Annotated in this window: 81 protein-coding genes and 2 pseudogenes (1 of these 83 only partly in view); 42 read left to right on the forward strand and 41 right to left on the reverse strand. The window is 31.1% G+C overall.

The genetic code is table 11. The features are described from left to right. The 5 genes from ACKTSW_RS07580 to ACKTSW_RS07600 all read right to left on the reverse strand — a co-directional run. Positions 1–912, reverse strand: the 5' portion of a protein-coding gene (locus ACKTSW_RS07580) for an HlyD family secretion protein (RefSeq protein WP_408024671.1). Its footprint begins 48 nt before the window's first position; only the first 912 of its 960 coding nucleotides appear in the window; the start codon lies at positions 910–912; its stop codon lies off the left edge, out of view. A 23-nt stretch (positions 913–935) separates the two neighbouring features. Further along, positions 936–2309 (reverse strand): TolC family protein, encoded by a 1374-nt coding sequence (locus tag ACKTSW_RS07585; RefSeq protein ID WP_408024672.1) that lies wholly within the window; start codon positions 2307–2309, stop codon positions 936–938. A gap of 85 nt (positions 2310–2394) precedes the next feature. Then, on the reverse strand, positions 2395–2961 hold the full coding sequence (locus ACKTSW_RS07590; RefSeq protein WP_408024673.1) for a Crp/Fnr family transcriptional regulator: 567 nt from the start codon (positions 2959–2961) through the stop codon (positions 2395–2397). Between the two features lie 187 nt (positions 2962–3148). Beyond that, positions 3149–3616, reverse strand: a complete 468-nt coding sequence (gene msrB / locus ACKTSW_RS07595) for a peptide-methionine (R)-S-oxide reductase MsrB (protein WP_408024674.1) — start codon at positions 3614–3616, stop codon at positions 3149–3151. Continuing rightward, positions 3613–4485, reverse strand: a complete 873-nt coding sequence (locus tag ACKTSW_RS07600) for an alpha/beta hydrolase (RefSeq protein ID WP_408024675.1) — start codon at positions 4483–4485, stop codon at positions 3613–3615. The genes msrB and ACKTSW_RS07600 overlap by 4 nt, the downstream gene beginning before the upstream one ends. 134 nt (positions 4486–4619) lie before the next feature. On the opposite strand from ACKTSW_RS07600, the gene ACKTSW_RS07605 reads away from it, so the two are divergent. Continuing rightward, positions 4620–5432, forward strand: coding sequence for a M48 family metallopeptidase (locus ACKTSW_RS07605; RefSeq protein ID WP_408024676.1), 813 nt, complete (start codon positions 4620–4622; stop codon positions 5430–5432). A gap of 412 nt (positions 5433–5844) precedes the next feature. Here the strand turns inward: ACKTSW_RS07605 and ACKTSW_RS07610 are convergent, their stop codons facing one another. The 3 genes from ACKTSW_RS07610 to ACKTSW_RS07620 all read right to left on the reverse strand — a co-directional run bounded on the left by ACKTSW_RS07610 (position 5845) and on the right by ACKTSW_RS07620 (position 11127). Further along, positions 5845–7467, reverse strand: a complete 1623-nt coding sequence (locus ACKTSW_RS07610; protein WP_408024677.1) for an RluA family pseudouridine synthase — start codon at positions 7465–7467, stop codon at positions 5845–5847. A gap of 45 nt (positions 7468–7512) precedes the next feature. Beyond that, positions 7513–9282, reverse strand: a complete 1770-nt coding sequence (locus ACKTSW_RS07615; protein WP_408024678.1) for an AMP-dependent synthetase/ligase — start codon at positions 9280–9282, stop codon at positions 7513–7515. Between the two features lie 72 nt (positions 9283–9354). Next, a complete protein-coding gene (locus ACKTSW_RS07620) occupies positions 9355–11127 on the reverse strand; it encodes an AMP-dependent synthetase/ligase (RefSeq protein WP_408024679.1) in 1773 nt (590 codons plus the stop codon). A gap of 423 nt (positions 11128–11550) precedes the next feature. Between ACKTSW_RS07620 and ACKTSW_RS07625 the strand changes: the two genes are divergently transcribed. Continuing rightward, positions 11551–12675, forward strand: coding sequence for an alpha/beta hydrolase-fold protein (locus ACKTSW_RS07625; RefSeq protein ID WP_408024680.1), 1125 nt, complete (start codon positions 11551–11553; stop codon positions 12673–12675). 50 nt (positions 12676–12725) lie between these two features. On the opposite strand, the gene thrC is transcribed toward ACKTSW_RS07625, so the two are convergent. The 4 genes from thrC to thrA are packed head-to-tail and all read right to left on the reverse strand — an operon-like array spanning position 12726 to position 18017. Beyond that, a complete protein-coding gene (gene thrC / locus ACKTSW_RS07630; RefSeq protein WP_408024681.1) occupies positions 12726–14006 on the reverse strand; it encodes a threonine synthase in 1281 nt (426 codons plus the stop codon). A gap of 10 nt (positions 14007–14016) precedes the next feature. Further along, a complete protein-coding gene (locus ACKTSW_RS07635) occupies positions 14017–14946 on the reverse strand; it encodes a homoserine kinase (protein WP_408024682.1) in 930 nt (309 codons plus the stop codon). After that, the gene (locus ACKTSW_RS07640; RefSeq protein ID WP_408024683.1) at positions 14943–15572 is read right to left on the reverse strand and encodes a class I SAM-dependent methyltransferase; all 630 of its coding nucleotides are present in this window, start codon (positions 15570–15572) and stop codon (positions 14943–14945) included. Before ACKTSW_RS07640 ends, ACKTSW_RS07635 begins: the two co-directional genes overlap by 4 nt. Positions 15573–15575: 3 nt before the next feature. Next, complete coding sequence (gene thrA / locus ACKTSW_RS07645) at positions 15576–18017, reverse strand: bifunctional aspartate kinase/homoserine dehydrogenase I (RefSeq protein WP_408024684.1); 2442 nt, start codon at positions 18015–18017, stop codon at positions 15576–15578. Between the two features lie 567 nt (positions 18018–18584). On the opposite strand from thrA, the gene ACKTSW_RS07650 reads away from it, so the two are divergent. The 6 genes from ACKTSW_RS07650 to ACKTSW_RS07675 all read left to right on the forward strand — a co-directional run bounded on the left by ACKTSW_RS07650 (position 18585) and on the right by ACKTSW_RS07675 (position 26403). Continuing rightward, positions 18585–18884: a helix-turn-helix domain-containing protein gene (locus ACKTSW_RS07650; protein ID WP_408024685.1), complete on the forward strand. Its 300-nt coding sequence runs from the start codon at positions 18585–18587 to the stop codon at positions 18882–18884. After that, entirely contained in the window at positions 18877–20529 is a 1653-nt protein-coding gene (locus tag ACKTSW_RS07655; protein ID WP_408024686.1) for an Eco57I restriction-modification methylase domain-containing protein, read from the forward strand. Before ACKTSW_RS07650 ends, ACKTSW_RS07655 begins: the two co-directional genes overlap by 8 nt. Before the next feature lies 1 nt (position 20530). Continuing rightward, positions 20531–23284, forward strand: a complete 2754-nt coding sequence (locus ACKTSW_RS07660; protein ID WP_408024687.1) for a BpuSI family type II restriction endonuclease — start codon at positions 20531–20533, stop codon at positions 23282–23284. Beyond that, entirely contained in the window at positions 23281–24486 is a 1206-nt protein-coding gene (locus tag ACKTSW_RS07665) for a DNA cytosine methyltransferase (protein ID WP_408024688.1), read from the forward strand. Before ACKTSW_RS07660 ends, ACKTSW_RS07665 begins: the two co-directional genes overlap by 4 nt. Positions 24487–24653: 167 nt before the next feature. Further along, the gene (locus tag ACKTSW_RS07670) at positions 24654–25073 is read left to right on the forward strand and encodes a hypothetical protein (protein WP_408024689.1); all 420 of its coding nucleotides are present in this window, start codon (positions 24654–24656) and stop codon (positions 25071–25073) included. 133 nt (positions 25074–25206) lie between these two features. After that, positions 25207–26403: an alpha/beta hydrolase-fold protein gene (locus tag ACKTSW_RS07675; RefSeq protein ID WP_408024690.1), complete on the forward strand. Its 1197-nt coding sequence runs from the start codon at positions 25207–25209 to the stop codon at positions 26401–26403. A gap of 275 nt (positions 26404–26678) precedes the next feature. Here ACKTSW_RS07675 and ACKTSW_RS07680 read toward each other — a convergent pair whose 3' ends face one another. Then, positions 26679–28475 (reverse strand): DEAD/DEAH box helicase, encoded by a 1797-nt coding sequence (locus ACKTSW_RS07680; protein WP_408024691.1) that lies wholly within the window; start codon positions 28473–28475, stop codon positions 26679–26681. A gap of 123 nt (positions 28476–28598) precedes the next feature. Next, the gene (locus tag ACKTSW_RS07685; protein ID WP_408024692.1) at positions 28599–29957 is read right to left on the reverse strand and encodes a hypothetical protein; all 1359 of its coding nucleotides are present in this window, start codon (positions 29955–29957) and stop codon (positions 28599–28601) included. Positions 29958–30135: 178 nt separating this feature from the next. Here ACKTSW_RS07685 and ACKTSW_RS07690 point away from each other — a divergent pair, with 178 nt between their 5' ends. Beyond that, positions 30136–31758, forward strand: a complete 1623-nt coding sequence (locus tag ACKTSW_RS07690) for an ABC-F family ATP-binding cassette domain-containing protein (protein ID WP_408024693.1) — start codon at positions 30136–30138, stop codon at positions 31756–31758. A gap of 66 nt (positions 31759–31824) precedes the next feature. Here ACKTSW_RS07690 and ACKTSW_RS07695 read toward each other — a convergent pair whose 3' ends face one another. From ACKTSW_RS07695 to ACKTSW_RS07705, 3 genes are read right to left on the reverse strand one after another with little or no spacing between them, the layout of a single operon-like run. Then, entirely contained in the window at positions 31825–32385 is a 561-nt protein-coding gene (locus ACKTSW_RS07695) for an RsmD family RNA methyltransferase (protein ID WP_408024694.1), read from the reverse strand. Continuing rightward, positions 32385–33215 carry a DUF3822 family protein gene (locus tag ACKTSW_RS07700; protein ID WP_408024695.1) on the reverse strand — a complete coding sequence of 277 codons (831 nt, stop codon included), beginning with the start codon at positions 33213–33215 and terminating at the stop codon, positions 32385–32387. The genes ACKTSW_RS07695 and ACKTSW_RS07700 overlap by 1 nt, the downstream gene beginning before the upstream one ends. Then, positions 33190–33924, reverse strand: a complete 735-nt coding sequence (locus tag ACKTSW_RS07705; protein ID WP_408024696.1) for a hypothetical protein — start codon at positions 33922–33924, stop codon at positions 33190–33192. Before ACKTSW_RS07705 ends, ACKTSW_RS07700 begins: the two co-directional genes overlap by 26 nt. Positions 33925–34026: 102 nt before the next feature. On the opposite strand from ACKTSW_RS07705, the gene ACKTSW_RS07710 reads away from it, so the two are divergent. After that, positions 34027–35454, forward strand: coding sequence for an ATP-dependent DNA helicase (locus ACKTSW_RS07710; protein ID WP_408024697.1), 1428 nt, complete (start codon positions 34027–34029; stop codon positions 35452–35454). A 140-nt stretch (positions 35455–35594) separates the two neighbouring features. After that, positions 35595–38090 carry a PIG-L family deacetylase gene (locus tag ACKTSW_RS07715; RefSeq protein WP_408024698.1) on the forward strand — a complete coding sequence of 832 codons (2496 nt, stop codon included), beginning with the start codon at positions 35595–35597 and terminating at the stop codon, positions 38088–38090. A gap of 124 nt (positions 38091–38214) precedes the next feature. Here ACKTSW_RS07715 and ACKTSW_RS07720 read toward each other — a convergent pair whose 3' ends face one another. Continuing rightward, a complete protein-coding gene (locus tag ACKTSW_RS07720) occupies positions 38215–40782 on the reverse strand; it encodes an endonuclease (RefSeq protein ID WP_408024699.1) in 2568 nt (855 codons plus the stop codon). A 174-nt stretch (positions 40783–40956) separates the two neighbouring features. Between ACKTSW_RS07720 and pheT the strand changes: the two genes are divergently transcribed. The 6 genes and pseudogenes from pheT to ACKTSW_RS07750 all read left to right on the forward strand — a co-directional run bounded on the left by pheT (position 40957) and on the right by ACKTSW_RS07750 (position 46661). Continuing rightward, positions 40957–43383 (forward strand): phenylalanine--tRNA ligase subunit beta, encoded by a 2427-nt coding sequence (pheT, locus tag ACKTSW_RS07725; protein ID WP_408024700.1) that lies wholly within the window; start codon positions 40957–40959, stop codon positions 43381–43383. Between the two features lie 110 nt (positions 43384–43493). Next, a complete protein-coding gene (locus tag ACKTSW_RS07730; protein WP_408024701.1) occupies positions 43494–44528 on the forward strand; it encodes a quinone-dependent dihydroorotate dehydrogenase in 1035 nt (344 codons plus the stop codon). Positions 44529–44531: 3 nt separating this feature from the next. Further along, the gene (locus tag ACKTSW_RS07735) at positions 44532–45146 is read left to right on the forward strand and encodes a LysE family translocator (protein ID WP_408024702.1); all 615 of its coding nucleotides are present in this window, start codon (positions 44532–44534) and stop codon (positions 45144–45146) included. Positions 45147–45254: 108 nt separating this feature from the next. Then, positions 45255–45836 (forward strand): annotated as a pseudogene (locus ACKTSW_RS07740) (helix-turn-helix domain-containing protein). Positions 45837–45934: 98 nt separating this feature from the next. Then, positions 45935–46171 carry a hypothetical protein gene (locus tag ACKTSW_RS07745; RefSeq protein WP_408024703.1) on the forward strand — a complete coding sequence of 79 codons (237 nt, stop codon included), beginning with the start codon at positions 45935–45937 and terminating at the stop codon, positions 46169–46171. A gap of 160 nt (positions 46172–46331) precedes the next feature. After that, entirely contained in the window at positions 46332–46661 is a 330-nt protein-coding gene (locus ACKTSW_RS07750; RefSeq protein WP_408024704.1) for a cupin domain-containing protein, read from the forward strand. On the opposite strand, the gene ACKTSW_RS07755 is transcribed toward ACKTSW_RS07750, so the two are convergent. Genes ACKTSW_RS07755 through ACKTSW_RS07765 form a run of 3 tightly spaced genes read right to left on the reverse strand, consistent with a single transcriptional unit; the run spans position 46658 to position 48376 of the window. Next, positions 46658–47152 carry a hypothetical protein gene (locus tag ACKTSW_RS07755; RefSeq protein WP_408024705.1) on the reverse strand — a complete coding sequence of 165 codons (495 nt, stop codon included), beginning with the start codon at positions 47150–47152 and terminating at the stop codon, positions 46658–46660. The genes ACKTSW_RS07750 and ACKTSW_RS07755 overlap by 4 nt on opposite strands. A 7-nt stretch (positions 47153–47159) precedes the next feature. Further along, positions 47160–47690, reverse strand: a complete 531-nt coding sequence (locus tag ACKTSW_RS07760; protein WP_408024706.1) for a YfiT family bacillithiol transferase — start codon at positions 47688–47690, stop codon at positions 47160–47162. Continuing rightward, positions 47690–48376 carry a tetratricopeptide repeat protein gene (locus ACKTSW_RS07765; protein ID WP_408024707.1) on the reverse strand — a complete coding sequence of 229 codons (687 nt, stop codon included), beginning with the start codon at positions 48374–48376 and terminating at the stop codon, positions 47690–47692. The genes ACKTSW_RS07760 and ACKTSW_RS07765 overlap by 1 nt, the downstream gene beginning before the upstream one ends. A gap of 231 nt (positions 48377–48607) precedes the next feature. Here ACKTSW_RS07765 and lon point away from each other — a divergent pair, with 231 nt between their 5' ends. Continuing rightward, positions 48608–51064: an endopeptidase La gene (gene lon / locus ACKTSW_RS07770; protein ID WP_408024708.1), complete on the forward strand. Its 2457-nt coding sequence runs from the start codon at positions 48608–48610 to the stop codon at positions 51062–51064. A 64-nt stretch (positions 51065–51128) separates the two neighbouring features. Here lon and ACKTSW_RS07775 read toward each other — a convergent pair whose 3' ends face one another. Then, on the reverse strand, positions 51129–51341 hold the full coding sequence (locus tag ACKTSW_RS07775; RefSeq protein ID WP_408024709.1) for a hypothetical protein: 213 nt from the start codon (positions 51339–51341) through the stop codon (positions 51129–51131). 287 nt (positions 51342–51628) lie between these two features. Between ACKTSW_RS07775 and ACKTSW_RS07780 the strand changes: the two genes are divergently transcribed. Continuing rightward, complete coding sequence (locus ACKTSW_RS07780; RefSeq protein ID WP_408024710.1) at positions 51629–51844, forward strand: hypothetical protein; 216 nt, start codon at positions 51629–51631, stop codon at positions 51842–51844. A 16-nt stretch (positions 51845–51860) separates the two neighbouring features. Here ACKTSW_RS07780 and ACKTSW_RS07785 read toward each other — a convergent pair whose 3' ends face one another. Continuing rightward, positions 51861–53414, reverse strand: coding sequence for a helix-turn-helix domain-containing protein (locus ACKTSW_RS07785; protein ID WP_408024711.1), 1554 nt, complete (start codon positions 53412–53414; stop codon positions 51861–51863). A gap of 442 nt (positions 53415–53856) precedes the next feature. On the opposite strand from ACKTSW_RS07785, the gene ACKTSW_RS07790 reads away from it, so the two are divergent. Beyond that, a complete protein-coding gene (locus ACKTSW_RS07790; RefSeq protein ID WP_408024712.1) occupies positions 53857–54291 on the forward strand; it encodes a hypothetical protein in 435 nt (144 codons plus the stop codon). 382 nt (positions 54292–54673) lie between these two features. Here ACKTSW_RS07790 and ACKTSW_RS07795 read toward each other — a convergent pair whose 3' ends face one another. The 7 genes from ACKTSW_RS07795 to ACKTSW_RS07825 all read right to left on the reverse strand — a co-directional run bounded on the left by ACKTSW_RS07795 (position 54674) and on the right by ACKTSW_RS07825 (position 61097). Continuing rightward, a complete protein-coding gene (locus ACKTSW_RS07795) occupies positions 54674–54844 on the reverse strand; it encodes a hypothetical protein (RefSeq protein WP_408024754.1) in 171 nt (56 codons plus the stop codon). Positions 54845–55160: 316 nt separating this feature from the next. After that, on the reverse strand, positions 55161–57389 hold the full coding sequence (locus ACKTSW_RS07800; protein ID WP_408024713.1) for a M1 family metallopeptidase: 2229 nt from the start codon (positions 57387–57389) through the stop codon (positions 55161–55163). 75 nt (positions 57390–57464) lie between these two features. Further along, a complete protein-coding gene (locus ACKTSW_RS07805) occupies positions 57465–57956 on the reverse strand; it encodes a DUF6702 family protein (protein ID WP_408024714.1) in 492 nt (163 codons plus the stop codon). Between the two features lie 30 nt (positions 57957–57986). Beyond that, the gene (locus ACKTSW_RS07810; protein WP_408024715.1) at positions 57987–58790 is read right to left on the reverse strand and encodes a carboxypeptidase-like regulatory domain-containing protein; all 804 of its coding nucleotides are present in this window, start codon (positions 58788–58790) and stop codon (positions 57987–57989) included. Positions 58791–58879: 89 nt separating this feature from the next. After that, complete coding sequence (locus ACKTSW_RS07815) at positions 58880–59656, reverse strand: carboxypeptidase-like regulatory domain-containing protein (RefSeq protein WP_408024716.1); 777 nt, start codon at positions 59654–59656, stop codon at positions 58880–58882. Between the two features lie 4 nt (positions 59657–59660). Further along, positions 59661–60434: a carboxypeptidase-like regulatory domain-containing protein gene (locus ACKTSW_RS07820; protein ID WP_408024717.1), complete on the reverse strand. Its 774-nt coding sequence runs from the start codon at positions 60432–60434 to the stop codon at positions 59661–59663. A 129-nt stretch (positions 60435–60563) separates the two neighbouring features. Then, positions 60564–61097 carry a hypothetical protein gene (locus ACKTSW_RS07825; RefSeq protein WP_408024718.1) on the reverse strand — a complete coding sequence of 178 codons (534 nt, stop codon included), beginning with the start codon at positions 61095–61097 and terminating at the stop codon, positions 60564–60566. Positions 61098–61329: 232 nt separating this feature from the next. Here ACKTSW_RS07825 and pepE point away from each other — a divergent pair, with 232 nt between their 5' ends. The 3 genes from pepE to ACKTSW_RS07840 all read left to right on the forward strand — a co-directional run bounded on the left by pepE (position 61330) and on the right by ACKTSW_RS07840 (position 64051). Continuing rightward, entirely contained in the window at positions 61330–62037 is a 708-nt protein-coding gene (pepE, locus tag ACKTSW_RS07830) for a dipeptidase PepE (protein ID WP_408024719.1), read from the forward strand. A gap of 381 nt (positions 62038–62418) precedes the next feature. Continuing rightward, positions 62419–63120, forward strand: a complete 702-nt coding sequence (locus ACKTSW_RS07835; RefSeq protein ID WP_408024720.1) for an HU family DNA-binding protein — start codon at positions 62419–62421, stop codon at positions 63118–63120. Between the two features lie 280 nt (positions 63121–63400). Then, positions 63401–64051 (forward strand): JAB domain-containing protein, encoded by a 651-nt coding sequence (locus ACKTSW_RS07840; RefSeq protein WP_408024721.1) that lies wholly within the window; start codon positions 63401–63403, stop codon positions 64049–64051. A 135-nt stretch (positions 64052–64186) separates the two neighbouring features. Here ACKTSW_RS07840 and ACKTSW_RS07845 read toward each other — a convergent pair whose 3' ends face one another. The 7 genes from ACKTSW_RS07845 to aroB all read right to left on the reverse strand — a co-directional run bounded on the left by ACKTSW_RS07845 (position 64187) and on the right by aroB (position 72848). Then, positions 64187–65587, reverse strand: a complete 1401-nt coding sequence (locus ACKTSW_RS07845; RefSeq protein ID WP_408024722.1) for a Sau3AI family type II restriction endonuclease — start codon at positions 65585–65587, stop codon at positions 64187–64189. Then, positions 65580–66776, reverse strand: coding sequence for a hypothetical protein (locus ACKTSW_RS07850; protein WP_408024723.1), 1197 nt, complete (start codon positions 66774–66776; stop codon positions 65580–65582). The genes ACKTSW_RS07845 and ACKTSW_RS07850 overlap by 8 nt, the downstream gene beginning before the upstream one ends. After that, positions 66776–68002, reverse strand: a complete 1227-nt coding sequence (dcm, locus tag ACKTSW_RS07855; RefSeq protein WP_408024724.1) for a DNA (cytosine-5-)-methyltransferase — start codon at positions 68000–68002, stop codon at positions 66776–66778. Before dcm ends, ACKTSW_RS07850 begins: the two co-directional genes overlap by 1 nt. Then, on the reverse strand, positions 67992–68300 hold the full coding sequence (locus tag ACKTSW_RS07860; RefSeq protein ID WP_408024725.1) for a helix-turn-helix domain-containing protein: 309 nt from the start codon (positions 68298–68300) through the stop codon (positions 67992–67994). The genes dcm and ACKTSW_RS07860 overlap by 11 nt, the downstream gene beginning before the upstream one ends. 391 nt (positions 68301–68691) lie before the next feature. Continuing rightward, positions 68692–69576, reverse strand: coding sequence for a bifunctional methylenetetrahydrofolate dehydrogenase/methenyltetrahydrofolate cyclohydrolase FolD (gene folD, locus ACKTSW_RS07865; protein ID WP_408024726.1), 885 nt, complete (start codon positions 69574–69576; stop codon positions 68692–68694). A 374-nt stretch (positions 69577–69950) separates the two neighbouring features. Continuing rightward, positions 69951–71279 carry a signal recognition particle protein gene (gene ffh, locus ACKTSW_RS07870; RefSeq protein ID WP_408024727.1) on the reverse strand — a complete coding sequence of 443 codons (1329 nt, stop codon included), beginning with the start codon at positions 71277–71279 and terminating at the stop codon, positions 69951–69953. Positions 71280–71789: 510 nt separating this feature from the next. After that, positions 71790–72848: a 3-dehydroquinate synthase gene (aroB, locus tag ACKTSW_RS07875; protein ID WP_408024728.1), complete on the reverse strand. Its 1059-nt coding sequence runs from the start codon at positions 72846–72848 to the stop codon at positions 71790–71792. Between the two features lie 103 nt (positions 72849–72951). On the opposite strand from aroB, the gene ACKTSW_RS07880 reads away from it, so the two are divergent. From ACKTSW_RS07880 to ACKTSW_RS07895, 4 genes are all read left to right on the forward strand, one after another. Further along, the gene (locus ACKTSW_RS07880) at positions 72952–74118 is read left to right on the forward strand and encodes a proline dehydrogenase family protein (protein ID WP_408024753.1); all 1167 of its coding nucleotides are present in this window, start codon (positions 72952–72954) and stop codon (positions 74116–74118) included. Next, positions 74118–74429, forward strand: coding sequence for an LETM1 domain-containing protein (locus ACKTSW_RS07885; RefSeq protein ID WP_408024729.1), 312 nt, complete (start codon positions 74118–74120; stop codon positions 74427–74429). The genes ACKTSW_RS07880 and ACKTSW_RS07885 overlap by 1 nt, the downstream gene beginning before the upstream one ends. 171 nt (positions 74430–74600) lie before the next feature. Beyond that, positions 74601–76373 carry a translational GTPase TypA gene (typA, locus tag ACKTSW_RS07890; RefSeq protein ID WP_408024730.1) on the forward strand — a complete coding sequence of 591 codons (1773 nt, stop codon included), beginning with the start codon at positions 74601–74603 and terminating at the stop codon, positions 76371–76373. A 185-nt stretch (positions 76374–76558) separates the two neighbouring features. Continuing rightward, on the forward strand, positions 76559–77353 hold the full coding sequence (locus tag ACKTSW_RS07895) for a patatin-like phospholipase family protein (protein WP_408024731.1): 795 nt from the start codon (positions 76559–76561) through the stop codon (positions 77351–77353). Positions 77354–77376: 23 nt separating this feature from the next. On the opposite strand, the gene ACKTSW_RS07900 is transcribed toward ACKTSW_RS07895, so the two are convergent. The 3 genes and pseudogenes from ACKTSW_RS07900 to ACKTSW_RS07910 all read right to left on the reverse strand — a co-directional run bounded on the left by ACKTSW_RS07900 (position 77377) and on the right by ACKTSW_RS07910 (position 79729). Next, positions 77377–78006 (reverse strand): SOS response-associated peptidase family protein, encoded by a 630-nt coding sequence (locus tag ACKTSW_RS07900; RefSeq protein ID WP_408024732.1) that lies wholly within the window; start codon positions 78004–78006, stop codon positions 77377–77379. Between the two features lie 230 nt (positions 78007–78236). After that, positions 78237–78365: pseudogene (locus ACKTSW_RS07905) on the reverse strand (integrase core domain-containing protein); the annotation flags it as partial. A 368-nt stretch (positions 78366–78733) separates the two neighbouring features. Then, on the reverse strand, positions 78734–79729 hold the full coding sequence (locus ACKTSW_RS07910) for a metal-dependent hydrolase (RefSeq protein WP_408024733.1): 996 nt from the start codon (positions 79727–79729) through the stop codon (positions 78734–78736). A gap of 166 nt (positions 79730–79895) precedes the next feature. On the opposite strand from ACKTSW_RS07910, the gene ACKTSW_RS07915 reads away from it, so the two are divergent. The 15 genes from ACKTSW_RS07915 to ACKTSW_RS07985 all read left to right on the forward strand — a co-directional run bounded on the left by ACKTSW_RS07915 (position 79896) and on the right by ACKTSW_RS07985 (position 100961). Then, positions 79896–80624, forward strand: a complete 729-nt coding sequence (locus ACKTSW_RS07915) for a hypothetical protein (RefSeq protein WP_408024734.1) — start codon at positions 79896–79898, stop codon at positions 80622–80624. 41 nt (positions 80625–80665) lie between these two features. Then, a complete protein-coding gene (locus tag ACKTSW_RS07920) occupies positions 80666–81646 on the forward strand; it encodes a hypothetical protein (RefSeq protein WP_408024735.1) in 981 nt (326 codons plus the stop codon). Between the two features lie 11 nt (positions 81647–81657). Continuing rightward, positions 81658–83811, forward strand: coding sequence for a type II secretion system protein GspD (locus ACKTSW_RS07925; protein ID WP_408024736.1), 2154 nt, complete (start codon positions 81658–81660; stop codon positions 83809–83811). Further along, positions 83812–85026: a hypothetical protein gene (locus tag ACKTSW_RS07930; RefSeq protein WP_408024737.1), complete on the forward strand. Its 1215-nt coding sequence runs from the start codon at positions 83812–83814 to the stop codon at positions 85024–85026. Continuing rightward, positions 85013–85540: a hypothetical protein gene (locus tag ACKTSW_RS07935; RefSeq protein ID WP_408024738.1), complete on the forward strand. Its 528-nt coding sequence runs from the start codon at positions 85013–85015 to the stop codon at positions 85538–85540. The genes ACKTSW_RS07930 and ACKTSW_RS07935 overlap by 14 nt, the downstream gene beginning before the upstream one ends. 70 nt (positions 85541–85610) lie before the next feature. After that, positions 85611–86144 carry an OmpH family outer membrane protein gene (locus ACKTSW_RS07940; RefSeq protein ID WP_408024739.1) on the forward strand — a complete coding sequence of 178 codons (534 nt, stop codon included), beginning with the start codon at positions 85611–85613 and terminating at the stop codon, positions 86142–86144. A 33-nt stretch (positions 86145–86177) separates the two neighbouring features. After that, positions 86178–86780, forward strand: a complete 603-nt coding sequence (locus tag ACKTSW_RS07945) for a hypothetical protein (protein WP_408024740.1) — start codon at positions 86178–86180, stop codon at positions 86778–86780. 89 nt (positions 86781–86869) lie between these two features. After that, positions 86870–92953: an Ig-like domain-containing protein gene (locus ACKTSW_RS07950; protein ID WP_408024741.1), complete on the forward strand. Its 6084-nt coding sequence runs from the start codon at positions 86870–86872 to the stop codon at positions 92951–92953. 30 nt (positions 92954–92983) lie between these two features. Next, positions 92984–97336 (forward strand): RHS repeat domain-containing protein, encoded by a 4353-nt coding sequence (locus ACKTSW_RS07955; RefSeq protein ID WP_408024742.1) that lies wholly within the window; start codon positions 92984–92986, stop codon positions 97334–97336. 12 nt (positions 97337–97348) lie between these two features. Continuing rightward, positions 97349–98158, forward strand: coding sequence for a hypothetical protein (locus tag ACKTSW_RS07960; protein WP_408024743.1), 810 nt, complete (start codon positions 97349–97351; stop codon positions 98156–98158). 237 nt (positions 98159–98395) lie between these two features. Beyond that, the gene (locus tag ACKTSW_RS07965) at positions 98396–98644 is read left to right on the forward strand and encodes a hypothetical protein (protein WP_408024744.1); all 249 of its coding nucleotides are present in this window, start codon (positions 98396–98398) and stop codon (positions 98642–98644) included. Positions 98645–98664: 20 nt separating this feature from the next. Further along, a complete protein-coding gene (locus tag ACKTSW_RS07970; RefSeq protein WP_408024745.1) occupies positions 98665–99315 on the forward strand; it encodes a hypothetical protein in 651 nt (216 codons plus the stop codon). 11 nt (positions 99316–99326) lie between these two features. Then, positions 99327–99740, forward strand: a complete 414-nt coding sequence (locus tag ACKTSW_RS07975) for a hypothetical protein (protein ID WP_408024746.1) — start codon at positions 99327–99329, stop codon at positions 99738–99740. 38 nt (positions 99741–99778) lie between these two features. Further along, a complete protein-coding gene (locus ACKTSW_RS07980; protein ID WP_408024747.1) occupies positions 99779–100450 on the forward strand; it encodes a hypothetical protein in 672 nt (223 codons plus the stop codon). A 4-nt stretch (positions 100451–100454) separates the two neighbouring features. Continuing rightward, the gene (locus tag ACKTSW_RS07985; RefSeq protein WP_408024748.1) at positions 100455–100961 is read left to right on the forward strand and encodes a hypothetical protein; all 507 of its coding nucleotides are present in this window, start codon (positions 100455–100457) and stop codon (positions 100959–100961) included. A 143-nt stretch (positions 100962–101104) separates the two neighbouring features. On the opposite strand, the gene ACKTSW_RS07990 is transcribed toward ACKTSW_RS07985, so the two are convergent. After that, positions 101105–101281: a hypothetical protein gene (locus ACKTSW_RS07990; RefSeq protein ID WP_408024749.1), complete on the reverse strand. Its 177-nt coding sequence runs from the start codon at positions 101279–101281 to the stop codon at positions 101105–101107. Positions 101282–101434 lie beyond the last annotated feature (153 nt).

A 101434-nucleotide genomic window follows, 5' to 3' on the forward strand; every position in this document is an offset into this window, starting at 1 on the left:
ATCTGAAGTTGGAATGACCTTTAGTTCATAAATAGATTCCGATAGTTCGTATAAAGGAGCAGTGCTTGTAATATCAGCATACTGCGCTAATTGCTTTATGGCTACAATTTTTGTGTTGATTTCCTCTTTGGTATATGGGTTTATAAGTGTAAGTGGTTTGTCCACTTCAAAGTCATATATTTTTGATTCTGGTATAGTAAATCTAAAAAACACACTTTCTTTTTTATAGCCATTAAATAACGAATATCCTGGTAAAAGCAATTCTCCTTCTTTCAAACTAATGGTTTCAATAGACATAGTTGCAGGTGCAGTTACGAATTTTTCATTGGCTGCAGAAAGTACTTCTTCTTTCATACCAATTGCTCTATTTAATTGTCCTTTGGCTTGATCAATTTGCTCGATTCTTGCACTTTTGCCTACTTCTTTACGTTTGGCTTCTAGCGCAGAAACTTGTGCTTTTGCCATGTCGCGTTTCATTTTTACTTCATCAAATTGTTGCAAACTAACTAGCGAATCTTTATACATTGCTTGTAATCGATTATAAGATTCTTGTGCAAAATCCAATTGAGCCTTACCAGCAGTTATCTGACCGTCAATTTGATTTAATTGTTCAGCTGTGGCACCATTAAAAGCCATGTTTAATTGCCCTTTAGCAGCTGTTACAGCACCTTTTGCTTGTGTCATTTTTGCATTTACTTCTGGTAAATCTAGTAAAGCTAATGTATCTCCTTTTTTAACTATTTGTCCTTCTTTAACATAGATTTTACTAATTCGTCCTGGAAGTTTACTGCTTACAGCAATGGTTTCAAATTTTACTTTACCTCTAAAGGAGGTAATTTCCTTATCATTTCCACAAGAGATTATAGTAAGTATTGTAACACTAGCAATAATAATATTTTTTAATGATTTCATTTCCTTTGTTCTTTTTATTTGTATTAATAATTGAGAATCCCTTTTGCGTGTAGTAAATCGGTAGCCGCTCTACGCTGACTGTAATATGATTCTTGTAATTTAAAATTGGCTTTTTCTAAATTGTTTAAAGCATCGAGGACATCGCTTATAGATGCCAGATCATTTTTGAATTGTTTATTGATCATATCATAAGTGTCACTTGCTAATTCAATTTCTTTTTGATTTATTTTAATGTTTTGAAGTGAAGATTCATAGGCTAATTCTGCTTTAATAATGCTTAAGGAAATCATCTCATTAGCATCTTCTATTTGCTCTCTATATTTTTGACTTTCTATTTTAGATTTTTCACTTTTCAACCAGGATTGACGACCATCGAACACATTCCATTTAATACCAACAGCAACGTACCATTTTGGGGTTAATAAGGATAAGTCATCTTCAATAAATTCATAATGCCCTTTTAAAGCAAGTTTGGGTATAAAATTGCTTTTTTCCATTTTTGCCTTATATAGTGTCGCTTTTTCTGCTTCTTCCAAGGCTTTAATTTCATTTCGTTTTTCGGTACTTGATATGGAGTCCGTTGAAAATGAATGTAAGATTGGATTCAGAAGTCTTAAATTCTCTCTACTTTCACTAGTAAGTTGGTGGAGTACTTCTATTAATAAGATTTTATTATGGTTAAATTCCAATTCTTTAGAAGCTAATTGTTGCTGTGCCAATTCAATTTTTTTACGACTTATTGGTGTTGCTAAACCATTTTTAAGGGCTTTTTTTATATAGTATTTTTGCTCGTCTAAGTATTTTTTTGAAGTATTTAGTACGCGTTTAGAAGCGTATACTAATGCTAATTTATCATAAGTTTCAATTATTTTTAAAGCTATTTTATCCTTTTCGGCAACCCCTAAATAATTCAATGATGCTTCTAGGTGTTTACTAGCTTTAATAGCATTGGTCGCTTCAAATCCGCTAAAGAGTACCCAGTCTAAATCAACAGATGATTTTAAGATGTTTTTGTTTTGCAGGTTGGGAACTTCTGTTAAAGGTATATTCTCTGGAAAAGGACTATTAAAAGGAATTCCAACTGCTTCTTTAATAAGTAATTTTTGGGTAGAAAGCAATAAATTTTGTGTATCATCATCAAAAGTTAGGTCATCATTTAATCGAGTAAAATTTGCATTAAAAGTCAATTTTGGAAGAAAAACAGCTTTAGCCAATTTTTGGTCAATCTGGGACTGTTCCGTATTAAAATTCTGAATATTTACAGTATGACTTTTTTCTAGCCCTTTATTTATAAGCTCTTTTAGTGTTGGATCTAATTGTTGCGCCACAAATACGGATGGAATCAAACAGATAAAAACAATAAAAAGGATACTTTGTGTGGATTTGTTTTGATACATTACAAATGATTTTATAATTGCAATGCAAATATCATGAGTATATAAAAATTTTCATTTGACCTATATCAAAAAAATAAAAATGTATTTAAAGACCATTCCTTCTAATACGACTAAGCGTTTCTTGTGTCATTCCAAGAAAAGAAGCAATTTGGCTTAAGGGTATACGATGTGAAATATCTGGGAATTCAGAGATCATATAATCATATCGTTCTCTAGCAGTCTGAAATTGAATTGCATTTAGTTTATGAACAATTTTTGAAAATATTTCTAAAGTTAACAATCTAATAAATTTCTCCATGTTGTGGTATTTAGCTAATAAAAATTCCATTTTTTCATGGGTTATACTATACAAAATGGAATCTTCTAAGACTTCCAAATAGTAAAAACTAGGGCTTTGCTTAAAGAAACTATCTGCACTAGACATAAATTTACCAACACCAATAAACCATTGTGTTACTTCCTTACCATCTTCTTTTAAATAATAACTTCTGCCAATACCTTGTTCTATAAAATATAATTTATTGCAAACCTGACCCTCTTTTACTAGCACCCGACCTTTTGGAACATCTTCTTTTTCAAAATGCGAAAGAATATCATTTAATTCATCATGTGTAAATGGCACTAAGGTTATAAGAAAGTCGGTAATATTCATAAAATATTAATAGATAAATGTCTAGTCCTGAAATATGACTACAGTTTATAATTGAATTTAAGCTGATAATTTATATACCATATTTGGTATTTTATAATCTAAAGATACATGTAATCTTATTTCGTTGTATAAATTAATTACATTTTTTACAGCTCTTTTTGCAAATGCTACCTTATCAAAGGTCTGATTATTTTTTAGGAATAAACTCTAAAGCAACTCCGTTAATACAGTGACGTTTGCCTGTGGTGTTTTTAGGACCATCATTAAATGAATGTCCAAGATGTCCGCCACAAGTATTGCACTTTAATTCGGTGCGAGCATAGCCTAATTTATAATCAGTATCTAGTGCTACATTTCCTTTAATAGCTCTATCAAAAGAAGGCCAACCACTACCTGAGTCGTATTTGTGTTCAGATTTGTATAATGGAGTGTTACAAGCCGCACAAACATACACTCCCTTCTCTTTGTTATAGTTTAACGGACTAGAATTAGGACGTTCTGTACCCGCTTCTCTAAGCACATAATATTGTTTTGGTGTTAACAACTGTTTCCACTCATTTTTAGTTTTATTTACTTTGCGTTTATTTTTGTTCTGGGCGTTTGTAGTAGTACTAAAAGCTGCTATTAAAAGGAATAAAATAACTAATTTTCTCATGATTTTTGAATTATAAAGTCTACAATTTTGGAAGCTATTTTTGGGTTACGAAGAATCTTAGTGTGTCCTAAACCTTCCGTAATTAAAAGTTTTCCATTCTGTAGGTTTTGACGTATTGCCATGGCACAACTTACATCAACATCGCCATCAAAAGAATCATGAACTACTAGTGTAGCTGCTTTTATACTTTTTGCTTGAACGCTTGAAGAATGTATATCGATATCTCGTTGCCATTTTTTATCGAACAAATGCTTCATTTTTTGAGCTATAATAGGTTTTACTTGTAAGTTTTTAGTAAAGTTTAAAATAACATCCGAAATTTTGTCCGCAGCTCCAACTGTAACCAGTGTATTCACATTAAAACCTTTAGAAATAGCATTGTATAAACACATGCCTCCAAAAGAATGTCCAATAGCAGCTTCAAAAGGGCCGTATTGCTTATCGAGTTCAGCAATGGTTTCTATAAATTCAGGCATCTCAGTAGTTTTCCCTGTAGATTTTCCATGTGCAGGCCCATCAAACGAAATAATCATATACCCTTTTTCTAATAATTTGTCGGCAATCATATATAATTGAGTACTTCTTCCTGCCCAACCATGCACCCAGAGCACTTTTTTAGTAGAGTAACCATACGATAATACTTGAACATCTCTTGAAATTGATGGGATATTTATTGTTTTCTTTTGAGCACTCTCTAACATTACTTTTTCTCTTTCAGGTACAGGAAAGTTAACTGGAGTTGTAAAAAGCCTAGCACTAAACTTTGCCGCTTTATTTACAGATATAAACTGTAACGCTTTTGCAGAAAGAATAATAGGTTTCGGAATTTTAATACTTGGTTCAGCTGTTTTTGAATGCGTAAAATTCATGAATTAGTTTTTAAGATAAAGATAGAATTTGTAGCTTTAAAGACATAATATATTATGAACTTTGTGACAAAAAATATATTTAAGTGTCATAATTAATATATAACCATAAACGTAGAATTTTAAACTATTGAATAATGAAAAAAATAATAGCCTTATCTTTTTTAGCGGTTTTTTTAGTACAGTGTAGTACAGTACCAATTACGGGAAGAAAACGATTAAACTTTGTAAGTGATTCACAAATTTTACCTGCTAGTTTTGCTCAATATAAAGGGTTTTTAGCAGAAAATAAATTATCTACAAACACAACAAAAACAAACCAAATTAAACGAGTTGGTAAAAATATTTCTGCGGCGGTAGACCGTTTTATGCGTGCAAATGGAATGAAAGCAGAAGCAGATTCTTATAAATGGGAGTTTAATTTAGTAGAAGACGAAACTCTTAACGCATGGTGCTTACCTGGAGGAAAAGTAGTTTTTTATACAGGAATTTTACCTATTTGTGCTAACGAAGACGGAATAGCCTCTGTAATGGGGCATGAGGTAGCTCACGCATTTGCTAAACATGGACAAGAGCGTATGTCTACAGGTCAATTACAACAATTAGGAGGTATGGCAGTGGCACTAGGTACTCAAAATAATAAGAATGCTAATATGTGGAATATGGCATATGGATTAGGTACACAGGTAGGAGTAATGTTACCGTTTAGTAGAAGTCATGAAACAGAAGCTGATAAATTAGGTTTGGTTTTTATGATTATGGCTGGATATAATGGTGAGGAAGCTGCTGAAGTATGGGTAAGAATGAGCCAACGTGCTGGCGGTGCAGGTGCACCACCTGAGTTTATGAGTACACACCCATCTAACCAAACTCGTATTCAAACCTTAAGAAACTTTTTACCAGAAGCTAAAAAATTGGCAGCAAAATACAACGTGCCTGCTAGTAAATAAGATTAATAAATTATAGTATATTGAAAACCCGTTCATGTTACATGAGCGGGTTTTTATTCCTTATAGGGTAAATATTCTGAGACTTGCCTAGTTAGTAAATGATTAAAGTTTGGAAACGTGACTCCATTAAATGTTCCATGAACTTGCCCCAGAGAAATATACTCTATTATTTTTTGGCAATGATAATGTTTCCTGAAACGTTAGAAATTAGTTCTAGAATGACGTTTAGGCTTTTTTGTGATGGTAGGTTATGGCGGTTAGGGTTTGTTCAAGTAACCTTTAAGCGTTTACCAGATAATATATAATAAAAAACCTAATGTCTATGCAATGGACTGTATTGTGTTTAGCACTCTTCTTTTTAACATAGTTTCTTATTTTAAATACATTTAAAAAGAAAAAAAACGTAGTGTAACTAAAATGGTGAAGGAGCTATAAAGCTTACTTGTTTTTTAGAAGTAGGATGCTCGAATGTAATATTTTCAGCGTGTAAGTACAATCTATCTGCTTTTTTTCCATACAAATCATCACCTACAATAGAAGTGTTAAGTCCTAAATAATGAGCAGCATGCACACGTAATTGATGTGTACGCCCAGTAATAGGATAAAAATATACTTTGGTTTTATTTTCTATAACTTCAACAGTTTCCCATTGGGTCAACGCTTTTTTTCCATGTTGATAACAAACAAGCTGTTTAGGGCGATCGTTTAAGTCTACTCTAAGTGGTAACTCAATTGTCCCTTTTTTATCGGTTAAAAGACCTTCTAATAAAGCGACATAACGTTTTTGTATAGTTTTATTTATAAATTGTGCTTGTAGGGCTTTGTAAGTCTCTTCGTTTTTAGCAATTAACAAAAGTCCAGAGGTTGACATGTCTAAACGATGCACTACTAAAGGACCTGTAGCATTAGGGTATAATCTTTGAATACGGTTATACACAGAATCTTTGATTTCTTTTCCCGCTACCGATAGTAATTCATGTGGTTTGTTAATTACCAACAAATCTGCATCTTCATGAATAATTGTAATTTTTTTTTCTTCTTTTAATTGGGCAATTAACGGGTTTTCTTCTAAAGTAAGCCCTTGTAGCATGTGTGCTAAAATAGGTTTGCATTTACCTGTACATGCTGGGTAGTAGTTTAGATGTTTTCTTATAGAGGTTTGCAAAGGTTTACCCCACCAAAACTCAGCCATACAAATAGGTTTTAATTGGTGTTTATATGCATATTGCAATAATTTCGGAGCGCAACAATCACCTGCACCTGCAGGAATATTTTGTGTAGAGTCTTTAAAAATAGCTAAAAGGCTTTGACTATCTCCTTGATAGTTAAGGAAAGCATATTTTTTAAATATTTTTTGTTGGATCCATGCTGAAAGGTTTGCACGTTGTTCTTTTAACTGATGAATATGATATTGTAGTGTATTGTATGTGTTTTTTAATGGAGCTATTTTATCGTTTAAATACACTTCGTATTCACGTAAGTAAAACTCTTCATTAATATTTAACTGATTGTTTTGCTCTCCTAATTGTTTTCTAAGTTTTCTTTGCTGTTTTACTTTTAACTGTTCTTCAGCTAAAAGTATTTCGTGTAGTTGTTGCGTTTTTTGATATGCTTTTTTTGTTTTAATAAAATTAGAGGAGCTTTCTAGGCTTTCTATTTTATGGGTTAACTCATTAAGTTGTTCTTCTGTTTCAAGATAGAATTCGTTTGTATCTAAAACATTAAATACCGGAGGAACAAAGTGTTGGTGCTGTGTACTATTAGCTAGTTTACCAGAAAAAGCGGCCAAATATCCTAAATTTCCATTTTGTTGTTGTACAACTAAAACCCCAAACATTTTCCCCACGGCATTTGTACTCTTAGGGTTTTTAATTCCGAAGTTATGAGAGAAATCGGTTTGGTGTGTTAAATAATATTGGAGTTCTTTAGCAGCTATTTGGGCAAGAGCATGAGGCGAATAATTATGAGGATAACTGAACTTTTTAGGTAATTCAACATTAGAAATATCCGAAGAAAAAGAAATTGTTTTTGTCATATTAAAAAAGAAAAAGTGTTGCTTTCACAACACTTTAAACGATTACTATCTGTAAATCTTATCGTATAAGTCTTTGTAAATGTCTTTTATTATTTTTCGTTTCATTTTCATTGTAGGAGTAAGGTGACCACTATCGATAGACCATTCTTCTGGAGTTAATTCAAACTTTTTAATGGTTTCCCATTTTCCAAATTTTGTATTTGCGTAATCTACTTCTTCTTGAATACGCTTTATTACCTTAGGATTACTAACTAAGTCTTTATTATCACTTACAGTAACATTATGTCTTTGCGCCCATTCGCGCACAAACTCGAAGTTTGGCTGAATAAAAGCAGCTGCCATTTTTTCTCCTTCACCAATAACCATTACTTGTTCTATAAAACGAGATTGCTTTAACTGACCTTCTAATAATGGCGGAATGATATATTTACCACCAGAGGTTTTAAACATTTCTTTAGTTCGTCCAGTTATTTTTAAGAATCCATCTTTACAAATTTCACCTTTATCACCTGTATGGAAATATCCGTTTTGTAATGCTTCAGCTGTTTTTTCAGGGGCTTTGTAATATCCTTGCATAACGTTAGGGCCTTTTACTAGAATTTCACCGTTATCAGCTATTTTTACTTCAACTCCTTCAATTAACTTACCTACAGTGCCTATTCTAAAACCACCATTACGCATATCATTTACTGAAATTACAGGAGAAGTTTCTGTAAGTCCATAACCTTCCATTACGGGCATTCCAGCAGCAGTAAAAATTCTTGTTAGACGTGGTTGTAAGGCTGCAGAACCAGATACCATTAGTTTTAATTCGCCCCCTAAAGCAGCCTGCCATTTAGAGAAAATAAGTTTACGAGCGATGCTAAGCTTTTTCTCATACCACCAACCATTTGAACCATAAGGCTCATATTGCAATCCTAATTCTATAGCCCAAAAGAATAATTTCTTTTTAATTCCTGTTAAGTCAGCTCCTTTGGCATATATTTTATCATATATTTTTTCGTAGAGCCTTGGTACGGCAGTCATTACATTAGGTTTTACCTCTTGTGCATTTTCGCTTAACTTGTCGATAGCTTCTGCAAAGTAAATTGAGATTCCACAGTATTGGTATAGATACAAAATCATACGTTCAAAAATATGACAAACAGGTAAGAAGCTTAAAGCTTTTCCTTGACCATATTCTAACGGAACTCGTTTTTCGCTGCTTAAGACATTTGAAACTACGTTTTTATGACTCAGCATAACTCCTTTTGGACGTCCTGTGGTTCCTGATGTATAAATTAAGGTAGCTAAATCATCAGTTTTAATAGCATTTTTACGCTCTTCAACTTCATTCTGATTGTTTTCGTCCTTTCCTAAATCTAAAACTTCTTGCCAGCTTTTTTCTCCTTTAATATCATCAAAAGTAAAAACTTCTTTAAGTTTTGTATTAGCTTTTATTTGATTAAGTTTTTCTAAAATTGTATCATCAGAAATAAAACAATAAGTAGCTTCAGAATGGTTTAAAATATATTCGTAGTCTTCTTTAGATATAGTTGGATAGATAGGAACGTTTTGAGCTCCTGTTTGTAATATTCCAATATCACAAACATTCCATTCAGTTCTATTGTTTGTTGAAATCACTGCGATTTTATCGTTAGGTTGAACCCCTAATCGTAATAAACCTCTACTTATAGCATTGGCTTTTTTAATATATTCACTTGTTGAAATAGATTGCCATTCTCCATCTTTCTTTGTGATAAAGGCTTTATCTAAATTATATTTTTCTAGTTGATAATAGGGAAAGTCAAAAAGACGCGTAATTTCAATCGACATATGTTCAAATATTTGGGCTTTGCAAAGTATGAAAAATAGCTCGATTGCACAAGTTGTAGTTTAGTGGTTGATTTATTGAGGATTATATATTTTTTGGTATAGATTATTATATTTTTCTAAGATAATTTTTCGTCTCATTTTTAATGTGGGAGTTAAATGACCTGCATCTATAGTCCATTCATCAGGAGTTATTTCGAAACGTTTTATTTGTTCCCATTTTCCAAATTTTTGGTTGTAATATTCTATTTCTTTTTGTATTCGTTTGATGAGTTTTTCATCTGTAGTAATATCTGTAATTAGATGTTGATGTCGTTTGGCCCATTCTTGTACAAAGTCGAAAGCAATTTGTATGAAAGCCGCGGGCATTTTTTCTCCTTCACCAATCACCATTACTTGTTCTATAAAACGTGATTTTTTTAATTCACCTTCTAAAATAGCAGGAGCGATATACTTACCTCCTGAGGTTTTAAAAATTTCCTTTTTTCTATCAGTAATTTTTAAAAAACCTTCTTTGTCTAATTCACCGATGTCTCCAGTATGAAAAAAATCATTCACAATTACTTCTTTAGTTTTTTCTGGCGCTTTATAATATCCCAACATTACATTAGGGCCTTTTACTAAAATTTCTCCGTCATCAGCTATTTTTACAGTGGCTTTTTCGATGACTTTTCCTACAGTTCCTATTTTAAAGCCATTATTTCTTATATCATTTACAGAAACGGCAGGAGATGTTTCGGTAAGTCCGTAACCTTCAAATACAGGAATACCAGCCGCAGTAAATACTCTTATCAATCTAGCTTGTGTTGGGGCGCTGCCTGCTAGCATAAACTCTAATTGCCCACCTAAGGCTTCTTTCCATTTAGAAAAAATAAGTTTACGAGCTATAGAAAGTTGAAATTCATACCACCAACCGTTTTCTTTATATGGTTGGTATTGTTCACCTAATTGTAATGCCCAGTAAAAGAGTCGTTTTTTTATACCTTTTAAATTACTTCCTTTATCTACGATTTTATCAAAAACCTTTTCGAGTAATCGAGGAACAACTGCCATAAAATGAGGCTGAATTTCGCGTAGATTTTCTCCAACTTTATCAATGCTTTCTGCAAAATGAATCTCAAAGCCCATGTATTGGCTATAATAAGATGCAGCACGTTCAAAAATGTGACATATAGGAAGGTAGCTTATTACTTTTTTTTGATTGTCTTGTAAATTAACTCTTTTTCCTACGGCAAACACATTACTAACGATGTTATGGTGTGATAACATAACACCTTTTGGTACTCCTGTTGTACCAGAAGTGTAAATAATTGTAGCTAGGTCTGACGGTTTTATAGTTTCTTTTAAGTTGTCTACTCTAGGTTGAAGTGTTTCATCTTTACCAAGATTAAGAAAAGAGTTCCAGCTGTAATCAGTATCTAATTCTTCAAAAGTGAACACTTTTTTAAGTTGAGTTTGTTCTTTAATTTTGATTACTTTTTGATATAGCTCATCATCAGAAACAAAACAATAAATACTGTCAGAATGATCTAATATATATGCATAATCTTTTTCAGAAAAAGTAGGGTATAAAGGAACATTTACAGCACCAATTTGCATAATACCAATATCTAATAAATGCCATTTTGGTTGATTTACAGAAGTAATTACTGCAATTTTATCTCCAGATTTAACTCCAAGGTTTAGTAATGCCTTACTTATGGTGTTAGCGTCTTCAATGTATTTTTGTGTAGAAATACTTTTCCATTCGTTATTCTCTTTAGAAACTAAGCAATTTTGTTGTGGATAGTTTTCTAGTTGATAGTAGGGAAAATCAAAAAGACGTGTAACTGTTGAAGATATATGCATGCAAATGGTTTTGTTGATGCATAAATCTAAGAAAATAAATGAGATGAAAGAAAAATAAAATGTTGAAAGCTATTATAGATCGACACTGATTTGAAACATTATCAGATGGAGATATTAAAGAAATAGGGATTAATAAGCCTATTAAAATAGGAATCTTTACACCCCATACTTCACTAGTAAAAGACAACAGTACTGTGTTATTTTATGAGTCTGAACAATTGACTAAAGAACTTACTGAAGTTAGATGTATAGTAAATGAAAAACCTAATTATATTGCTATAGATCCTTACGGAACAAGAAATGATGAAAATTTAGTAGATAATGTGGTAGAGCTTTAATTTTAGTTAAAGTATTTATAAAAAAAACTCAAATGTTAATTATTTGGCAATCATATTTTTACATTTGAGTTTAAACTTTTACCAAATGACTAAATATATTACGCTATTACTTACTTTATTTTGTACCCTTTATTCATTTTCTCAAACACAAGATAGTAAAGTTACCATAGGAACTAATTATACTATTAAATCAACTATTTTAAATCAGGATAGAGAGATTCAGGTTTATTTACCCGATAGTTATACTACTTCAAAAGAGGAATATCCTGTTTTGTATATTTTAGATGGTCAGTGGTTTTTTACCAATGGTGTTGCTATTCAGAAATCATTGAGAACACCAGGAGCAATTCCAGAAATGATTATTGTTGGTATAAAAAATGAAAATCCTTTAAGAAGAACTCTTTTTAATGGAGAAAAGAAAAAATTTACCTCTTTTTTAAAAGATGAAGTAATTAAATTTATAAACAATAATTTTAGAACAACGAATGAACGTATTATTTATGGCTGGGAGGCTGCTGCATATTATATAAGTGAACTTGTTTTAGAAGAAAAAGACTTATTTCAAGGAGCAGTTATAACAGATGGAGGTTATGCTTCTGAAAAGCTAGTTGAAAGTTTTAAATCAGATAGTGATGTGTATTTATACATAGCAAATTCTAAAAGAGATATATATTATATTGAATCTACAGAAGAGTTTAATAGAATATTAAAAAAATACAATCCTGAAAATTTACTTTGGAAATATGAGTTATTTAATGATGAGGTACATGAAACATTGCCACATTTGGCTATGTACAAGGGTATTATGTATTATTATCACAATTACGATTCATTGGTGTTTGAAAGTATTGAAGCCTATGAAAAAGCAGGAGGAATACCTTATCTAAAATCTTATTTCAAAGAAAGAGCTAAACGTTTTGGAGGTGATGAAAAAATAGATAACAGTACAAAAAACGCATTGATTTGGTTAGCATGGAAACATGATAAATTTAAATACTTTAGTTTTTTTATGGAAGAATTTAAAGACGTTTTAAAAACTAAAAGATATCAAAGTGCGTATTGGCAAAACAGGTTAGGACAGTTTTATTTAAAGCATAAAGATTACAAAAACGCTATTAAATTTTTTGAAAGAGGCATAAAAGATTATCCAAATTCTAAATTTGATAAGATGATGAAAGAAGGTTTACATGAAGCAAAGAGTAAATTGTAAATGATTCATATAGAAATTTAAAATGCCTCATATTTGAGGCATTTTTTGTTTTATGCATTTAAAAAATCTTTTAACTCTTGATATGAGATAATTTGTATAGCTTCTTTTTGTTTGTCTATTACAGATGCTATTTGCGAAGGGATTTCAACAGTTACATTTAAAACCTCTTCAACAACATCTAAAAATTTTACGGGATGTGCAGTTTCTAAGAAAATTCCAAACTCGTTTTGTAATCCGTATTTTTTCAATCCTAAATAGCCAATGGCTCCATGCGGATCAGCAATATAATTAGAGTTCTCATAGATGTTTTTCATAGCGTCACGAGTTTCCTCATCAGAAAAAGAAAAAGAAGAAAATGCAGCTTTTAAAAGCACTAAATCATTATTAAATAATTCTTGAATTCTGATAAAATTACTCGGATTTCCAACATCCATCGCATTCGATATGGTTGCTTTAGATGGTTTAGGGTGGTATTCACCACTTGCTAAATAATTAGGAACAGTATCATTTACATTGGTCGAAGCCACAAAATGTTTGATAGGTAAACCTAGTTTTTGCGCCATAATACCTGCGCAAATATTCCCAAAATTTCCACTAGGTACTGAAAAAACTACTTCTTTATGTTGTTTATACACTTGTTTATAGGCAAAGAAAAAGTAAAACATTTGTGGTAACCAACGTGCAATATTTATAGAGTTTGCTGAGGTTAACGTACGATTGATATCTGCATCTAAAAAAGCAGTTTTTACCATATCTTGACAATCGTCAAAAACACCGTCGACTTCTAAAGCAGTAATATTTTGCCCTAAAGTTGTCAATTGCTTTTCTTGAATATCGCTTACTTTTCCGCTAGGGTAGAGTATGACTACATCTACACCTTTAACTCCTAAAAAACCATTGGCAACAGCACCTCCAGTATCACCAGAAGTAGCAACCAATACAGTTACTTGTTGATCTTTATCGCGATTAAAATACCCTAAGCAACGTGCCATAAAACGAGCACCAACATCTTTAAAAGCCATGGTAGGTCCGTGAAATAATTCTAGTGTACCAATATTTTCTTCAATAGATACCACAGGAAACTCAAAATTGATGGTTTCTTTAATGATTTTTTGTAAAACGTTTTTTGGGATTTCATCACCCACAAATTGCTTAATGGCTTCATACGCAATTTCTTCATTAGAATATTCACCAATGTTATCAATAAATTCTTTTGATAGTGGCGTAACGTTTTCAGGAAAATACAATCCTCTATCTGGAGCTAATCCGTTTACTACAGCTTCTTCAAAGCTAACGTTTGGTGATTTATGATTGAGACTATAATAGTTCATAATTTCGTGTTTAGTGTTGTTCTAAAATTTTAATTCCTTCTGTATTGATTTTAGAAAGAATCATATTAAAATCAATTTGTTTGTCTTGGTACGTGTTTTGTATGGTTTTGTAAACATTTTCAGCAGTTTCATCACCTCTACATAAAGTGAAAATAGTTGGACCCGAACCTGAAATTCCTGCTCCCAAAGCTCCTGCTTTAATTGCTTGTTGCTTCACTTCATCAAAATGTGGTATCAGATGTTTACGAGCAGGCTCAACAATGATATCGGTTAATGAATCGGCTATTAATTGATAATCATTCGTATGCAATCCACTAATTAATCCGCCAACATTGGCCCATTGCGTAACCGCATCTTTTAAAGTAATTTCTTTCGGCAATACCTCTCTGGCATCTTTGGTTTTCACTTCAACTTGAGGATGAATGGCCACCACTCTTAAATCAGCAGGTACAGGAATTTTTACAATACTTAAAGGTTCATAACTGCGCACCAACGTAAAACCACCATAAATAGCTGCAGAAACATTATCAGCTATTGGAGTTCCGCAAGTAGCTTCTTCTCCTAACATGGCAAACTGTGTCAACTCAAGAGGGGAGAAGCTATTTCCTAACAGCTGATTTACACCAAACGCAGCACCCGCAGCACTGGCAGCACTACTACCCAAACCACTTCCTGGCGTATATCCTTTGTGAATGGTGATGTCGATACCAAAATCAGCAGGATGTTTTTCTAACATCGCTAGCGCAACCACTCCCGCAGCATTTACTTGTGGGTCAGAAGGTAAATCAGCTCCAGTTATTTGGGTAATTCTTACACCATTTGTAGCTGTTTTGGTAAAAGTCATGGTATCACCAACAGTTTCGAGTGCTAAACCTAAAGCATCAAATCCGCAGGAAACATTAGCAACAGTGGCAGGTGAAAATATTTTTAAATAGTTCATTTTTTTGCGATTAAAAACAAGTCGGTATCACCACCTTCTTGATATAGTTTGGTGTAATTTTCTAAAATTTTGAATTCTTGTTCTTCTAAAGCTTCAATCAAGTATTCTGGTTCATGATAATGGATAAACATCGAGTTTTTTCCATCCGAACTAGCAGTTATACGAGAGTCTTTTTTGTAATTCCCAATCATGGTGCTGATGTATAATAATCCGTTTGGATGTAACATCGTAGCAGCATCCTTTATAAGTTTTAGAGCATCCTCTTTAGTAAGATACGGAAAACAAAATCCGAAGATAATAATATCAAAACCTTGTTGTAAACTAGTAATATCTCTACAATCTAGTACATTAAATGAGGCTTTCGGATTGTTTTGTTTCGCTAAACTCACCATTTTTTCTGCTGCATCAGTTCCTAAAACAGAAAGGTTAGGGTTTTTCTTTAACAAGTATTTCGTAATATTTCCAGGTCCACAAGCTACATCCAATACTTTTTTATGACTTGGTTTTATGTGGTTTACGAGAGCATTATAACTATGATGATACACGGTAGCCTCCATAAATTTATCTTGATATGCTTGTGCTATTTTATTGTAAACATCAACAGTATTTTGTTCTTGGTTTCCCATAAGTTACTTATTTCCAATTCGTATAACGTCAGCAAAAATTCCTGAAGCGGTTACTTCAGCACCTGCACCGGCCCCTTTTATTTGTAACGGATTTACAGGATATCTATCTGTAAAAAACAAGACAATGTTGTCGCTTCCTTCTAAATTATAAAAAGGATGGTCAAACGGAATGTGTTGCAAACCAACACTAGCTTTTCCATCATTGAATTCAGCAACATATTTTAAACGACAATTTTTGTCGGCAGCTTCTTTGTATAATTGTTGAAATTGTGCCTCAAATTCAGTTAAAGAAGCATAAAAATCATCATTATTAGTGGTTCCTAAACTCTTTTTAGGTAAAAACGAATTGTTTTCAATATCAGAAAGTTCTAACTCATAACCACTTTCACGTGCAAGAATTAATATTTTTCGAGCTACATCCACACCACTCAAATCAATTTTAGGGTCAGGTTCGGTGTATCCTTGTTCTTGTGCTTGTTGTACCACATCATGAAATGAAGTATTCTCGTTAAAATTATTGAAAACAAAGTTTAGAGAACCTGATAACACGGCTTGTATTTTATGTACTCGATCACCAGAAGCAATTAAGTTTTTAAGCGTATCAATAATAGGTAAACCAGCCCCCACATTAGTTTCAAACAAAAATGGTACACTGTATTTTCGTGAGATATATTTTAACTTTTTGTAATTATCTAGTTCAGAAGCACAGGCTATTTTATTACAAGTAACCACCCCAATATTGTTGGCTAAATAGTGTTCGTATACCTCAGAAACTTTTTGATTAGCCGTATTGTCAATAAAAACCGAATTACGAAGGTTTAACGCTTTTGTTCTTTCAAAAAAACGTTCTAAAGTACTTGCTTCTCCGTTTTGTAATTGTTCTTTCCATGATTTTAAGCTGATACCACTTTCATCAAAAACCATTTGTTTAGAGTTAGAAATACCCACAACACGTACATTCAGTTTTAACTGTTCTTTTAAGTATTTTTTCTGCTGATGGATTTGTGCTAAAAAGCGTTCACCGACGTTTCCTACACCCGTAACAAACAAGTTTAATTGTTTCACTTTTTCTTCAAAAAACTGCTCGTGTAATGTGTTTAATGCTTTTTTGGCATCAGAACTATCGATAACAGCAGAAATGTTTTTCTCTGAAGCACCTTGAGCAATGGCACGAATATTTACGTTGTTTTTGCCTAAAGAGCTAAACATTTGTCCACTTAAACCTTGGTGATTTCTCATTTTATCACCTACCAAAGCGATAATAGCCAATCCTTGTTCTACTATAATTGGGTCTATTTTATGACGCTCTATTTCAAAAGCAAAGGCATCGTTAATTTTTAAGGCAGCTTTTTCGGCATCTTCATCATAAATACCCACACAAATAGAGTGCTCAGAAGAAGCTTGAGTAATCATTACCACGTTAATGTTATGTGCAAATAGGGTTTCGAACAAACGTTTAGAAATGCCAGAAACGCCCACCATGCCACTTCCTTCTAAAGTTAGCAACGTAATATTTTCGATATAAGATATTCCTTTTACTGGTTTTCCGTTTTCTGTAATTTTAGAAATGAGTGTTCCTACATTTTCGGGTTCAAAAGTGTTTTTTATTCGAATAGGAATTTCCTTTTCCAACACCGGTTGAATTGTAGGAGGGTAGATAACTTTCGCTCCAAAATGTGATAATTCCATGGCTTCTTGATACGAAATATGAGGAATAGGAAATGCCTGCTTTACCATATGCGGATTCGCAGTGTACATACCACTAACATCTGTCCAAATTTGTAATTCATCAGCATTGACAGCAGCGGCATAAATAGCCGCAGAATAATCGGAACCTCCACGTCCTAAAGTAGTTGATTTCCCTTCTTTTGTACGAGCTATAAAACCAGGTAACAAAGTTACTTGGTGCTTATTTTTGTCAAAATACTCCTTACAATTGGCGTTAGTTAGTTGAAAATCAACTTGTGCTTTATCAAAAGTATTGGAAGTGATGATTAATTCTCTACTGTCTTTATATACCACATCTAGTTGCTTACTAGCTATGCTTGCAATAATATAAGAAGATAATAATTCACCAAAACCACTAATCGTAGCTAGCGTTTTGGGTGTAATTTCGTTTAGTAACAAACAACCTTCTAACAAGGTTTTTAATTGTTTAAAAAGGGATGCTATATAGGTTTTAACTTCTTCTTGCTGATTATCAGGGACTAATTTTTCAATTACTTCAAAATGTACTAATTCAACTTCTTTATAGTTTTCAAGATAATGAGCATCGTTTTGGGCAGCTTGTTCAGCCGAGGCAATGAGTTTATTCGTTGTTTTACCAAAGGCTGAAACGACAACGGCAAGTTGGTCGTTTACGGAAGCATTGGCTATGATTTGTACTACTTTTTCTATATTTTGAGGGTTGGCTACTGAGGAACCACCGAATTTTAAAACGTTCATTAAAAAAGAATAATAAATTAAAAATAAGATTTTAGTGCTATTTATCTGTTTTCAAGTCTTTTGAAAAAATAAATATATACGGAGATGATATGTATAGAAAATAACCCCTAAAGGGTTGTAATAATAATTGTAGTTGTTGTGCCAACAAAAGAAGCCGTAATACTTACAGCTGGAAAAGAGATAATATGTCTTCTGTTGTTAAACATTGAGCCAAATGTATAAATTATGTTCTAAAAAACAAGAAAAGTTGTTCTTTTTTTAAGAAAACCTTTTTTGACAGTTTATAAAATACAACTATATTGCTAAAAAATAAGAAGAATAAAATTGCTAAGAACTTCTGTTTATTCTACCAAATAAGGAGTATAATGGTAAGTTTATTCTGTATATAAACTAGTTGTACACAAGCTTGAAAAGCAAGCCGCACATTTTAGCACATTTGGTTTTTGCCGACACAAAAGCCAAAACTTAAAAAACCAAAAGAGCTAAAATCTTTCCAACGCTTCTGAATACATTTCCGAAAATTATTATTAGATTTGACCTGAAATAGTCAAGTCTAAATTTGGTAAAATGACACTCGGACAAAAAATCAAAGAATTACGAGAATCTTCTGGAATGTTTCAAAGACAGCTTGCCGCTATTCTTGAAATTGGAGATGGATACTTAAGTAAAGTTGAGAACGACCAAAAAGCAATAAAACGTGAACATCTTAAAACTATTAGTGAAACTTTCAATTTCTCATTTGAGGAACTAGAGGCTCTATGGATTGCTACTAAAATTTATGACATTGTTAAAAATGAGAAAGAAGGTTTAAATGCCTTGAAAGCCGCAGAAGAACAGATTAAATACAAAACCATTAATAATGATTAATACAATTTCTGAACCATACAAAGTTGATGAACTTGTTCAATCATTTGAAGAACAATTAGAATTATTTTTTTCAAAGGATTTTGAAACTATATCTAAAAAGCCTGAAAAAAATGAAAATTTAGGGCAAGTATTCACCTCTCCTATTCTTGCTAAATTTATGATTAGTTTATTAAAGGAAGATATTAGTTCAGAATCTAAAATTCTTGACCCTTGCATTGGACCGAACACTTTTTTCAAGGCTCTACCTAAAGAAGTTTCAAATTGCTATCTAAAAGGAGTAGAAATTGATGAAAATTTGATTAATGAGGAAATTAAGAATTTTTATAATGAAGCCAAAAGAACTTTAATTCAAGGAAGTTTTTTTGATTTAGATTCTACAGAGAAGTTCGACTTAATAATTCAAAATCCTCCTTATGTCAGACAAGAGTTATTAGCAAATGGAGTGAATTCTAAATCAAATATAAAAAACGAACTATTATCAAGTTTTTCAACTGTTCCTTCTCAATCAAATTTGTATATCTATTTTTTACTTAAGAGTATTTTACATCTTAATGAAAATGGAATAATGGTAGCCGTCATTTATGACAGTTGGCTTTATAGTAGTTTTGGCACCTTTTTAAAAGAATCATTCTTGAAATTAGGGCATTTAGCAAGTATTTATCACTTTAGGAAAAGTGCCTTTGATAATGCAGAAGTTGGTGCAACAGTTATCAAGTTTGTTAAAACTAAAAATAGTCGAAAATCGACTGCATATTACTCTTTAAATGACTTAAACGATTTAAAAACATATAATGGATTAACGGATAAAGCACATAATCTCAAACCAAAGGAATTATTAAGCTATTCTTTTAATAATTCTAGTGTAGTCAATTTTAAATCAAAATTATTTAAAACACTTAACTCGATTGTTTCTAAACCTATTCAACGTGGTACTTCTGCAATTGTAAATAATCACTTCATTTTTTCTGAAAAAAAATTACCAGAACTTAAACCAATAGTTAAGAATGTTTCTAGAATTAAGACATATAATGTTAGTAAAGAAAATGCGTTTATCTTGGCTGTTAATGGTTCTATTTCTGATGGAACCAAAGAGTATCTAGATTCTGTAAAAACCAAAATTCTTAACACTCCATCCGATAAATATAAAGCGGTAAAACGGGATATTACAAAAAATAAAAATTGGTACACCATAAAAATAAAATCGTCTGGAAATTTTATTTTCAACTACTATTTAAGAAACAACATCGATTTTATTTACAACCCAAATAAACATCTTTCTTCTGATAATTTCTATTCTGTAAATATTGAACAATCAGAGTTTGCTTATCTAGCAATATTAAACTCGTCATTTACTAGATTAAATATTTTAAATAACTCCAGAAGTCAAGGTAACGGTTTAAGGAAAATACAACTTTATGAATTTAAAGAGATTAAAGTTATTGATATAAAAAATATCTCAACCGAATCCATTAATAGACTTGAAGGATTAGGTAAATCATTAATGAATTCGAATCGATATGACAACCAACAAAATGAAATAATAAAGCAAATTGATACTGTTTTATTAAATGAATATAATAATTATAATAACTCCTCTATTGGGATTGATGAATTAATAAATGAACTAAAAGGATACATCAAATAATATGATAAACCTATGGTATAACTCTGATGAAGTTACAGGCTTCCATCCAGTTGTTGAAACTGCAATAAATAACGCTATTACGAATTGTGGTTATGACTCACTTTTAGAATTAGAGCATCATCCTACTATCCCTAACAGTACTATTATTCCTGACTTTGCAATTAAATTAAAATCTTCTAACAGATATATTTTTGTAATTGAGGTAAAGAAAACTGCACGTGATGTAACTTCTCAAAGATTCCAAAATCAATCTAGGTCTTATGTCTCTGATTTTTCACCATATTGGGAACCTAATTATCCAAAATATTTTTGCTTAACAAATATTGAAGAGCTAATTCTATTTGCCGATAGACAAGGTCCAATATCAACTTGTATTTTAAAAGGAAACCCTAAATCACACACTCGTTTCAATCCTCAAACTCGTGATGCTACACAAACTAGCATTGAGTTTCAGGCAACTTTCGAGCAACTTTTACCGATTATTTATAATAGAACACAACCAGATTGGGATAATAATTGGCGACCAATTATTGATTCATTTTATCAAAATTTCCAAAGTGTTAGTAGCAGTTTAACTCATAACAAAGAGTTATCTGATGAACTGTCATTATATGAACTTTTTAGACTTCTAGCCTTTACTTATTTGAAAGATTATTATAATCAGACAAATAATCCCAATCAAAGTTATTTTAGAACTTTTCCACCTGCTAGTGATAACCTACAAAATTTCAAGAGCAAACTATCCAATAATTATAATAGAGTAATACAACTTGATTTTAATCAGGTGTTTTCCAATCATCCAAATTCAACAGACAGAATTTTTCCAGAAAATTTTAGTGCTTCTATTTTACAATATTTCAAGAATACAATTCAAGCCTTAAATAACTTTGGTTCACAAGCTGTTTCTGACAATCCTTTGCCCGAATACATATTCAACCTATTGACTTCGAAAGTTTATGACAAACAAACACTTCATAAGAAAGGTAAAATAATGTCAGACACAGAATTGTCCATTTTACTGGCAACTGTAACAATCGAAAATACAGATTCAATCGTCATTGACCCTTGTTCTGGAGATGGTGCTTTATTGGATGCAGCTTATGATTATTTAAATATTCTGAACCTTTCAAACAATGGTGTTGCGAAAAGTCATAATCAACTACTAAATCAAGTTTCAGGCATTGAATATGACCCTTTTTTAGCTCAATTAGCAACATTTAGATTGGTTTCCAAAAACCTTTCAGGTGTTGATAATAATACTAATGCAAATATTCAAACTGGTAATGCATTTACTAAACCAAATAGTTCTGGCTTTGATGTCCTGTTAATGAATCCTCCGTTTTTAAGAAACGATAACCCAGATGCACCAATTACAATTGCAGACAAAGCCTTAATGAATAATGCAATAACAAGCAACGGGCAATCAAACTTTGTTACTCTAGCTTCTCAACCAAATTTATATTTCTACTTTGTAAATTATACTTGGCACTATTTAAACCCTCAAGGAAGAGCTGGTTTAATATTAATGGCCAAGTTCTTAAACAACGAAGAAGGAGAGCATTTAAAACAATTTATTTTAGACAAAGTAGATGCAATTATTTTATATCCAAGAAATTATTTTGAAGATTTCAAAGTTACAACTGTAATAACTGTATTAAGTAAACAGCCTACCAACGAAATAAAGTTTTTAAGGATAATAAATCCAGATTTATTATCTCGACCAGATGATATAAAATCCATTATTTCTTCGAATACAACAACAACGATTAATTCTGATTATACTTTAAAAGTAACTGATAGAAACATTAGTCCTTCAGGTAATTGGAAAATGTACTTTAACGACCCTGAAGATAAATTTCAAGATTTAGATTCTCTAACATTTTTAGAACCTTTAGAAACCTTTTTCACAGTTAAAAAGCGTGGAGGTGCAGAAAATAGTGGAGGTTCTACGATTATTTTTCCTGATTTTAATGAGTCTCCATATTCTGGCATTGATAATTCTAATAAAGGCTTTGGCATAAAAAATAGTAGAAGTGCAAGAAAATTAATTTTAGACCAATCAAATCTAGAAGAGGAGCCTGCAATACATTTTCCAAGTAGATATGATGACAATTCAAGCAATGGATTAGATGTGATACATCAAACTGACACATCTCTCAATGCAGTTTTCAACACCAATAATGCTCCTAATCCTTCGAGATGGAAAAGAATAGTGAATGCAGCATTTAGAAATAAAGTTTCATTTGACATCTTAATTCCTAGAGCGGAAAGAACCAAACATTCTTGTTATTATAATCCTATCTCTACTCCAGTAGTACTAACAACTAATTTTTTCTATTTATCAGGTTTTCAAAATGGAAATGCCGACTCTACAATCTCTTTAGAAAATCAAATAAAATTTATAACCGCTTATTTAAATTCTTGCTTTGGTCAAATACAATTCGAAATACATTCAAATAACCAAGAAGGAATGAGAAAACTTGAAGGGTTCCATATAGACGAATTAAAAGTGCCTGACTTAAGACTCTTATCTAAAACAGAAATTGATACAGTAGTCACCGCATTTGAAAATTTAAGTGCTCAAAATATAACGGTTAGCGGAGATGAAGGATTATCAACTCAAAGAAGACAATTAGATGAGGAAATAGCGAAAATAATTTTCGCCAAAAACAATTTAGGATTTAGTTCAAGTATTCAATTAACGAATTTCTTCGAACTCTTTTTAGCAGATTTAGTGGAAGACAGAAGATTATGAAAAAAAACAAAATTAAAGTAGTAGGATTATTTTCTGGCTGTGGTGGTTTAGATTTAGGTTTTAAACAAGCAGGCTATGATATCATTTGGGCAAATGATATTTTAAAAGATGCTTGTGAAACCTATAAACTTAATATTGGTAATCATATTATCAACGAAGACATTACTAAAATTAACTTGGAAACAATTCCAAGTGCAGATGTAATAATTGGTGGTCCTCCTTGCCAAGGATTTTCGGGAATCGGTAAAAGAGACCCAAATGATGATAGGTCAGCATTAGTTTATTCTTATTTAGACGTAGTAAATAGAATTCAGCCTAAAATATTCTTATTTGAAAATGTAACAGGTATAAAATCTTCAAAAGCTTCTGATGGTTCTAAAGTAATTGACAATCTAAAAAAAGCATTTGAAGATATTGGCTATCATATAAATATTTACACTTTAAATGCAGCTGACTATGGTGTTCCACAAAAACGAAAAAGAGTTTTTATCATAGGAAATAAGTTAGGAACTGATATTACTGCACCAACTCAAACTCATTTTGACAATGTTCCTGATAAAAAACAATGGGTTTCGTCATTTGAAGCAATTTCCGATTTAGAATCTCCAACAGAAAATGGAAATATTAAATATAAGCACGAACCAATTTGTGACTATCAGTCATTAATGCGCAAGAATTCAAATGAAACAACATTACAAATTATACCATATTCAAGTCCAACAGACAAAGAAATAATTAAGCACGTAAAGCCTGGTGGAAACTATATGGACATTCCTGATGAAGTTTCTACTAAACGTATAATGTATTTTAAAAGCACTGGAGGAAGAACTACGACTTATGGTAGACTAGACCCTGAAAAACCAAATTACACTTTAAATACACATTTTAACAGACCAAATATTGGCTGTAATATTCACTATAATGAAGATAGAATGATTACAATAAGAGAAGGTTTAAGATTTCAATCTTTTCCTGATGATTTTCATTTGATATCTAAAACACAAAGAAATTACTATTTACAAGTCGGAAATGCGGTTCCTCCTTTATTATCAAAAGCTTGGGCTGAACATTTATTGCAATATCTGACTGAAAAGCCAAACGCTAAAGCCATACACATTGCCAAGTCGCTCAAAAGGCAGCCGCACAATCCAAAACTTGTAAAAGAGTATGTCTTTGCCAACGCTGAAAACCAATCTGAATGAAAAAAAGCCAGTGTACAACAATGTATAAAAATAATAGCGGTTTAATCACTAAAACGAAAGTAAGTAACTATAAAAAAGGTCAGAGTTTAACCGAAAAATTAGTGTGTGATAATCCGCTACTATTCTTATACTAGACTGTTGTATGTAAGCTATAAAACCAAATCGATTTGATAAAAAGAGCATTAATAATAATCTTGGTTCTAAACTCAATAATTCTGATTGGAGTTCCAGCTGGACACGGTTACTTAATAATGATATTGTTTGAATTTATTAGTATTCCAACTCTAATCAAAAACGGATTTGACTTTCAAAAAGAATATCCTTTTGAGAGCAGTTTGATTTTAACAGCTTTTGTTTCCTTAATTGGAAAACTTATTTCAATTGTACTATTGTTTTCAAAAAATATCTTGGACAAAAAGAACTGGATTTACATCGGACTGACTTTAATTCTGATTTCTTTCTTATTTGTTTGTTACGGGGCTTGGAATCATGACAATTTTCTTTTTGCGATAACACTTGGAAGCGGAATTCCATTTTTAATGTATTTCGGTAGAGTTTTATATTTAATTAATAGAGAAAATAAATAAATTGAAATTAGTGACTGAATGAAAAAAAGGCAGCGTACAACAATATATAACCGAAATTACGGCAGATTTAACTCTAAATTTCTAACGAAAACTCTAAATTGAAAAACATTAACACCTATTAAATTAAAAACATATGAACATAAAAATTTTAATTGTTGTATTGCTATTTTTTTTAAACTTAAAATCTCATTCACAAATTAATGAGACAAATACCGTTGTGGGTAAAACTTTCTTGATTCAATCGAAAGTACTCAATGATGAAAGAGAAGTTCAAGTTTTCTTACCCGATAGTTATACCGAATCTAAGAAAGAATATCCTGTCCTATACATTTTGGATGGACAACGATATTTCCTGCATGGTGTTAGTCTCCATAAATCGTTTGTTGAATTTCGTCAGACTTCCGAGTTTATTATTGTTGGTATTTCTAAAAAACAATCGGACAGAAATAGAAACTTTAGCTCCAATTCGAAAAAATATCTTGAGTTTCTTGAAAAGGAAATCATCAATTTTATTGATGAAAGATTTCGTACATCCAAAAAGCGTTTAATATTTGGATGGGCATATGGAGGAGGGTTTGTCATTCAAGCTATGACTACTAATCCTGACCTGTTTAAGGGGTACATTGCTGCAAGTCCATTTCCTTTGGATGAAAAAATAAACAAAGTAGATAGCCTATTCTCAAAAAGGCCGAACTTTCACAAATTTTTATATTTCACCTCTGGCTCCAAAGAAGGAGTAGTGAGGGAGGGAACTGACAAATTGAATAAACTTCTGCTAAATAAAGCTCCGAAAGCAATGAACTGGATTTATAGAGAATTAGAAGGAGAAGAACATAGGTCAACACCCTTTACTACACTTTATCATGGATTGCAGAAGTATTATCATTTTTATCCTGAACTACAATTTAGTAACCTTGAAGAATTTAAAAAAGCGGGTGGTTTGGATTATGTGTATGGCTATTATGAACAAAGAGCACAACAATTTGGGTTTCCCCGTGAATTAACCAAATGGACAATGTTTACACTAGTAAGGAATGCTATGCGAGCAAATGATTATAATCAGTTTGATACTTTTATGAATGAATTTGAAAAAACTAATTTTTTTGGTGAGCTAAGGGTAAATAGAGCCTGTTCAATTGCTGAATTCTATCTGAAAAATAATCAATACGATAAAGCAATAGACCTTTTTACATTTTTATCCGAGAAACATCCAAATACTGAAAGCCCTTTAAAAGGGCTAGGAGATACTTATAAAGAAATGAGTGATGAAAAAAAAGCTTCTTTATTCTATAGAAAAGTAAAAGAGTTATCTGATAAAAACTCCAACTAATAATTAACAAGTGCTGAACCATGTAACTACTCATACACAAACACGTTGCATTTAATAATCTCAGACTTTTGGAACTATCCTTGTTCATTACAAGTATCGATATTTGTAGACTAAGGTTAGTTGAATTTTTTTTACAAAGAATAGAAAATATTAAACCCTCTATAAAAGGAAGTGTAAAATTTAAAATTAAATAAAAAAAATCGAGGGTTACAACCCTCGATTTTTTAAGCTTTACATATTTAGTGAGATACTACCTTTTATAATAAGTTTATAAATTAATCTCTTCTACGTTTTCTTCCAAAACCAGCAGCAGGCTTACTATCAGTTTTTCTTGAAGAGCTACTCTCGCTACTACGTCTTCTTGCAAAACTTTTTTTACCATCAGTTGGTTTATCGCTTCTACGTTTTTTACCGTTGAATCCACCACCGCCACTTCTGCGTGGTTTTCTTCCACCATCACTGCGATCGTTTTTTGTTATTTCAATATTTACCGATCGACCATTAAAGTCTGCATCATTAGCAGCAAAAGCATCTAAGGTTTCATTTTCGAAGTTTTTGTCAATTTCAAAGAAAGAAAAAGTATCTAAAATATCAATAGCACCAATTTCAATCTTATCACCAATATTTTGATCATTAATTAGACCAATTAATTTAGCAGGATTTAAACGATCTTTTCTTCCTAGGTTTATGAAGAAACGTGTCATATTTTCACTAGAAGAACGACTTCTAGAACTATCTTTTGTTGATAAATTGTTTAAATCAGAAGCATTCTCGTAGTATGATAAGAAAGTATTAAATTCTAATGATACAAATTTTTGAATTAACTCTTCACGACTTAAGTCTTCTAATTTTTCATAGATGCCTGGTAAAAAACCTTCAATCTGATCTTTATTTACTTCAGTATTATGAACTTTATCAATTAAATGGAATAATTGGTTTTGACAAATTTCTTTACCAGAAGGAACAGGAGTATGAACAAATTGTTTTTTAATAATTCGTTCAATAGGGCGTAACCTACCTTGTTCTTTCTTACTAACTAAAGCAATAGATATTCCTTTATTACCAGCTCTACCAGTTCTACCACTTCGGTGATTGTAGTTTTCTATTTGATCGGGTAATTTATGGTTAATAACGTGTGTTAAGTTATTCACATCCAAACCACGAGCAGCCACATCAGTTGCTACTAAAATTTGAATACTCTTTTTACGGAATTTCTCCATAACCGAGTCACGTTGTACTTGAGATAAATCACCATGCAATGCATCAGCATTGTAACCATCTCTTATAAGATTATTGGCTACTTCTTGGGTTTCTCTACGTGTTCTACAAAATACAATTCCGTAGATATTTGGATTTAAATCAGCTACTCTTTTTAGAGCAGGATAACGTGTTCTTTCTGTTACTAAGTAATACTCATGACTAACGTTGTCTGAACCTTGGTTCTTTTGACCTGAAGTTATCTCAATAGGTGTCGTCATATAGTTTTTAGCAATAGCCTCAACTTCTCTTGGAAATGTTGCAGAGAATAACAATGTTTGCTTGCTATCTGGTGTTGCGTCTAATACTTGGTCTAATTCATCTTTAAAGCCCATGTTAAGCATTTCATCTGCTTCATCAAGAACTAACCATTGTACGTTTCCTAACTTTAAAGCCCTTCTTTTAATTAAGTCTACAGTTCTACCAGGAGTACCTACAACTATTTGAACTCCTTTTTTAAGTTTTCTAATTTGTTCATCAATATTAGCACCACCATATACGGTTGCTACTTTTAAGTTTGGTAAATATTTAGAAAAATCTTCAATGTTTTTTCCTATTTGAACTGCTAGTTCACGAGTAGGAGATAAAATTATTGCTTGTGTGTTTACGCTGGTTTGATCTATAAGCTCTATAATAGGCAAACTAAAAGCTGCAGTTTTACCTGTTCCTGTTTGTGCAAAAGCTTTTAAATCGTTTTTTGAAGAGATAATTTGCGGTATTGCTTTTTCTTGGATAACTGTAGGTTTTTCATAACCTAAATCAGTTAACGCCTTATTGATAGGTTCTTGTAAACCTAAATCTAAAAATGTTGACATACTGTGATTTTTTAGAACTCACAGATGCCCCTCCGCGAATTCTATATTAATATTAATTAAATCGTTACCTACGATTTTTTTGGACGGTGCAAAAGTACATTAAATAAAATGAATAGAAGCTAACTATTTGTTTTTTTGTAATTTGCTGATTTCTAAGTTGATATATTTTGCTGATAAACTGGTGTACCCGTTTTGTATAATTCCATTTTTATCAACTAAAATCATGCGAGGAAATTTACTAGAAGAAAAATTGCACACAGCACTTTGGCTGGGTATGGTATATTGATATTTAATATCTATATTTTTAGTAAACCTTTTAGAAGAGTCACATAAATTAACTAATATAAAGTTAATATCTGGATTTATCTTAACTAAGTAATTAAATCGAGAAGATACCCATTCATCTAAGGCATACTGGTAGTTTTTTAATAAGATAACTGTATTTTTATTTTTAGATATATTATGAATGTCTTTTAATTCACCATCAGCAGCAATCAGTTTAAACGAAGGTAGCTTTTCACCTTTGTTGAGTATCTTTAAATCGTTGATTAAGCGCTGAACAGTTTTTTTATGTTCATTATTAGTATTTAACTCAAAAAAAGTAAAAAATGTTTCGTTTTTCGTTTTACTATTGGGGTTCTCATAAAAATCACTAATTACCGCATTGTATAACATTTTGTTTTTAATCTCTTCTAGAGTTATGTTTTCATTGATAGCATGCAATAAATCTCTAGTGAATTCTTCTGATTTTAAACCATTATTTTTTTGATAAGTATCATTTTGTAATTTTTCAACGACAAATCTATAATATGGGTCATAAAACATTAACGAATCTTTGTTTGTTTTAGCACTTTCACGATACTTATAATACAAACTATTAATTTCTTGAGGGTTTTCTGCTTGTGAATTTTTTATAGCATACTCCTCCAAACCTGTATACAAAGGGAATTTAAGAGAAATACCCAAAATTTCTACAAAATCAGATACGTCATTACTTCGATTTAAATAGTTTTGAATAGTAGTGTTTTTAATAGATATCATTGAGTCTATCTTTTTCAAAAACTCTTCTTTTGGTAATGAATAGAATTTAGCAATACTCTTTATATCCTGCTCGTATTGTAAAAAAGACTCAATTAATAAGTTGTTTCTTTCAGCATTGATTCCGCTAAATACTAGTGATTCGTCAAAATCCCAAGTATTTAACCTCATTAATAAGCTATCAGCATGTTGAATATATGCATACTGAAACTCATTACCATGATAAAATATGTAGAGTCCTTCCTTAAAGTTTTTATATTTTCCTAAAAAGGTATTATCTTTTTCTAATTGAATAGTATCTTTAAAATCATAGTTATTAGAAAGTATAACGAAGTTAGATTTAGGGTTGATGATTTTACCCCCAAAATAGGTGGGTTTATCTTTATTAGATTCTAGACATCCAACAAACGTAATTAATATGAGAGGTATAAAATACTTAATCATGCTTTAAATTACCCTAAATATTAGTGTTCAAAAATAGATAACTCTTTGTTACTATGCTGTTAATTTGTTGTTAAAAGCGAATTAAAAAAAACCAAAAGTAAGCTGTTAAAAACTTTCTTGCAAATTCTTTTATAGCCTTTAGTTTTTATACTTTTGCACGGAATTAAAAAAAATATACATGTTATCAGTTTCTAATTTATCAGTTCAGTTTGGAAAACGTGTTTTGTTTGATGAAGTAAATACCAAGTTTACACAAGGAAATTGCTATGGGATTATCGGAGCTAATGGAGCTGGAAAATCTACATTTTTAAAGATTTTATCAGGAAAGCAAGATCCCACTTCAGGTCAAGTTCATTTAGAACCAGGAAAAAGAATGTCTGTATTAACACAAGATCACTATGCTTTTGATGAGTATACTGCTTTAGAAGCTGTGTTAATGGGAAACAAAGAACTACACAAAATAAAATCGGAAATAGATGCATTGTATGCTGATTACTCTGATGAAAATGCAGAAAAAATTGGAGAATTACAGGTTCGTTTTGAAGAAATGGATGGTTGGAATGCTGATGCTTCTGCGGCAAGTTTATTGTCTAACTTGGGTATTAAGGAAGAAGATCATTATACTTTATTAGCAGATTTAGATTCGAAGAAAAAAGTACGAGTATTATTGGCACAAGCGTTATTTGGTAATCCAGATGTGTTGATTATGGATGAGCCTACGAACGATTTAGATTTTGAAACGATTGCTTGGTTAGAAAATTTCTTAGCAAACTACGATAATACAGTAATTGTAGTATCTCACGACCGTCACTTTTTAGATGCTGTTTGTACACATATTTCAGATATAGATTTCGGAAAAATTAATAATTATTCAGGGAACTATACATTTTGGTATGAATCTTCTCAATTAGCAGCAAAACAAAGAGCACAACAAAATAAAAAAGCAGAAGATAAAAAGAAAGAATTAGAAGAGTTTATACGTCGTTTCTCTGCAAACGTTGCAAAATCAAAACAAGCAACATCTCGTAAGAAAATGATTGAGAAGTTAAATGTAGATGAAATTAAACCATCTTCTCGTCGTTATCCGGCAATTATTTTTGAAAGAGATAGAGAGGCAGGAGACCAAATTTTAAACATTGAAGGTCTTTCTAAAACAGATGCAGAAGGAGAGTTGTTATTCTCAAAAGTAGATGTCAATTTAAATAGAGGAGATAAAGTAGCTATTATTTCTAAAAACTCTAAAGCAACTACTGCTTTTTATCAGGTAATTTCTGGGAATGAAGAAGCTAATACAGGTAAATATGATTGGGGTGTAACAACAACACAATCTTATTTGCCTGCTGATAACTCATCTTTTTTCCAAAATGGAGAGTTAAACTTGGTAGATTGGTTACGTCAATATGCACAAACCGAAGAGGAGCGTGAAGAGGTGTTTTTAAGAGGTTTCTTAGGAAAAATGATTTTCTCTGGTGAGGAGGCTTTAAAGAAAAGTGATGTATTATCAGGAGGGGAGAAGGTTCGCTGTATGTTATCTCGTATGATGATGACTAGAGCCAATATTTTAATGTTAGATGAACCAACAAACCACTTAGATTTAGAGTCTATTCAAGCGTTAAACAATTCGTTAATTAATTTTAAAGGAACAGTGTTGTTTACTACGCATGACCATGAGTTTGCACAAACAGTTGCTAATAGAATTATAGAAATTACACCTAAAGGAATTATAGATAAATATTCAACATTTGACGATTATTTAGACGACCCAAAAGTAAAAGAATTAAGAGAAAAATTGTATTCTTAATTTTTTATAAAAATGTAAATAAAAAGGAGCTTATGAGCTCCTTTTTATTATTGTATTATAATTTATTTATTCTTCTTCGTTGCTACTCTCAGTAACTTCAAAAAAACTAAAAACATTACCGCCATAACGCTTTTCATAACTGTAAAAAGGGTGTTTGGATAAATCAGTATGTTTAGAGTGTTCAATTATTAAAAGACCATCTTCATTTAATAACTCTTTATCAAAAACAAGATCAGCAATTTTTAAAAATTGGTTTTCTTCAAAATCATAAGGCGGATCAGCAAATATAACATCTGTTTTAACAGGAGTTTTTTCTAAAAACTTAAAAACATCACTTTTATAACTATTAATATTCATATCTAAATCTTTTGCCATTTGATTGATGAATTTTATACAAGCATAATGAGCATCAACAGCATAAATAGTTTGTGTTCCGCGAGAAGCAAACTCGTAACTAATATTTCCTGTTCCGGCAAATAAATCTAAAAATGAGATATTTTCAAAATAATAGAAGTTGTTTAAAATATTAAACAAAGATTCTTTAGCCATATCGGTAGTAGGGCGTACAGGTAATTTTTTTGGAGCTGTAATCCTTTTACTTTTATATTTTCCAGAAATAATTCGCATTAGTTTATAAGTATAAAATTAGAGTGGTTTGAAAAATCTTCACTATCAGCAAAAAAACTATTTACAGGATTCATAAAATGAATATTTCTAACGTATGTGTAAGTAATAGAATATAAATCAGATTCCTTTTTAATATCACCAATAAAAGTTAACTGAAATATATTAGGATCCATTTGTAATTGTTCTGCTGTAAAAAGAATATAGTAAATAAAATCTTCTTTTGTGTTATAGGTAAATGTATTATAGAATAATAATTTTCCTTCTTTACAAACCATAACATCTAGATAGTTTGGTGAAACATGTACAAAAAATTGCTCTTCAAAATCTTTTTCGGAATAGGTAAGTAGTTTATCTATTAAAACTGTTGAATGGTGTTTGTATTCAAATTCTCCAAAGTTTTGAAAAAGATAATTATTAATATTCACATAAGGTATATAAACTGTATTTGCAGCTATAATACGGTGTAAATCATAGGTAATAAAATCCGTTTTTAATGTTTTAACAGTATATTTTAAATAAGGAACTAAATTGTTTCTGTCAAAAATTTTATTAGGAACCAGAGTAGCTAAACTATTCTGATGAATGGCAAAAACTTTTGTAAAATCTTGTTGTAAATCTTTATTGGTATCAAAAATACGAATGATTTTTTCTAATAAAAGCTCAGGAGATGCTATGGAAGGAAAAAAAGCATACTCACTAAAAATAAGAGGCTCTTTTGTTTCTGAGTTAGAGATACAAAAAGAAAATCCATCCAAACTAAATTGGATGGATAGATTTTTATATTGCGCAAAAGCGCTTGTTTTTTTAGTCTTCTTTTGCAACTGCTTCACCTTTATCATAGAATGGAGGCCAATTACCACCAGTTGTAACTTCAGTTAAAGAACCTACAGAAACAAATGGACCTTTAATTTGGTCGCTTTCAAGAGCTTCTAGTTCTTGCTTAATTAAAGAAGGATTCATTCCTTTTAAAATAGGAGTCTTAGAAACCTTAGCTTCAAATACAGGAACTTCTAATCCTGCTACCTTTTCAACTCTACTAATAGCTAACTCAAATTGTTTATCGGTACCAGGTACATCAAACATATTTTTATAGTCTTTACCTTCAAAGTATTTTAACACAGGCTCGTATCCAATAGTGTCAACTACTTTCTTTGAAACGGTAACAAAAATACCACCACCTCTGTCTACTTTCTCTTCAATATTATTCGTTTCAGTTAAGGCTAATTTACCATTTTGGATAAAATTTAGTAAAGAGTCTTTATTGCTAGTATAGGTTCCCTTAACCTCTTTATATTTTACTTCCGCGTCACGAATTAATTTCAAATTCTTAATAACTTTAGCATAACGCACTTTTTTGTCTTTGTTAAAATTAATAGGCTCCATAATCCCTTTATAAATTTTATATGCTAAAAAGACAGTAGCTCCTAATAATAATAATGAAACTAACCATCTCATTTTTAGGGGTACAAACTTAACAACAAGCACTGCTAAAAGAAATGCAACCACAACAGCTGCTAAAATCATTAATACTAAATTCATTTTTTTAATTTTTAATGTATGATATTCGCAAATCTACAATTTTTTTTCAACGAAGAAAATAATTATTTATAAATAGACTTATCTTTGAATATTATTTGAAATATGATACAAACTGCTTCAAAATTTTATACAGAAATATTACAAAAATTCCCTTATACACCTACACAAAAACAAAATGAATTATTAGATGTTTTAACGCACTTTATTTTTTCTAATGATAATAGAGCCTTGTTTTTATTAAAAGGATATGCAGGGACAGGAAAAACGACTATAATAAGTACAGTCGTTCATAATTTATGGAAGATAGGTCAAAAAGCAGTTCTGTTAGCTCCTACAGGTCGAGCAGCGAAAGTAATTTCAGGCTATTCAAATAGACAAGCTTTTACTATTCATAAAAAAATATATTTTCCTAAAAAACAAAGTAGCGGAGCTGTAAATTTTGTGATGCAGCCAAATAAACATACCGATACACTTTTTATAGTAGATGAAGCTTCAATGATTTCAGATGAAAAACAAAACGCAAAATTGTTTGAAAATGGTTCATTACTTGACGATTTAATCTCGTATGTATACTCAGGAAAAAATTGCAAAATTATTTTTATAGGAGATACTGCGCAATTACCACCTGTTAAGTTAACTATGAGTCCAGCTTTAGAAGCAGATAAACTTTCTTTTGAATTTAATAAAGAAGTAACCGAAATTGAGTTAGATGAAGTAGTTCGACAAGAAGAAGGTTCAGGGATTTTAGTAAACGCAACCGATTTGCGTTTATTAATTCAGAATGACTCGACACATTTTCAGTTTGATTTGAATTATCCTGATATTGTTCGTTTGCAAGATGGGTATGATATTCAAGATGCTATAACCGCCGCTTATGATGGTGAAATAGGTGTAGAAGATACCGCAATAATTGTGCGTTCAAACAAGCGAGCTAATCAATACAATCAACAAATACGTACGAAGATTCGTGGACAAGAAAACGAAATTTCTACAGGTGATTATGTGATGGTAGTAAAGAACAATTATTACTGGTTAAAAGACTCTTCTTCGGCAGGTTTTATAGCTAATGGCGATATTTGTGAAGTAATGCGTATCAATTCTATAAAAGAGTTATATGGATTTAAGTTTGCCGAAGTAGAAGTTCGTATGATTGATTACCCTGATATGAAACCTTTTGAAACAGTTTTACTCCTAGATACACTTACTAGTGAGAGTCCTTCTTTAACTTATGAAGAATCTAACCGACTATATGAAGCTGTAAAAGAAGATTTTGCACACGAAAAATCGAAGTATAAACAGTTTATGGGAGTAAAGAAAAATAAATACTTCAATGCACTTCAAGTAAAATTCTCGTATGCAATGACTTGTCATAAATCACAAGGAGGACAATGGAAAACGGTTTTTATAGAACAACCTTACCTGCCAGATGGAGCTTCTGTAGAATACTTACGTTGGTTATATACCGCTGTTACTCGTGCTCAAGAAAAATTATATTTAATAGGTTTTAAAGATGAATACTTTTTAGATTAAAAAGTAATCTTGGTTCTTTTTTACCGAAGATAAGGTGTTTTAATTCTTTATACTGTGAATTATAAATGTTAGCATTTTGTTAATGTACTTTATATTTTAGTTAAAAAAGTTACATTTGTGTATTACTCAAATTATTAAAAATGCACAAAAAAGTACTTTTATTTTTATCTTTTTTATTGATTTCATTAACAATAAATGCACAAAAACCACCAAAACTTACTTCAAACCAAATCTATGAGAAAGTCCAAAAATTAAACTTTTTAGGTTCTGCATTATATATCGCAGCACATCCAGATGATGAGAACACACGATTAATAGCGTATCTTTCTAATCATGAAAAAGCAAGAACAGCCTACTTGTCGTTAACAAGAGGTGATGGAGGTCAAAACTTAATAGGACCTGAAATGCGAGAGTTATTAGGAGTTATTCGAACACAAGAGTTACTAGCAGCAAGAGGAGTTGATGGTGGAGAGCAACGCTTTTCTAGAGCCAATGATTTTGGGTATTCAAAACATCCAGATGAAACGTTACAAATTTGGGATAAAGACAAAGTACTGGCTGATGTAGTTTGGGCAATTCGTACTTTTAAACCAGATGTGATTATCAATCGTTTTAATCATAGAACTCCAGGAACAACCCATGGTCACCATACCTCATCGGCAATGTTAAGTGTGGAGGCCTTTGATTTAGCGAATGATAAATTAAAATACCCAGAACAGCTACAATATACAAAAACATGGAAACCAAACAGATTGTTTTTTAACACATCATGGTGGTTTTATGGTAGTCAAGAAAAATTTGAGAAAGCTGATAAAAGTAAAATGTTAAACTTTGATATTGGAACTTATTATCCTTTAAAGGGCTTATCAAATAATGAATTAGCATCTATTGCAAGTAGTCAGCATTTATGCCAAGGTTTTGGTCGATTAACTACTAGAGGAACACAAACAGAATATGTAGAGTTCTTAAAGGGAGAATTTCCAAAGGATAGAAAGGGTATTTTTTCAGGAATCAATACTACTTGGAACAGAATAGAAGGAGGAGGAGAGATAGGAGGTATTTTATATGAAGTAGAACAAAAATTTGATTTTGTAAATCCGTCAAAACATCTTCCAGCACTATTAGAAGCATATCAAAAAGTACAAAAGCTAAAAGATGAACACTGGAAGAAGATTAAAACTAAAGAGTTAAAAGAAATTATCGAAGCTTGCGTTGGTTTATACCTAGAAGCTTCCGCAGAAAGTTCTAGTGCAACCCCAAAAAGCAAAATTAAAATTGATTTTGAGGTGTTAAACAGAAGTGGAGTTTCAATGGAGTTATCTTCGATAAAAATTCTTCCAGAGAATAAAAAAATAGTAAAAAATTTAGATTTAGCTAATAATGAGAAAAAAACGTTCTCAGAAATTATTTCGATACCTGAAGTCACATATTCGTCACCTTACTGGTTACAAAAACCTTGGAGTTTGGGAATGTACACGGTAGAAAATCAACAATTAAGAGGGAAACCAGAAACTCCAAGACCAATTAAAGTACAATTTAATTTAATGATTGAAAATCAGTTAATTTCTTTTGTAAAGCCAGTAGTACATCGTTATTCGAAAAGAGATAAAGGAGAAATTTACGAGCCTTTTGAAGTATTGCCTAAAGTAACAACAAAACTATTGAATAAAGTGCTAATTTTTTCTTCAGAAAACTCTCAAAAAGTAACTGTAGAGGTTCGCTCAGGAGCAAAAAACACAAACGGAACAGTTGCTTTAATGGCACCAAAAGGTTGGAAAGTTGTGCCAACTGAAGCAAAATTTTCTATAACACAAAAAGGAGATATTCAATTGGTTGATTTTACGGTTACTCCAACACAAAATGAATCAGAGGGCTTGCTAAAAGTTATAGCAAAAGTTGACGGCAAAAATTATGATAAAGAATTGATAGAAATCAATTATAATCATATTCCTAAGCAATCAGTATTATTAACATCACAAGCAAAAATAGTACGTTTAAATATAAAAAAGAACGGTACCAAAATAGGGTATATACAAGGTTCGGGAGATGCTATTCCTGAGAGTTTACAACAAATTGGTTACGAAGTAACAGAATTAAATGTAAATGAAATTAATGGTAATTTAGAACAGTTTGATGCGGTTGTAATTGGTATTAGAGCCTACAATACCAAAAAAGAATTACAGTTTAAGCAAAAGTATTTGTTAGATTATGTAAAAAATGGAGGAAATTTAATAGTACAGTATAATACCAATAGAAGGGTAGATGTTCAGGCTCCATTTGAGTTACAATTATCTCGTGATAGGGTAACTGATGAAAACGCCAAAGTAACATTGTTAGCAAATAATCATTCTATACTTAGCTATCCAAATAAAATAACCGAAGCTGATTTTGAAGGATGGGTACAAGAGCGTGGATTATATTTTCCAAACAAGTGGAGTGTAGAATACACCCCTGTTTTGTCAATGCATGACAAAGGAGAGTCTGAAAAAAAAGGAAGTTTGTTAGTAGCTAAATATGGAAAAGGGAACTATATTTATACAGGATTAAGTTTCTTTAGAGAATTACCAGCAGGTGTTTCAGGAGCTTATAAGCTTTTTGCTAATTTATTATCAGTAAAAGAAAATGAGGATAACTAAAGCGTAATTAACAACAAAAAATAACAAAGCAGCTTTTAAAAGCTGCTTTTTATATAAGTTATGTCCCGTCCTGAAATAAGTTGACACAAAATCAGCTTATTTATGAATGACTCAGAGGTAGAAATTATTTTTTAACAATTTTTTCAGTAAATGATTTTTGACCGTCATTTACTTCAAGAATATAAATTCCGTTATGTAGGTTTGAAATGTCTATGTTATTGTGTGTAACTTTTCCGTTTAAAACTTTTTGACCAGCTAAACTTGTAATTTTAAAAGTAGCATTTCTGTCATCTGCCAATTGAATTTTTATTGTTTCAGCGGTTGGGTTTGGAGAAACACTAGCATTAAATACAGAAGCTTCATTTTGTAGTTTTCCATCAACGGTTGCATTATTGCTATCTAATCCTTTAGCACTAGAACCTATGTTGACAGTATAATCCTCAACTTCACCATAAGAAAATGCTTCACAAGCAGATGGGGCAGCGTTCCATTTCATAGAAACACGCATTCTTGTAGTACCCGCTAAAGCAGAGGTTGGTACAGAAAGGCTATATGATAAATTTCCTGAGCTAGATGAAGAACCGCTAACAACTTCCTCGCTACTTTCAAAAGTTCCATTTTTGTTAAAATCAATCCAAACTTTCCAATATTCAGTATAAGAAGAACTAGAAAACCCAGCACTTACAACAATAGTATTGTTTCCGTAAGGTAAGTTTCCTGTTAAAGAAGTAAAGTCTGCATATCCGCCATTTACACCAGTAGTATTTGAAATCCCGCCAATAACAACGTTATCTATCCACTCATAATTTGCATTACTTCCTTTAGTGCTACAGTAAGAAGCGGAGTTTGTTAAAGTTGTTACATTTACAGTGTTGCTTGCTGAAGAAATATTATTAGCAGCATCTTTAGCTTTTACAGAAAAGGAATAATTGGTAGAAGCTGTTAATCCACTTACAGAATAATTTGTGGTAGTTACTGTAGTTATTTTAGTACTACCTTGATAAATTTCATAGCCAGTAACGCCAATATTATCCGTTGAGGCTGTCCATGTTAAATTGACAAAAGTTTGGGTGATATTTGAAGAGTTAAGATTTGTCGGAGTTGACGGAGCAGTTGTATCTGGAGTAGAATTACCACCATCAATGTTGTGGTTTCCCAGACCGCTAAATGTATCTTTAGCTAAGATATCCCATTCAGAGGTTATATAATTACTGTTAGGTGAGTTAATAGAAGATTTTCTTTGCAACGTTTTATCTTGCGCAAAAGTAGAAGAACTGTTAGGGTTTCCTATCAAATCGATAAGTGTACTTCCTTTAAATAAACCAATAGCATCGTTACCGTTAAAAGATATTACAGCAGTATCTGTTTTATCAGCTTTGTTTAAAATGGTACTTGAAGCACTACTGTTAGCAATTATATATACATTTCCGTTGGTTAACTGACCGTTTAGAGTAAGTGTATTTGTCCATCCACCGCCATTGGCAGCTTTCTTTAAAGAGTAACCAGATAAGTTTATAGAAGCTCCTGTAAAATTAGCTATTTCTATTGCTTTATTGTTAGAAGAACCTTCTACGTACTCAGAAATAAATAAATCTGTAGCAGTTCCATTTCCACTACCAGAGCTTGCTTGAGTTGTTATTGAAACCGAATTGCTAACAGCAGATTCATTACCAACAACATCTTTAGCTTTTATAGAAAAAGTATAGTTTGTAGCAGCCATTAAACCTGTAATATTGTATGAAGTACTTGTTGCTGTAGCAACTTTAGTAGCACCTTTATATACATCGTAACCAGTAACACTAACATTGTCTGTTGAAGCACTCCATGTTAAATCAACAGAAGTTTGTGTAATGTTAGAAGCTGCTAAGTTAGTTGGAGCTGTAGGAGCTTGGGTATCAGAACTTCCTCCGGCAAATAAATCTTCAGCTTGTGGACCTCCCCAAATTTGAGTAGCAAAAGCAGGATTATCAATAAATGGATTACGATTTCCTTGAAGATTTTCAAGAATAGGGTTGCGTTGTTTTTCAAAATCAGAAACAGGATCGTCTACATTCCACTGAATGAATAAGGTTAACATGTTAGCGTCTGAAGCTATGGTAGAACCTGTACCTACGCCAGTTGGTAAACATTGATTGCCGTAACGTAAATACATATACATCATCATACGAGCAACGTCTCCTTTCCATTCATCACCAGGGTACCACCCACCAGCAACATTACCAGCATTACCAGAACCGTTTGCGAACTTTTTACTACCTCTTTGAGAGTTAAAAGAAATATCAGCAGCTCTTAAGTGATGAGCATCAGCACCTGGACCAGAAGTACCTAAGTTTGGATTTCCTAACGATTTAGGATATACGTGTTCTCTGTTCCACTGTGTACCAGCAGTACCACCATTAGCGTCTTTGTCTCGAGTTCTGTCTGTTACATAATTACCATCAGTATCACTATAACCATAGATTAAGAATACCTTACTAGAATTGTTAGGGTCTAAATCTGTTTGTTTTAAAGCATTCCAAAGATCAGGTGTGTATGATAAGTTGGTGGTGTGTGTGTTGATAATCTTAGTAGCCAATTCATTTTTTAATGCTGTATCAGATAAATTTAAGTTTACGTCATTATAATACGAAGGCACTTGTGTAAAAACTGATAGAGAGGCTATCAATAAAATTAAGAGTAGTTTATGTTTCATGAAATATTTTTTGAATATGTTAAAACTTTGTTAATTCACTACAAATCAATAAAAAATAAAATTTTCAAATATTACCAAAAGGTTAATAATCAATTGTATATTTTTTGTAGGTAACTAGTTTATAGTTTTTCCTTTATTTTACGTAAATTTGCAGGCTAAATTTAGAGATTGATTATGAAGATATCATACAATTGGTTACGACAATTTTTACAAACAGACTGGGAAGCTGAAAAAACAGGTGAATTATTGACAGATTTAGGTCTTGAAGTAGAAGGTATAGAAACTGTTGAAAGCATTAAAGGTAGTTTAAAAGGAGTTGTTGTTGGAGAAGTAAAAACTTGTGTAAAACACCCAAATGCTGATAAGTTAAAAATTACAACTGTTGATTTAGGAGATGGGAATCCGGTACAAATTGTTTGTGGAGCACCTAATGTAGAAGCAGGACAAAAAGTACCTGTAGCAACTGTTGGTACCATGTTGTATGATGAGAAAGGTGAAGGGTTTAAAATTAAAAAAGGAAAAATTAGAGGAGAAGAAAGCCACGGAATGATTTGTGCCGAAGACGAATTAGGTTTAGGTAAAGGTCACGATGGAATTATGGTGTTAGATGAAAGTTTAGCTTCTGGTACTCCTTGTTCAGAAGTTTTCAATATAGAAACAGACTACGTATTTGAAATCGGTTTAACTCCAAACCGTGCCGATGCTATGAGTCATTTTGGTGTGGCTCGTGATTTAAGAGCAGGATTAACTCAACAAGGAACTAATATAGAATTGATTTCTCCATCGGTATCAAATTTTCATGTAGACGAGCGTACACATAAAATCGATATTGAAGTTGAAAATAAAGATTTAGTACCTCGTTATTGTGGTATAACTATTACTGATATTGAAGTAAAAGAATCTCCTGAGTGGATTCAAAATAAATTAAAAGCGATTGGATTAACTCCTAAAAATAATATTGTAGACATTACAAACTATGTATTATATGAATTAGGACAACCATTACACGCTTTTGATGCTTCTAAAATTAGAGGAAGTAAAGTAGTTGTGAAAACCTTAGAAGAAGGAACAAAATTCACTACGTTAGATGATGTAGAAAGAGAATTATCTTCTGAAGATATCATGATTTGTGATGCTGATAATAAACCGTTATGTATTGGTGGTGTTTTTGGAGGAGCAAATTCAGGAGTTACTGAAAGCACGCATACTATTTTCTTAGAAAGTGCATATTTTAATCCTGTGTCTATTCGTAAAACAGCAAAACGTCATGCGTTAAATACCGATGCATCTTTCCGTTTTGAAAGAGGAATCGACATTAATTTAACCAAATATGCTTTAAAGCGTGCGGCGTTGTTGATTGAAGAGTATGCAAATGGAAAAATGTCTTCAGATATTTTAGATTTTTATCCTGTTAAGGTTGAAGATTTTGAAGTATTCTTATCATTCGAAAATGCTTACAAATTAATAGGACAAGAAATTCCTAAAGAAACCATTAAAAAGATTTTAGCTTCATTAGATATTAGAATTAATAGTTTTACTGAAGCTGGTTTAGGTTTAGTAGTGCCTTCTTATAGAGTAGATGTACAACGTGAGGCTGATATTATAGAAGAGATTTTACGTGTTTACGGATATAACAATATAGAGTTCTCTCATAAGCTAAACACTTCTATTTCTTTTGATAATGATAAAGAAGTTAAAGTTGAAAATATTGTAGCTGATCAATTATCATCACTAGGTTTTAACGAAACCATGGCAAACTCATTAACAAAGGCAGATTATATTGACTTGTCTGAGAGTTTGAATCCAGAGTATAATGTAGAGATGTTAAATCCGCTGAGTAACGATTTAAAAGTAATGCGTCAATCATTACTATTTAGTGGGTTAGAATCTGTAGCCTATAACATCAACAGAAAACAAAATTCGCTAAAGTTTTATGAGTTTGGTAAAACATATCATAAATACGAAAGCGGGTACCAAGAAGATAAACATTTAACGCTGTTTGTTACAGGAAACAGAACACCAGACAACTGGAGAGTTGCAACTCAAGCGTCAGATTTCTTTTATTTAAAAGGAATTGTAACAACATTGTTAAGTCGTTTAGGAATTGATAACTTAAAAACTACTCCAACTAAATCAGATGTATTCTCTGAAGGAATTACCTTAAGTTTAGGAAAAACAAAGTTGGTAGAATTAGGTGTTGTAAAGAGAGCTGTTTTAAAAGAATTTTCTATTAAGCAAGAAGTATTATTTGCTGACTTAAATTGGCAAAACATTTTAGATTTAGTAGGGAAGAAGAAAATTAAGGTAACTGACTTACCTAAGTTCCCAGCAGTAAAACGTGATTTAGCATTATTATTAGACAATAAAGTAGAGTTTAAAGAAATTTACAACTTAGCATTTCAATCAGAAAGAAAGCTTTTGAAGGAAGTAGATTTATTTGATGTATATAAAGGAGATAAATTACCAGAAGGGAAAAAGTCGTATGCGGTGAGTTTTGTATTGCAAGATGAAAACAAAACTTTAGAAGACAAACAAATAGATAAAATAATGCAGAAACTACAGCAAACATTCGAAAAGAATTTAGAAGCTGTATTAAGATAATTCAGAAGCTCCATTTTTGGAGCTTTTTTTATATTTTTAAATAAAAAACATAAGTGTGTCACCTCAAGCATATTCGAGAGGTTATAATTAAAACAAACCAAAATAAACTGATGTACAAATTACTTATTCGCCCAATCTTTTTTCTTTTTGATCCTGAAAAGATTCATCACTTTACATTCTCATTGGTAAAGTTTTTATCGAAGATACCTGGAGTGCCATCTATTTTTAGAGGAATGTATCAAGTTAATGATAAAAAACTGGAGCGTAACTTATTTGGATTGACTTTTAAAAACCCAGTAGGCTTAGCAGCAGGATTTGATAAAAATGCGGTTTTGTATAATGAGTTAGCTGATTTTGGTTTTGGTTTTGTTGAGATTGGTACTGTAACTCCAAAAGGACAAGTAGGAAATCCGAAAAAACGTTTATTCCGTTTAAAAGATGATAAAGGAATCATCAACCGAATGGGATTTAATAATGAAGGATTGGAAGCAGCGATTGAACAATTAAAAAAGAACAAAGGAAAAATTATTATTGGAGGAAATATTGGTAAGAATACCAATACAGCTCCTGAAAATTATACGGAAGATTACGTAACTTGTTTTAAAGGATTACACCCATATGTAGATTATTTTGTACTGAATGTAAGTTGTCCGAATGTATCTAGCCATGCAAAATTAGAAGATGCTGATTATTTGAAGGAATTGATAACTGAAGTTCAGAAATTAAATAATGCAGAAGCGCAGCAAAAACCAATCTTATTAAAAATAGCTCCAGACTTAAATAACCAACAATTGGATGAAATTATAGAGTTAGTTGCAGAAACCAAAATTGATGGAGTAATAGCGTCAAATACCTCAGTAAATAGAGACGGTTTAAAGGCTTCTGAGCAACGTTTGGAAGAAATAGGTAATGGAGGGTTAAGTGGGCAACCAGTTAAAGAGAGAAGCACAAGAGTGATTCAGTATTTAGCAGATAACTCTAACAAAACATTTCCAATTATAGGAGTAGGAGGTATCCATTCTGAAAAAGATGCTTTAGAAAAGCTAAAAGCAGGGGCAGACCTAGTACAAATTTATACAGGATTCATATACGAAGGACCAAGCTTGGTAAAAAGAATCAATAAAGCTATTTTAGCTGAAAGTTAATTTATGCTAGAAACCCTCATCTCTTTTGTATTTACTACAGCTACTTTAGCAATTTCACCAGGTCCTGATAACATTTTTGTGTTAACCCAAAGTATTGTTAATGGGAAAAAGTATGGATTGGCTACTGTTGCAGGTTTAATGACAGGATGTATAATTCATACAACTTTGGTGGCCTTTGGAGTATCTGAAATTATTAAGCAGAATCCGAATTTATTTTTTATCATCAAATTATTCGGTGCAGGATATTTATTATACTTAGCATATCAAGTGTATAAAAGTGATGCTAAAATTGCTTTATCAACCGAGAATGTTGAGCGAAAATCAACCTTACAATTATTCAAAACTGGTTTTTGGATGAATGTGTTAAATCCGAAGGTGACTATTTTCTTTTTAGCATTTTTTCCACAGTTTTTGTTTTCTGATACCTTGTCAAATGTCATACAATTTTATGTACTAGGAGGCTTGTTTATACTAATCTCATTTATCATCTTTTCATCAATTGCTATTTTAGCAGGAAAAATTTCCGATTACATCAAACAACACAATAAAGTAGGAGTCTATCTAAAATGGGCACAGATTGTGGTTTTTGTTGGTATTGCTTTGTTGATTTTGTTATAGTCAAAAGCTTTTTTTTAAAAAAACAGATAAATATTAGTTGTTATTATTCTTATCTAGTTTTTTATGATGTACCTTTAACTGAAATCAAGTATTTACTAACGAATCACAATGAAACTATATGTGAAATATATGGTGAGTTTAAGGTGCAAACTAATGGTCAAACAAGAATTGCAAAAGCTTGGACTACATTATACTAATATTGAACTTGGTTTGATTGAAATCCAAGAGAATCTTACTAATGAACAAAAAAAACAATTAAAATCTAACTTAGCAGCCTCGGGTTTGGAGCTATTAGATGATAAAAAAAGTATTCTGATAGATAAAATAAAAAATATCATTATTGGAATGATACACTATTCAGAAGAAGTACCTAAAGTTAATTACTCTGATTTTATTAGCGAAAAATTAGGATATGATTATACATATTTATCCAATTTGTTTTCAGAAGTAAAAGGAATTACAATTCAACACTTTATTATAAAACATAAAACATAAAACATAAAACATAAAATAGAAAAAGCAAAAGAACTTATACTTTATAATGAGTTAAATCTTACAGAGATTTCTTACAGATTACATTACAGTAGTGTTGCTCACCTATCAAATCAGTTTAAAAAAGTTACAGGACACTCTCCTTCTTATTTTAAAAAAACAGGAGAGAAAAGAAGAAAAAACCTTGAAAACCTGTGATTTATGTAAGGATTGATTTTAGTTGTGTAATAGATATAGTTTTATTAATAATCATCTTTGTATGAATGCAAATAAGCATTGTTTAAAATTATATAATCATGGAAATTAAGAATAAAGGAGAGCAGAATAAGTCAAATGAGTTTTTTAAATTTAGTGGAGATTGGAGTAAACAATCTAAGGCATTAAAGGTTAAATATCCTAAATTAACAGAAGAAGATGTGAAATTTGAATCAGGAAAAGAGACAGATTTATTTAAAAGACTAGAAGCTAAGCTAGATAAGAATCGTAGTGAAGTTATAGGAGTTTTAAAAGCTAATTATCAAGCGACTCTTTAAAATTAGTTTTTAAATAAGAACCATAACCAAAGAATCGTTTTGACTCAAAACGATTCTTTTTGTGTAAAACATGTGATGCATGTAATTTAAAATAGGTTTTATATAATAAAAATCAATTGTTTTAATGTAACTTATAATGATTTTTAAATCTTTATACCATATGAAAAATAATGAATTTAAAAAATTGATAAGTTATAATATCAAAGACAAGTTAGATTATGTTTCAAATACTGTTGTAATAAAACATATACCATATGAAGAAACAAACGATATTATGGTGCTAGCTTTAGATTATGGGAAAGTATATAAACCAAAACCAACTCCTTTTTCAACATTCATTCAAGTAATAGAAGGAAAGGCAGAAGTGTTGGTTGATGATGTTTTTACTAATTTACAAAATGGTGATTCTATGATTATACCAGGAAATACAGTAAGCACAATTGAAGCACATCAAAGATTTAAAATGTTGTCCATTATTTTAAAAAACTAACGCAGCCATTTTATCATGTGCGGAAAAGCCAAGTGAGAAGAATCTTTATTGTTGTTTTGATGACAAAGTCCCATCCATTCTAGTAAAGGTAACCCTATGTAGTTTTTGTTTTCGAACTGCTCAATAAGCCACTTCGATTGGTTTTTATAACCATTTTCATGAAAAACAACTTCAGGAGCTAGTTGTAGCTTACTTAAAGCCGCAAACGACCATATAACAGTAGCTATTTCGTCTCCATCACTAGGCCAATTTTCGGGCATTCGAGAAGTACCAATGAGATGCCTATGTTCAGGTAATGTAATAGCTATGTGACCAGCTTCGTGTAATAAATCACCAGGATATTGCAATTTAGTTTTATCTACTAAAATTGCTCCTTTATACAATTTTAACCCAGGTAAAAAACAAGTCTCTTCAATTTCTTGAAAAATAATATTTATGCCTATTTCTTCAATAAATGAAGTGATAATATGTAAATGTTTCTCTTTAAACATAGTTAGTTTATAACCAGTTCTTTCTAATTAACAAATGCTCAATATGAGCATAGTGATGGTTACAATGCCAAGCATAAATACCTATATTTTCTTTTAAGTTTACTTCTTCATTTCCATCAGGGTGGATAAACGATTTATTTAATTCATCTTCATTTAAACCTTTCAAGAAATAAGCCCATTTAGCATGTAGTGCTTGTAAGACATCAAGAGAGAGTTGTATAGGAGCACTTTTCGAATCAAACAATTCAGCCCAACGATCTTCAAAATAGGTTTTAATAACCGGTTTATCTTCTGTTAAAGCCCATTTAAAACGAGTATAGGAGTTGTGATGACTATCAGCGCAATGGTGTACTACCTGTGTAATAGTCCAACCATTTTCTCTATAGGGAGTGTTTAATTGCTCATCAGACAGATTAGAAATTAATTTTTTAAGCCTTTCAGGAAAACTTTCTATAATAGTAATCCATTTGGAAAGCAAATTAGAAGAAATTTTATTAGGAATGTTAGGTTTTCCAATAGGATATTTTAACTCTTCCATTATTCTTCTTTTTTTGAAGCTAATTTTTCTAAGTTTCGTTTAGCACTTCTATTCTCAGAGTTTATAGCTAGTGCCTTTTTATAATACATAACAGCATTAGCGGTATCTTTCATTTTAGTATAAGCATCTCCAGTACTATCATAAGTGTTAGAGCTATTAGGGTATAGTTCAATATTAATTTTAAAAATATTAATAGCATTTTCAAACTCATTACTTCTAAGATAGTGATATCCTAATCTATTTAAGTTACTTTCTCTAGTTACTGGACTTAAACTATCTTTCTCTTTAATAGCTTTGTATCCTTTTAATGCAGCTTCAAAATTACCCTCAGCTAAGTGTTCACTAGGTGTTTTTTCTCCTTTTTTTAGCATTTTAAAGACATATTTTTCTCCTTTATGTTCACGTTTTTCAGCTAATTCAATTTTATTTTCAGAAGTGTTAAAAATGAGCTTTTCATTTAATTCTCTGACATAAAAAGAAGAATCATTAACTTTTAAAGGTGCTAAATTTTGATTACGCCATTTTATAAGTAACTTATTGTCCTTGTCAAAAGTAACTTCTATAATTTCATCAGCATTAAAATAATAGCGTCCAGCTGCTTTTTCTATAAACTCTGGTGAGTTTGTTTTAGATGTACAACTGATAATTAATACTAGAAGCGAAAGGAGTAAAAATTTAATTTTCATTTTTTAATTTGGTTGTAAGTTAAGAATAATATCTATAAGACGATTTAAGTTTAAAAAAGTTACAATTTATATTTTTTATAACTTCTGTTGGCATAAGAATTGACTTATAGAGGGTATGATAAACACTGGAATTGTTATACCTTCTTGTTTGTCAGTAGTTTATGATTTTTAAAAATATGGTTTTTGTTTAAAAAATGTTTAAACGTGCCACTATGACAGAATAAATAAGATATGAGTAAATCAAAAATATTACATTTAGACAATTTGTCGCTTCAAGATGTTTTTAATGAAGATTCAGAATTAATTCCATTATTAACACCAGAAGATGAAGAATTAATAAATAAAGAGAGTATCCCAGAAGAGTTGCCAATTCTTTCGTTACGAAACACCGTTTTATTTCCTGGAGTGGTAATACCAATCACTGCAGGTAGAGATAAATCTATCCAGTTAATTAAAGACGCAAACAAAGGAGATAAAGTTGTAGGAGTAGTTGCACAAAAAAACAGTGAAGTCGAAGACCCTGGGCTAGATGATATTTACCAAACTGGTGTAGTAGCACAAATTTTACGAGTGTTAAAAATGCCTGATGGTAATACTACTGTGATTATTCAGGGTAAAAAACGTTTTAAAATTGAAGAAATTACACAAGAACAACCTTATTTAAAAGCAAAGGTAAAAGAAGCTGTTGATGAGCGAGAAATTGATAATCAAAAAGAGTTTGATGCAATTATTGATTCGATTAAAGATTTAGCATTAGAGGTAATTAAAGAAAACCCAATGTTGCCTTCAGAAGCGTCATTTGCGATAAAAAATATTCAATCTAGTTCATTTTTGGTGAATTTTATTTCATCAAATATGGAGTTAAATGTAGTGCAAAAACAAGTATTGTTAGAAAAAGACAATTTAAAAGAGCGTGCATTATTAACTTTAAAGAATTTAGATAAAGAACTTCAAAAATTACAGTTACGTAATGATATTCAGTCTAAAACACGTTCTGATTTAGACAAACAACAACGTGAGTATTACTTAAACCAACAATTAAAAACCATTCAAGATGAACTAGGTGGTGTTTCTCATGAGCAAGAGCTAGATGAAATGCGCAGTAAATCGAAGTCAAAAAAATGGAATAAAGAGGTTGGTGATACATTCGAAAAAGAGTTAAGTCGTTTAAAGCGAATGAACCCTCAAATGGCTGAATATGGTGTACAGCGTAACTATTTAGAGTTAATGTTAGAGTTGCCTTGGGGAAAATATTCCAAAGATAAATTCGATTTGAAAAAAGCTCAAAAAATATTAGATAGAGACCATTTTGGTTTGGAGAAAGTGAAAGAGCGTATTATAGAACATTTAGCTGTTTTAAAACTACGTGGTGATATGAAGTCGCCAATTATTTGTTTGTATGGACCTCCAGGAGTGGGTAAAACATCATTAGGTAAATCGGTTGCAGAAGCTTTAGGTCGTAAGTATGTACGTATGTCTTTAGGTGGTTTACGTGATGAAGCTGAAATTCGCGGACATCGTAAAACATATATAGGAGCAATGCCAGGGCGTTTAATTCAGAATATTAAAAAAGCAGGAACCTCTAATCCGGTATTTGTATTAGATGAAATTGATAAGTTAAGTCAAAGTCATCAAGGAGATCCTTCTTCAGCAATGCTAGAAGTGTTAGACCCAGAACAAAATACAGCGTTCTACGATAATTACTTAGAAGTAGGATACGACCTTTCTAAGGTGTTATTTATAGCTACAGCTAATAACATTAACCAAATTCCATGGGCGTTACGTGATCGTATGGAGATTATTAATGTAACTGGTTATACTATTGAAGAAAAAGTAGAAATAGCTAAAAAATATTTGTTTCCAAAACAATTAAAAGAGCACGGACTATCAAAAGAGCACTTAACAGTTGGTAAAAAACAAATAGAAAAAATAGTTGAAGGATATACTCGTGAATCTGGAGTTCGTGGTTTAGAAAAACAGGTTGCCAAAGTAGTTCGATTCGCAGCGAAATCTATTGCGATGGAAGAGGAGTATAATGTGATTTTAACAAATGAAGATATCGAAACCATTTTAGGTCCAGCACGCTTAGAACGTGATAAATACGAAAATAATGATGTAGCAGGTGTGGTTACTGGATTAGCTTGGACAAGTGTTGGAGGTGATATATTATTTATAGAGTCTATCATTTCTAAAGGAAAAGGGAACTTATCAATTACTGGTAACTTAGGTACCGTTATGAAAGAGTCTTCAACAATAGCAATGAAGTACATTAAATCAAATGCTGAGGAGTTTGGTATAAACCCTGAAGTGTTAGATAAATATGACGTACATATTCACGTACCAGAAGGAGCTACACCTAAAGATGGACCCAGTGCAGGTATTACAATGTTGACATCATTAGTATCAGTGTTTACTCAACGCAAGGTAAAAAATAAATTAGCAATGACTGGTGAAATTACCTTGAGAGGTAAGGTGTTACCAGTAGGAGGAATTAAAGAAAAGATATTAGCAGCTAAGCGAGCTAATATTAAAGAAATTATCTTATGTGCTGATAACAAAAGAGATATAGAAGAAATAAAAGAAAGTTACTTAAAAGGATTAACATTTCACTATGTAAACGATATGAGTGAGGTGATTGAAATAGCGCTTACCAAACAAAAGGTAAAGAATGCTAAAAAGCTTTTATAACTCACACTCTTAAAAGAAACATCCATTATAATTAACTATAATGGATGTTTTAAATTGTTCAATTTTACATTGCAAGCACAGCAATCTTACCTTTACAAACACAGTAACCTACAGAAGAATCGTACACACGTTCTTGACCTCTTAGGCATGCAGTTGGTTGTGGCCCCCAGTTATCTGGATTATTGCACCAGTAAGGAGAACCAGGCCCTCCTCCGTTAATGTTTTTTTGTGCTGTTTTATTTAAAACATCTCCAAGGTTTAAAATTGATTTTAACATGGTTAAAAAATTAAAATTTCCCTTACTCTTTTAAATGCTTTTCAGGTTCCGCATTTGTAAATATTATAATTACAAATATTGTGTGTTTGGTGTAATAAAAGAAGTTTTGTAAGTGACTATTTAAGAAAAAAACAGGTATTATTTAAAAAAAATAGCACCTTCTTGTTTTGGTTAATATGCTGTTTAATAGGGTTTTATGTGTTGTTTGTGTGAATTGAAGTATTTATAATATAAAACAATCGATAAAAAAAATTAACTTTACCTAATAAACTAAAAAAATAAAACTTATGAAGTGTTTACCTATTGAGTTGTTAAAGAAATATGAGTTAACCTCTAAAGAAAAATCTAAAATATTTGCAGGAGACCCTATAGTATTGCCTGAAGATTTAGATTCAGGTGGTGGGTTTGGAGATCCTGATACAGATGGAGAAGAAGATTGTTTTAATCTACCAGCAGGATCAGAAATTTGGGATAAATGTGAAGACAATAAAATAAAAATTTAAGAATTAGCTTAAAAATTTATAACTCTTTATTAATTTTTTCTATAAATTGATAAGGAGTTATTCCTATATATTTCTTAAAAATTCGAGTAAAAGATTTAGCATTTTTGTAGCCAGCTATTTCACAAATAGCCTGAGTAGTATAAGACCTAACTTTCTTATCATTACTAAGTAGTTTGATAATGTAATTAACTCTCAATTCATTTGTATAATCATTAAAGCTCATTTTTTTATGTTCTTTAATGATTTTAGATAGGTAAGTGGTATTGGTTCCAATTTTTTTTGCAGCGTTGTATAAGTTAAACTCCTCTTCTAAAAAGTATTCCTTTTCCTCTATTTTTAAAAGACCATTGATAATTTGTTGATGTTGCTCATCTTTTATTTTATAGTTATTAGATAATGAGAATGATTTTTCAGTAAGATCTTCTTTTTTTGAAATTTTGCTCAACAATTCGTCTAGCTTTTCATTTGCTCTCTTTTTTTCTTTAGAGTTTTTAGCTACTAAAAAACTAATAATAAGTACTATGGTTAGTAAGCTGACTACTAAGGATTTATAAAAATAGCTCTTTTTAGTGTTTTTTTCTTTTAAATCTTTTATTTTTTGATCAAAATCAACCTTATAAGCTTCTTTAAATTGCTTTTTTTCTCTTGAAGATACTTTCGTATAATTATTTAAAAAACTATTAAAATAATATTTAGCAGAATCTATTTTATTTTGTTTAGAATATATTTCAGATAAGTAATTAAGTATACTCATATAGTTATAATCTAAAACAGCATCTTTTTTGATGCTTAAAGCAGATAAATAATTTTTTTTAGCCTTTTCTATATCATTTAGCATGTAATAATTATAGCCATTGTTGTAATAGCTTTTGTACAAGTATGATTGAGACTTACTTTCTTCAAATAGTCCTATACTTTTTTCAAGATAGGTAGTAGCTATAGAATGTTGTTTCTTTAAACTATATAATGTACCTAAACCATAATAAATTTTGGCTTTGTAGTACTCGCTAAGATCAAAATCTTTATTTTTTAGAATTGAGTTATAGTAATATAAAGAAGAGTCTGATGCATACTTATTTTTTTCAGTGTCTTTTTTATATAATGTAGCATAAATAGCTGCTACATTTAATATATTTTTATATTTATTACTGTAGTATTTTTCAGCAAGTGCTTTCTTGTCTCTTTCTATAAGGTTTAATGTTTCTTTTCCTTTGTTTATAGCTTTATCAAATTCTTCCATATCTTGATAAATGAGTGCAATATTTCCTTTTATCTTAATGGTTCGCTCAATGTCATTAGCAAGAGAAGCAAAGTTTTCTGCAATAATATAGTTTTCTATAGCGGGTTTAATTAATTCTCTTCTTTTATTAGTGTTGCCTAAAAGTATATGGATATCAAAAAGTATAGGAAAGTTTTTTCTTGTTTTTGGAACTTTATGGAGGTATTTGTTTATGCTGTCTTTGTAAAAAGAAACATCTACTGATTGTTTTTCACGTGTTTTTAAATACTCTATAGCTGCATAAGCAAATGCTTTATATGGTATGTTGTTTGTTTTTATCAATTTATCCATATAAAATAAAGAACTATCGATACCAATTTCTCTATACTGATAAAATTTTTTTTTAAAATTTTCTAACTCACTTTTTTTGTAATCATTATTTGTTTGGCTAAAACATTGAGATGATTGAGATGAAAAAAAAAACAATAAATAGAGAAACGAAAATTTTTTTAACATGACTTTTTTAAGAAGTTATAAAATTTATATGACTGCAAAATAAAAATATTTAATGACTTTGGTTATCAAAAGATACTAATTCTATTTGTTTAAAACTAATTCTATTTGTTTAAATAGGCGAGGGTGTTTTAGTGTATATATTATGAAAATTCTTTGTATAAGGGTATAGTTAAATAATAAATAATTTAATAAAATACTTTTTATAAGTAAAAGACGTTGTTGTTTTAGTTATATTTAAAAATTAAAAATAATATCAAAACTTAAACCCTTAAACTTCATGAAAAAAATTCTTTTTTTAACAGGTCTTTTGTTTACTGTAGTTTCATATTCACAAATTGAATTTATTGAGACTACTAAAACAGAAATAGTAGGTAAAATAGAATATGTTTATTTAGAGAAAATAGGAGACAAAGCTTATAATTTTTACTATAAAAATATAAATGACCCTATTCATGAGTATGTTAATTTCTCATTTAAGAACCTAGATAATGATGTAGAAAAACTATATCAAATAATTATAAAAGGTTTTGAAGAGAATCCAAGAGATCCATATAAAATTAAAGCAAATGGAGATGTAATTTGGTTAAAATATGCCAAACAAGATGGAGTAGTTTTATTGCAAATTCAGCAATATGTGAGTAGAGATCCAGATGTTATGACAGTTTCTAAATTACTTACTTATGAAAATATAAACAGACTATTTAATAAGTAAATAATATTCTTAAAATAAAAATAGCGGAGTTTTAAACTCCGCTATTTTTTTATAATGTCCCGTCCTGAAATAAGTTGACACAAAATCTACTTATTTATGAATAGCTCAGAAAAACAAAGAGAGAAACGTACTCAATGAGATACTTACTACCATATTATTACTTAAATGGTATCCCATAACCTTCCTACTATACGGATGTTTTGGATTGTTGAGATAAATACTTTTTTCTGATAGCTGTTGCATATTGGCTGTCAGAGGTGTTAATCATATTGTTTAAAATTGTATTCTTAAGTTTTTTATTCTCTAGTTCTCTCTCCAATCGTTTTATCTTTTGAGTTGGGCTTTCTTTATATTTTGGCGTTTGATGATGTTTTGGGATACTCTAGTCTAAGGTAACATGTTTTCTAAGCCAATCCAAAACAGTGCTTCTTCCTTGAATTCCATAAGTATTTTGAGCTTGTTTATAGCTTAACTCACCTTTTTCTACCTCGGCTACTAAGGCTAATTTAAAGCCTAAATTATAATCTGAGTTACAAACAATAGAATTATACATCTATTCTGATAGAGGACTACAGTACAGCTCTAAAGCCTATTAATCAGAATTGAACAAACATAATATAAAGCCTTCTATGAAAACTGGTTTTGATTGTTGTTAAAATGCTTTAACTTAAAGAATTAATAGGGTTTTTAAAAACAAGAACTCTTAATTTATAAATGTAAAAAAGATAAGGAATTAAACCTTTTAATAAAACAATTAATCGATTCCTACAACAAACAAAAAACCAGTGAAATTCAATTCACTGGTCTAATATTTTTTTAAACTGTCAACCTATTTTATGACGACTCATTAAGATTAGGCAGCTAACTAATTATTTTTTTTCTTGGTTTTTGAAAGTATCAAATTTATTTGTTGTTTGCTTTGGCCAACTGTTATTTGAAGTATCAATATCTGCAGTTTCTAAGTCAGGGTCAACAACAATACTTTTAATTTCTTGTGAAGAAGTAAAAACTCTGTATACTTTACTTTCATCTTTGTTCCATATTTGTGCTGGAAAAGTTTCACGTTTCTTAGTGCCATCAGCATAGGTTAATTCTACTATAATTGGCATAACTAATCCACCTGGTTTTTCAAACTCAACCTGATACATGTAGCTAGGAATATTTTTTAAGCCAGCTTTTTTATCAGAAGGTAAGCTGTTAATATAGGTTTCTATTTCTGATTTGTTAGCACCTTCCTTTTCAGTGGTTAAGTACACTAATTTACCTAACTGTGCAAAATAAGAAGGATATTGTTCTTGTAACTTCTTAGTTTTATCATTTGGTTTATTGGTTATGTATAAAGGTTTAACCTCTTTTATACCAATATCATTATAGTCAGTTGTGTAAAACCAACCTCTCCAAAACCAATCTAAGTCCATACCAGAAGCATCTTCCATAGTTCTAAAGAAATCAGCAGGAGTAGGGTGCTTAAACATCCATCTTTTAGCATATGTTCTAAAAGCATAGTCGAATAGTTCTGGTCCCATAATTGTTTGACGTAACATGTATAAACCAGCGGCTGGTTTCGTATATGCATTAGGCCCAAAATTATGTACATAATCACCTTGAGACATAATTGGACTTAATTTGTCTTGATCTAAACTCATGTAACGAACAATATCTTTAGGTAAGTTACCAGTGTTAAAGTTGGGATCGTAATCTAATTCAGCTAAAATTTCTACAAAAGAATTTAAACCTTCATCCATCCAAGTCCATTGACGCTCATCAGAGTTTACAATCATAGGGAAGAAGTTATGACCAACCTCGTGAGTAATTACTCCAATCATTCCGTTTTTAACTCTATCAGAATACGTTCCATCAGGGTTTGGGCGACCATAGTTAAAACATATCATAGGATACTCCATTCCTTGACGCTTCGCGTGAACAGATATTGCTTTTGGGTAAGGGTAATCAAACGTCATTTTAGAGTATTCATCTAAAGTATTTGCTACAACTCTAGTTGAATGTTCTTCCCATAAAGGGTTTCCTTCTTTTGGGTATAATGAAATAGCCATTACATCTTTTCCGTTAATGTTAACTGCCATAGCATCCCAAATATATTTTCTTGAAGAAGCAAAAGCAAAGTCACGTACTCTATCTGCCTTAAAATGCCATGTTTTAGTTTGGGTAGTTGCTTCTTTTTCGTTTGCTTCAGCTTCAGCTTGTGTAACGATAAATACAGGGTTTTTATAAGACTTTCTGGCTTTTTCAAAACGTTTACGTTGCTCTTTTGTCAACACATCTTTTTCGTTTTGTAAAGTACCCGTTGCTTCTAATACATGGTCTGCCGGAACTGTAATTTTAACGTCGTAGTCACCAAACTCTAAAGCCCATTCACTACGTCCCCAGAATTGCATATTTTGCCATCCTTCAACATTGTTGTACACACATAGTCTCGGAAAAAATTGAGCAATGGTATAGTTTTTATTTCCGTCAGGAAAAGATTCAAAACCAGAACGTCCACCATCTTCAACAGAATTATTGATTAAGTAGTTCCATTTAATTCTAAACTTAAAAACTTCACCCGGAGCTAGTGGCTTTGGTAAATTAATGCGCATCATTGTACGATTAATAGTATGTGACAAGTCTCTACCATCTGCATGTTTTACTGCCTCGATGTTAAAACCAAAAGCTTTAGGTTTTCCCATATTGTCACTCACAAACTTATCAGGAGTTTGGAAACCACTGGCTCCCTTAGATACTGCTAATGGAGTTTTAGAGTCAGGAGCTCTCATGTTTTGGTCTAATTGTAACCATAAATACTCTAAATGGTCTTTAGAATTATTGTGGTAGGTAATATCTTCGTCTCCATACAATCTATCGGTGGCTTCATCTAAGCGTAAGTTCATAACATAGTCAACTTTTTGTTGTGTATATGCATGACCTGGAGCTCCTGATGCTGTACGTTGATCATTAGGAGTCGCTAAAACATCTTTAAGTTGTCGGAACTTGTTTTGATCAGTATGACCTTGTTGGCGTTCTTTTTTTGGAGCTTCTTGGGCAAATAAAGCAGCTGATACAAAGAGCGCTGAAAATAGTAGTGTAGAATATTTTCTCATTATATGGTTATTAGTTTTTTTTAAAATAAATGAGCGGAAAGTTAATGAAATCTTATTACTAAAAAAGAAGTTACATTAAAAATTTAACAAACCTTTATCATTTTTACTAGATAAAAATAAACTTTTTCGTTTTCTTTTAATTGTTGCTTTAATAAGATTCTGTTGGTCTGGGAAGTGTGCTACTAAAATATTGTTTTCTATTTCTATTGATTTTGGCTGTGAAATATTTTCTATTTCTAAATAAAAATAAACGATATCTCCATCGTATTCTTTACCTATAAAATTATAGGTTTTTTCTTCATTATTAATAGTTACTTTAAAATGCGCTTTTAAATATTTATAAAAATATTCATTAATGTTCACTAATTCATTTTTCGTAGCAATTTTCAAGTTTGTATTGTAATCTTTATTTATGGCAATCTCAATATCGTCCATAAATACATTCATTATCATTTGTATACTTTGCGTATCTTCTTTATACTCAATTTCAGTTAAAGCTACGTAGTATTTATGTATGGTAAAAGATACTAAAGGAAATAGTACTAAAAGAATAAAAAATTTTTTCATGTTGAATTGAAAATCAATTATTGCGCCAAATTAGTGTTTTTCAATAATTTTAAGGTAGCCAGTATGTTCTTTTCTAAATATATTAATCACTTTTAATACTTCACGGTTTTGATATAGTTTTTCTATTCCTAACGGATTACAGTATTCAAGAAAGTGGTAGTACTTTTCTACAGGTATTTTTAATTCAACAAAAAAGAAGTCTTCTCCTAGTTCGTTTAGCAATTTTGTAGGCATACTCTCTTTAAAAGCTAGTTCTTTACGCAGTTTCCATAGTTGTTCAGATTCTTTAAAAGGAATCGTATTAGTTGTGCCCATTCCTTCAAACTGTGCAGTAGGATCAACTTTAACCACTGGAGGTTTTACATGTTTGTTAATGTGGTCGTCTGAATTATAGTTATTATAATTAACGTTTGAAAAATTGGTGGCTTTACTGGCAATTTCTTGATTTTTATCGTGGGTTACTTTTGTTAAATCTTTGGTAAGCTCACCAAAAAGTTGATTCTTTTTTAATAAGACTTCATCTAACAGGTAGTCTTGTTTTTTAAGAGTAGTTCTTTTTCTGTAAGTATTAAAATCTTCTTTAGTTAATTTTTGATAAATAGTTTTATGACCTATACTACTGTATCGAATCGAATCGGTAGGTTTTGCAAAAAGTTTATATTCGCCTTCCTTATTAGAAAAGGTAGCTTGCTGTGTTGAAAAGTTAACAATATGAGCATTTTCTAGCTTACCATCTTCATCATAAATAATTCCGAAAAGTGTTTTTCGTTCTTCTTGTGAAACTACTATTTGAATTTGAGATAAAAAAAATATAAGGATTAGTGCTTTTTTCATATTTACCTATAGGTTTGGTTGCTTATTCCTAAAGGTACAAAATATTTTAAAAAAGAGCGATTGAAAAAATATATATAGAACTATGATAGTTACTGATAGTTTTTTGGGTTTAATTCTTTAAATATTTCTGATTTCTTTTGTAAAAACTCTATCATAGTAACTTCATTATTTAAATAATAATAGTTAAAATTATTAGCTTCTTCAACAAAATAAATAAATCGATTAACATCTTCTTTTACTATTTTTAGTTCATGAGTTATATATATATGATAGTTGTTACGAATGTTTTCTATTCTTTTTTCTTTATCTTCTATTGCTTTTAGCTTCTTTAGTTTTTTTGTTCTACCTGAAATCCAGTTTAAAAAAGGATCAATAGGTATTCCTGCAGAACTTGACATAGCAGTATGTAATCTCCTTTCGGCTGGAGTAGGTATTCTAGAACCTGCAAAGGGCAGGTTTAATGTTTCAGCGTTTATTTCTTTTTTAGATTTTATGTGTTTGGTATCGGAAGAAATATATCCAAGCAAATTATGCTTTTTTACTTCAACTTCATCTAGCTCAATAGGTGTTTTTTTTAATTGAATGTAATTTTTTTGTATCCCGAAATGATTAATTTTTACGACAAAGTTTTTAGTTTCATAGCCCACAAACGAAATTTGTAAAGTATCATTTACTTTCGCCAAAATTCTAAACTCACCATTATTGTTAGTAAAGGTTCCTTGTTTAGTGTTTATGTTAATAATATGTGAGTTAGAAACAGTACTTACCTCATCTTGTACGGTAGCATAAAAAAACTTTCTATTTTCTTGTGCGGTAATGCCTACTGTAATAAAAAGTAGAAGAGTAATGAGTAGTTGTTTTATCATATAATTAATTTTTGGTAACTCTTATGTGTTCATTCTCTAGTAGATAAGGAGAGGTTTTACTATTTTCAATTAAAACAGCGGTAAGCTCTAGAACTTTATTTTTAGTGTACAAGTTTATAATTCCTTTAGAAATACATCCTTCTAAAAACTGATTAATTTTTTCTTTCTCTATTTTTAGTTGGTATACAAAAAAGCCATCGGTAAAGTGTTTTCTAATTTTTTCAATGTTTTTATCTTCAATAGTTATCTTTTTTAATTGCCTTCGTAGTTTGTTTGTTCCGTTAAGTGCATTAATAAGCCCTGTTAAACTAATTGCTACTCCTGATTGAATTTTTACTGTTTTTTCATCTTTTGGTTTCACATTTGCGTAGGGTAGTTTTAAGGTTTTAGCATTAATAACAGGAGCGTTGGTATGTATATCTTTATCTACCTCAAAAATACCTGGTTGTTTTTCTAACACTACTTCATCAAGCATGTGAGTTTTACTATTAACAAAAATTACAATGTTTTTAGCTTTTATATGTTCTTTGGTAATGGTTACCTCTTTATACTCTAAGTTTAGGTGAGAAATTAATAAGGAGTTATTTTCTGCTGCTAAAATTTCAAAATATCCATTTTCGTTTGAAACAGCCCCCAGAGCCATTTTTTTATTAATAATGTGCACATCTTGTGTTGCAATACTATCTATAAACACAGTACCCATAATAATTTTAGGCGTGTTTTGAGCAATAATTACACAAGAAAAGGAGATAAAAAGAACCAATAACAATTTTCTCATATCACAAATAAACCACCAAGTCTTCTTAAAAATGTTTTAAGAACATGGTAAATTTTTGTTAAACAAACAAAAACCGCCTAAAAAGGTTACTTTTAGGCGGCTTTGTAATTTTAAGAGACAATAGAAATACTATCTTTCTAAAATAATAGTAGAAGCTCCTGTTACTACAATAAAGGAGTTGTTTTTTACCTTATTTTCAGATAAATTTCGTTTTAACACCATTTTGTTTTTAGAAAACCATTCAATAGTGAATTTTGATTGTATTGCACCATTATCACCTTTTTTAAATATTAGGTTTTTTCCACTCACTTTCCATTCACCAGTACTTAAACCTTGAACAGTGTTTGCTTCGTGCTTTGTAGTTTCTGTTTCATCATTAATCACAGTTTCCGTAACTACATTAAGTGTCCCCTCAGTAGTATACACATTAGGGTTTTGTGAAAAATTAAAAGAAAAATTATACTCTTCTCCATGAGTAGTAATTGACTCATTTTCATAAGACGAATCAAGTGATGTAACTTTTGTATTAACCTCTGAAGTTAAGCTAGTTAAATTCCAAACACCCTCTATATCAGAAGTAGAAACATTAGAGGTTGGTATTTCAACAGAATCAGAACAAGAGAATAATAATGCAATTGTAAAGATGAAAAATATTTTTTTCATAATTTTATATGATTTTTTTGATTTATTAAACTGTACCTATCAAAAACAAGCGTGATTTAAATTACCCTACTTTATTTATATAAAATTTTAGTTTTTTTAATAACTGTTATATTTGTAATATAAAAACGTGCACAATCCATTATTTTATAAATAAGCATTTATAGTAGGTTGTAAAGTATGTATTAAACATCTACAAAAAAAGAAAACCATTACAACGCATAACAAAGAAAAAATGAAAAAATTACTTATCGCAAGTACCTCAACTGTTCACGGCAGTGAATATTTAGCTTATATTTTACCAACCTTAACTAATTTTTTTAAAGAAGCCTCTACTATATTATTTATACCGTATGCACGCGCAAGTGGTAAAACCTATGATGAATATACTGCAGTAGCCCGTAAAGCTTTTGCTACAATTAACAAAGAGGTAAAAGGGATTCATGAGTTTGATAATACGAAAGAAGCTGTTCAGCAAGCGGAGGCTATATTTACAGGAGGCGGTAATACGTTTGAATTGGTAAACCAGTTGTATAAAAATAACATTATTTCAGTTTTAATAAAGGCTGTAGAAAACGGAACTCCGTATTTAGGTACTAGCGCAGGAAGTAATATTTGTGGAGTAACGATGATGAACACCAACGATATGCCTATCGTATATCCACCAAGTTTTAAAACTTTAGGGCTTATTCCGTTTAACATCAATGCACATTATTTAGACCCAAACCCAGATTCAACCCATATGGGAGAAACTAGAGAAACCCGTATTAAAGAATACCATATATTTAACGAAACCCCTGTGTTAGGCTTACGTGAAGGTAGTTGGTTAGAAGTTAACGGAGATTCAATGGTATTAAGAGGAAACTATACAGCACGTTTATTTAAGCAAAATGAAGAAGCGGTAGAGTTGGCTACCGATACAGAAATTACGCAGTATTTTTAACACAGCAGCAATAAAAAAAAGAGTATCGCTTATAAAAAACTCCAAACCTTAATGTTTGGAGTTTTTTTAGTATTGCCTTGTTTAGCGTTATTAAAACGATGTTTACAAACCTTATAGCATTGTGTAAGTAGTTGTTATGTTAAAATTTTCTCAAAAAACACCAAGCTTTTTAAAAAAAGAGTATTTTAGTTTCGCTATAAGAAAAAGGTATATAAAAGTAAGTTGCTATTACTATTTCATTGTTTAATATTTAGGTATCCTTTTTTAAAAATTAGCACCAATTTACATAGGTGAGGCTTGCAATGTTTTTTCATTTAATGTTTAAACATGCACTTACCGTAAATACTATTGAAAAAGTAACGTAATTTAAAAATTGATATTATGAAGTATTATTTAACTGAAAATAGATTAACAGACGAAGCCAACTACACAGCACGTGTATTAACCGAGCGTACGATTAACCAAGATGAGCTTATTGAAAAAATGTTAAGCAAACGAAATTTAGTAAGCAAAACCGATATTGTGGCGGTATTAAACTCGTATTACGAAGAAATTATAGAATCTATAGAAGAGGGCGATAACATTAACTTACCTATGGTAAACATAGGCTATTCTATTTCTGGAGTGTTTGAAACTGAGGAAGACAGCTTTAACCCCGATATTCATAAACTACATGTAAATTTAAATGGCGGAAAACTTATTAACGAGATAAAAGAAGACATTCCGCTGCAAAAAATAACAGCTCCTATTACCAGTACTTTAATTAATAACTGTAAAGATATTACAAGCCAAACAACCAATACTACCATAACCTCTAACGGATTGTTTGAGTTAAACGGAGTTAGATTAAAGGTTGAAGGAGATAAAGAAGAAATAGGTTTGTATTTTGTTGCAGAAGATGGTACAGAAACCAAAGTACAACACTTAGCTCAAAATGGTTATAAAAAAGTAATAGGGCAGGTACCTACTTTAGCAACAGGTACTTATAAAATTAGAATTAAAACACAGGCAACGTATACAGCAGGAATATTCTTAAAAGAGGTTCGTGTTTCAGAATCAACATTTACAGTAACCGCTGCTTAGTAAAGCATATAAGTATACAGGTAAAAGTTCATAGATGATAGTATTTATGAGCTTTTTTTTGTGGGAACCATTCTCATTAGGCTCGGGTTGCCAACCCAATTAGGCTTTGTGCGTTGACCTGATGAGGCTCGGGTTGCCGACCTGATTAGGCTCGGGTTATCGACCCGATTATATTTTTGGGGTTACAAATAGCTAAAACGTGTTGTTTGTAACCTATAAAAAAAGAAAGAACAGCCTATGCTAAAAAAACTACTTTCTATAAAAACTATATAGGCTATCTTTGAAAAAATCATATTTTTACGATATGGACATAAAATTGACAGAACAAGAGAAGATAAAAATCTTAAATTCCGATGATATCTACGGAATAATGCAAAAAATATTACTTCGTGAAAGTAAGATAGACCAAAACCGTGAACACTTTTGGGTTATAGGGCTAGAAAACAACAACCGTATTCTTTTTATTGAGTTAATAAGCTTAGGCACTATCAATGCTACTTTGGTAGAACCTATGGAAGTTTTTAGTCTTGCATTGCAAAAAAGGGCTGTAAAAATAATGTTATGTCATAACCACCCAAGTGGTGAATTAACTCCGTCAGACAATGACAAAAACCTAACAGATAGGTTGATACAAGTAGGTATTATAGTAAATACACATGTAATAGACCATTTAATTATTTCTGATAAAAGCTATTTAAGTTTTGCTAATACTGGGCTTTTACAAGAGTTAGCAAAAAGCACTAAATATGTTCCTAAATATGTACTGGAGCAACGTCTTAAAAAAGAGGCTGCTGAAATTGCTAAACGTAATGAGAAAATAGAAATTGCTAAAAATTTGAAAAGGAAAGGTGTTGATACGAGTACCATTGCAGATTCCACAGGTCTTACTATTGAAGAGGTGGAGAAGCTGCGTGTTAGGAGGGGGAAGTAGTGATTGTTTTAGTTGGTTGGAAGGGATAGCTAGTTTGTACGCTGACTTTTTTCAATTTGTGATTTAGCATTGACACGAAAATACTTTACAACCATAAGAATGAGGGGTGCAATGTGCTTAAAGATAGTGTTGGACTTATTTCTCATAAATTTCATCTTTTACGTAACTCGCATTTAACCAAAAACAATGTTTTGTAAATTCGGTTAACCCTGTTAGCTTGTCGGCAACTGGTAAATCATAAGTGTCTTCTGCATTTCTTGCGTGTGGTCTAACGTGACTTATTCTATTCTTTGTTTTCTTTGGGAAATATGTTTTTCTTATTCCCTTTTTTGTCACTTCTTTTACTATTTCTCCTTTTGAAATTGTCTCAATCATTTTGTCCCAAACTGATTTAGCTTCTGTAATGTCAGAATACGACATATTCCAAAATTTTACTTTTCGTAAAATCAATCTTTTTCCTTCAAATTGATAAAACACAAAGAAAAACTTACTTTCTAAAATATTCTTAAAATCAGAATTTTCCCAATCAGTATTAACCAGTTCTTGATATTTAAAAGTTGGAAATGAAATATCTTCTTTTGGCAAATTATTTTCTTTAAGACGAATAGTCTTAACTATAATATCTGCTTTTTCAAATTCTTCAATTTTTTGCCCGAGTTTAAGTCCAAGAATAGCATTAGTAAGATTTGCAAAATAGCTTTTAGCTTTTGAGTTTAATTCTAAACCTAACTCTTGCTCAATTTGTTTTGCTGATTTTCCGAAAAAAGGTTGAAACTTAGAAATTACAACATCTTCAATTGACTCAGCTAAGTCAAGTATTTCAGGTTGTTCAATTATCTTTCCATAAACCGCAGTTTCTTCTTGAGCGATATTAGCAATTATATGATTTACATAACCCTGTTTAAGTGAATAGGCTCTTTGTTTAGCTTTTTCTTTATTAAAAGGTTGGTCACGATAGGATTTTAAGGCTGTAGAACCTTTTGTACAAGCTCCAAGATAAAAAGTATCTCCTTCCGATAATTCGTGCGCTTTTCCGTCTTTTATTTTTTGATTAATTGTTTCCCAATCGTGTTTGATAATTTTCAAATCTTCATTAGGGTACTTCCAATCATCAACCAATTTAATTATGTAGTCAAGTAAATCTAAATCTTTGTCGTGTAGATAAAAGACTAAAAGCAAATGAGCATTTTTTTTCCAAAACGAACTATTCTCAAAGTTTTCTTTGTGAACTTCAAGATAGTTGATGATATTTAAAACAAGCCTTTCTTTTGAACGAAACTCTCCATTTTTTAAAGTTTTCAAAGGACTTGATTTAAGTTCTATCCCTGCTTCTTTAAAGTCAGGCTCAGCATCTGAATTTGGTTCATAACCAAAATAAAACTTCTCTAATATTTGACCAAAATTTCCTTTTCCTTTATAACCGTGTTTTTCAATTTCAGAACCACAAGCTTGTCTTAAAGATTGTTTTTTAAGCTGTTTTGCAAACTCAATAATTGAATTTGATGAGTTTATATCAAAATTCCTTTTGTTATTCATTTGGCGTAATATCTGTGAAGTCTAATAAATTATTCTCTTCGTTGAATTTGTACTGAATTAATTTTACGTTTTTCCATTCTGTAGAAACTGAAGGTCTTACACCTTTTATGAATTTACGCTCGACATTTTTAAGAAAAGTATCTAAAGCATCTTCTGTGTAACTAAAACCAAGCATAAATGCATTAATCATACTATAATCACCATAAGTGTATTCATTTTTTACCCAATCAACGTATTTCATTAATTGTAGTATGTCTTGAGAGTTAACCACATTTTTTTTTATTTCTACTACTAAATAATCTGAAATCGTTGGTTTTTGATTTTGGATATATTTATAGCCGAAGACATCCATTTTATCCATATAATCAACAGGTTTAAACGGTGAAGCTATAACTTGATGAGTAATATAATCCCAAGAGCCAAATATGTTTATTGCATTTTGTAAATTATTTGTTATTTGATAAATAAGTGATGCTTCAATAGCCATTTCATGTCTTAAACTTCCATTTTTATTATTTATAGTGTTTAAAAAAGGTGCTACTCCTAATTGATAATCAGTATTATTATTTGTTTTTTCTCTTATCATGTTGTGATTAACCCGATAATTACTCCCGAAGGTATTAACATTATTTGGGGTACTAATTGCATCAATGTTTCTTCTTAATATAATGTTTTTAAAAGCTTGATTTTCTGTGTCTGAAAATTTAATAAAGCTTAATTTCCAAAAAGCTCTTAAAATTTTGAATTTTTCTGGCGCAGAAGATAATATTTCGTCCATATCAATTCCATTCTGAAAAAAATATGGAAAAGGTTCGAATGTGCAAATGAATCTATTGTTTACACTGTTTTGTCCATTATCATAAAGTAAATGGTCTTGTATATTATTATATTCTTGATCATATGGAACATTCGCATTGGGATAATTTAGAAATTTACAATTACCATTTATATTAACCAACCTACCAATTCCATAAATTTTTCTGTCAATAAAAAAATAAATATTATCTCCTTCTCTCATTGAAAGATAATCTGCAACTGTTCCTTCTTGTGGAGTATTCCAAGTTCCATTCCAGCCATTTTTTGGTTCTTGTATAATTGTAGAATAAACTCCTTTGTCTATACAATCTTTTAATGAATCGAAGTCAGGTTTATTGTTTTTTTTTCCAATACTAAATAAATACCCTGGCATTATGAATTTATTTGTTTATAAAGTTCTTCTCCTATTTTTTCGATTACACCAACAACTAAAGCATTTCCCATAAAAAAAGCACGTTTAGTATCTGTAATTCCTTCAAGTTTGGTGTGATTATCTGGAAACATATTAAGTCTTTCCAATTCAACAGGTGTCAATCTTCTTAAACCTCTGTCAGATACAACTACGTGTTTAAACCTTGAAGGTGATTTTCCGCCTTCTCCTGTAATTATTGTTCTTGAAGCATTATCAAGAGCGTCTGGATAAATCATTCCTCCTTCACTGTAATTGTATTCAAACCCGTCTTTAGTTGTTCTTTTTTCTTTTTTAGCACCTTTTAGATATTCCCATTTTGGTTTATCATTTTCGTTAATGAAAAATTCAGATGTTACTTCTCCGTTTTGTAGAATATCTCCTAAAACAGTTCTTTCACCATCATAATTTGGTTCTGTCTTAGTAGTGAAGACTTTACCATTTACAAGTAAACCTGTATTTTGAAAAGGAGAGAGCTTTCCGTTTTTGTTAAAATTATTTGTTATTTCAACTAAATCTCCTTTCAGTTCGATTTCTTGAATTGAATTTGTGTTGTTAACAGGAAAAGCATTTGCAATTGTTCCTTTCTTTGTTAACCAATTGATTTTCTCTGCTTTTTGAAGCCTTTTATATATTTCTGTAGACTTATGGTAACCAATAAAGAAAACCCTTCGTCTTCTTTGTGGCATTCCATATTCTGCCGCATTAATTACTCGCCACTCTACAGCATAACCAAGCTCATTTAAACTTTGTAACATAACTGCAAAATCTCTTCCTCTTTGTTTTGCAGGTGATTTTAAAAGTCTATCTACATTTTCTAAAAATAGATATTTTGGCTTGTTCTTTTTTTCTTCTAAAATTCGGTGAATAGACCACCAAAGAACTCCTTTTTTACCTTTTAATCCTTTTGAATTATGCAATGTTGTTGCAACAGAATAATCTTGGCAAGGAAACCCGCCACAAAGTAAATCGTGATCTGGAATTTCGTTTGTTGCAACAGTTGCAATATCTTGATTTGAATGGTTCTCTTTACCAAACTTTGCTTCATAAACCAATGAAGCGTGTTGCATTTTTGTTGAAGGTTCCCATTGATTACTCCAAACAACTTTATAGTTACTCTTTTCAAGTCCAAGGCGGAAACCACCGACTCCTGCAAACAATTCAGCTACTTTTAATGTCTTATTTTCCATTTACTTGGGTTTTATAATATTTGATTTTTTCTTCTGCTACTTTTAGAATTTCAGAAGTAGATTCTGTATATTTTAATTCATCTGCAATTTTTTCTGAATACCAATTAATGGTTAATTCACTTTCAGAAAGTCCATAAAATTTAGCAAGTCTAATGAGTTGCTCCATTGTTGGTTTTCGCTCATTTTTTTCAAATTTACTTATCAGAGATTGGTCAATATCTACTTCAGCCGCAACTTTTCGAAGTATCAATTCTTTTTCCTCTCTAGCGCATTTTAAAGTGTCGCCTAATGTTTTCATTGGTCAAAATTGTTTTAGACAAATATTGTCCAAATTTAGAAAAACAATTCAGTTTTACAACTTTTAATTAAGATTATTTTTTGAGGATTTGAGAAGGGTAAGCTATTTTCATTTTGTGAGGTATGAGTAAAAAAATATATATAAATGTGTCGTGACTTTCTTCTGTTTTGTAGGTAACTTGTTTAAATAGTTGCTTTTAGAGTTATTATTATGTCCTAAAAGGGTGATAAATGTAACTATTGCAATTTTTTTGTTTTTTAATGTCAGCTAATATAACAAAAAGAGTAATTAAATCTAAAAGGTTTTCTTGATAGAGAATTAAGGATAAGTTTTATAACAAAAAAGACTGCCCTTAAAAGCAGTCTTTTCAATTATATATAAAGTTGTTTTATTACGCCTTTTCTTGTCTACGTTCGCAAGCTATTAAAGTGTTTTTTAAGAGCATAGCAATCGTCATAGGGCCTACACCACCTGGTACAGGTGTTATGTGCGATGCTTTTTCTACTACTTCGTTAAAAGCAACATCACCTACCAATCTAAATCCTCTTTTCTTAGAAGGGTCAGCAACACGAGTAATTCCTACATCAATAATTACTACACCATCTTTTACCATATCACCTTTTAAAAACTCAGGAATACCAATAGCAGCCACAATAATATCGGCTCTTTTAGTAACCTCTTGCAGGTTTTTGGTTCTACTGTGTGCTAGGGTAACGGTTGCGTTTCCTACTTTTCTTTTTTGAGATAGTAAAATACTCATTGGGCTTCCTACAATATGACTACGACCAATAACTACTACATCTTTACCAGAGGTTTCAATATTATAACGACCTAACAATTCTAAAATTCCAAAAGGAGTTGCAGAAATGTAGGTTGGTAAGTTTAAGGCCATTTTTCCTACATTCATAGGGTGGAAACCGTCTACATCTTTATCAGGGTTTACAGCCATTAATACCTTTTGTTCGTCAATATGATCGGGTAGGGGTAATTGTACTATAAAACCATCAATATCGTTATCAATATTTAAAATAGCAATTTCGTTTAATAGTTCTTCTTCAGTAGTATCTTCAGGAAGACGAAGTAAAGTAGATTCAAAACCTACACGTTCGCACGCCTTAACTTTTGCATTTACATAGGTTAAACTTGCACCGTCGCTACCAACAATAACGGCTGCTAAATGCGGTGTTTTTTTATCGTTTGCTTTTAATACTGCTACTTCTAAAGCAATTTCTTCTTTAATGTCTGCTGATGTCTTTTTACCGTCTAGTAAAATCATAGTCTTGTTAAGTTTTCAGTATACAGTTTCTGGTAAAGAGTATTCAAGTACACAGCCTTCAGTATACAGTTGTTGTGTTGTTATATTCCAAATTTATTAGGATTGTTAATCATGTAATTGATTAATTTCCCAACTTCTTCGCTTTTGTTTTCTAGTTCTTTCTTCTTCTTAATATCAATATAGTTACATGCTAAAGCAAATTGTTTAGCAACGGGAAAGTTTTTAGTTATTTAAAAAATTTATATAGCTAATTCAACCCCTTTTTTGTATGCTAGTAACGTTTTAAAACTCATAAATACAGCTTACAGAATGCTGTTTACTTTGGCACTGTAAACTAAATAAAAAAAGACAGGCAGAAGCCTATCTTTTTTATATTATCTCATGCCTTTCATCATTTGCATCATTTTTCTTCCGCCACCACCTTGCATCATTTTCATCATTTTGCTCATTTGATCAAATTGCTTCATTAACTGGTTAATTTCTTGTACCGAGGTTCCTGATCCTTTTGCAATACGTTTTTTACGACTCGCATTAATAACAGAAGGCGTACTTCTTTCTTCAGGAGTCATAGAGTGTATAATAGCTTCAATTCCTTTAAAAGCATCATCGTCAATATCAACATCTTTTAAGGCCTTACCAGCACCAGGAATCATACCTACCAAGTCTTTCATGCTACCCATCTTTTTAATTTGATTGATTTGATTTAAGAAATCATCAAAACCAAACTGATTTTTAGCAATTTTCTTTTGTAGTTTTCTAGCCTCTTCTTCATCGTATTGTTCTTGGGCACGCTCTACTAACGAAACAACGTCTCCCATTCCTAAAATACGATCGGCCATACGACTTGGGTGGAATACATCAATTGCATCCATTTTTTCACCCGTACCAATAAACTTAATTGGTTTGTTTACTACCGATTTAATTGATATCGCAGCACCCCCACGTGTATCACCATCTAACTTCGTTAATATAACTCCATCAAAGTTTAATACATCGTTAAAGGCTTTAGCTGTGTTTACAGCATCTTGCCCTGTCATAGAGTCTACCACAAATAATGTTTCTTGTGGTTTTACCGCTTTATGAATGTTAGAGATTTCGGTCATCATTTCTTCATCAACAGCTAAACGACCCGCGGTATCAATAATCACCACATTTTTACCGTTTGCTTTTGCATGCTTAATTGCATTTTGAGAAATTTCTACAGGGTTTTGATTTCCTTCTTCTGCATATACCTCAACTCCAATTTGTTCTCCAACAACACGTAACTGATTAATTGCGGCAGGACGATATACATCACACCCTACTAATAAAACCTGCTTCGTTTTCTTAGTTTTAAGGTAGTTAGCTAATTTACCAGAAAAGGTTGTTTTACCCGAACCTTGTAAACCAGACATTAAAATTACAGTAGGTGAACCTGCTAAGTTAATACCAACGGTATCACCTCCCATTAATTCGGTTAATTCATCTTTTACCAATTTTACCATTAATTGCCCAGGGTTTAACGTAGTTAATACGTCTTGACCTAAGGCTTTTTCTTTTACTGTTTTGGTAAAATTCTTTGCTATTTTAAAGTTAACATCGGCATCTAATAAAGCTCTACGAACTTCTTTTAAAGTTTCTGCAACGTTAACTTCGGTAATTTTTCCGTGTCCTTTCAGCGTATGTAACGCTTTATCTAACTTTTCGCTTAAATTATTAAACATGTATCGGCTTCATTTTTTAGAGGCACAAATTTAGTTATTAGTTGTTAGTTTTTAGCAATTTGTTAGCATATTTTTTTGATTAAATAGTATAAAAGTGTATGTTTTTTTACAATTAGTAAGAATAATAATCTTTTTTGGAAGTTTTTTAATCGTTATGAGTAGGGGAGGAGGCTATACATCATCCGTAAAATGCTTAGGTCTTTTTTTCTTCGCGAAACTCTTCTTTATTGTAACTTTTTGAAGCATTTTTAGGAACGGATAATGGCTTCCAACCTTGGCTCTGTATCATTTTTCCTAAAAAACAATTAGCTTACATGTTAGCCGTAATGGCTCAGTTGCCTATTTGTAGCTTCCGTAACAATGGAATACTCAAAAACAGAACTTCTTATTTTATTAGATGTAAAAACTTTAGTGATTTAGACAGGTTGGTATAGGAATTAATAGAACCTATGATGAAAAAAAACACATTTGAGTCTTAATTATAAAACGGTCAACCTATTTTAGGACGACTTATAAATTATAATAATTAAGACTTTCTTTAATTAGTTTTTCCGAAGCTTTAACATTAATTTGAAAATCTTCATAATCGTTAAGAAGTACAAAGTTAATTTCTCCCCCTATATTCTTTTTATCATGTTTCATCAACTCAAGAATAGGCTGAAAATCATCTTCTGATAAAGTTACTTTACCATAGGTTTTAATAATAGCCTCTTTTATTTCAGAAACTTTATTTTCAGGAAATTCTAATACTTTTGATGATAAGTAAGCTTCGCAAACCATTCCAATTGCAATAGCTTCACCATGCGTTAGCGCTTCTTTTTTTTGGTTCTCTAAAAAATAAGACTCTACACCATGCCCTATAGTATGCCCCCAGTTTAAAACCTTACGAACACCTTGTTCTTTAGGGTCTTCTAAAACAACTTCATTCTTAATTTCTATCGAACGATGAATCAAGTCAACAATATTAAGCTTATCGTTATCTTTAATTTCGTTAAATAACTTAATGTCGTGCGTCATTCCATATTTAATGATTTCAGCAGTACCAGAACGAATTTCTCTAGGAGTTACTGTATGCAAGTATTCAGGATCAATAATAATTAACTCAGGGTTAGCGAATACACCAATCTGATTTTTTAATACGCCTAAATCAACACCTGTTTTTCCACCAACAGAAGCATCTACCATGCTTAATAAAGTTGTAGGAATATTCACAAAATCAATTCCACGTTTAAATGTAGAAGCAACAAAACCACCTAAATCAGTAATCACACCACCACCTAAGGTAATCAATAAGCTTTTTCTATCAGCCCCTAACTCCGTCATTACATTCCAAACTCCCATACAAGTTTCTATGTTTTTATGAACTTCACCAGCATCAATTTGAATAACTTCTATGGGCTTATCTGTAGCAAATAATTGCATAAATCGAGGATAACAACAATCTAAAGTATTGTCATCTACTAAAATAAAGATAGAAGAATAGTTTTTATTAGAAACTAAAGAAGTTAATTCATTATAGCCTTTTTCATTAAAATGAATAGGGTATGTTGCTGCATTAATTGTGGTCATAAATAACAAAAAAATATAAGGCGAAATTAAATAGAAAAAATTAAAATATATCAGTCTACTCAATTATATTTGTCTCAATAAATAAAGATATAATATTACCTCGATAATGGGACTTTTTGACAATACAGAAACTGCTTTTAAATTAAAATCTGACTCAGAGTTAGAACGTGCGTATTTTTTGTTTAAAATGATTCAGAGCCAACCAATGGTTCGAATAGGAACTACGGTAACAAACTTTGCTTTAAAAGCACACTTACCAGTTGAAGGTTTAATTCGCTCAACAGTTTTTGATCATTTTTGTGGAGGTGTAAGTGAAGATGATTGCTTACCAAATATCGAAAAAATGTATAAAGAAACTAACGTACATAGTGTTTTAGATTATTCAGTTGAAGGAAAAGAAACCGAAGCACAGTTTGATGATGCTTTAAGAATGACCTTAAAAACAATTGATTTTGCTAAAGAGAAAGAATCTATTCCTTATGCTGTTTTTAAACCTACTGGTTTTGGTCGTTTTGCTTTATATCAAAAATTAACTGAAGGAAAAGAGTTAACCCCAGAAGAGAAAGTAGAGTGGGATAGAGTTGTAGAGCGTTTTCATACTGTATGTAAAGCAGCGAAAGAAAAAGATGTTCCTTTATTAATAGATGCGGAAGAAAGTTGGATGCAAGACGCCGCAGATGATTTAATTGAAGAGTTAATGGAAATTTATAACCAAGAAAAAGTTATTGTTTTCAATACACTACAAATGTATCGTCATGATCGTATGGATTATTTAAGAGCTTTACATCAAAGAGCACACCAAAAAGGATACCATATTGGAATGAAAGTTGTTCGTGGAGCCTACATGGAAAAAGAACGAGAAAGAGCCAATGAAAAAGGTTATGAATCTCCTATTTGTGTCGATAAAAAAGCTACAGATGATAATTATAACGAAGCAGTTCGTTATATGATGAATCATAAAAAAATGGCAATTTTTGCTGGAACTCATAATGAAGAAAGTTCTTATTTGTTAATGGATTTAGCCAAAGAACATAATATAGCACCTAATGACAAGCGTATGTGGTTTGGTCAACTGTATGGAATGAGTGATCATATTAGCTTTAATTTATCAAAAGAAGGATATAATGTAGCAAAATATGTTCCTTTTGGTCCTGTTCGTGATGTAATGCCATACCTTATTCGAAGAGCAGAAGAGAATACTTCGGTAGCAGGACAAACATCAAGAGAACTAAGTTTAATTAAGTCAGAAAAAGCACGTAGAAAGCTTTAATGAATACTGTTGATGAAATAAAAGAAGCCGTCTTCAAGAATAAAAAAAGATTAGCTAAAGAGCTTCAAGAAAGTAGGGAGCTTGTGTATCTTGTTAGAAAATCATTAACCACTTCATTAACATCCGAAGAAAAAGCAAAAGTAAAAGAACAAACATTAGATATTTGTAAAGCAGTACCAGCTTTTACTGTATTTATGTTACCAGGAGGTGCATTGCTTTTGCCTTTACTTATAAAATTAATTCCAGATATTCTTCCTAGTGCTTTTAAAGAAGATGATGAAGAGCTAAATAAACCTAATTTAGAAGAGTAATTTACTTCTTAAATAAAAAAATAAGCCTAAAAAATAATTTTTAAATCACTAGAAAAAGACATTAAAATTTGTTTTTATATAGCGTCAAATAATACATTAAGAATTCGTGTATAAAAATTCATAATTCCTAAATAATAAAACACTACTTTTGCAGCTTCAAAATAAGCAAGAATGCAATCAATAAGAAATATTGCTATTATAGCACACGTTGACCACGGAAAGACAACCTTGGTAGACAAAATTATAGATCAAGCTAAAATTTTAGATGACCGTAAAGAACGTACAGATTTATTATTAGATAACAACGATTTAGAACGTGAACGCGGTATTACTATTTTATCTAAAAATGTATCAGTAAACTATAAAGGGGTTAAAATTAATGTAATTGATACTCCTGGGCACGCCGACTTTGGTGGAGAAGTAGAACGTGTATTAAAAATGGCAGATGGAGTTTTATTATTGGTTGATGCTTTTGAAGGACCAATGCCACAAACACGTTTTGTATTAGGAAAAGCAATCGAATTAGGATTAACACCTATCGTAGTAGTAAATAAGGTAGATAAAGAAAATTGTACACCAGATTTAGTTCATGAAAAAGTGTTCGATTTAATGTTTGCTTTAGAAGCAAATGAAGAACAATTAGATTTTACCACTATTTATGGGTCAGCTAAAAATGGTTGGATGAGCACTGATTGGCAAGATCCAAAAGAAGATATCATCGATTTATTAGATGCTGTTATCGAAACAATTCCAGAAGCACCTTATCGTGAAGGATCAACACAAATGCAAATTACATCGTTAGATTATTCTTCTTTTAAAGGTAGAATTGCGATTGGACGTGTATATCGTGGAGATTTAGAAAGAAACAAAGATTACATGCTTTGTAAAGCAGATGGAACTACGAAAAAAGTGCGTATTAAAGAATTACACATTTTTGAAGGAATGGGTAAGGCAGAAGCAGAACAAGTTCGTAGTGGAGATATTTGTGCAGTAACAGGACTTGATGATTTCGAAATTGGTGATACTATTGCTGATTTAGAAGACCCAGAAGCATTACCAAGAATTGAAGTAGATCAACCTACCATGAGTATGTTGTTTACAATTAACAACTCTCCTTTCTTTGGAAAAGAAGGTAAGTTTGTTACTTCTCGTCACTTACGTGATCGTTTATTTAAGGAAATGGAGAAGAACTTAGCTTTACGTGTTGACGAAACCGATACAGAAGATAAATTTAACGTTTTCGGACGCGGAGTATTACACTTATCTGTATTAATAGAAACCATGCGTCGTGAAGGTTATGAATTACAAGTAGGACGCCCCCAAGTAATCTTAAAAGATATTGAAGGAGTTAAGAGTGAACCATATGAAACATTATCAATAGATGTTCCTGAAGATGTAGCATCTAAAGCTATTAACTTAGTTTCTTTAAGAAAAGGAGATTTATTAGTAATGGAGCCAAAAGGAGATTTACAACACTTAGAGTTTACAATTCCTTCTAGAGGATTAATTGGTTTACGTAATAAAATATTAACAGCAACTGCAGGTCAAGCTATTATAAACCATAGATTTAGTGAATACGGAGAATTTAAAGGAGAATTCGCTGAAGAATTAAAAGGAGCAATTATTTCATCAGAAACAGGAAAGGCTACTGCTTATGCAATCGACCGTTTGCAAGATAGAGGGCGTTTCTTTATCGACCCTAACCAAGAAATATACAAGGGTCAGGTAGTTGGTGAAAATTCAAAGTCAGATGATATGGCTGTTAACCTAATTAAGGGAAAAAAATTGACCAACGTACGATCTTCAGGTAACGATGATAGTGTTAAAATTGCACCAAAAATCGATTTTTCTTTAGAAGAATGTATGGAGTATATTAGAGATGATGAATATTTAGAAGTAACTCCAGAGAGCTTACGTATGCGTAAAATAAACTTTGTAAAATAGTATTATTGTATATATTATATAAGAAAGCCACCTAATTAGGTGGCTTTTCTTTTTTGAAAAGGTTATAGACAATATTATTTAAGGGATAGTGTTAAATTCTTCATCAATTTTGATATTAATAATAATTATTTGTCGAATTTAGAGGTGTCCTAAAAAAAGGAAGCCTACATAGAAAATTAGAAAAGATGATCAAAGAAAAATATCAATGTTTGCTTGAAAAACTAAAAAGCTTAGACGCTAATGTGCCTATAAACTTAGTATTAAGTGGAGGGGCAGAAAAAGGTGTTGCCCATATCGCTTTGCTAGAAAAATTAGAAGAGTTAAATATTAAAATTAATGCTATTTCAGCTTGTAGTTCAGGATCTTTGGTTGGAGCTATGTATGCTTCAGGAATGAGACCCAAAGAAATTCTTAACTTTTTTAAATCTACTGAAATATTTCAGTTTACTTGGATAACAATTGCAAAACCAGGAATTTTTAACTCTTACAATTATGCAAAGTTGATAAAAGATAAGATAAAACCAACATTTGAAGATTTAAAAATACCTTTAACAGTTACCACAACTAATTTAAATAGAGGAGCAACTCAATATTTTTATGAAGGAGACTTATTAAACCCTGTTTTAGCATCGTGTGCTATTCCAGGTTTATTTAATCCAGTAAAAATAAACGATATGTTATACTCTGATGGTGGAATTATAGATAACTTTCCAACTACTCCATTTAAAGATTCTGAATATCCTATAATAGGTAGTTATGTTGTGTATCCTTCGAGTAAAAAGAGTGAAGAATTAAACACCACATTAAAGGTTTTAGCACATACTTCTAAACTATTAATGTTATCTTCAGAAGAATATAAGTTTTTTGATACTTATGCTACTATTTGTTTTCCTCTAGGAGAGTTTAGTGGGTTTAGCACCAAAGAAGTAGATGCTATTTATAAAACAGCTAAAAACTACTTAGAAGAAAAATTAAGTTAGCGTAAATAGTTGGTTTATCTATTTTAGGTAGCTATTTTTTGTGCTATTAGTCCAGAGTCATACGGGTTATTAATTAAATAGTCTATATCTTTTATGTTCGTCTTGGAATCTAACCACATATTCTTAAACATTTTTGGTATTTGTAGAGGCATTATTTCATATAGGTTATTGATGGAACTAAACTCTTTTGTAGCTTTAATGTTGATTACCGAACATGTTAAAAAATCATCATTAGTAGTATTGTATATTCCAGCTAAATAAAAAGGTTCTTGATTGCTTTTTTCAACTAAATAATTTTCAATCGTATTTCCTACCATTTTATGAATATAAAACCCTGTAACAATTAATAAGCACCTCCTAGAAAATAATGCTTCTTTGAATAAGATATTTTTTTCAAGATCTTCTTTTCTCACATGTAGTGTATGTTTTATTTGCTGAAACTTACTCCAATTTTCGGTATAATTCTGAGGTAAAATACCCCATATACCTCGTGTAATTTCATTAGGGTTATCCATAGTAATAATATTTACTGTTTGTTCTTTTAACCCGTTAATTTTACGTCTAGGTTTGTGTAAGTGAGGGTACTTAAAACTTAATCTAGTAAATTCTTTAATTCTTTCCTTACTTGCTATGTTTGATAATTTGTAGCTCATTTATTAATAATCTATTGCTCGTTAAAAGTAAAAATCATGGTAACACCAATGACTAAACAAGTTAAAACTACATAGAAAGCTATTCTTGTTACCATTTTGTTAAATAAATAAGAGTTTTATTGAAACCTTGAATACTTACCCCTTATTTATACAAGGTTAAAATTTACAAAATACTTTTCAAAGAGGCTAACCTCTTTGAAAAATTCTCTTAAAACTTCGTTTAGACTTTTTCATCCCAAAGATTTATGTGGGTTATATTTGTTGTAATTTTCTCTAAAAATTTCAGGCTGTAACCTTACCTCTTCGAAGTTTTTGAATAAATATGCGTAAATAACATCTTCCCTAAAGGTTTTATTAAACTGTTCTACATATCACATTTTGTGATGGTTTTTCTGGTTGGATATGGTTTATTTCAATAGCCTCAACAGTACAGAATTCAACAAGTATCTTAGATAGAAATTTTAGATCATTATCAACACGTATTTTTAGTGGTTTACCATAAACTTCAATGGTTTGTTTTAAGTGACTAATCACTTGAATCGATGGCGTTGAAAAACCTGAACATATATATAATGCTTATCTGTTATTATCATCAATGATATTAAATACCTTAAAGTGTCACCCTGTAACAAGACTATTGGAAGGTAAAACGAAAAAGGAAGCATTTATTTTTAATGAAATTGCTTTTGCAAAAATGTTTCATGAAATAAGTAACTAACTATAGCAGTTAATTACCTTGAATTCTAACCCAAAAATCTTTTAATAACTGTGTTGCTTTTTCACTATTTCGTGGTACTTCATTTATAACAAGTTTATTGTTTTTTTTAGTAATTTCAAAACTAAAAACAAATTGTTGAAAGTTAGGAGCTGCACTTAGAAGACCAAAACGTAAATCGTTTAGATATAGCAAGTTGTTTTTTTCTGAAATAGTATACCAACCTTTTGTTATTTTAATAAGTCTTTTTACAGAAGTGTAATTACTATACTTGCTTAGTAAATGATGATTTTTAGGGTAGGAATAAAATTCAATTGGCTTAGTATCAAAAAATGAGTAATACCCTATTAAGTATGCGTCTTCCGTTTCTACATTTGCAGACCATAAAATAGTGTTAAAAGGAGTAGGCTTCGTTTCAATTTCTTTATAAGTAATTTTCTGTTCTTTTAAAGCTTGTGTAAATTTACTATAGGTAATTCCTTTAATAATAATAGTAAGTAGCATATAAGAACTACTCACAATAAGTCCTAGATTGTTATATTTTCTCCTTTTTATATTCCCTTTTGGTTGAAACATTGCCATCAAGAGAAATACTAAAAAAGGAAGTGTGTATAGAGGGTCAATTACAAAAATATTTTTGAAAGCTAATCGTATATCAAGAGGCCAAAAAAGTTGCGTTCCCCAAGTAGTATGAGCGTCGAGAATAGGATGTGTTAAGAATCCCCAAAACATAAGTTGTGCCCATTCTTTAGTGGAGGCATCTTTTTCATACAAAGAAATAAGCCAACCAAAAAACCACCCCAAAACAATAGCAAAAAACACAGAGTGTGTAAAACCTCTATGTATTTCAAGAGCGGTAACTGTATCAAATAGTTTACCTATAAATACATCCAAATCAGGAATAGTACCCGCAATGGCTCCATACAACATTGCTTTATTTCCAACTTTTTTTCCTAAAACAGCTTCTCCAACAGCTGCTCCAAGAATAATTTGAGTAAGTGAATCCATAGTGTAAAAATAAACTAAAATACAGTTGAAAGAAAAGTAAGAAGTATTATGTTTTATTTTAAATATTAGTTACTGTTAATAATGAGATACCATATCTCTATAGGCGTTAGATTAAAATTATTTTTTACATTTGCCTACAGTTTAAAATCTACAAATGTAACTTGTTATGAAAAAATTGCTTTTTGCAATCGTTGCTATATTAATAGTATCTTGCAATGTATTGCCAAAAAAGAAAACATTGCACTTAGCTTCTTCACCTATAGAGTTAGGGGTAGTAGGAGAACAAAGTTATTCCATTCAAAAAAAAGCCTATCGAATTTTTGGAATACCAAATTATAAAAAAAAGATTAAAGTGTCTGCTGTTGTTAAAAGGTTTGATAAAACAATCTACAATAGATATTTAAAATCAATAAAAGAAATATCGAGCAAAAAAACGGTGAACTATGTTGATTCTATAGCTCAAAAACCAACATTTGTAGAGTTGCAAATTCTTGACAAAGTAGGGGTAGTAAATGCTATTAATCATGAAAACACAGAAGTTTACAATTACATAAAAAGTAACTACAAGAGTTCGTTAGTTTCTAAAGTGAGAGTAGTGATGACTCCATCAAATTTCGAAAAAATAAAACAGGCAAACGCTTTTTATTTACAAACACTTCAAGGTAAAGAACAATATTTGATGATATACCAAGATGGAAAGCTTGTAGATAAGCTGAACTTGTATGGAATGGTAACATTTGGATACGAGTTGTCTTCATTTTGTTGGGAGTTAACAAATAGAAAAAAGATGCAAGTATCAACGTTACTTAGTGAAGGACAAAATTGTAATGAAAACTCCAAGAGAAATCCTAATGATTTATTAGAAGAATTAACCAAAAGTAAGTTTAAGTTTTAAAGACTATAAAAAAGAAAAATTAATAAAAAAAAAGAACAAATATGAAAAAGTATATTTTTATAATAATTTCAATATTATCAACCACCCTGTATTCTCAAACTACTGAATTAACCGCTTTAGGAAATTATATTTGGAATAGTACAGATGAACCAAAAACATTTTCAAAGAAGCTTCAATTATCTTTTGTTAACGCAGCAAATGGGTTTCCCTCATATGGAACGGTTTTGGCAGGAGGGACGTATTCAGTTACACAAGATGGAGGTGTATTTCAATTATATTTTCCATATGGAGAATCGTATGATGGAAATGCGCCAAAAATACGATTAGGTAAGTATCATAATCAAGGATGGAGTAATTGGGAAACATTTTATACATCCGCTAATGCAAATAAGAGCGATATTGATTGGAATGTGAAATCTCTTAATGCAAATAACTTGGTTTTTGATAATTCTTATTCAGACCCAAGTACTTCCCCAAATAAAATTACTCTATGGAAAGGGGGAGATAATAATTATTTTGGTTTTGGAATTAGTAATAGAGACTTAGATTATTTTAGTCAATACAATCACCGCTTTTATACAGGATATAATGGTACTCCAGGTACTGAAAAAATGGTAATTACTTCTTCAGGTAATGTTGGTATAGGTACTATAAATCCAGATGTAAAATTAGCGGTAAATGGAATAATCCACTCAAAAGAAGTAAAAGTAGATTTAACTGGTTGGCCCGATTATGTTTTTAAAAAAGAATACAACTTGCCAACGTTACAAGAAGTGGCAAAGCATATTAAAGAGAAAGGCCATTTAGAAAATATTCCGAGCGCTAAAGAAGTAGAAAAGAACGGAGTGAAGTTAGGAGAGATGAATAAAAAGTTACTTCAAAAAATAGAGGAGTTAACACTGTATACATTGCAACAAGAAAGTAGACTAAAAAAACTAGAAGAAGAAAATAAAAATTTAAAGGATAAAACCAATAGAATAGAGGAGTTAGAAAAGAAAATGACTGCTATTCTTAAGAACTAAAAAGAAGACTTGTGATTAAAAGAATTAGTTTTATAGTATTCTTCGTCTTGTCTGGAGTTGTTTTTTCGCAAAACAATATTGAAGATAAACGAATTTTGGAGTTAAGAGAAGAACTCAATCAGTTAGCGGTTAGTGTACCAGGATTATTAAAACCTGTAGATTTTAACATTAGTGAAACTCAATTACCTACCTTTATTAGGTCGGTAGGAAAAAATAGCGAAGTTAATATTAGTGTTGACACCCAAATAAAAGATATAAACTTAACACATTCGTTTTCTAATGCAAAAGTTATAGATGTGTTGTTGTATTTGTGTAAGGAGTATAATTTAACGATAGATTTAACTGGAAATATCATTTCTTTTAGCAAGATTCCTCAAAAAAAAGAAGAAGTAAAAAAGTATACTCCGAGAAATATTCCTGTAACCTATGACAAGAATAAAGATCTTTTTACAATAGACTTACAAAATGATACCCTAGCGATAGCTTTTAAAAAAATTACAGATATAACTGGGAAAAACATGGTTTTTTCACCAGGTTTAGGACATCAAAAAATATCAGGTTACATTAAAGAAAAATCATTTGAAAGTGCTGTTGATAAACTAGCATTTTCTAACAACCTTAGGGTAACTAAAACTAAAGATAATTATTATTTATTTGAAGGTGTAGAAGAGAATATTACCATTTCTAATGGTAGGAGAGGACAAACAACTCAAAAAAAACAGAAACCAGCTAGGTACAGAAATACAAACTTTTATTTTAAAGTTTTAGACTCTATTGATAAAAAATTAGAGGTAGATTTTGAAAACGTTGCCATTGAGTCTATTATCAAAGACATTGGATACGAATTAAATATAAATAGTTTTACAAATGTGCCGCTAGTCAATATTGGAACAGCCTCAGTAAAAGCAAATGAAATTACTTTTGATAATTTACTTGAAAAAGTTTTAGAAGATACTGAGTATACATTTAAAGTTGAAAACGAAATATACTTTTTTGGAAAAAGAGAGCAAGCGTCTTTAAGAAACTCAGAGATTATTCCATTAATGCATAGGTCAATTGAAGTAATGAACCAACCAATGCAAAGTAGAAGTAGGTCAAATTTTGAAGGTAATTCAGGTTTTTCTCAAAATAACTTATATAACAATAACAACAACTCCTCTTTTAACGGAAACCAAAACTTTAATAATCAACAGTCGAGAGTTGGTAATAACTCTTATCAACAACAAAGAATAAGTACAACTAGGAGTCAACCTTTTAGTCAACATCAATCCAAATCGGAGGCGTTAGTAAATATTCTACCAGAAGAGTTAAAGAAAGATTTAGAAATTTCAACAGACATCGAACACAATGCCTTTGTCGTAACAGGAGATCAACAAAAAATAGAAAAATTTAAAGAATTTATAAAAAGGATAGACAAGCCAGTACCTGTTATTTTAATAGAAGTAATGATTTTAGAAGTAAGTAAAACCAATACATTAAGTGCTGGGGTCGAATTTGGGTTGGCAGAAAACACAGTAAAAGATGGTGGTCAACTATTTTCATCGACAGATATAACGTTAGGAGCTGCAACTATTAATAAAATAATAGGAGGTTTTAATGGGTTTGGAACATTAAATGTAGGAAAAGTAACCCCTAATTTTTATGCACGTATTCACGCAATGGAATCTAACGGAAATGTAAAAATTAAATCAACTCCAAAGTTATCAACTCTTAACGGACATAATGCAACGCTTTCTAATGGAGTAACATCGTATTATGCCGTAACAAGAAGAGATGTTATAGGGTCTCAAAACCCTCAAACAACAGAAATAAAAAATTATTACCCGATAGAAGCAAACCTTTCAATTTCAATTAGACCTTTAGTCGCAGGAGATGAACAAATAACGTTGAGTGTAAATGTGCTACAATCTAATTTTAATGGTGAGCGTATTGATCCTGAGGCTCCTCCGGGTATGAACTCAAGAGAATTTACGTCAACCATTAGAGTTAAAGATCAAGAGGTTGTTATATTAGGAGGTTTGGAAGAAAATGTAAAAAATGACTCTGGTTCAGGAATTCCTTTTTTAGCAAGGATTCCTATAATAAAATGGTTATTTAGTAAAAGAACACGAACTGCTTCTAAATCTAGACTATCGGTATTAATAAGACCCACTGTTATTAAGTAAATGAAATATAATAGTTTAAAATATGGTACTATTTACGCAGCTATTGAATTTACATTCGATGCTGATGGTAGTGAGTGTATAAATTATTTGAAGCTACATAAAAAGAAGAATGAACTTGCTGTTATAGAAAGCACTTCATTTATAAAAGTAGATGAACTGTTAACATTTATTAAAGATACATTGTTACCTACTTGTATTGTGTTTAATAATAAAAACGTAATTACAAAATTGGTTTCATTAACCTCTTTATTAGGTAGAAAAAATGAAGTAATCCAGTCAGTCTTCCCTAACATAAGTACAGACGATTTTTTTTATGAAGTCTATAAAGGAGAAGAAAAAGGTTTAGTTTCTATTGCTAGAAAAGACTATATAAATAAAGTACTAGCGCTTTTTGTAGGGACCAAAATAAACATCGTAGCTTTTTATTTAGGAAACGGAATCGTAAAAAACATATCTTCATACATATCAAAAGAAACAATTTATACTTCCAATTCAAAAATTACTTTTAAAGGAGAAGAGTTTTTAAGTATTGAAGACTATAAAGAGTCTAATGAAAAATATGATGTAAACGGGGTGGAACTATCAAGCAGAAATTTACTTGCTTTTTCTGCAATTTTAGATTCTTTTTTTAATGTGTTAACCTCCATTGAAGCTAATAAGGAAACTTGTGTGAAAGCTTTAAAAGAGGAGTTTGTAAAAAAAAGAATGTTTTCTAAAGGATTGCTAATTTCATTAATTTTTCTTTTGGTTCTTTTTTTAATAAACTTTTTTTTCTTTAGTCATTATAATACTGAAATTCAAAAAGTAGAGAGTGAGTTATCGTTATTAAAAGATAATAAAAATTTTATTGAAGAACTTAAAGTTAAAACAGAAGATAAAGCAGCTATAATTAATAATTTTAACTCGGTGTTAGAATCAAAAATTTCATGGTATGTAGATGAAATTTCTTTAAGAGTACCTGACAACATATTGTTAAAAGAAATAACCTTTCAACCACTTCAAAAAAGTATAAAAAAAGAAAAAGAAATTTTATATGAGGAAGATGTTTTTGTCATAGAAGGAGAAGCTATTGATAGTTATGAAATATCAAAATGGGTTGATGATTTAGCAAAAATAAAATGGATTGATGATGTGATTGTAAATGATTTAGAAAACAAAACAGCCCGAAAAAACTCTTTTACGTTATTTATTACAATTACTAATGAAAAAGAATAACTCAAATAGAAACCTAATACTCTTAGCTGTAGGCTTTGTAGTGGTGCTTTTAATAAGTTATCCACTAACAATACAAAAGACGGTTCAATTAAAAAAAGAGTATAGGAAAGGGCAACAGCGATTACAAGATGCAAAAAATGCAGACCAACAAATAAACACACTGTTACAAGAGAATAGGTTTTTAGATTCAATTTTAAAAGCAAATGATTTACAAGTAAATGCTTCGTTTCAACAGTTGTTGTTAAATAAAATAACAAAGTACACTCAAGATAATTCTAGCTTAAAGCTTACATCTTTAAGTTCACCACATAAGTTTGAGTCAAAGCAAATTAAAGAAACGTATATTATTGAAACCAAAGGTAGTTTTACAGGATTGTTAAAGTTTTTACATTATTTAGAGAACCAACGATTAGGAGAAGTTACCTCAATAACTTTCAAAAAAAATAAAAATTACAGAAAAAATACTTTTGAGTTGTTCTTGAAAATTTATTTACAAAAAGTAAAAACAAAATAAAAAAATAGTTGTATAACTATAAGAAAATATTATTTTTGCTGCGGATTTATAAGAAAACAAATAAAATACTATGAAAAAAATTGCTATAGGTTTAGCCTCTTTGGCTTTAATATTGTCATTATTTACTTTTTTTTATTCACAAAACACCTCTGACTTGGTGTATGTAGATGTAAATAAATTATTAGACGGTTATAAAAGAACCAAGGTAGTTCGTGCTGAATTTGAAAAGAAAGCAAAGGTCTTAAAATCGAATGTAGATAGTTTGGTAACTGACTGGCAAAAAGAATTAAAATTGTACGAAAAAGAACGTTCAGGGTATTCAGCTAAAGAGTTAAAGTTGAAACAAGAATTGTTAGGAAACAAACAACAGCAAATAAACAATTATCAACAAGCTATTCAAAAGCAAATTCAAGAAGAAGATAAAAAGTCAACCCAAACAGTAGTAAACGATATTAATGACTATGTAAAAGAATTTGGGAAGGAAAAAGGGTACAAAGTTATTTTTGGAGCCAGTGGTTCAGGAAATATAATGTACGCCGATAAAAGCGCTGATTTAACAGAAGAAGTATTGTTGGGGTTAAACTCAGACTTCGAAGGAAAGTAAGAAGCTAGGGGGAGAAAACTATACTATTTTGCTATGAATCGTATTTATTTACTACTAGTACTTATATTAATAAGTAGTTGTACATCTAAAACCTTTGAAACAAAGGAAGAGATGTGGAAGTACTTACAAGACAAAGATCATAACTATTTACAAGAGAAAAATGTAAATGGCTATGATTTTTCGTTGCTATACAAACCTACAGACTTGTTAGTAGATCAAGAATTAGGTGATGAAATAACTTCAGAAAAGGTAGTGAAACTAAGAGAAAAGTACAGTCGCTATATTTACTTTACGTTGTCAATGTCAAGAGACAATAAAGAACTACTAAGTACTACCCCAAGAAACCGACAAGAATTTGGCGCTATGGTAAATGAGTTAGCTTTTGGAATGGATAAGAAAGTACATGTGTTTACACCAAAGAAAGATACCTTAGACTTATTGGATTACGTATACCCTAGAATGTATGGAATGAGCAGAGCCACCACAATGCTATTTGTATATCCTAGAGAAGAAAAATATTTACAAGAAGAATACTTAAACCTCACCATAGGAGATTTAGGAACCTATACAGGAGAAGTAAAGTTTAAAGTACCTACCAAAATTATAAAGAACGAACCAACAATAGAGTTTTATTAAAAAACAAATTTCTTGATTAGTCATTTCGAATGAATATGAGAAATCTAAGAAAAGTATCAAAGAATTAAAGTTTAGAAAAACTACCGAATATGATAAAGAACAAACAAACCAGAAGAACCATTGCGATCTTTTTCTTGCTGAATTTTTTAAGCACACTATTTCCATACAATGGATTGTATGCAAATAACAACGGACCTAATGCACCAGAAGCTTCAGGGTTTGAACCTGTTAACGCTACTGATATGGTGAATTTATCTTCAGGGGATATGGCTTATGTATTACCACTATTAGAAGTAGATGGATTTCCTATTACTTTATCATATCATGCGGGTATCCCTATGGAAATGGAAGCTTCATGGACGGGGCTAGGATGGAATATAAACACAGGAAGTATAGCAAGAGGAGTGGTAGCAACACCAGACGATTGGAAAAATGGAAGGAGGTTGAATATAACTTACCTGCATGGTACTACAAAAAGTTATTCTGTTGATGTTGGAGTAGGTATAGGTAAAGCAGCATCGGTAGGAGTAGGTTTATCTTGGGGACCAAATAAATCTCTCTCAGGTTCAGTTTCTGCTTCAATAGGTATAGTAAGTGTAAGTGCAGATACAAATGGTAGAGTAGGAGCTTCTTTAAGTGCTTCAACATTAACAAAATCTTTAGGCTTTAAAGGTGCTTTTGATAAAATTTCAGAAGAGGCTCTTAGCTCAGGAGTAGGCTTTGGAGGCTCATTATCAGTGAGTAATAAAGGAGGTTTTTCAGCAACAGCAGGGTTGTCTTCTCAATCTAAAGGGCTTTCTACAAGCATGGGAGTTTCAATATCTGGTCAAGGAATAGGTGGAGCTTTTTCTATCGGAGGGAACAATGGTGTAAGTGGGAGTAATGCTTTAGGAGGGTCTGGGAGTATGAATATGGGTAGCTTTTCAGCTGGAGACTTTAGTATTAATACTAAAGGGATTTACATACCTATTAATATAGGTATTTTAAGCTTTGGTTTTGGGTATCAAAAAGTAGATATAAAATTAAGAAAGGCGTATAATAAATTTGCATACGGTAGTTTATACTTAAATTCGGAAGACTTATATAGTGATTATGCAGGATTTAATAACAGTTTAGGAGAGTTAGCACCAGATAATGTTTTTAAAGATTATCAAAAAAGAAATAGAATAGGAGATGCTTATGAGCAAATAATACCACAAACAGAGGAGGAGTTTATTTCAGATTACAGAAAACAAATCGAAAAACTGAATTTCACTTTCGCAGGTTATGATTCTTATAATATAAATGCAACTGGTGTTTCAGGTAGTTTAAGGCCTATTATTGGAGAAAATTCTGTAATTATTGGTGAAGGATATGATGGAGGATCAACATTTGAATACAACAAAAAAGCTAAAGTTTTTTATCATAATTCTTATAATACTTTAAGGTCAACAAAATCAATAAACAATAACCTCTATTTTTCTTTTGATGGTCAAATTACAGAAAATGCTATTGTAGGAAAAGGAAATTTTATCAATGCTACAGGTTCAAGTGATTTGACACTTGGAGATTTTATTAATAATTATGGGAATAAAATTCAAAGTAGACCTAAAGCAGGATCTTTTATAGAAGTGTTTAGTAATGAGCAAATTGATAATGGAGCAAACATTATTCATCCATCTTCATCTTTTAATGAAAATGGAAATAAAATTTCAAGATATAGTTTAGGTTATCAACCTAAAGGAATAGGAGCTTATAAAATAACGACACCTGATGGTAAAACATATCATTTTTCTCAACCAGTCTATCAATATGAACAAATTCAACATAATTTTTTAAAATTTGAAGACGCAGACTGGAGAAGCCCATATAACTCACAAAGTAAACGAGAAGCTACTCCTTATGCAACTCATTGGCTGCTTACAGCTATTACTGGACCAGATTATGTTGATAATGGTAATAAATTTCCAGATAAAGATGATTTAGGATACTGGGTTCGATTGGATCATGGGCAATGGTCAAGCGCTTATACATGGAGAAGTCCATATGATACTAAGATGTACACACAAAAAGGTACAGCAAAACATTATTCAACGTATGTAGATAATGAAGTTGAAAAATCAGACCCAGGTCATTTTATGCAAGGAAGAAAGGATCTTTATTATTTAGATAAAATAGTTTCTAGAGAAAGAATAGCATATTTTGTAAAGGATATAAGATATGATGCCATAGGTACAAATGCTCCTTATATTTTTTACCCAACAACAAGTACTTCTCTTTGGAATAATAATATAGGTATTGATTCAAGTGATTTTAATGATGTTTTGGAAGGGCCTACTCCAGTTAGAGAATATGCAAGGTATGAAAAAGAATATCAATTAAAATTAGACAAGATTGTTTTAACCAAAAATGATGAAGCTTTAAATGTATCATCAAATGCTTCACAAAAAGCATTCAAAGGTTTAGAAGTTAAAGAATTAAATAATCAGTATGAAGTAAATAGTTTTTTTGAATCTAATTTAGGAGGAAACGCAAAGGTTCATAAATTACATCAAAGTAATAAAATTATAGATATTGATGATTTTATAAACTTTGATTATGAAAATGCTTTTAAGGTAATTAAGTTTAATTATGACTATTCTTTAGCATATAATACTCCTAGTTCTGATCACCCAAATAACCCAAATAAAGGAAGGTTAACTTTAAAAGAAATCGCAACCTATGGTAGGGGGATGTTTAAAGGAGCCAAAGAACACCAATTATATGATTATTTGCCTCCATATAAGTTTTCTTATTATAAAGGAGGAAGTGAAGCAACTGGAGGAGTTGTTTATAAAAGAGATGAAATTGATTTAACAAAAAAAGAAATAGAAAGAGCCAACGTCGATAATTGGGGCTTTATTAATGGAAAAGATGGAAAAGGAATAAATAAAATTGATGCTTGGAGTTTAGCTAGCATAAAAAATCCACAAGGAAGTACAATCGATATAAAATATGAAGAGGATGACTTTAAAATCGAAGCGTTTTCAAGAAGGCATTGGAGTAAAAATTTAGCTTTTAAGGTTTCAAAAGTATCATCTAATAGATTTAAAGTTCAAATTCAAAACCATGCTAATATCTCAGATTTAGCAAAAGTAAAGGATTTTAATGATTTTTTTGAAAAAGGAGAAAGGGTATTTCTTGATCTATATTTGTGTTATATGGATGAGGAAGATGATTTTGCTGATTGGAGTGATAATGCAAGAGGAGCAATCGATATAAGAGCAGATGATATTGTTACTGTAGAAGATATAAAATATAATTCTAATGGTGTTCAGGTTATGACACTAGACGTTTTAGACACAGGAGAAGCATTATTGAATAGTACAAATACTGTTGGAGTTTATGGAGATAGAACTCCTAATTTACCTCTAAATTGGTGGTTTGATGATGTGGGTAGATACACTACATCATATTTTACTTGTGAATCAATGTCAAATGATGTTCCTACAGAGGATTGCCCTTATGGTAAGTATTCTACTTATGCTAAAGATAATAATTTAATTAGAAATCAGTGTCCAGGAGATTTAGATGGAGACCATTATAATTTAGTTTATAGGTTGTTAGCCAATAAAATTGTGCCAGGTAGTAGTGGAGGAGGACTTAGAGTTAAGGAAATAGTTGTTAAAGATGAACAGAATAATGAATATATTACCGAGTATGATTATAATGATCCTTCAACAGGTAAAACATCTGGTATAACATCTTTTAACCCAGTAAAAGGGGAGGTGTTTGTTCCATATCAAAATGAGTTACCAGGTCCTGGAGTAATGTATGAATGGGTCACGATGAAAGCTTATGGTAAGGAAAAAGGGATAAAAAAATTAAACACCAAGATGCGTTATCATTACTATACGTTACAACCAGTTTGGGATATATTTGACCCTAATATAGTAATGAAAGACAAAGATGGGCAGCCTATATTTGAAGGAAAAGTAGAAGAGGTCAACATGTCACAGAGTGGTGTTACTGCAAAAAAAATAAATATAAAGAAGAATCTTTCTAAAATTGGACAGTTAATTTCTACAGAGGAATTTAATGAGTATGATCAATTGTTAAATAAAACTGAAAATTTCTATAAGGAAAGAACAGGAGAGGTTAGTGAGACATTTACATCTATGAAATCAGTATTTGATTTTAGTACTGATAATGAAGGGAATATTAAAGATCATTCCTTGGGTATTTTGAAAGGAAGATATTTGACTTTGTCTTCAAAATCTGAGAAAGTTCATGCTTTAAATAAAATAGATAACTATGCATTAGGAGCAAAATCAACAGTAGAGTACTTTAAACCAGATGCTTACTTAGGGACATATACAGAAATCCAAAAGACTAAAGCAGATGGAACAAAAGTTAGAGAAACTAAGTATCCAGCTTATACATTTTATTCTGAAATGGGGTCTAAAATTGAAAATCCATTAAATAAGAATATGCTAACACAAGAGGCAATGAATGTTACGGCAGTAGAAGTATCACCAAACGTATGGAAAACGACCAATGCATCAGTAACTACATGGAATAATGAATGGATTTATAGAGATATATATGGAGAAGAATTAATGCCAACTTCGTCAAATGAGAAAATATGGCGTAAGCATAAAAACTTTATTTGGAAAGGAACGGTAGATGAGCATGGAACATATGGTAAATTTCTAAACCAAAATTCTTTTAATTGGGGTATAGGAGCTACACAAATAAATGCAGAATGGGAAGAAGTATCGGAAATAACTCGTTACACGCATTTTTCATTACCAATTGAGGCGAAAGATATAAATGGTAATTACGCGTCCTCTAAAATGGATACTAATTTTAGTAAAACTATAGCAGGAGGAAATGCTCAATATACAGAAATGTACTATTCTGGTTTAGAAGAGTATGATTCAAGAGGAAAGGAAAGTGAGTTTGTATTTGAAAATACGCAGTTAAGTGACACAGCTCATACAGGAGAATCTGCAGTAGTCGTGGGTACAACATCCAAAGCATTTAAGCTTACAATTGATTCTAGAAACGGCTCTACTTTATTAGGAAAAAAGTTTAGACCAGGAGCTTATAAAGTTTCGTACTGGTTGTATACTCCAGACAGGGAAGAAGAAGACGTGCCTAATTCAAGTTTAGTATATGGAACTCAAAATATAGCTTCACAAGAAAAAGTGAAAGCAGGAGATTGGACTTTAGTAAATCATATAATTACTGTGATCGATAATTCAAATTTAGAACTCTATCTTATTAATAATAATTCCTCTAAAGGAGAAATTGTAGATGATTTTAGAATACACCCTATTGCATCAACTATGAATAGCTATGTGTATGATAAGAATACAGATGAACTGCGCTTTATTTTAGATGCTAATAACTTGGCAACTGAATTTAAATATGATAAGGCTGGTAGATTATGTAAGACCTTCAAAGAAGTTCTAAATCAGGAAACAAATACTGGAGGTTTCAAATTATTAAAAGAATACCGATATAGGTATAAAAACGCACCAACTAACTCAGGAATGTGTGGTTGCTGTGAAGAGGATGGAGTTGTATATGTTAATGATGCACCTACAGCTATGTCCGACAATTATCAATTTAAGATAGTAACAAATGAAGCATTAACATTAGATGTGTTAGCAAATGATTATGATCTTAATTCATTAGATGTATTAACAGTAGACAGAATAGTGTCACCTCCAAGTTATGGAGCAGTAGCCATAAGCAATAATAAAATTGTTTATACACCTAAAGCGAATTTTTATGGGCAAGATAGTTTCACTTATTCAATAAAAGATAACGGTACACCTGCTAAAACAAGCAACACAGCTACAGTAAATATAAGTTTGACGGAGGATACGTTCTTCCCTCTTATTAAAATTACAGATTTTGTAGACGTTGGCCATAAAGCTTGCACCACCTTTAAAGTAACAATTGCTGGAGGTAGTGGTTCTTTTACATATGTGTGGAAAAAGATAGACTACAATGATAATGTAGTAAGTACTTATACAGGAAATTCAGATTACTATGTTTGTACAAGTTGTTCAGCAAATGAATATTATCAAATTTCATGTACAATTACAGACAATGTTTCTGGAAAAGTAAAAACTGTAAATAGTGCTACAGGACCTTGTGGAGGTAGTATGGGAGACGGTCCAGTATTAGAAGAACCTAAATAATATATAATTAATAAGAAAAGACATAATTATATGAAAAAGTATATACAAATATTAATGTTGATTGGTTTTTTAATCAATAGCGGTTTTCTATTTTCACAAGAAATAGAATCAGATAAAACATTAAGCTCACCTGAAACAACTTCAAGAACAGTAGAAGCCACTAATAGTATAACACTATTACCTGGGTTTAGTGCTACGGGATTAACACCTTTTATTGCACGAATTGTTCCAGAAAATATTTATGATGTGGTTAAAGGAGTACCATACATGGAAAATGAGGCGCTAAATTGGATATCTAGTAGTTCTTATGATTTATCAGGTAACCTAACTTCAAGTGGTGTGGCTTACTTTAATACACTAGGTAAAGCTACCCAAAGCCACACTTTAGATATTAAAACTGGTAAAATTTGGACAAATGAAGTACGATATGATGCCTTTGGAAAAACAACATTTTCTACTTTAAGTGCTCCTGTTGGTACACAGTATGGATATAAAAATAACTTTATAACCACAACGACTGGTGGCAATTTATCAAAAGCACAAATAGAGAGTATAAAGGATAATACAGCTGTAGGTATTATAGGTGACCAAGAAAACACCTTAGGATGGTATTACAGTGAAAGTAATACTTCTGAAAAATACCAAGACATTACAGCACATCCGTATAGTAAAGTTATATATAGTACATTAAGACCTGGTATACCTTTAAAAACTTTAGGAGGAAATAAAATACAGAAAACTGTATCTAGCCCAAAAGAATGGTTGCAAAGCTATTCTTTTGTTATACCCATGACTCAAGAGCTTTTTTATGAATTTGAACCAGGTTACTTCCCAGAAAGAGAGTTAGTTATTACTAAAAATAGTAATGGGAAAGCATACTATGGTACTAGTGATGTATATTACACTTATGATTTACAAGAGGTGGATGAAAGTAATTGTAATGGAATGGGATCGGTATACTCAGATAAGCGTTTGGCAGAAAATTACACATTGTCTGTAGGGTACATTTATAAGATTACACTTGGAAGTCAAATGGGGTATTATAAAGTTATCTCAAAAGAACCTCATAATGTGTCTTCTGGAGGAGGAGGCTTTGAGTTTGAAAGTAGTGGTGGAGAGGAACAACTTTTGCCACCACCAGGAGGAGCTAGTACTGAATTAGAGGAATTAATTTGGTTAAATGATATGGACGCTTATAACTGCCCATTAGGAAAACCGGTATTTTTAAACGGAAAAAAAACTGTTATAAGAGATGTTCATGGTGTAGAAAGTGTTGTATTTACTGATAATGAAGGGAATGTATTGGCTGCTGCTAGAAGTGGAAATGAAGATGGTCAAAAGAATGTTAAAACGGTAATATCTCCAATTAACGAACAAGGCTATGTAGATATTCATATTCCTAAAGGATGTGGTAGTGTTGAAATTATAGGAAAAGTGGAGGTACAGTCTACCGACCCAAACTATGATGGCCCACCAATACTTGAAAATGTAAGAGTAAGAGTTTTTGATTTAATGACGGAAGAAATAATTTTTTCTGACACTCAATTACAGAATTTACCATTAGGCAGTGGTTTTTATAGGATCCAAGAATTAACAGATTTACATAAGCAGTACGATACAAAAGTTAAAATTAATTCATCTGGAAAAGCAGAATTATTAGACCCTCAAAATTCAATTGCAGTTAAGTACAATGTTAATTACTACGATTATAGTTTAAACTATTACGACAAAGCAAATCGTTTAGTAAAGAGTACACAGCCAATAAGTAAAAAAGTAGCAAGTACATTTACATACAATACCTTAGGACAATTACAAAGTACATCAAGTCCAGATGAAGGAGAAGCAGTGTTTAAATACCGTAAAGATGGTCAAATACGATTTTCACAAAATGAGCAGCAAGTACTAGATGGTGAATTTTCATATACCAATTATGATAGTTTTGGAAGACCAGTAGAAAGTGGGGTAGCAATAGGAACGTATACTACCTTAAACCCAGATATCACTTCTTTTTCAGGAACCAAAAAAGAACAACATTTTACTGTATATGACGTAGCTGATAGTAATTTACAAACAGTTGTAACCAATGCTGGATTACCGGCAGAGGCATACAAACAGACATTTGTAGCGGGTAATGTAGCAAAAACATACACTGATAGTCCTAGTACCACTACTACTTGGTATAGCTATGACGCGTATGGTAGAGTTACTTGGATGATACAAGATATTGATGGTTTAGGAGTAAAAACGATTGATTATGAATATGATTTTGCGAAAGGACAGGTAACTAAGGTGTTGTACCAAAAGCACAAAGCAAATGAATTATTTGCTCATAAATACACCTATAATATTGCAGGAGAATTGTATAAAGTAGAAACTTCTACTGATAATAATACGTTTATGGAGCAAGCAAAATACAAATATTACGAAACGGGAGCCTTAAAGCGTGTTGAAGTAGCAGAAAATGTACAAGGAATTGACTATATCTATAATTTAAACGGTCAATTAAAGGCAATTAATCACCCATCGAGAAGTAGTTCTCTAGATCCAGGAAAAGACGGAACTAATGGAATAGCCGGTGATTTATTTGGTTTTGCAATAGATTATTATAACGGAGATTACACCCGTACCAATACGCCTACACCTGTAACGGTAGCAACAGGTTTTGAAGCTAATAACCAATACAATGGGAACATCAAAGCAACACGTTGGTCTAATGAAGAAGGAAGTACACAAGCTTCACAAGTATTTAGTTATAACAAAAATAATTGGCTACAAGAGGCAAATTTTGGGGTAGCTAATAGTACAGGGGCTATTACTCCAAATGCATATGGTAATTACAAGGTATACGGATTATCGTATGATGCCAATGGTAATATAAAAACACTAAACCGTAATAAAGATGGTAATAGTAATAATGCCATGGATAAGTTAAGTTATAATTATGTAAAAGGGAAAAATCAGTTAGATTATGTAGTTGATGCTGTGGGAAATGCAGGAGTACAAGATATTGATACCCAAAGTGCAGAAAACTATGTGTATGACAGTATAGGTAGATTAACGGAAAATAAAAAAGAAAAGGTAACATACGAATACAACGCAAGTGGTTTAGTTACAAAGGTATTTTACGACAATAAACTAAAAGTACAGTTCTTTTACAGTGATAAAGGACACCGAGTAAAAAAGGTAAGCTATTTAACTACAGGGGCTATTGATAAAACTACGTATTATATACGTGATGCTTCTGGAACCACCTTAGCCATATACGAAAACGAACAGCAAAAAGAGTTGCCAATTTACGGAGCAGGTAGGTTAGGAGTGTACAATAAAGGAACCAATACAAGCGTTTACCAATTAACCGACCATTTAGGAAATGTACGAGCGGTGATTGCAAAACAAGGCTCAAATGCGGTAGCAATAAGTAGGACTGATTACTATCCCTTTGGGATGCCAATGCCTAACAGACAAATCGTAAACGGTGAACCCTACCGTTATGCCTACCAAGGACAAGAAAAAGACCCTGAAACTGGAAAGGAAGCTTTTCAGTTACGTTTGTGGGATGCTAGGATTGGAAGATGGTTAAGCCCTGATCCAATGACTGTACATCATACTCCGTATCAAGGAATGGGAAATAACCCTATAATAATCATTGACCCGACTGGTGGTTATCCTACACCATTGGAAGCAGCTTTAATGGCATCTTATGTTTATGGTAATCCAAATGTATCTTTAGTAGGAGAGTGGAAACTCTCGAAAAAATTAGGATTTAACATGAATGATACTGATACTGGTTTGAAATCAATGTTGTTTGAAAGAGAATTAGATGATGGAAGGGTAGAGTATGCTTATGTTTATCAAGGTACTAATGACTGGTCTTTTGGAGGAGGAGATGGTGATGATAATCTTCATCAAGCTTTTGGTAATTCCGAACAGCATGCACAAGTTTTAAGAGTAGCTAATAAGTTATCGATAGCACTTCAACAAAAAGAGCTTACTTTTGTAGGACATTCTTTAGGAGGAGGGCTTGCTAATTATTCTTCGATAGCTACAGGTAGAAGTTCAATAACATTTGATCCTGCATGGCTGTCTAAGGCAAGTTTAAAAAAGATTAATACTACAGCTCCATTAGCATTTCGTCCAGGTGTTCAACAAACTAATTATATACCTAGAGGTTTTTCTCTTCATAGAGCTCAAAAGAGTTCTGTTGCATCTGCCCTTGTTGAACCTGTGGGGAATAATGTATTTGTTGGAGGGTTTAAAGATAATTTTAGACTAAATATTATGGATGTACATGATATTGATAATATTGTACAGAAAATATTTTTTACATTTGGGTATAATAAAGATAAGGATGCTGGCAGAATAAAAAGTCCTAGATACTTTTAATATTAATTTTGAATGAAAAGATATATATATATTATAGTGTTTATTTTCATATTTACTTCTTGTAAGTATGAAAAGCCAGCATATAGATTTTCTAATTTTCATGGAACTTCCGCTGAAAATATAGCCAAAGCTATAGAAGAAGAGGACATAAAAATTATTAGGAAAGAAATTTTGCAAAAAAAAGTTAATGTTGATTTTGAAGATGAAAAATATGAAGTGTCATTACTTACTTTAGCATTAGCTAATAATAAGAAAAAAGCTTTCGAAGAATTATTAAATTTAGGTGCTAATCCAAATATTGAAAATAAATCATGCATTAGTCCTTTAATATCTGCAATACGGAATAATAAAGATTGTGATTTATTTTTTATAAAAAAATTATTGAATAATGGTGCAAGTATAAATCCTGAATTTTTTAAAAAATGTAATTATTTTACTAACGACCCTATAGTGGAAACAATTAACTATTATATAGAGGAAAAACAAATAAAATGTGGTTTAGAAATATTAAAGATTTTGGCTTCAAAATTTAACAAAGAAGATTTATTATATATATATAATGATTCCAGAGATTATCAGGCCAATGTAGTTTATAATTGTTTAAGTACACATAAAAATTTAATTGCATTAAAATATTTAATAATTGATTTAAAATATAAAGTCCCTGAGAAGATATTTATAGATGGAACTGTACTTTTAAATAATCATGGATTTAAATCATTAAGAGAAATTTTAGAAAGTAATGAATTTGTATTTAATAATTCACCTTATAGAGAAAAAGCAAAAAAGGAGATATTGAAATATTTAAAAAAATCAAATTAGTTTTTTGATATAAACTTTATTGGTTCTCAAAAATAGTTAAAACTATGCCCTGATGCTGCAAAAGTAGGAGATACTCATGTTGGTGACCAAGGTGGAAATTGGACATATTCAGAAAGTGGTTGGAATACAAATGATTTTGACTCTAATATGGTTTATGTTAATTCACCTAACAGACAGGCAAAGATTGATAATTTATCGCAGACTTATTCATTTGCTCAAGATTTAAGGAGCATGGGTATGGAAGTTAATATAACTAATAATCGTAGAGAAGCGATGAATAGTAATATTAATTTTATGATTGGTTCAACATTACCAACAGGAAAATTAGCAACTCTTTCTAAAGCGAAAGGAAGAATTTTTTATGTTGGAGAGGGAGCTGAAAAATTAGCAAGAAGTATAGCAGCAAACAGTAAGTATAAAACAATTTATCAAACATGGTATGGGGTTATAGGAAGTAAGGTAACCCAGATGGAGGTTGTTGGATAAAGGGTGAGAATGGTGAGGATGTGCCATGTGTTGCCGATGCTTTAGGAATGGCTACCGATAGTAATGGAGTTTTGTGGGAGCTAAACTCGAATGGAGAATTTCATACTAATGCTTATGATGATAATAATGTAAATGTTTATTCTGTAAATCAAATTATAGAAGGAGTACGTTCATTCCCAGCAAGAAGACAAGCTGGAATTGATGCAATGAATGCTCACATGATGAAAACTGGTGGTATTCATGAGGATAATACTATAGCAGAATTTTTTATGGGTTCTTCGTTAGCAAGAAATATGTTTAAACGAACTACTCGTAGTAAGGTGTTTCATTATGGTTCAGATAAAGCTACTTTAAATAATCTAAAATTAATGAAAGCAGAAGAAGGAGTTTCTCAAGTGTTATTACACGGTCATTATGATTTTTTTATTATAGACGGAGTTAAAACAAGTCCAAAGGACTTGGCGAGGATGTTATTAAGTGATAAAATTAAAAGAAAATCAACTATTAGATTAGTGTCATGTCACACAGGGAAGTTTAGTGATGGAGCGGCATATCAATTATCTAGATATTTAAAATCAACAGTAAAAGCTCCAACTAATGCTGTAAGAACATTAAATAATGGTTCATATGAAATAATGGATGAAGGTATATGGAAAGTGTTTAACAAATAATATATGTGTATATGAAAGACTTTCAAAAAAGTATTATTTTTTTAGGTTTTATTGAAGGGTTTAATAAGAAGTTATTTCAACAAATTTCCTTCTCGGATGTTTTAAAAAAAAGAATACCAGAGAAAAGACAAAAAATAATAGATTATTTAGAAAAAGGAGAAATAGTAGTTGCTTGGATGGGATATTTTGTTGATAATAAGGGGAATTTAATATCTCCAGATTGTTACTATACAGATGGAAATTATATTTGGCCTTCGTATCTAATAAGTTTTATGAAAGATGATTGCAATTATTGTATAAATGAAGGTTTTATAGATTATTTAGAAGATTTAGATTATAATTTCCCAAGAGTTGATAATTTTAAATTAGAATATATAAAAAATAACTTATCTAAAGTTTTAGTTAGTACTCCTCCTGAGAGATAATAGGATAGGTATTATCGTTCCATAGCCCTTATCTAGGTATGGGAAATAGACCTACTGTTGCTATTGACCCAGACGGTGGTGATATTATTATATTAACTGATAGTAAGGCGGTAGCAAGAATGGGACACGGAGCTGTTTTAATAGGAAATGATAAAGACGGATGGAGGTATCTTTCGATGAATGGTACGAGTGCTGATGGAGAAGGAGGGGGGAGTGCTTATGGAGATAGTGTTTACCCAGATTTGGGAAATTATAAACAACGCGATAATGAATATATAGTTAACGATTTTAGAGGTACGGGTATGACTGCAGAACAAGTTATGGTTGCAGTTAATAAATCAAATAAGAAGCATACGCATCATTATGATAAATATATTAGAATAACTACAAGTGTAACTGAGGATAATTTAGCATTTGATGCTGCAAAAGATCAAGCATCTCATAAAAAATATGGAATTTTCGGTGTTTCTTGTATTGATGTACCGCAAGAGACTCTTGCTCGAGTTTTTGCACACAGAAAAGGTAAGGAGAGTTTGAGTTGGTATGAAGAAACAAGATATGGCTTTGATCTTCTCCTGCCCAATGCGTGGAGATCTTACTTACTTACTGGACTTCTAAAATCTATAAATACTAGTATTTTCAAATCAACAGGAAGTAAAAATGATTTTAAATATACTGAAGGTAGAATCGTTTCACCAAGGCACTTTTAAATAAATGAAAAAAATAATTAGAATAATTATATTAATATTTTCAATCGGAATAATAGTTTATCTTATAATTGGACGTATAAATAGGTATGTTGGTTGGGATGGGAGAGAGCAATGGAAATACAGACGTTCTACCCACGGAAATATAAAAGAATCCATTGAAAGAAAAATAATGATAAAAGAACTTAATTTTGAGTCTAATTTAGATAGTTTTAAATTTGATTGTTACATAGAAAAGGGATTTACTTACAGTAAAAAAAGTATGTTTGAGACAGATACTTCTTTAAAAAGTAAATTTCCATATCAAATTTCTTTTCCCACTGGTTTAAGAATAGGTGAAACAAGTTATATTTTACCTATTTCTAATGCAAAATTATTCGATTCTATATCAAGTGAATTGTTGGGTCCCCAAGTATTTCTTAAAAGGCCTCAATTAAAAGATACATTGATTTTAAAGATAATAGAATTTGATAAAAATAGGAAAGAGGTTGGGTATATAAAAGTATGGGAGTAGTTGCTCTGCCCCTGATGGCGCTAGTATGTCATGTAATCGCTAGTGCTAGCATTTGCTAGTACCGATTACGAGTAAGCGTTAACAAAGAGAAATTAAAAATAGAAGAGCTACCTTAATGTAAGAATTAAGGTAGTTTTTTGTTTTTAAAGAGAAGCTAAATTTTTATCAAAGAAATTTTTAAACTTTTTATTGGTAAGCATTTTATCAATGATTTTAAGAACGGTACTTTTATCTTCTTCGTCTAATTGATTAATTAGCTTAAAACGTTCCCCAGCTGGCGCGAGCATTGATAAATAAAAAGTAATGGCTAGTGCGAGCATTCTGCTCGTACTGTAGGCTTCCCCTTTTTAGGACACCTTAAAATTCGACAAATAATTATTATTTAGGTCAGATTTGATGAAGAATTTAAATTCTTCATCAAATCTAGGCATATATTCTTTAGGTGATTTGTTACCTAAGGATTGGTGTGGATG

The organism is Tenacibaculum sediminilitoris (assembly GCF_964513795.1).
Taxonomy (GTDB): Bacteria; Bacteroidota; Bacteroidia; order Flavobacteriales; family Flavobacteriaceae; genus Polaribacter; species Polaribacter sediminilitoris.

Coding starts and splice junctions, on each gene's coding strand:
- ACKTSW_RS07745 (WP_408024703.1), top strand. CDS start 45,935: ATGGAAATTAAGAATAAAGGAGAGCAGAATAAGTCAAATGAGTTTTTT.
- ACKTSW_RS07990 (WP_408024749.1), bottom strand. CDS start 101,281: ATGCTCGCACTAGCCATTACTTTTTATTTATCAATGCTCGCGCCAGCT.
- ACKTSW_RS07820 (WP_408024717.1), bottom strand. CDS start 60,434: ATGAGAAAATTGTTATTGGTTCTTTTTATCTCCTTTTCTTGTGTAATT.
- pheT (WP_408024700.1), top strand. CDS start 40,957: ATGAAGATATCATACAATTGGTTACGACAATTTTTACAAACAGACTGG.
- ACKTSW_RS07715 (WP_408024698.1), top strand. CDS start 35,595: ATGCACAAAAAAGTACTTTTATTTTTATCTTTTTTATTGATTTCATTA.
- ACKTSW_RS07850 (WP_408024723.1), bottom strand. CDS start 66,776: ATGCCAGGGTATTTATTTAGTATTGGAAAAAAAAACAATAAACCTGAC.
- ACKTSW_RS07860 (WP_408024725.1), bottom strand. CDS start 68,300: ATGAAAACATTAGGCGACACTTTAAAATGCGCTAGAGAGGAAAAAGAA.
- ACKTSW_RS07975 (WP_408024746.1), top strand. CDS start 99,327: ATGAAAGACTTTCAAAAAAGTATTATTTTTTTAGGTTTTATTGAAGGG.
- thrC (WP_408024681.1), bottom strand. CDS start 14,006: ATGAACTATTATAGTCTCAATCATAAATCACCAAACGTTAGCTTTGAA.
- ffh (WP_408024727.1), bottom strand. CDS start 71,279: ATGTTTAATAATTTAAGCGAAAAGTTAGATAAAGCGTTACATACGCTG.
- ACKTSW_RS07620 (WP_408024679.1), bottom strand. CDS start 11,127: ATGCATATATCTTCAACAGTTACACGTCTTTTTGATTTTCCCTACTAT.
- ACKTSW_RS07950 (WP_408024741.1), top strand. CDS start 86,870: ATGATAAAGAACAAACAAACCAGAAGAACCATTGCGATCTTTTTCTTG.
- ACKTSW_RS07790 (WP_408024712.1), top strand. CDS start 53,857: ATGAAAAAAATTCTTTTTTTAACAGGTCTTTTGTTTACTGTAGTTTCA.
- ACKTSW_RS07610 (WP_408024677.1), bottom strand. CDS start 7,467: ATGACAAAAACAATTTCTTTTTCTTCGGATATTTCTAATGTTGAATTA.
- aroB (WP_408024728.1), bottom strand. CDS start 72,848: ATGACCACAATTAATGCAGCAACATACCCTATTCATTTTAATGAAAAA.
- ACKTSW_RS07720 (WP_408024699.1), bottom strand. CDS start 40,782: ATGAAACATAAACTACTCTTAATTTTATTGATAGCCTCTCTATCAGTT.
- ACKTSW_RS07710 (WP_408024697.1), top strand. CDS start 34,027: ATGATACAAACTGCTTCAAAATTTTATACAGAAATATTACAAAAATTC.
- ACKTSW_RS07960 (WP_408024743.1), top strand. CDS start 97,349: ATGAAAAGATATATATATATTATAGTGTTTATTTTCATATTTACTTCT.
- ACKTSW_RS07965 (WP_408024744.1), top strand. CDS start 98,396: ATGGAAGTTAATATAACTAATAATCGTAGAGAAGCGATGAATAGTAAT.
- ACKTSW_RS07920 (WP_408024735.1), top strand. CDS start 80,666: ATGAAAAAGTATATTTTTATAATAATTTCAATATTATCAACCACCCTG.
- ACKTSW_RS07625 (WP_408024680.1), top strand. CDS start 11,551: ATGACTAAATATATTACGCTATTACTTACTTTATTTTGTACCCTTTAT.
- ACKTSW_RS07915 (WP_408024734.1), top strand. CDS start 79,896: ATGAAAAAATTGCTTTTTGCAATCGTTGCTATATTAATAGTATCTTGC.
- ACKTSW_RS07885 (WP_408024729.1), top strand. CDS start 74,118: ATGAATACTGTTGATGAAATAAAAGAAGCCGTCTTCAAGAATAAAAAA.
- ACKTSW_RS07805 (WP_408024714.1), bottom strand. CDS start 57,956: ATGAAAAAATTTTTTATTCTTTTAGTACTATTTCCTTTAGTATCTTTT.
- ACKTSW_RS07615 (WP_408024678.1), bottom strand. CDS start 9,282: ATGTCGATTGAAATTACGCGTCTTTTTGACTTTCCCTATTATCAACTA.
- dcm (WP_408024724.1), bottom strand. CDS start 68,002: ATGGAAAATAAGACATTAAAAGTAGCTGAATTGTTTGCAGGAGTCGGT.
- ACKTSW_RS07680 (WP_408024691.1), bottom strand. CDS start 28,475: ATGTCAACATTTTTAGATTTAGGTTTACAAGAACCTATCAATAAGGCG.
- ACKTSW_RS07735 (WP_408024702.1), top strand. CDS start 44,532: ATGCTAGAAACCCTCATCTCTTTTGTATTTACTACAGCTACTTTAGCA.
- typA (WP_408024730.1), top strand. CDS start 74,601: ATGCAATCAATAAGAAATATTGCTATTATAGCACACGTTGACCACGGA.
- ACKTSW_RS07750 (WP_408024704.1), top strand. CDS start 46,332: ATGAAAAATAATGAATTTAAAAAATTGATAAGTTATAATATCAAAGAC.
- ACKTSW_RS07825 (WP_408024718.1), bottom strand. CDS start 61,097: ATGAAAAAAATATTTTTCATCTTTACAATTGCATTATTATTCTCTTGT.
- ACKTSW_RS07815 (WP_408024716.1), bottom strand. CDS start 59,656: ATGATAAAACAACTACTCATTACTCTTCTACTTTTTATTACAGTAGGC.
- ACKTSW_RS07935 (WP_408024738.1), top strand. CDS start 85,013: ATGAAAAAGAATAACTCAAATAGAAACCTAATACTCTTAGCTGTAGGC.
- ACKTSW_RS07800 (WP_408024713.1), bottom strand. CDS start 57,389: ATGAGAAAATATTCTACACTACTATTTTCAGCGCTCTTTGTATCAGCT.
- pepE (WP_408024719.1), top strand. CDS start 61,330: ATGAAAAAATTACTTATCGCAAGTACCTCAACTGTTCACGGCAGTGAA.
- ACKTSW_RS07955 (WP_408024742.1), top strand. CDS start 92,984: ATGAAAAAGTATATACAAATATTAATGTTGATTGGTTTTTTAATCAAT.
- ACKTSW_RS07930 (WP_408024737.1), top strand. CDS start 83,812: ATGAAATATAATAGTTTAAAATATGGTACTATTTACGCAGCTATTGAA.
- ACKTSW_RS07980 (WP_408024747.1), top strand. CDS start 99,779: ATGGGAAATAGACCTACTGTTGCTATTGACCCAGACGGTGGTGATATT.
- ACKTSW_RS07765 (WP_408024707.1), bottom strand. CDS start 48,376: ATGAAAATTAAATTTTTACTCCTTTCGCTTCTAGTATTAATTATCAGT.
- ACKTSW_RS07760 (WP_408024706.1), bottom strand. CDS start 47,690: ATGGAAGAGTTAAAATATCCTATTGGAAAACCTAACATTCCTAATAAA.
- ACKTSW_RS07835 (WP_408024720.1), top strand. CDS start 62,419: ATGAAGTATTATTTAACTGAAAATAGATTAACAGACGAAGCCAACTAC.
- lon (WP_408024708.1), top strand. CDS start 48,608: ATGAGTAAATCAAAAATATTACATTTAGACAATTTGTCGCTTCAAGAT.
- ACKTSW_RS07785 (WP_408024711.1), bottom strand. CDS start 53,414: ATGGATAAATTGATAAAAACAAACAACATACCATATAAAGCATTTGCT.
- ACKTSW_RS07640 (WP_408024683.1), bottom strand. CDS start 15,572: ATGGGAAACCAAGAACAAAATACTGTTGATGTTTACAATAAAATAGCA.
- ACKTSW_RS07940 (WP_408024739.1), top strand. CDS start 85,611: ATGAAAAAAATTGCTATAGGTTTAGCCTCTTTGGCTTTAATATTGTCA.
- ACKTSW_RS07585 (WP_408024672.1), bottom strand. CDS start 2,309: ATGTATCAAAACAAATCCACACAAAGTATCCTTTTTATTGTTTTTATC.
- ACKTSW_RS07985 (WP_408024748.1), top strand. CDS start 100,455: ATGAAAAAAATAATTAGAATAATTATATTAATATTTTCAATCGGAATA.
- ACKTSW_RS07665 (WP_408024688.1), top strand. CDS start 23,281: ATGAAAAAAAACAAAATTAAAGTAGTAGGATTATTTTCTGGCTGTGGT.
- thrA (WP_408024684.1), bottom strand. CDS start 18,017: ATGAACGTTTTAAAATTCGGTGGTTCCTCAGTAGCCAACCCTCAAAAT.
- ACKTSW_RS07910 (WP_408024733.1), bottom strand. CDS start 79,729: ATGGATTCACTTACTCAAATTATTCTTGGAGCAGCTGTTGGAGAAGCT.
- msrB (WP_408024674.1), bottom strand. CDS start 3,616: ATGAGAAAATTAGTTATTTTATTCCTTTTAATAGCAGCTTTTAGTACT.
- ACKTSW_RS07675 (WP_408024690.1), top strand. CDS start 25,207: ATGAACATAAAAATTTTAATTGTTGTATTGCTATTTTTTTTAAACTTA.
- ACKTSW_RS07730 (WP_408024701.1), top strand. CDS start 43,494: ATGTACAAATTACTTATTCGCCCAATCTTTTTTCTTTTTGATCCTGAA.
- ACKTSW_RS07650 (WP_408024685.1), top strand. CDS start 18,585: ATGACACTCGGACAAAAAATCAAAGAATTACGAGAATCTTCTGGAATG.
- ACKTSW_RS07795 (WP_408024754.1), bottom strand. CDS start 54,844: ATGTATAATTCTATTGTTTGTAACTCAGATTATAATTTAGGCTTTAAA.
- ACKTSW_RS07600 (WP_408024675.1), bottom strand. CDS start 4,485: ATGAATTTTACGCATTCAAAAACAGCTGAACCAAGTATTAAAATTCCG.
- ACKTSW_RS07810 (WP_408024715.1), bottom strand. CDS start 58,790: ATGAAAAAAGCACTAATCCTTATATTTTTTTTATCTCAAATTCAAATA.
- ACKTSW_RS07660 (WP_408024687.1), top strand. CDS start 20,531: ATGATAAACCTATGGTATAACTCTGATGAAGTTACAGGCTTCCATCCA.
- ACKTSW_RS07605 (WP_408024676.1), top strand. CDS start 4,620: ATGAAAAAAATAATAGCCTTATCTTTTTTAGCGGTTTTTTTAGTACAG.
- folD (WP_408024726.1), bottom strand. CDS start 69,576: ATGATTTTACTAGACGGTAAAAAGACATCAGCAGACATTAAAGAAGAA.
- ACKTSW_RS07590 (WP_408024673.1), bottom strand. CDS start 2,961: ATGAATATTACCGACTTTCTTATAACCTTAGTGCCATTTACACATGAT.
- ACKTSW_RS07635 (WP_408024682.1), bottom strand. CDS start 14,946: ATGAACTATTTAAAAATATTTTCACCTGCCACTGTTGCTAATGTTTCC.
- ACKTSW_RS07945 (WP_408024740.1), top strand. CDS start 86,178: ATGAATCGTATTTATTTACTACTAGTACTTATATTAATAAGTAGTTGT.
- ACKTSW_RS07845 (WP_408024722.1), bottom strand. CDS start 65,587: ATGAATAACAAAAGGAATTTTGATATAAACTCATCAAATTCAATTATT.
- ACKTSW_RS07685 (WP_408024692.1), bottom strand. CDS start 29,957: ATGATTAAGTATTTTATACCTCTCATATTAATTACGTTTGTTGGATGT.
- ACKTSW_RS07780 (WP_408024710.1), top strand. CDS start 51,629: ATGAAGTGTTTACCTATTGAGTTGTTAAAGAAATATGAGTTAACCTCT.
- ACKTSW_RS07775 (WP_408024709.1), bottom strand. CDS start 51,341: ATGTTAAAATCAATTTTAAACCTTGGAGATGTTTTAAATAAAACAGCA.
- ACKTSW_RS07900 (WP_408024732.1), bottom strand. CDS start 78,006: ATGAGCTACAAATTATCAAACATAGCAAGTAAGGAAAGAATTAAAGAA.
- ACKTSW_RS07695 (WP_408024694.1), bottom strand. CDS start 32,385: ATGCGAATTATTTCTGGAAAATATAAAAGTAAAAGGATTACAGCTCCA.
- ACKTSW_RS07690 (WP_408024693.1), top strand. CDS start 30,136: ATGTTATCAGTTTCTAATTTATCAGTTCAGTTTGGAAAACGTGTTTTG.
- ACKTSW_RS07705 (WP_408024696.1), bottom strand. CDS start 33,924: ATGAATTTAGTATTAATGATTTTAGCAGCTGTTGTGGTTGCATTTCTT.
- ACKTSW_RS07655 (WP_408024686.1), top strand. CDS start 18,877: ATGATTAATACAATTTCTGAACCATACAAAGTTGATGAACTTGTTCAA.
- ACKTSW_RS07895 (WP_408024731.1), top strand. CDS start 76,559: ATGATCAAAGAAAAATATCAATGTTTGCTTGAAAAACTAAAAAGCTTA.
- ACKTSW_RS07755 (WP_408024705.1), bottom strand. CDS start 47,152: ATGTTTAAAGAGAAACATTTACATATTATCACTTCATTTATTGAAGAA.